Below are 108,850 nucleotides of genomic sequence, written 5' to 3'. Positions count from 1 at the left end.
GCGCACCAGAACCTCCGTCCCGGTGGCGACGCGGATGTCGGTGCCGAGCAGTCCGCAATCCTCCGGCACGATGTTGATGCACTGGGTGGCGTCGACCCGGCTCAGCACGATGTCGAAGGGCAGGCCGTTGACGGCATAGACGCCGAGCAGACCGGGGGCGGAGGTCGCCGTGCGCAGGGTCACCACGCCGGCCGGCAGCGCGCGGTCGCTGGCCGCGGTCGGACGCTGGTTGTGGCTTTCGTCCCAAACGGGCTTGCCCGAGGAATCCAGCTTGGACTGGGCTGCAGCGCCGCCGCTGAAACCGGAGAGGGCCAGGGTCGCGCCGCTCACCGCCGCCAGGGCCAGAATAGCCATCCGAAACCGCGACATCGTTATGCTCCGTACTAGTGTCTGTTCTTTTTGTCCGCCCGGACCGCGTGGAACGGCCGGGCATCGCCCTATTATATGGGATCCGATTCACGGCGTCGCTCTAGCCCAGAAAGCCTAATGTGTTCGGTCAAGGTCATGCTGTGCAGTGGTGGTGCCGACAGTTCGCTCTGGACGCAGGTTCGATGCTTGTGAATGATGTTTCTTGCATCCGTTGCCGAACGGGTTTCAATAAATACGCTTCGGTTGTGAAGTTTTCGCCCCGATCTTTCCCTCGGGCGGTGTGTAGGAGGGTTCTCGCGGCATGGCTGCGCTTTTTGCTGATGATCGAGGCGGCGCGATGATGGTCCCCAGGGATGAACCGATGCTGGAAACCGCTCGCCTGATCCTGCGCCCGACCCAGGCGAACGATTTCGATGGCTGGGCGGCGATGATGGCCAATCCGGAGGGAACCGAGTTCATCGGTGGCGTGCAGTCGCGTCCGGTCGCCTGGCGTGGCTTCCTGTCGATGGCGGGCGCCTGGTCGATCCAGGGCTTCGCCATGTTCTCCGTCATCGAGAAGGAGACCGGCCGGTGGGTCGGCCGGGTCGGGCCGTGGGTGCCGGATGGCTGGCCGGGGCCGGAAATCGGCTGGGCGATCATGCCGGATTGCTGGGGCCGGGGCTATGCGGTCGAGAGCGCTGTCGCAGCCATCGATTGGGTGTTCGACCATCTCGGCTGGACCGAAGTCATTCACACCATCCATCCCCGCAACAGGGCCTCGCAGGCGGTGGCGCGCAAGCTGGGAGCGGAGGTGCGCGGGACAACCTTGCTGCCTGAGCCGGTCAACCCGCCGGAGGCGGATGTCTGGCACCAGACGCGCGAGGAATGGCGCGCAAGGCGGCGTATTGCGGAAGGCCTATTGCTCTAAAGCCATGCGCCCCACCGTGCCGGTGTCGGGAGCGCCTGTGCCGGACGTAAAATTTCCGAGGCAATCGCCGATTCTTGTGCATTTTCACTAGAATTTTTGCGGATTGCCTATGCTATTGGTTTAGCCGTTGCATTCCATTCGCAGCAATCCTATTGGCTGACCGATTGCAGGAGGGGCCCGTAAATGGCCAAGGAACAGGCACTCGCCCTCATTAAGCGCCTCGCCACCGACGGCGAATTCCGTAATCAGCTGAACGCCCTCGATATTCAGGGCAAGCAAGCCCTGCTGGCACAGAGCGGGTTCGGCGGTGTCCTTCCCGACCATGTCCACAGCGCCGCTGCCGACGCCTTCAACTCCCTGACGGGCAAAGAGAGCGGTCTGGACAGCGCGGTGGCGGTCGAGTCGATTGCTACCGCCGCCTCGGCTTCGGCGACGTCGGCTTCCGCCACCTCCGCCTCCGCCACTTCGGCGTCTGCGACCTCTGCCTCCGCCACGTCGGCCTCGGCCACGTCAGCTTCCGCCACTTCCGCGTCGGCATCTCCGGGCCCCGCCTTCTCCGCCTCCGCGCAGTCGGCATCCGCCTCCGCTTCGGCGGCTTCGGCGTCGGCAACCTCGGCGTCCGCGACCTCCGCTGCCGCACAGTCTGCGTCGGCTGTTCCGGCCCCGGCCTTCTCGGCGGTTGCCGCCCCGGCGTCGGCGTTCTCGGCTGCCGCACAGTCGGCGTCGGCCGTTCCGGCTCCGGCCTTCTCGGCGGTTGCCGCTCCGGCGTCGGCATTCTCCGCTGCTGCGCAGTCGGCGTCGGCGGTCCCGGCGCCGGCCTTCTCTGCGGTTGCCGCTCCGGCGTCGGCATTCTCCGCTGCTGCGCAGTCGGCGTCGGCGGTCCCGGCTCCGGCCTTCTCGGCGGTTGCCGCTCCGGCGTCGGCGTTCTCGGCTGCGGCGCAGTCGGCGTCGGCGGTCCCGGCTCCGGCCTTCTCTGCGGTCGCTGCCCCTGCTTCGGCGTTCTCGGCTGCGGCGCAGTCTGCGTCGGCCGTTCCGGCCCCGGCCTTCTCTGCGGTTGCCGCCCCTGCTTCGGCATTCTCGGCTGCGGCGCAGTCTGCGTCCGCTGTTCCGGCTCCGGCCTTCTCTGCGGTCGCTGCCCCTGCTTCGGCGTTCTCGGCTGCGGCGCAGTCTGCGTCGGCCGTTCCGGCCCCGGCCTTCTCTGCGGTCGCCGCTCCGGCGTCGGTGTTCTCGGCTGCCGCACAGTCTGCGTCGGCTGTTCCGGCCCCGGCCTTCTCTGCGGTTGCCGCCCCTGCGTCGGCGTTCTCGGCTGCGGCGCAGTCCGCGTCGGCTGTTCCGGCTCCGGCTTTCTCGGCGGTCGCCGCTCCGGCTTCCGCTCATTCCGCGTCGGCGATGTCGGCATCGGCAACCTCCGCGTCGGCCACCTCCGCCGCGGCGCAGTCCGCTTCGGCGACGTCCGCTGCGGCCACTCCTGGGGTGTCGGCCTCCGCATCGCAGGGCCCGGCAGCGGCTGGCGACGATCCCAAGACCGAGGCGTAACCGCATCGGGGCCGGCCTATCCTCACGGGAGACGGCCGGCCCCTCTTTGTCGTTACGCGTCCCGCCTCCTGCGGGGCGACAATCCATCTCCCTCCGAACCGGCCGGAACTGCGAGTCCTGATCCATCCCATGGCTGACAGCGCATCGCCCGACACCGTCTATCCGGAGTTCCCCGGCATCCGCCTGGGCGACACCGTCCACCGCGCCGCCAAGCGCTTCTTCATCGGCACCCACCGCACGGCGACGCCGGAAGAGACACTGGCCCGCATCTCGCCCCATTTCGCCCGCTGCGGCATCACGCGGCTGGCCGACGTGACCGGGCTGGACCGTTTGGGCATCCACACCGTCATCGGGCACCGGCCGAACAGCCCGACCCTGTCGGGCAGCGCCGGCAAGGGCTTCAGCCTCGCCGCCGCGACGGTCTCCGCCGCGATGGAGGCGATCGAGTTCCACCATGCCGAGCATCTGCGCCTGCCGCATATCGAGGCGGCATGGAACGACCTGCCGGCCGATGGGCGCATCCCGCTGGACCGCTTGCCGGGAACCAAGCACGGCTCCTTCCGTCCCGACCGGCCGGAGATCTGGACCTGGGGCTGGGACCTGATCGGCGGGCGACCGGTCGCCGCGCCCTGGACCTCGGTCGGGCTGCACAGCATGCCGCCGGGGACCAAGCCGGGGGCCCGCAGCTTCTACGCCATGGGCACCAATGGGCTGGCCAGCGGCAATCATATCCTGGAGGCGGTCGCCTCCGGTCTCTACGAGGTGATCGAGCGCGATTCCGTCGCCTGCTGGCGCTATGCCGGCGACCGGCTCAACTGGCCGACGCCGCGGGTCAATCTGGACAGCATCGACGCGCCGACCGTGCGCGACCTGCTGCACCGGTTCGAGCAGGCCGGCATCCGTCCGCTGCTGTTCGACGTCACGACGGACCTGGGCGTGCCGAGCTACATGGCAATCGTCTATGACCGCGAGATGCGCAAGACCGGCATGAATCGCGGCTATGGCAGCCATCTGGAGCCGGCGGTCGCCATGTGCCGCGCCCTGACCGAGGCGGTGCAGTCGCGGCTGGTCCTGATCGCCGGTTCGCGCGACGACTTCTTCCGCCGGGATCTGGTCCGCAACCAGAATGCCGACGGCAATGCCGAGATCGCGGCGCTGGAGGCGACGCCGATCAACACCGACGGGCGCCGCCATCGGAACCACGCCACCCCGACTTTCGAAGGCGACATCACCATCCTGCTGACCGTGCTGCACCGTGCCGGGATCGAGCAGGCGCTGGTCTTCGACCTGACCCTGCCGGAGATCGGCATTCCGGTGGTGCGGGTTCTGGTGCCGGGGCTGGAGGGCTACCAGTTCGACTTCTACACTCCGGGTGCCCGGCCGCTGGCTTTCGCGGACGCTCTGACGGCACATGCGTCTCAGGCGCAGATGGGCGCGCAAATGGGATCGGTCGCATGAAGATCTGTGTGTTCCTGGGCCCCACCATGCCGGTGGAGGATGCCCGCGCGATCCTGCCGGATGCGGTGTTCCTGCCGCCGGCGGCGCAGGCCGACATCATCAGCGCCATGACCATCCACCGGCCGGACGTGATCGCCCTGATCGATGGGGTGTTCGGCCAGTCGCTGTCGGTCTGGCACAAGGAGATCCTCTATGCCCTGCACAAGGGCGTGGCGGTCTATGGCGCGTCCAGCATGGGCGCCTTGCGGGCGGCCGAATGCCATCCTTTCGGCATGGTGCCGGTTGGCGAGGTCGCGCGCGGCTATGTCGACGGCCGGCTGACCGGCGACGACGAGGTGGCGCTGGCCCATGCCGGTCCGGAAGACGGCTGGTTCCCGCTGTCCGAGCCGCTGGTGAACCTTCGCGCCAGCATGGCGGCGGCGCTGGCCGCCGGGGTGGCGGACCGGGCCTTGCACGACCGGGTGATCGCCGCCGCCAAGGGGCTTTACTTCGCCGAACGCACCCGCGACCGCATTTTCGCCGAAGCCGGGCTGAGCGGGGAGGAAACGGACCGGCTGGAGCGCTTCCTGAAAAGCGGCGGGATCGACCAGAAGCGCCGCGATGCGGAGGTTCTGCTCAGCCATCTCGGCAGCCTCATCATGCCGCCGCGGCCGGCGCCGTTCGACTTCAACGCGTCCCATTATTTCGACGTCCTGTACGAGCGCGACCGCCGCGTCTGCCATGGCGGCAACAGCGTGCCGCTGTCGGAGATCGCCTCCCACGCCGCCCTGCACCGGCCGGACTTCGCGGAAATCAACAATGCTGCACTCGGCCGCCTGCTGATCCGTCAGTTCGCAGAGGTGATGGGCGTCACGGTGGACGAAGCGGCGGTGCGGACGGAAACCCGGCGCTTCTGCGCCATGCGCGGACTCGTGGGGGCGGAGGCGCTTGCCGACTGGTGCCGCCGCAACGACCTGACCGATGACGAGTTCAGCGAGTTGATGACCGAGCTGGCCATCGAACGGGCGATGCGGCTCTGGCTGGTCCCGCGCCGTTTCCTGGCGCGGACGACGAAGCCGGTGCTGAACGAGCTGCGCCTGCGCGGACTCTACGAATCCACCGCCGAAGAAGCGGCGCTGGTCGAGCGGGTGATGGAGTTGCATTTCGGCGACGCAAGCCGCCAGCCCAAGGAAACGGTGGAGCAGTTGCTGGCCGAGCATGTCGCCAGCACCGCCTGCCGGGTTGATGCGCCGGCCGACGTCTGGTCGTATGAATATGGCTTCAAGGATCTGCTGGACCTGCGCATCGACCTGATGCGGGCCAAGCAGGTGCGTGACCTGTTCCGCCAGCTGGCGGTGGAGGCGGAAGCGGCGCTGGCTCAGGCGGCGCCGCAGGAGCCCGCTGGAGAGGCGATGCCGGAAGAGGAGATGCAGACGTGACCAACGCTGAGGTGACCATCCGCGTGCCGACCCCGTTGCGCGGCTTCGTCGGCGGGCGCGATCAGGTGACGGTGCCGGGCGCCACGGTGCGCGAGGCGCTGGCGGCTTTGACCGCCGGGCAGGATGCCTTCCGCGACCGGCTGTTCACCGCCGAGGGCGACCTGCGCCGTTTCGTGAATGTCTATCTCGGCCGCGACGATGTCCGTCGGCTGGGCGGGCTGGAAGCGGCCTTGCCGGCCGGCGCCACCCTGACCCTGATGGTCGCCCTGGCCGGCGGTTGAGGAGCCTCGCGTCATGAGCCTGAAGGACCGGCGCCTCGCCGAACTGCGCGCCCGCATCGCAGAAGTCGCCGCCGCCGACGCGCTGGCCCTGCAACGGGACGGCGCCCTGCTGGTCGATGTCCGCGAGGACGAGGAGACGGCGACCGGCAGCCCGGCCGGTGCGCTGCGCCTGCCGCGCGGCTTCCTGGAGTTGCGGATCGAGGAGAAGGTGCCCGATCCGGCGCATCCCCTGCTGCTGATGTGTGCCGGCGGCACCCGGTCGCTGTTCGCGGCGGAGGATTTGCTGCGGCTGGGCTATCGGGACGTGCGGTCGGTCGCCGGCGGCTTTTCCGCCTGGAAGGCCGGCGGCCTGCCGGTGGAGGTGCCGCCGCAGCTCGACGCCGCCCAGCGCGAGCGCTACCGCCGCCACCTGACCATGCCGGAGGTGGGGGAGGCCGGACAGCACAGGCTGCTGCGCAGCCGTGTCGCCCTGATCGGCGCCGGCGGGCTGGGCTCGCCCATCGCGCTGTACCTCGCCGCTGCCGGGGTCGGGCGCCTGACCCTGATCGACGACGACCGGGTCGAGCGCAGCAATCTTCAGCGCCAGATCCTGCATGCCGAAAGCCGGCTGGGCCAGCGCAAGGTGGAGAGCGGCCGCACCGCTTTGCTCGATCTCAACCCGACCATCGAGGTGGTGTCGCACGATACGCGGCTGGAGGCGGCCAATGTGCTGGATCTGCTGGCCGGGCACGATGTGGTGGTCGACGGGTCGGACAATCTGCCGACGCGCTATCTGGTCAACGATGCCTGCCTGCGGCTGGGCGTGCCGAACGTCTATGGCGCCATCTTCCGCTTCGAAGGGCAGGTGTCGGTGTTCGGCGGGGCGGCACCGGGCGTGCGACCCTGTTACCGCTGCCTGTTCCCGGAGCCGCCGCCGGCCGAATATGCGCCGTCCTGCGCCGAAGCCGGCGTTCTGGGTGTGCTGCCCGGCGTGATCGGCACCATCATGGCGGCCGAGACGATCAAGCTGTTGCTCGGCCTCGGTGAACCGCTGGCCGGCCGGCTGCTGCTCTATGACGGCCTGCGCGGTGAGTTCAACGAGATCGCGGTTTCGGCCGATCCGGATTGCCCGTCCTGTTCGGCCGGGGCACATCCGGAATTGAGCGACATCGCGGCAGTGTGCGCGGGGTGATGGAAAGCGGCGGTGTGTCCCTAGTCCCGCAATCGGATCGGTCCTTGGTCGGCTTTGGGGTCGGCCCTGGAGTCGACCGGGAGCGGGGCAGGGTGTTAAGCCGCCGTCTTCTGGACGATGACGCTCTGGACCAGCTTCTTCAGGGCAACGAAATCGACGGGCTTGGTCACCAGTTCGGTCGCACCGATGTCGAGGGCGTGGCGGCGGTTTTCGGTGTCGCCATAGGCGGTGACCATGATCACCGGCACATGCGGCGCTTCCGCACGAAGACACCGCAGGAAGTCGAGTCCGCTCATCCCCGGCATATTGATATCGCTGAGGACAAGAACAGCTTCCGGTTGCAGGCCGGTGTTCAAGCTTTTGAGCGCCTCCTCGCCAGATGCGGCGAAATGAAGCGCCAGTTCACCACGGCGCAATTCTGCGCGAAAGCGCTGGCGAAACAGATCCTCGATATCCGGTTCGTCATCGACGACGAGGATTCCCAGGGTCATGTCTTTCGGCGCTCCCCTAGCGACATGGCCGTCACGGTTCGTGGCAGCGTGATCGTAAACTCGGCATGCTCGTTTTCGATGCTGGATACGTCGAAACGGCCCCTGTGTTGATGTACCACGATGTCATAGCTGAGTGAAAGTCCTAAGCCGGTTCCTTCACCGGTAGGCTTCGTGGTGAAAAACGGAGTGAAAAGCTTTTCGATCACTGCGTTAGTCATGCCGATGCCATTGTCGCCAATTCTTATGGAAACGTCCGGTCCTCTCGTTTCGGTTGTGATTGTCAGTGCCGGTTCGTAAGCGGGATTGCCGCAGGTCAGCTGTTTTTTGCGGACGGCGTAAAAGCTGTTCGTGAACAAATTAACCAGCACACGCGAGATGTCCTGTGGAACCAGCTTCACTTCGCCCACCGCCGCGTCGAATCGGCGGTCCAGAGTCGCGTTGAAGCTGCGGTCCTGGGCACGCACGGCGTGGTAGGACAGGGCCAGCGCTTCCTCCACCAGAGCGTTCAGGTCGGTGCTTTGCCATTCGCCGCCGCCGCCGCGCGAATGGGCCAGCATGCTCTTGACGATGTTGTCGGCCCGCCGGCCATGGTCGGCGATCTTGCGCAGGTTGCTTTGCAGGCTGTCGACCAGATCGTCCACGTCGGTGCGGGTCGCTCCCTCCAGATGGTCGTTCAGCGGCTCCAGCAGTTCCAGCAGCTCGTCCAGCAGTTCGCCCGACAGTTCGGCGAAGTTGTTGACGAAGTTCAGCGGGTTCTTCAGCTCATGGGCGATGCCGGCGGTCAGCTGGCCGAGCGAGGCCATTTTCTCCTGGACGATCAGCTGCTGCTGGGTCTCGCGCAGCTCCTTCAGGATTGCCTCGGCGCGCTCCTTGGCCAGGCGAAGCTCATCCTCGATTCGCTTGCGGTCGGTGATGTCGTGATGGGTGATGACATAGCCGCCGTCCGCCCGGGGAGCCGTGCGGATGTCCAGGATCCGACCGTTCGAGGGAACTTGGCGTTCGGAATTGATGACACCCTTGACCAGGAAGCGGGTGCACAGCTCCGCCACGGTCTCCTCGCAGGGGACGTCGCCGTAATCGCCGCGCCGGTGGTTGTAATGGAGGGTTTCGGCCACCGGGGTGCCGGGCGGGAACATGCCGGGGGGATAGTCCCACAGACGGAAATACTCGCTGTTGGCGCCCTCCAGCCGCAGGCCGCGATCCAGCATCAGCACGCCGTTGGGCATGGCGTCGATGGCTGCCTGCAACAGTTGCCCCTGATGCGGGATCTCGGCGTTGGCCGCCTGGGGGCGCATCTGGGTCAGCATCTCCATCACCGCGGGCGCGCCGCCCCAGTCCACCGGTTCGAGCAGCTGGTCGAACCACTGGATGCTGGTGTCGGCCCGATGGCGCTTGATGCGGCGGGCCAGCGGCTGGATCGGGCCCTGCTGGCAGCGGGCATAGGCGTTGCGCTCCGCCAGCCGGGCGTCTTCCGGAATCAGCGCCATGATGTCGGGCAGGGCCATCACCTCCCCGACCGAATCGTAGCCCAGCAGGCGGGCAAGCGTGCCGCTGCAATGCAGGATCACGCCGTCGCGGTGGACGATCAGGCCGGGCATCGCCGCGACCAGCTGGTCGTGGTAGTTCTGCGCCCGGTCCAGCGAGGCCGCGACCGACTCCTCCGGGGAGTAGGACGACAGCGGGGGCAGGGCTCGCAGCAGGTCGGCTTTGTCGTCCATGAGGGGGTCCCGAAGATGTCGCAGGGCTCGGTCACTGATCCGCAAGGGTCAGGGAGCGTCCAGTGGCAGCCGCAGGATCACGCAGGTCCCGCGGCCAACCTCGCTGTCGATGTCGATCTCGCCGCCGAGCTTGCCGGTCACGAGATTGAACACGGCATACAGCCCCAACCCCATGCTGCCGGCGCCGCGGCGGGTGGTGGTGAAGGGCTGGAACAGCCGCGGCTGGATGTCGGCGGGGATGCCCCGGCCATTGTCGGACACGCGCAGCTCCACCCGCTCGTCGCCCATCATCCGGACCGAAACCGTGACCCGTCCCGGACGGCGGATACTGACCTCCGGCTGATCGCTCTCGCTTATACCGAAGCCGACGGGGGCGGGCGCCGCCTCGAAGGCATGGGCGAAGGCATTGGTCAGCAGGGCCAGCAGCACCTCGGTCAGCGCACCGGGATAGGTGTCGAGCGCCAGCCCGTCCGGGCATTCCAGCACCAGCTCATGCCCGGCGGCGGCCGGCTGCACCTGCACCGCCAGCACGATGTCCGACAGGTAGTCGCGCAGGCCGACACGGCTGCGCGGCGAACTGGCCTTGCCCTCCGTCACCAGCTTCAGGCTCTGGATCAGGGCGGCGGCGCGTTCGATGTTGGCGACCAGCAGGGTGGAGACCTCGCTGGCGGTGCCGACATAGTCCTGGAAGTCGCTCTTGCGCAGCTGGCCGCCGTTGAAGGTCATGATGATCCCCTCCGACGCCGTCTGCAAATGGGTGGCGGCGGTCAGGGCGATGCCGACGGGGGTGTTGATCTCGTGCGCGACCGCGGCGATCAGCTGGGCGATCACCGCCATCTTCTCCGCCCGGATCAGGTCGGACTGCATGCGCTCCAGGTCGGCCAGCGCCTGTTCGGCCGAATCCTTGGCCCGGCGCAGCGCTTCGGCCTGAACCTTGCGTTCGGTGATGTCGTAGAGCCAGACGATGAAGACCGGCTGGTTCTCGTAGCTGGTGCGGTCGACGGACATCGCCATCCACACCGTGCGCCCATCCTCGCGCACATAGTGGATCTCGTCCGACGCCGATAAGGCGTCGATTCCGGATGCCCGGTTCGGCAGCCGCTCCTGGACATGGCGGAACAGGGTGGGAGCGCAATGGTGCTGGAGCGTGTCGGCGGGGACGCCGAACAGGTCGGTGCAGCGCTGGTTGCAATAGACCAGATCGCCGGCCTCGGTGAGGATGGCGACACCGATCGGGCTGCCGTCCAGGACCCGGCGCATGCGGGCGGCCTGGGCGCGCGACGCCGCCTCCGCCGTGCGGGTTTCCTGTAGCGCGTCGCGCAGGCGGCGCACGGACTGGCAGGCCTCCAGCGTCTTGTGGATGGTGGCTTCCAGGTCGGCGAAGTCGATGGGCTTGATGATGAAGTCGAAGGCGCCGCGGTTCATCGCCGCGCGCACATTGCCCAGATCGCCATAGGCCGACACCATGACGGCGCGGATGTCGGAATTCACCTGCGGCAGATGATCCAGCAGGGTCAGCCCGTCCATGCCGGGCATGTTGATGTCGCTCAGCACCATGTCGATGTCGGGCCGGGCGCGCAGGGTCGCCAGCGCCTCCTGCCCGTCATGGGCGAACAGGAATTCCAGTTCGCCGGTACGGACGGCGCGGCGGAAGCGCTGCAAGATCAGCGTTTGGACGTCCCGCTCGTCGTCGACAACCAGTATCTTGCCCATCCCGCCTTCCTACCGCCAACCCGCCGGACAGGCGGGCCGTTCCGTCGGAGCCGCGTCATACGCCGATCCGTGGGCCTCACCATAAGCGCGCATCGCCCGAACGGGAAGGGCCGTGGCGTATGGCACCCCATCGGTTGTATGCCGCCATGGGCGCATGGCTGGGCCGGACCGCAAGCGGAAATCCCCTGATCCATATGTAACGTACATGCCGGAAAGGATAGCACGGGATTGCAGTACGGCCAGACGATTGTAAACGATTAGAGTCTAATCAATCTTTCGAGTTATGATCGGCGGCTCTCCGGCGCCCTGGCCGGGCGTGGAAACCGCCAGCGGCAGGGTGAACCAGAACGACGCCCCGGTGCCCGACTCGGCGAAGGGTCCGGCTGGCGCATCCTCCACCCCGATCCGGCCGCCCAGATGCTCGACGATCCGCTTGGCGATGGCCAGTCCCAGCCCGGTGCCGGCGGGCTTGCCGGTCAGCGCGTCGCCGGACTGGCGGAAGCGGTCGAACACCAGGTCACGGTCCTTCGCCGGCACGCCGGGGCCGCTGTCGATCACCGCCACCCGCAGGACTCCGTCCTCCAGCCGGGCGACCAGCCGGGTCCGGCCGCCGGGCGGGGTGAACTTGGCGGCGTTGGACAGCAGGTTGACGACGACCTGGATCACCCGGTCCACATCGCCTCGCACCGGCGGCAATCGTTCCGGCATGTCGAGCGACAGGGCGATGCCGCGCTCGCGGAACAGCGCCTCCGTCGCGGCGACCGCCTCCGTCAGGGCCTGTCCGGCATCGATGGTCTCGATCCGCCAGTCCAGCGCGCCGGCCTCGATCTTCGCCATGTCCAGCACCTGATTGATCAGGCGGGTCAGCCGCTCGCTCTCCTTGATGATGACGGCCAGGAACTCCTGCCGCTGGTCGGTGTCCAGTTCGGGGTCGTCGTGCAGGATCTCGCTCAGCGCCCGGATCGAGGTCAGCGGCGTGCGCAGCTCGTGGGTGACGGTGGACAGGAAGTCGTCCTTCAGCCGGTCCAACTCGGTCAGCCGCTCGTTGGCGGCGCGCAGCGCGTCGGTGGCGCGTTCCAGCTCCGCCGTCTTGCGTTCCAGCGCGCGGCTGTGGGCGATGACGTCGCTGGTCTCGTCCAGCATGCGCAGAAGCTCCGCCGCCTCCACAGCGCCCGCCGAGACGGAGGAGGCCAGCGCGACGCGGGCGGATGCTCCGCCGATGGCGCCGGCCAGCAGCCGTTCGGCCAGCCGCAGCCGCTCCGGTCCGGCCGGCTCGTCCGGATCGGCGCCGTCGAAGGCACGCCCGGCACGCTGTGGACCGAGGAAGCGGGCGACCACCCGGGTGAGATCGCTGACGCTGGCCGCACTGCGCCAGTCGGACTGCACGGTTGGCGTCGGCGTCATGCCGTCCGACACGGGGTGGAAGGCATCGACGAACGCGGCGGCCTGCACCCGCTCCGCCGCACTCTGCCGGTCGAACAGCGACAGGCCGACATAGGCGCCGATGTTGACGAGCGCGGTCCAGAACAGCGAATGGGCCAGCGAGTCCCACCCTTCCAGCCCGAACAGCGCGTAGGGCCGCAAGGCCGCGATTCCCCATGGCCCCTCGGTGATGAAGCTGGACGGCAGCCAGCCCGAACGCGCGAAGCTGGGCAGCAGCAGGGTATAGGCCCAGACCAGCGCGCCCGCCGTCACGCCGCCGATGGCGCCGCGCCGGGTCGCTCCCCGCCAGTATAGGCCGCCGATCAGCGCCGGGGCGAACTGCGCCACTGCGGCGAAGGAGATCAGCCCGATCGACACCAGCGCGTAGGCCGAGCCCGCCAGCCGGAAATAGCCGTAGCCGAACAGCAGGATCGCCACGATGGCGATGCGCCGCACCGCCAGCAGGAGCGGCGCCAGATCGGCCGAGCGCGCCAGCGCCCTCGACCGGGTGCGTAGCAGGATCGGCATCACCAGGTCGTTGCACAGCATGGTGGAGAGCGCCACCGTCTCGACCACGATCATCCCCGCCGCCGCCGACAGCCCGCCCAGGAAGGCCAGCAGGGCCAGCCATCCCGCCCCGCCGCTCAGGGGCAGGGCGACCATGAACAGGTCGGGGTCCAGCCCGCCGCCGAAGGTCAGCAGTCCCGACAGCGTCACCGGCAGGACGAACAGGTTGATCAGCAGAAGGTAGAGTGGGAACAGCCAGATCGCCCGGTCGAGATGGCGCTCGTCCGTCGATTCGATGACCATCACCTGGAACTGCCGTGGCAGGCACAGCATCGCCGCGGCAGACAGGATGGTGGTGGCGACCCAGGCGCCCGATGGACCGCCGCCGGACGCGGGATCGCCGAGCGCCGCCTCGCTGCCCATCAGGCGGGCGAGGTCCGGGCGGGCGGCAGCGGCGGCGAACAGGCTGTCGAGCCCGCTGTGCAGGCCCCAGACCACAAAGATGCCGACCGCCAGGAAAGCGACCAGCTTCACCAGCGATTCCAGCGCGATGGCGGCGACCATGCCCGGATGATGTTCCGCCGCGTCGATCTGGCGGGCGCCGAAGACGATGGCGAACAGCGCCATCACCGCCGCGATGAGAAAGCCCTGGTCGAGAAATGGCCCGGCAGTCGTGCCCAGCCCGCCGCCGGTCAGCGCGTCGAAGCTGACGGCAACCGCCTTGAGCTGCAAAGCGATGTAGGGCGTCACGCCCAGCGTGGCGGTCAGTGCCACCAGCCCGCCCAGCAAGGGGCTGTGGCCGTAACGGCTGGCGAGGAAGTCGGCGATGGAGGTGATGCGCTGCGCCTTGGCGATGCGCAGGATCTTGCGCAACAGCAGCGGCGCCAGCAGCATCAGCAGGGTGGGGCCGAGATAGACCGGCAGGAAGCCGATGCCCAGCGTCGCCGCCCGCCCGACCGAGCCGTAGAAGGTCCAGGTGGTGCAATAGACGCCCAGCGATAGGGCGAAGACGGTGGGGGAGGCGATGACGCTGCGCCCCGCCGTTTCCCGCCGGTCGGCCCAATGGGCGATGGCGAACAGGGCGGAGAGGTAGACCAGCGCGGCGATCAGGACGGCGGCCCAATCCAGCCCGGCCTCCATACCGCCCTCCATGCCGTCCTCCTAGCGTGCCCGGCCGGCGATTGCCGCCAGCGCGATCACCGCCGCCCAGATGCCGAACACCCAGCCATAGAGTGCCGGCACCCCCAGGATCGTTCCCTTCACCCCGAACAGGCCGAGCAGCGGCGGGTTGAACAGGGCGGCCGCCAGCAGGAACAGGCCGATCATCCGGTCGCGATACCGGCCGGAACCCGGCTCATGGCCCGGTGTCGGGTCTGGCGTGCTCAAAAGGCGCGCTCCCGCGCGGCCAGTTCGACCAGGATGTTGGCGCCGCGGATGGCGTCGTCCAGCGTCCGCACATCCTGCGCACGCAGCATCTCGATCATCCGCAGGAACACCGCGGCGGTGACCAGACTGTCGCCCAGCGCGGTGTGGCGGTCCACCACCTCGATGCCCAGCCGTTCGGCGATGCCGTCCAGCGTGTGGTCGCCGTCGTTGCCCAGCAGCATGCGCGACAGCAGCATGGTGTCGAGAACCGGACAGTCGAAGGCCACCCCCGCCGCCCTTTCCTTCATCTTCAGGAATTTCAGGTCGAAGGCGGCATTGTGCGCCACCAGCACCGCGCCGGAAACGAAGCTGCGGAACTGTGGCAGCACAGCGTCGATGGTCGGCTTGCCCACCACCATCCCGTCGGTGATGCCGTGGAAGGGCACCGATTCCGGCGGGATCGGCCGCTTCGGATCGACCAGCGTGTTGAAAGTCTCGCCGGTCAGGATGCGCCCGCCGACGACGCGGACCGCGGCGATCTGGATGATCTCGTCGCCGGTGCTGGGCGACAGCCCGGTGGTCTCGGTATCGAACACCACGTAATGCAGCCGGTCCAGCGGCGTGCGGCCAAGCTCGCTGGTCGCCAGCGGCTGGTGCAGCAGCCCGAAATCGAAGAATTCCGGCCGGGCGCCGGCCTTCGGCCGCGGCTGGGCGGTGCGCGGCGACTGAGCCGGCGGCAACGGCACGCGCAACCGGGCGCGGGCGCTATCGGTGGCGCCGTCGGTGGGCAGCGGCTCGCTCCAGGCGGTGCTGCGGTGGTGTTGCAGGACGTCGCCGGCGCTGAGGCCGCCCAGCCCGTCGGGCAAGGTCTGGTCCAGCCAGCCGTCCAGCGTGGCGCTGGACACCGCTGGCCCCTGCCAGACGAGGTCGAGATAGACCCAGCGGTCGCCGTCCTGCGGGCCGGCCGCCTCCAGATCGAAGGCGGTGGCGCCGGTCAGCGCCTGCACCCGTCCGATCAGATAGGCGAACAGCAGGACAAGGCTGTGGCTGTCGCCATGCACCCATTGCGGCAGGCCGGTCAGCGTCACCGTGGTGGCTGACTCGGCCCCCACCCGGTGAGCGACGAGGGTGATCAGGTTGTTGGAGTGGATGTCGCTCATCGGCCAACTGCCGGTGACGACACTGCGGTAGGCGTTGGTCACCCGCTCCAGCCTTTGCGACAGGCTTGAGCAGGAGTCCAGCATCGCGCTTTCGAAGGCGGCGCGGTCGCCGGGGCCGAGGTCGGGCGCGTCGTACAGCGTCTCCACCGCCGCCCGCAGGTTGGCGATGGGCGCGCGGAACCCTTCCGTCGCTTCGCGCAGCAGGGAATCGCGCTGGCCCAGCGCCGCCAGTTCGCTGGTGGCGTCGGACAGGGTCAGGACGTAGCCGGTGATGGCCGGTGGTTCGTCCGACGCCGGGTCGGGGTCCTGCAGGATGGCGCTCATCCGCCCTTCCAGCAGGATGCGGCCGTCGGTGGTGGCGCCGACGAACTGGGCGGTGGTGCCATGCTCGTGATTGACATGCCGCCCTTCGCGCACCCGCAGGGTCAGCCGTTCCAGCGTGTGGGTCACCGGCTCCGCCACCACGAAATGCAGCAGCGAGCGGCCCAGCCCAAGCTCTCCGGTCAGGTGCAGGATGTCGAGGGCGGTCTGGTTGTAGAGCAGGATCTGGTGCCGGGTGTTGCAGACCAGAACGCCTTCGTGCAGGTCGCGCAGCACGGCGGCGAGCTGCGTCTTCTGCTCTTCCGCCTTGGCGGTGGAGTCGGCGACGGTGCGGGCGATGTCACGGCGGACCTGGGCCAGCTTGTCCGACAGATCGTTCACGGCGCGGGCGATGGGCAGCAGGTCGCCATAGCGGGCCAGCGGCACCCGGCCGCCGACCGCCCCCTCGGCATTGCCGTGGGCGATCAGCCCGGCCTCGCGGCTTAGGGTCTCCGCGGCGCGCAGCAGATAGCGGTCGACCGCCAGCCACAGCCCCCACACCGCGGCGGCGCAGGCCGCCGTCATCACCACGGCATAGGTCAGCAACGGGTCCGACGCGTCCGACCCACGCACCGCCGCCGCCAGCCCGACCGCCAGCGCCACCAGCGTAATGCCGGCGGTGCGGAAGGCCAGCGGGATCATGCGGCGTGGTAGGCGCGCGGGCGGAGGAACGTCGCCGCTCTTCCGGTCCGGCCGCGGCCCGTCGAGCGCCGGGGCGGTCATGGCGCCGGCTCCACGCTGCCGGTCGCGGTCAGGCCCAGATGGCGGCGGACGGTGGTCAGCAGGTCGCGGGTGGAGAAGGGTTTGGTGATGTAGTCGGTGGCGCCCAGCGCCAGCCCCTTCTGCCGTTCGACGTCGCGGCTGCGCGCCGTCAGCATGATGATCGGCAGGGTCTTCCACGCCGGGTTGGTCCGGAGGGTCTGGCAGACGTCGAAGCCGTCGCGCTTCGGCATCATCGCGTCGAGCAGGATCAGGTCGGGGGTGAAGGTCTCCACCGAGCGCAGCGCTTCGTCCCCGTCGCGGGCGATGCGCACGTCGAATCCGGCGCGCTGCATGAGAACCTGGAGCGACAGGACGATGCTGGGCTCGTCGTCGACAACCAGGATGGTCGGCTTCATGGCTGGGCGTCCTCCGGTGCGCCGGTCTTGTGCCGGCTTCCCAATTTGCGGCCAGGGCAATGCATTCGTGCCCTGGAATGTCCATGGTACGAGCAAAGAGAAGCGGGGATCAAGCGGCACTCCCGGCTCCCCCGACCAAAGAACGGGGGTGAAGTCCGAAAGAAAAAGCCCGGCCGCGACCAAATGTCGCCGTCGGGCTTTCGTTGGGATGACACGGTGTCGCAGGGGCAAGGACCGGCCGGCGTTCGTCGCCGGTCCGGCCGGGGGTCAGCGCGTCGTCACGACGACGGGGTTGAGCCCCATCTTCGATTTCAACTGCTCGGCTTCCCGCTTGGCGGCGGCCGGATCGGGGTAGCCGCCGACACGCACCGCGCGCCAGGACCGGTTCGAACTGTCGGTCCAATCCACCGTGTAGGCCTGGAACCCGTTGCCCTGAAGCCGCTGGACCAGCGAATCGGCGTTCCCCGTCACCGAGAAGCTGCCGACCTGCACGGTGTAGCGCCCGGCTGGCGCCTGTGCGGCAGGGGTGGGCGGAGCGGCGGCCTTGGCGGCCTGCTTGGGCTCACCGTTGCCGGAGGATGCGGCGGGCGGGGTGGCGGGGGCCGCCGGCGTCGCGGCGGGCGGACGCTTTGCCGCCTCCTTGGGCGGCGCCAGCATCGCCTGCAACGACCCGGTGTCCGCCGGGGCCTCCTGTTTGGGCGCTTCCGGCTTTGCTGATTCGGGCTTCGGCGACTCCGGCTTCTGGACTGCGGGGGTACTGTCCGCCGGGGCCGCAGCGCGCGGCTTCGGGGCCGCGGCGGGGGCGGTGGCCGGGACGGACGGCGGTTCCGGCACTTTCAGGACCGGCGGCGGGCTGGCGGGCAAAGCGGCGACCGGCGGCGGCGGGGCGGACTGCACCGGAGGAGCCTGCGTCGCGGTGGCCGGCGGCGTGGTTGCCGGTGTCGGCAGGCTTCCGGTCGCGGGCGCCGTGGCGCCGGGGGCCTGATTGGCGGGCGTCTGGTTGGCAGGGGCGCGGGTGATGGCGGGGGCAGGCACCATCGGCGCCCCGCTGTTGGCGGCCGTCGTCACCGGCGCCGGATCGCCCGAGCCGACATACACAACGCCGACGGCAATGCCGCCGGCAGCGACCAGGGCCAGCGCGATCTTGCCGAGCGGCAGGCGGCTGCGGGCTGCCGGCTCCTCTTCCTCATACTCCACGTCGTCGTCCTGCGGGTCGGCCCGCAGATCTTCGTTCAAGGCGCGAAGCAGCTTGGCGATGTCCTCGTTCTCCGGCGGCGGAGTGTCGGAAGGTTTGCCGTTGGCCTTCATCTCGTCCTTGGAAGTCGGTGTCGTCAGGGTGGGAGCCTGCCGGTACGGTGGCTTGAGCGTCACGGTCGACCTGCGCTTGCCCGTCATGGCGGGCCGGCTGAAAGCAGAAAAAGGGGCCTTCCGCGTGCCGGGGCCGCGGAACACGGACCGGCTGCGGAAAGCCCCTTCTCTTTATCGTATTTTGCCGCCCCTTCAAACCGCCATGCGGTCGCGCCCGGCAGTCGGGCGGCACAAAAGAAGGGACCTCAGCCCTGGTGCGGCCGGGTCGGGTCGACCGGTTGGGCGGTGGTCGTCGTGGTGGCGGTCGGCGCCGGCTGGGGCGCAGCCGGCTGTGCGGGAGCCGGGTTGATCGCGGCCGGAGGAGCCTGGACCGGCGTCTGGGCGGTGGTGGTCGCGGCGGGCGGCTGGGCCTCGTCCTCGTCCTTCAATCCGGCCTTGAAGGCCTTCACGCCCTTGGCGATGTCGCCCATCACGTTGGGCAGCTTGCCGGCGCCGAACAGGAGAAGCACGATGACCAGAACGATCAACCAGTGCCAGATGCTGAAACTGCCCATCGATCAATACCTCTGAAAAACGGTCGGAACGGATGTCGTCGCGGTCGCCACCAATGTGAGTGCCCCTTCCGCGCCGCACAAGAGGGGGCAAGGCCGGGAACCGTGACAAAGGCGGTGCCGTCAGGCTGCCGGGCCGCTTTCCGCCGGCTCCTCCGGCAGCTGGTGGCGCATGATCAGCGGTGCCTGGAAGGCGCTGAACAGCAGGGTCAGCGGCATGATGCCGAACACCTTGAAGTTGACCCACATGTCGGTGGCGAAGTTCCGCCACACCACCTCGTTCAGCACGGCCAGCAGCAGGAAGAACCACGCCCAGCGGATGCCCAGCGTGCGCCACCCGTCGTCCGACAGGCTCAGAACCGTGCCCAGCAGACGCTTCATCACGTTGCGCCGCGTCATGTGGGCGATGAACAGGACGATGGCGAACAGCAGGTTGACCAGGGTCGGCTTGATCTTGATGAACAGGTCGTCCTGAAGCCACAGCGTCAGGCCGCCGAACAGCAGCACGAACCCGGCGCCGACCACCGGCATGATCGGGATGCGCCGTTCCAGCCGCCAGGACACCGCGAGCGCGATGGTGATGGCGACCATGAAGACCGCGGTGCCGGTCATGATGCCGGCCTGTGAGTTGGCAACGAAGAAGGCGGCGAGCGGGCCGGCCTCGATCGCCAAGCGTGCGAACTGGTTCATGGTCCCTGACATAGCCCGAACCGGTCGCCCATGAAAGGGGCGAATGTCGACGTGCGAGACATTCGGGAGCACAGCCCCGTCCATGAAATGGAAAATGTGGCGGTGACATTACCCGGCCCCCGTCGACGGAACGCGAGCGGGGCTTTCCTCGCGTCGAGTGTTTCGCTAACTCTTTCGTTATCCGCCGAACGGCGGGGGACCGGACGAAGGGCAGGGGACCATGGAAGCCGCCGAGGTGAAGGACCTGATCGACGAAGCCCACGAGCGGGAACGGGCCAAGCACCGCCCCGCCGCACATCATCATGCCGAAGAGAATGACGAGGGCGGGCATGGGGTGAAGATGTCCACCGCCATCTACATCTCCGTCCTGGCGGCGGTGCTGGCCATCGTCAGCGTCGCCGGTTCGAATGCCGGCAAGGAGCTGATGGCCAGCGCCATCGAGGCGTCGGACAGCTTCGCCTATTACCAGTCCAAGACCCAGCGCCAGATCAGCCTGCGTCTTGCCGCCGACGAGCTGGAACTGCTGTCTGCCGGCATGCCGGCGGAGGCCCAGGCCAAGGCCTTGCAGCGCTCCACCGAATACCGCCAATCGGCCGACCGGATGGAGGCCGACGATGGGAAGAACAGCCGCAAGGATCTGCTGAACAAGGCCAAGGCGGCGGAGGTCCGGCGCGACCATGCCGCGGCTCAGGACCCCTATTTCGACTTCGCCGAGGGCATGCTGCAGTTGGCCATCGTGCTGGCGTCGGTCTTCGCCATCACCAACCGCGGCTTCATCCTGTGGGCCAGCCGCGCACTGGCGGTGGCCGGCGTGCTGATGGCGGTGGACGGCTTCACGCTGATCCTGCCGCTGCCCTTCCTCTGATGGGTCAGAACTGGGCCGACAGGCGCAGGGAACCGTAATTGGTCAGCGATTTCTGGCCTTGGAACTCCGGCGTCTGAAGGGTCTGGGCATAGGTCAGGCCATAGCGGCCATAGCGCAGAGTCAGACCGGCCTGCATGCTGCCGACCAGCGGATGCTTGGCGACCGACCGGCTTTCGCGGAAGCTGTTGCCGTCCAGGAAGATGTTGCGCGCCACCGCCCGGCCCTCGGCGCTGGCATAGACGTACCAGGAAAAGCGCCCCGGCCGCTCCGAATAGGGATTGTCCTGGTAGGGGATGCTGGAGGTCGGGCGCGTCACCAACGCACCGACCGGCGGCGGCATATTGCCACCGAGCCGGACGGTGGCTCCCGCCGCGGCGAAGGTCAGCACATTGCCGACGCTGCCAGCGACATGCGGACTGAAATCCCATTCCAGCGGGCCGAAGCTGTTGGGCTTCTCGTCGCGCCAGACATGCTCGTAGCTCAGCACGACACCCGGCTCGTCGTGCAGCTGGTAGTTCCAGCCCTCCGGATAGGTGGCACCGTCGACGATCTTGTGGACCGTCTTCTGCGTCTGTTCCGCCAGCGACGCCGGGCCGACCATGCCGAGGTCGAGGTCGATACGGTCCACCGCCCGCGGCGCCTCGTTCAGCACCGACACGCGGCCATAGAGCCAACCGGCATAGGGCCGGTCCTTGGGGTTCGGGTTGCGGGCGGTCAGGTCGCTCGGCGTGTAGATGTTCTGGCCGAAGGCGAAGCCGTAGCGCCGCACCCCGCCCGGTTCGATCCAGGGCACGACATTGGCCAGCCAGTCGATGTTGCCGTAGGTCGGCCGTGCCCCGGAGAAATAATAGAACTGGAACCCGTTCGTGTAGTAGCGGTCGGTCCCGCCGCCGAACAGGTCGTTGTCGATCCAGAAGCCGATGGCCGGGCCGGAGGTCGCGGGTTCATCGCCGGGGGGAGGCGTGGTCTCCTGCGCATTCGCCGCCGAAATGGCTGCCGTCGCGGTCAGCAGCAGGGTCGCAAATGCTGCGGCCAAAGCGGGGCCGCTCTTCGTCACCATTCCGGCACGCTCCATCCGTTTCGCGAGATAACGGATGGAGGCGATGTGTGTTGCGATGCGGTGCGGCCTCTTTGGGGGTAGGGGGCCGGTGTCTCGGTCGAGGATGCCCCCGCATGCTCACATGCGCGTCTGCAATCCTTCCACCGCTTCCTCCAGAGTCATGTCGATGCGCGTGATCCCGTGCAGCGCCAGGAAACGCGCCTCGTTCTTCGACAGCTCGCCGGGAATGACCGCCCAGTGGCTGTCGGAGGAGCGCTTGGCGATCTGGCGGGCGAAGGTGCGCTGGATCTCCTGGTCGAAGCGGCAGCCCAGATACAGGAAATGACGGCCGGCGCGGCGGTCCTGGATAATGGCGGGGATCGGGGTCTGGATGTCGATCTCCGTCAGAATCTCGACATAGTCGCTGTCCGAGATCAGGTAATTGCCGGCCGGGGTCACCGCCCCCGACGGCTTGTAGAGCACGGTGTCCCAGCCAACCGCTGCCTCCGCGGAGGCTTCGGCGCCGTTGGGGGCGTAGTAGCGCACCCATTCGCCGGTCGATTGCGGGTGCGACACCCCCTGGATCTGGCCCCAGCGGCGGTCGGTGGTGGCGCTCAGCAGGTTGTCCAGCACATTGTCGTACCAGACATCGACCAGCAGCGGCGGGGCCGGGATCGCCGCCAGCAGGGCATGCACCGGGGTGGCCGGCACCGTCTGCCGGAAGATGTCGTTGAGGATGGTCTCCAGCGTCTTGCGGTGCTTGCGCGTCTCGATGAACTGCGCGACCGCGGTCAGGCTGGCGCGGATACGACCGGGAGCGGCGACCTTGGCGTTCAGGCGCTGCACCAGCTCCGCCGAATTGCGCGGGATCGGGCACTGATCGGGCGGCAGCAGGTCGAAGGCGCCGGGGCCGAGATAGGGCACCACCTGCCGTGCCGACAACGCCGCGGCGATGTCGGCCAGCGCCGCGGCGGCGTCCGGAACCGTGACGGAGTCGGAATCGGTTGCAAGCGTGCTGACGGTCATGGATGCCTCTTCCCTTGGGGGCTTCACAGATAGATCGCGGCGCCGGCGCCGGTGTTGACGCTCGCGTCCTTCAGCGTTTCCACGATGAAGGCGACCTGATCGCGGGTGATCTTGCGGTGCAGCGGCAGGGCCAGCACGCGGTCGGCCGTCTTGGTGCAGACCGGGCAGGCCCCGCGCCCGGCCCGCTGTTCGCCCAGGGCCTCGCCCAGCGCTTCGATGTAATATTGCTGGGTGTGCAGCGGCTGGCCGTAGTCGCTGGCGTCGATGTCCTGGGTGTCCAGATCCTCGATGATCGACCGGCGGCCCGACGCGCTGAAGCGGGTGCCGAGATGGACGCAATAGACCATCGGGTTGACCACCTCGGCCCCCGGCCCGCGATAGGGCGGCTTGATTCCCTCGAAGCTCGCCATCGCCGCGTCGTAATAGGCGATCACCAGATTGCGGCGGGTCAGGATCTCCGGCAGGCGTTTCAACTGCACCAGGGCGAGCGCGGCGTTCAGGTCGCTCATCCCCGCCTGCCAGGGCAGGGTGCGGGTGATCACCACGGTGTTGCGGTGCTCCGTCTCGCGCCGGCGCATGTAGCGCAGGCGGTGGGCGAGGTCGCGGTCGTCGGTGACGATCATGCCGCCCTCGCCGGCCAGCAGGATGCCGGGTTCGGAGAAGTCGAAGACCGCGGCGTCGCCGAAGGTGCCGACCATCTGCCCCTTGTAGGTCGAGCCGATGGCCTCGGTCGAATCCTCCAGCAGGATCAGGCCCTTGGCATCGGCAAGCGCCCGCAGCTCGTCCCAATGGGCGGGGTGGCCGTTGGCGTTGGCGGCCAGGATCGCCTTCGTTTTCGGCGTGACCAGCGCCGCCGCCTTTTCCGGGTTGATGGTGTGCTGCCAGTAATCGATGTCGACCAGCACCGGCATGGCGCCGGACAGCGCCACCGCGTGCTGGACCTGATGCCAGCCGAACGGGCTGCACAGCACCTCGTCCCCCTCGCCGATGCCAGTGCCCTTCAGCATCAGCAGCGTGGCCATGGTGCCGCTGGACACCGCCACCGCATGGTCGCGGCCGACATAGGCGGCGAAGGCGTCCTCGAAGGCCCGCACCATCCGCCCGTCGCTCAAGGCCCCGGAGGACAGCAGGCGGCCGAGCATCTCGATTTCGGCACCGGAAATGTCCGGATCGGTCAGCGGGATATAATCGTCCAGCCCGTCATCGTCGGAGGCTGCGGGGTCCCATGCTGCGGCGGCTTCGCTCATTCACTCGTCCTCGTCCCGTTGGGCGATCACGACGCCGGTGGCAAGCTCCGGCTTGTCGGTGATGAGCCAGCAGTGGTTGTTGCCGTCCACCAGATGCAGGTCGAAGCCCGCCTCTTCCCGGAAGGGATCCTCCGCCATCACCGCGGCCATGGCGCCGGTGACGGTCTTCAGGTCCGGGTTGGCCTCGCGCACGCTGCGGACCACGGCGTCGAGCGTGCCGCCCCCGGCGAACAGCCGGCTGGCCAGGGTGGCGATGCTGTCGATGCGCTCGGGAGACAGGGCCATGGGCGTCACTCCGTTCCGCGTTTTTTGGCTTCCACGGTGATCGGCAGGCGGGTTTCCGCCGGCATCTCCGGCAGATCGAGCGTCCAGCCGTTGGCGACCTTGACCCAGCCGCCCCACAGGCCCGGCTTCTCCATCTCGACGATGGGTTCCTCCAGGTCCTTCTTGGCGACGTAGATCGTGTACTGCTCGGACGCCTTGCGGATCATCACCTTCATCGCCGACACTCCATCCTGTTGTTTTCGTTATGTTTTCTAAGCTACGATCAGCTGGGCATGCAGGGCCGGCAGTTCCGACAGGACGGCGTCCACCTCCGCCGCGGTGGTGTAGCGGCTCAGCGAGAAGCGCAGGCTGGCGGCGGCCTCGGCGCCGTTCAATCCCATCGCGGTCAGCACATGGCTCGGCTCGTTGCCGCCGGACGAGCAGGCCGCCCCCATCGACACGGCGATGCCGGCGCGGTCGAGCCGCATCAGCAGTTCTTCGGCGTCCACCGGATGGCCGCGCCCGTCGGCGAAGCGGATGTTGCTGGTGTTGGGCAGTCGGGCGGCACCGGCGCCGTTCACCGCCGCGCCGGGCCAGCGGGCGAGGATGCCCTGTTCCAGCCGGTCGCGCAGAAAGGCGGTCAGGTCGGCCTCGTCCAGCCAAAGCGAGGCCAGCGAGGCGGCAGCGCCGAAGCCGACGATGCCCGGCACATTCTCCGTCCCGCCGCGACGGCGGCGCTCCTGATGGCCGTGGATCAGCGCGTGGAAGGGCGCGCCCTTGCGGACATAGAGCGTGCCGACGCCCTTCGGCCCGTGCATCTTGTGGGCGGACAGGGTGAGGTAGTCGGCGATGCCGCAATCGACCGGCACCCGGCCCGCCGCCTGCACCGCGTCGCTGTGGAACAGGGCGCCATGGGCGTGGGCGATGGCGGAGGCCCCTTCGACCGGCATCAGGACGCCGGTCTCGTTGTTGGCCCACATCATGGAAACCAGCGCCGTCGCCTCCGTCACCACGGCGGCGAGATCGACCAGCGAGGGCAGGCCGTCACGGTTCACCGGCAGGATGGTGACGCGCCAGCCGTGCTGCCGCAGGTCGTCGAACAGGGCCAGCGTCGCCGGATGCTCCACCGCGGTGGTGACGATGTGGTCGCGGCGGTGGTCGGTCTCCTCGATCACGCGCAGCGCCCCCAGGATGGCGGCGTGGGTCGCCTCGGTGGCGCTGCCGGTCATCACCAGATCGGCGGGCTTGGCGCCGATCAGGGATGCGACCTGCGCCTTGGCCTCGCTGACCGCGCGGCGGGCGGCCATGCCGGCGGAGTGCGGGCTGGACGGGTTGGCGAACTCGCCGAACAGGTGCGGCAGCATCGCCTCGCGTACCTCCGCAGCCAGGGCGGTGGTGGCGTTGTTGTCGAGGTAGATCGTCATCGCATCACCCCCATCACATGACACCCCATCACATCACACCGGGCACGCCGCGCCGCGATCCGTCGGCCGGGACGATCTCCTCCTCCAGGCAACCGACGACGGTGCCGCCGGGGAACTCCACCAGATAGACCGGCAGGCTGCCTTCCTCGGTGCGGCCGACGCGGACAATGGTGCCGGGGGTGCCCCTGGGTGCCAGCAGCGCGCCGTCCGGCACCTGTGGGTGGCTGCCGTCGTTGAACAGATCCTCCTGCACCGTGACCCGCAGGCCCCAGTCGTACAGCGGTTCGCGCGGCGGGATGAAACCGGGCTTGGCGGCGACTTCGACGTCGGACATCGCGAGGCTCCTTAATCGGTGGGGACCAACTGGTTTGGCCTGGGGCTTCCGGACTCGGTTCACTGGGGGTCGTTGCAATGGGCGTCGATCACCTGGAGCTCGCGCGCACGCATGCCGACGACGACCTGTTTCTCAAAGAAATCAACGGCATAGATGTAGTACATCTGCAGATAGGTCCCGATGGAGATGACGTAGCCGACATCGCCCTCACGGATCAGGAAATCGCCGACCGGCCGGCCGGGATATGTCCCGTCGTTGCGCACGTCGCGCAGGGCCTTGACCTTGAACCCCTGCTCCAGCACCGGCGGGCCGACCAGCTCGTTGGCATCCTCGGCACTGCGGGCGCGCTCGCGGCGGTACGGGGCGGCTGCTTCGGTGTCGGTCATGGCGTGGGTGCTCCGTCCGTTGAGGGGCCGCTAGAGGGGCGGGAGGTCGTTGGCGATTGTGAGCCCGGCGGCGAGACCGGCGGCGCGCTGACGGGCGATGGCCCGCACCTCCTCCTCCGGGTCGTCGAGCAGGGGGTCGAGCTGTCTGGCATCGATCCGCCCGGCGACGGCGAGGCGGACCATCCAGTCGGCATCCTGCAGCAGCACGTGCAGCTTCGACGCCGGCAGCCGCTGCGCCACCACCAGCCGCACCCGCGGGCTGTCGTCCCAGGCGAGGCTGGGCAGCCAGTCCATGGCAAGGCGGCGGGCAACCTCCACCCGCACCTCCGGGTCCTCGTCATGCATCATCGCCGGCAGCATGCCGTCCGGGATCCGCCGCACCACCCGCAGCCGGACCGAACAGTCGGGGTCGCGCATCAGCGGGGCGAGGTCGGCGTCCTCCAACCGGGTGGCGACGGCGATCCGCACCTCGCGGTCGGGATCGTCGCGCAGCTTCAGCAGCAGCCGGCGCGGCAGCCGGCGGGCCAGGACGGAGCGCACCGTTTCGTCCGGATCGCCCATCAGCCGGGGAAGCTGGAAGATCGGGGCGAAGCGCGCGGCATTCGCCCGGACCTCGAAATAGGGATGGTCGAGATGGCCGGCCGACAGGTCCGGGTTCCATTCGAAGAAGCGCTGGATGCGCTTGGCGTAGCGGTCCTCGACGCAGGTCTTCATTGGCAGGCAATGACCGGACAGCTTGCCGCCGGAGGGCAGGACAGTGGTTTCCGGATCGAGCCGGCGGTCGCGGTGGGCGCAGACGGTGCAGTCGATCGGTTCGCCGCGCCAGTCCAGGGCTTCGAGGATGTCGTCGCTCATGCGCCGGCCTCTTCAAGCTCGTCCTCATGCTCGCGGCGGTCGGCGACGGCGATCAGTCGGCCAGCGCCGAACCGGTCGTCGGGGTCGAGGTCGCGGACCTTGGTCAGCGCCTGCCGCCCGGCGTCGAGTTGGCCGGTGCGCAGCAGCAGGTAGCCGATGGCGATCAGGGCGAACAGGAACAGGCGGGGCGCCGGTTCTAGCCCGCGGAAATCGGCGGTGGCCGGTGTGATGCTACGCCAGTCCGTATGGTTGACGCCGAGTGCCGCCATCGCATGGCCGAGCATGCGCTCGCCATAGACCAGCGCCTGATCGAGGTTGGCCTTGTAGAAGTGGAACTTGTAATGGCCGAGGTCGACGAGGCGATGACCGGGGGCGATCTCCGCCGCGTGGGCGAGATGGGCGAGCGCCGCCCCGCTGTCGGCATAGCTGGCGGCGGCCAGATGCAGGCAGCGTTCCGCCTCGGGCGGAAGGTCCCCGCCGTAATAGCGGCGGGCGAGCCAGTCCTCATCCACCTCGTCCAGCATGGCGCGGTGCTCCTGGGGGTTCCCCCTCTCCCCCAAGGGAGAGGGGACTTCACATCACGCCGGGACGCAGCAGTCGGCCGGGCAGACGGCGGCGCATTGCGGGCTGTCGAACTGCCCCTGGCATTCGGTGCATTTGGCCGGATCGATGACGTAGGTGCCTTTCTTGAGGCTGATGGCGATGTTCGGGCACTCGGCCTCGCAGGCGCCGCAGACGGTGCATTCGGCGGACTTGATCTTGTAGGCCATGGCTCTCTCCTTGGGTGATGGGATGGCTGTGGAAGGGGGAAGGGGGTCAGGCGCGGCGCGCGGTCAGCGCCCCGGTGCGGATCACCGCATCCTGGCCGGCGCGGGACTGGACGACGCCCTGGCCGAGCCGCTCGGCGTAGTCCTTGAAGTAGGCCAGCGCCGATTCCTCGATGTAGTCGAAGGCGAAGCGGTCGACCGGCTCGATCCCGGCATCGGCCAGCGACTTGGACGGGCAGCCGCCGATCTTGGCGACGAACACCGCGGTGCAGTCGTTGATGGCGGCCAGCACGCCGTCCAGCGTGTCGACGTCGCCGGAGCCGCCTTCGCAATACTGGTCGACGCGGCGGTGGCCGACGAACTTGGCACCGGCGGGGCTGACCTCGTAGATCTGGAATTCCTTGGCGTGGCCGAAATGCTCGTTGATGCGCTCGCCGCCCTTGGTGGCGACGGCGATCAGGATCGGATCGGCCGTGGTGCCGACGCTGTCGCGTACATCGGCCTGTGCCGCGGCCTTCGAGGCGTGGCGGCCGGCCCGCTCGGATTCGACATGCTCGCGGTAGGTGCGACGGGCCTCGTCGTCATAGTCGACGAAGCCCATCGCCTCGATCTTGTCGGCGGTGAATTCCTCGCCGCGGTCCTCGCCCAGCAGGCCGACGGCGTCGGCGCGGCACTGGCGGCAGTGGCGCATCAGCTTGGCCCCGCCCTCGCAGGCGTCCTGCACCACCTTCAGCTCCTGCGCGGTGGGGCCGCGCTGGCCGTTCAGGCCGAACCAGGTGCCGTGGGCGGGGTCGGAGATCAGCGGCATGATGTTGTGCAGGAAGGCGCCGCGGCTCTTCACCGCCTTGTTCACCTCCAGCAGATGCTCGTCGTTGACCCCGGGGATCATGACCGAGTTCACCTTCACCAGGATGCCGCGCGAGGTCAGCATCTCCAGCCCAAGCATCTGCTGCTCGTGCAGGATCTTGGCGGCGTCCAGTCCGGTCCAGCGCTTGTGCTTGTAGAAGATCCACGGGTAGATCTGCGCGCCGACCTCCGGATCGACCATGTTGATGGTGATGGTCACGTGGTCGATGTTGTATTGCGCGATGGTGTCCACATGGTCCGGCAGGGCCAGACCGTTGGTGGACAGGCACAGCTTCAGGTCCGGCGCCTTCTTCTGCAGCATCTCGAAGGTGGCGAAGGTGTTCTTGCCGGCGGCCGCCAGACTGTCACCGGGACCGGCGATGCCGATCACCGACAGCTGCGGGATTTCCTGGGCGACGGCGAGGATCTTCTTGAGCGCCTGATCGGGGGTCAGCTTTTCGGAGACCACGCCCGGCCGGCTCTCGTTCGAGCAATCGTATTTTCGGTTGCAGTAGTTGCACTGGATGTTGCAGGCCGGGGCGACCGCGACATGCATGCGGGCGAAATAGTGATGCGCCTCTTCCGAATAGCAGGGATGGTTCTTCACCTTTTCCCACACTGCCGGGTCCATGTCGGCCGGACCATCGGAAGAACCGCAGGACGACGACGAACAGCCGGACGCCGCCTCGGGTGCTGCCGGCATCACGGCTGGCGGGGCCAGTTCCCCCAGCCCGAAGATGCTGTCGAGCGAAACCACGTTGCTCATCATCCACTCCTTCCCTGCCGTGCCGGACGACACCGTTGGACGGAAGAATGAAAAGCAAGTTCGGGGCCAAAAGAAGAAACGAAGGAATTACAAAGGCTTGACCGGATTTGTCGGGGGTGCGGACGCTGTCGTCATTGCGACAATGGCGGGGCGGGCGGAGGGCTTTGTCGGGGTGCCGACAAACCGGTCAGGCCAGTTCGGCGCGGAAGGCGACGACATGGTCCTGCCCTTCGTCGCGCGCCTCCGCTCCGAAGCCGATCAGGCCGCTGCCGACCAGCTTGGTCGCGTCGCGGCGCAGCACCAGCGGCGGCGACCCGCCGCTGCGGATGAAGGTACCGTTGGTGGAATGATCGGTCAGCAGGAAGCTGTCGCGGGTGAAGTCGACCACCGCATGCTGGCGCGAGGTTTGGCGCGAGGCGATGCGCAGGCCGCTGCTGTCCTCCCGCCCGATGGTGACGCGGGGCAGGGCCTGGCTCAGCGTGATGTCCTGCCCGCGATAGGCGAGGTGCAGCGTCACCATTCTGCGGCCGACCTCCGACACCAGCGAGAAGCCGAGCGTGGTGCTGTCGATGGCGTCCTCGGCATCGTCGCCGGTGCGGATTTGGTGGACGGGGATCGGGGTGGTCTTGCCCTTCATCGCGACGTTGCTCAGCGGCTTGGTCCGGCCGCGCAGGTCGGGGGATAAGCCCTCCACCAGAGCCCGGGTCGCCAGGATCTCGCCCGGCCGGGCGATCTGTTGCACCCGTGCCGCGACGTTGCAGGCGTCGCCATAGAGGTCGCCGACCCCTTCGATCACCGAACCGAAATGGATGCCGATGCGCAGCCGCAGCCCGTACTGCTCCTCGATGCCGATCATTGCGCAGGCGGTGCGGGCGCTGTCGTCGCGGAGCGTGAAGGCGGCGAGCAGACCGTCGCCGAGGCTCTTGATGACGCCGCCGCGATTCTCATCCACCAATCGGCGCAGATGGGCCAGCACCCGCTGCGTCAGCGCCGCCGCGTTGACGTTGCCGACGCGCTCGTACAGCATCGTGCTGTCGGCGATGTCGACGAACAGCAGGGCGAGGGGCTTCTCAAGCGAAGGCAAGACGGAAATCCGTTCGACCGGGGTGCATGCCATCGAATCGAAGGCCCGGCAGGGTAACACGAAACCGCAGGGTGCGCGACGGGGGTGGCCGGCGGAAGATGTCCGGTTCCCCGGCTTCCGGGCTTAGAGTGTGATCGGTTCAAGCGGAATCGCTTGAGGCGTGAATCACACGGAAAACCAAAAGCTTAGAGTCTGTCTGATGCTTCAATAAGCATCAGACAGACTCTAGAACCGCTTGATCTCGATGTTGTACTTGCGCAGCGCGTAGCTCACCTGACGCGTCGTCATGCCCAGCAGGCGGGCGGCCTTGGCCTGGACCCAGCCGGTCCGTTCCATCGCCCAGATCAGGCGGTCGCGCAGCGGGCCCGACTCCGGTTCGTCCAGCGGGAGGTCGGGCCCGGCCGAGGCCGGTTGCGGGGCCGGGGCGGAGGGGACGGCCGGGGCCGACGCCGCCGGCTGGGGGGTGGGCAGGGGGACGATGGCCGAGGGCGGCAGCGGCTTCGAGGCGCCGCAGACCGGCATCGGTCCGGCCCCGCAGCCCGATGCGCAGGCCGGCCACTGTGCTCCGTTGGGCGCTCCGTTGGCTGCTCCATGCGCCGCCCCGTTGGCAGGGGCCGGCATCGCTGGCGGCATCCCTTGCGGCAAGGCAGGCGTCTGCGGGCGGGAAGGCGCGACCGACGGGTTGGTCGGCGTTCCGCTCATCGACGGGGCCAGCCCGCCGACGGCGGCGCCCATGGTGCGGTACTGGAACAGAACCGACGAGTTGCAGAGATTCATGCTGCAGGACAGGTCGGGGACGCGGATGGTGCCGTTGCGGCACTGGGTCGCCGCGCGCTCGATGCAGTTTTCCAGTTCGCGCACGTTGCCGGGCCACGTGCAGCGGTTCAGCACCTCCAGCGCGTCCGGAGCGATGTCCAGATTGAGGCCGTTGTCGCGGCCGAACTTGCCGATGAAATGCTTGGCCAGCATGGCGATGTCGCCGCGCCGTTCGCGCAGCGGCGGCAGGTGGATGGTCACCACGTTGATGCGGAAATACAGATCGGCGCGGAACTTGCCGTGGCCGACAGCCTCCTCGAGGTTCAGGTTGGTGGCACAGATCAGCCGCACATCGGTCTTGATCGTCTTCGATCCACCAACCCGCTCGAACTCCTGCTCCTGCAACACGCGCAGCAGCTTGGCCTGGAAGTTGGAGGAGATGTCGCCGATCTCGTCCAGGAACAGCGTGCCGCCGGAGGCCAGCTCGAACCGGCCCTTGTGGTCCTTCTGCGCCCCGGTGAAGGATCCCTTCTCGTGGCCGAACAGCTCCGATTCCAGCAGCGATTCGGGCAATGCTGCGCAGTTGACGCGGATGAAGGGGGCATCCTTGCGCGGCGACAGATTGTGGATGGCGCGCGCGATCAGCTCCTTGCCGGTGCCGCTCTCGCCGCGGATCAGCACAGTCGACTTGAAGGGCGCCACCCGGTGCACCTGGGCCAGCACGTCGACCATGTTGGGGCTGGTGCAGACCACGTCGTTGACCGGCGCCACGACCGGCCGAAGCTCCTTCTGGACGCGGAAGGTCTCGCGCATCATGAAGCGCCGCTCTTCCGCCACCGTGCGGTGCAGGCGCACGGTCTGGCCGATCAGGTTGGCGACCATGGTCAGGAAACGGACATCGGAGCCGAAATGACCGCTGGGGCCGTCGTCGGAGATGCGGTCGATGGTCAGCACGCCGATGACGGCGCCGGCCGCCTTGATCGGCACGCCGACCAGCGAGGCCACCTGCTCGTCCAGATCGTCACGCCCGCCGGAGCGGTTGTTGAACAGCGGCTCCTCGGCGAGGTTGGGCACGACGGCGGGCATGCCGGTCTTCAGGATGCGGCCGCTGATGCCTTCGCCCTGGTTGTAGTCGATCTCCTGCGCCGGCGAGTCCTTGGGCAGGCCCTGCGCGGCGACGAGGCGCAGGGCCCCGTCCTCACCCTGAAGATAGACACGGCCGCGATGCATCTGCAGCTGATAGGACAGCGCCCGCAGCACCTCGCGCAGGGTCTGTTCCAGATCCAGCGACGACCCGAGGATCTTGCTGACCTCGTAGATCGTCAGCAGCTCCAGGCTGGAGGATGACGCGGACTGGGCAGCACTCGGCATGTTCGATCCCCTCGCTCGGCTGGGGACCCGGGCCAATGCCGGACGGGAGAGTCCAGACATCGCAAGCCGTCGGGTCCCGGCGTCAGCGCCTTGATCCGTACCCCCCGAAAACCGCGGCGGCCGTTGGTCCGGCCATGCCGTTCATGTCCTGTTTTGGAGCCCATCTTCCAGGCCGGGCATGGCCGCGACTCCGTTCGTACGCTGCCAGCCGGTGGAAAGTGTCCGTGACTGCTCGCGGAAAGGCAAGACCTTTTGCATAGATTCTATTGCGGCGCACAATGACCTTAGCCATTGGTGGAACGGCCGGATCATGTTAATAACTGACTGGTCAGTTATAAAGAGAGGCGCACATGCCCTCCCGCAAATCCGGTCCTCCGCCCGAAGCTCGTCCCGCCCTCGCCTCCGATCCGGCTGCGTCCGGCGAACCGCCGCGCTGGCGCCGCCGCAAGGACGCCCGGCCGCAGGAGATCGTCGCCGCCGCGATGGAGGTCTTCGCCGACCGCGGTTTCGCCGCCGCGCGGCTGGAGGAGGTGGCGGCCCGCGCCGGGATCAGCAAGGGTACGCTCTATCTCTACTTTCCCAGCAAGGAAGAGCTGTTCAAGGCGGTGATCCGCGCCGCCATCCTGCCGAACCTGCAACAGGCCGAAGCGCTGGTCGCCTCGGCCGGCGGGCCGTGCTTTCCAGTGCTGGAGCGGCTGCTGCGCATGGTGGCGCGGCTGATCGCCACGACGCGCATGGCGGTGATCCCGCGTCTGGTGATCGCCGAGGCCGGCAATTTCCCCGAACTTGCCGCCTTCTACCACCGCGAGGTGATCCGCCGCGGTTTCGGTGTGCTCGGGGGCCTGTTGCGGCGGGGCATGGAGAGCGGAGAGTTCCGTCCGATGGAGCTCGATCCCAGCGTGCGTCTGATCGTCGCACCGCTGCTGATGAGCGCGGTGTGGCGAACCTCCTTCGACGGGGTCGATGGCGAACCGCCCATGGACGTGGCGGCGCTGGTGGAGGTCCACATCGACAACCTGCGCCGTGTGCTGCTGCGTGATGCGGATCCGCAGACAGGGCGGACAGGGGCGGGGGAGGATGCGCCATGAGCGGGTTTCTCGGAAGTCTCCTGGACGGGCTGGCGGCCATCGCCCTGGCGGTGGGGCTGCCCATCGCGGCCGGCGGGGCGCCGCCGCTCGCCCATGGCTATGTCGAGGGGGAGTATCTGCGCATCGCCGCCCCCAGCGCCGGCATGCTGGAAAGCCTGTCGGTCGCCCGCGGGGCACAGGTGGCGGCAGGAGCGCCGCTCTTCGCCATCGACCGTGCCACCGCCATGGCCGAGCGCGACCGGCTGGCGGCGGCGCTGGCCCAGGCGCGAGCACAGCGCGCCGACCTCGCCACCGGCAAGCGGGCGCAGGAGGTGGCGGTGCTGACCGCGCAGAAGGCGCGGGCGGAGGCGGCACTGCGCTATTCCACCGCCGAACTGGCCCGCCAGCAGGAACTGGTTGCCCGCAAGGTGTCGTCCCCGGACAAGCTCGATCAGGCGCGCGCCGCCTTCGACCGCGACCGTGGCCAACTGGCGGAGGCGGATGCCCAAGTGGCGGTCGCCGCCTTGCCGGCCCGGCCCGAACAGTTGCGCGCTGCCGACGAGGCGGTGACCCAGGCGGAGGCGGCGCTTGCCCAGGCGGAGCGGCGGCTGGCCGATCTGGCTCCCGTCGCCCCGGCGGCGGCCCTGGTCGAGGACACGCTGTACAATCCCGGCGAGTGGGTGCCGGCCGGCTCCCCGGTGGTGTCGCTCCTGCCGCCGGAGCGGGTGAAGCTGGTGCTGTTCGTCCCGGAAACCGCCTTGGCGGGGGTGGTGCCGGGGGGAGCCCTGTCGGTGCGCTGCGACGGCTGCCCACCCGGCCTGTCCGCACGGGTGACACGGATTGCCTCGCAGGCGGAATATACCCCGCCGGTGATCTACAGCGTCGGCAGCCGGGAGAAGCTGGTCTTTCGGGTCGAGGCCCGGATGGAGACGGCATCGGGCCGCCCGCTGAACCCGGGACTGCCGGTCGATGTCTGGTTGGCGGATGTCCGGCCGGCGGGGGCGGGGCAATGACGGCGGAAAGCCCGGCGGACAGCTCTGCGGCCAATGACGGCCCGGCCATCGACGTGCGCGGTCTGGTCAAGCGCTTCGGCAGCAAGACCGTGGTCGACGATGTGTCGATCCGGGTGGAAACCGGCGAGATCTACGGCTTTCTCGGCCCCAACGGGTCGGGCAAGACCACGACGATCCGGCTTTTGTGCGGCCTGTTGACCCCCGATGCGGGGGAGGGCACCTGCCTTGGCCTCGACATCCGGCGGCACAGCGCGGCGATCAAGCGGCAGGTCGGCTACATGACCCAGAAGTTCAGCTTCTGGGAAGATCTGAGCATCGCCGAGAATCTGGACTTCGTCGCCCGCATGTATGGTCTGCCCAACCGGCGGCGGCGGGTGGTGGAGGCGCTGGACCGGCTGGGTCTGTCCAACCGCCGCACGCAGTTGGCGGGGGAGTTGTCCGGCGGCTGGAAGCAGCGCCTAGCGCTGGCCGCCTGCATCCTGCACGAGCCGAAGCTGCTGCTGCTCGACGAACCGACGGCGGGCGTCGATCCCAAGGCGCGGCGCGAATTCTGGGATGAGATTCACCGGCTGGCCGGCGAGGGTCTGACGGTTCTGGTCAGCACCCATTACATGGACGAGGCGGAACGCTGCCACCGCATCGCCTACATCGCCTACGGCACGCTGATGACGCACGGAACGGTCGATCAGGTGATTGCCGGGTCGGGCCTGCACACCCGTCTGGTCGCGGGCAATGGCCTGCACCGCATCGCCGCGGTGCTGGAGGGGCAGCCGGGAGTGGAGATGGTTGCGGTCTTCGGCAGCCGCCTGCATGTCAGCGGAACCGACGCCTCCGCCCTGGACCGGGCGCTCGCCCCCTGGATGGGGCAGCCGGAGCTGCGGATCACCGCGACGGAACCGACGCTGGAAGACGTCTTCATCCATCTGATGAACCGCAGCACCGACAATTTCCGGTGACGGATTACTCGGTCTGGGCCGAGGTGACGCCGGTGTTCTTGTTCCACTTCAGCGTCAGCTTGGAGAGCTGGCAAAGGTTCAGTCCCTGCCACACCGCCGATTCGCCGTCGTCATAGACGACCTTCATGTCCCACTTGCAGGTCTTCTCGGCCTTGGCAAAGGCAACCTCGAAGTACTCGCCGTCGTCAAGCACATCGCGGCCGAGGATGTCCTCGTCCCAGCTGTTGTTGTTGTTTTCCGAAACGTAGATGTGCTTCAGCGGGTAGCCGGTCTTGTTGACGATCGTGAAGTCCTGCTGGCCGGCGAGCGCCGCGCCATGCATCAGAAACAGCGAGGACGCAACGAGCAGGGCCTTGGCAGCAACATTCTTCAAGATGATCTCCGTAGCGGAAAAATTGGATCGTGGTGATATCTGTGCATCGCAATCGAGGATCGTCAACCATTGAGTTAACCCAAGAGTTTGTTGCAACGCTGAAGCATTATTTCTTTTGTTTGTAAGAAAACAACCTTTGGCGGAGCGCCCGGCATGGACGGGACCTTCGACCGGCCGATTAAGCCGCAACGTCAGGGCGTCGGCCGCCATGGGATTGCACCGCCGCCCTGGCGTCGGTTTGCCGGTTGCAAGAGGCCAATGGTCGCAAGCGCTTGGCGCGTCGTGCTCTTTGTCGCGGCGCACACAATGTGGTACATGATGGAAACCGGCCGGAAAGGCCGGTCAAGATCATGACCAAGTTCTGGACCGCAGCCGGTCCCGCCGGGGCGGTCCCAATCCAGGGGAAGGAACAACGCATGTCGGGTTTCAAGGACGCGCCGCCGGATGACCGGTCGGAACTGACGCCGGAGCAGGAAAGCGCCATTCGTATCGTCGCCAACAACCTGCACCGCCTGAACGACGCCGTCGTCAAGGCGGTCGAGGCCGGTGTGACGGTCGAGCTGATGCGCACCGCCCGCTACCACAACGAGACCGGCAACTGGGGCGACCAGCTCACCCCGGTGATCCGTCCCGGCAAGTGATCCCGTCCGGCCGATCCGGCCGGACGCTTGGCGAAAAGGCCGCATCCGTCCAGCGGATGGCGGCCTTTTTTCGTATGTCGACAAAATTCCGGCGTGGACGGAAGGAAGGCTGGTCGCCGGCGGCGGCGGGCACAAACTTGTTGGGCATTCCGCTATCGATGCGAGGCCCCAGCCATGCTGTCACGCGACCCCGAACGGCGCGCAGCCGCGAGCCGTGAGCAGACCGATCGCCGTACGGTCCAATCCGATTTCGCTTCCGACACCGAGTCGGGCGACCGGCCGCTGACGCCGGGCGAAGTCAACGCGATGTGGAAGCTGAACCGCCTGGAACAGCCGACCTTCGACGATCTGACCCGCGGCCTGTGCCTTGGCCTGGTGTGGTGCATGGCGCTGTGGACGCCGATGTTTGTCAGCGCGCTGACCTGATCCCGTCCGCGGCACCGCCATCCGGTCCGGTCCGGGTCAGCGACCGGATACGCGCCGTCAGCTGGTCGGGGGTGAAGGGCTTCGCCAGCACCGATGCGGTGTCGGCGCCCATGGTCGCCAGCGATTCGGGGCTGTAGCCGGAGGCCAGCAGGACCCGCAGCTGCGGCCAATGCTCACGGATGTGGCGGGCAAGGTCGATCCCGGAAACGCCGCCCGGCATCACGACGTCCGACACCACAAGATCGAAGTCGCGGTCGGTCTCCAGAAGGGCCAGCGCCGTGACGCCGTCTTCCGCGGTCTCGACCGAGAAGCCTTCCTGGGCCAGTCCTTCCACCGTCGCCATCAGAACCAGCGGATTGTCCTCCACCACCAGGATGCGCAGCGGGCGGATGTCCGCGACCGGGGCCGCCGGGACAGGGGCCGGTTCCTCCGGCTGGGCGTCGGTCAGCGGCAGGTCGATGCACACATGCGTGCCCTCGCCGGGCCGGCTGTCGATGGTGGCGTTGCCGCCGGACTGGCGGGCGAATCCATAGACCATCGACAGGCCGAGCCCCGTTCCCTTGCCGACCCCCTTGGTGGTGAAGAAGGGATCGAAGGCGCGGGCCATCACGTCGGGCGGCATGCCGGCTCCGGAGTCGGAGACCTCGATGCGGGCGGTGCGCGGCTCTGGACCGGGCGCAGCGGCGATGCGGATTCGGCCGCCGCCGGGCATGGCATCGCGGGCGTTCAGCACCAAGTTCAGCACCGCCATTTCCAACTGCACCTGATCGATGGCGACCGCCATCGGTACCGGGGCGATGTCCCACTCCAGCACGATGTCCGCCCGGATGGAGCGTTCCAGCAGGTCGGCCATCCGGCGGAGGCTGTCGCCCAGATCGACCACCGTCGGGTTGACGGCATCCTGGCGCGAGAAGGACAGCAGTTGCCGGGTCAGCTTCTCCGCCCGCTCCAGCGCGGTCCGCGCCCCGGCCAGGAAGCGCTGGCCGTCGGCCGGCAGATGGCGGGCCAGCAGATGCAGGTTGGCGAGCGCCGCGGTCAGCAGATTGTTGAAGTCATGCGCCACCCCGCCGGTCAACTGGCCCAGTGCCTCCATCTTCTGGCTCTGGCGCAGCGCTTCTTCCAGCCTTTCGCGGTTGCGCACCTCCTCCGCCCAGCGCCGGACCGCGGCGCTTTCGGAGGCGGCGCGGCTGTAGGCGAGCCAGGCGAGGAGCGCCAGCGCCAGCGTTGCCGGAGCCACGAAGGCGGCGTCGAGCGCCATGTTCCGCCACCAGGACCGGGTGACCTGCGTCCCGTCCAACCCATAGACGACGTAGATCGGGAAGGCGCCGACCCGCTTGTAGGCGAACACGCGCTCCAGACCCTGCAATATGCTGTTGCCGGTGCGGAAAATTCCCTCGTCCGGCTGGCGGCGGATTTCGGCGCGCAGGCCGCGGTCGGCCGGCAGGGTCGGCAGCGTCGCGTTCGGCCGCGTCGGGTCCAGGGTCGGAAAGCGCATCAGCATCGCGCCGTCGTCGCGGATCAGCGCGATGGATTCCCCTTCGGTGCCGATGATCCGCCGGTAGAAGCTGGCGAAATAGTCCGGATCGACGATGGCGGCGATCATCCCGTCGAAGCTGCCGTCGGGACCGCCGGGACTGCTGCGGCGCCGGCTGATGCCGAAGCTGGGCTTGCCGCTGGTGGGGTCGATGACCGGGCCGGCGATGAGCAGGCCGGAGTCCTGTTCCCGCTGTTCCCGGAAATCCGCGCGGTCGCCGATGTAACTGTTGCGTGCGGGGAAGACGAGGCTGGAGTTGCGCACGAACCCGTCGGGATCGGTCAGGCCGATGGCGCCAATCTGCTCAAGCTCGCCTTCCAGCGTTTTGAGATAGCGGTGCAGCGGCTCCGACTCGGCGATCTCGCGCCAGCTGCGCCCATGGATGTGCTCGTCCACCCGGTCCAGCACCTGGGACATGGTGTCGAACACCTTCAGCACATGTTCGTGCAGGATCAGGGCGTTCTTGCTGCTGTTCCGCTCAGCCTCGTCCTGGGCCTCCCACCGTTCGCGCCAGCCGATGCCGGCGAACAGCACGAGCGGCAGCGCGACCGACACAGCCAGCAGCAGGCGCAGAAGGCGCAGGGCCCCCCTGCGGTCGGTCCGACTGTCGAGGTTGTGAACGGGCATCACCAACCATTGCCGAGAAAAGAAACGATGCCGGCCATCGGCGGCACAGGACAGGCCACTGGGTAGACCGCTGGTCGACCCCGTTCCGGTCACCATGGCCGAAGCATCGAAGAATGGGCAACTCTGACTTTAAGGCAGGGCGGCGATGGCGGATCGCAGTTCGGCCGTTTACGGATCGCAGGTGCAGGCGCGGGGAAAGCGCCCTTCCGTCCAGCGTCGGCGGCGGCGGACATCGGAACCGTCATCGGCCGGGCGGGGCAGCCTGCACAGATCGCCTAGCCGGTCCCGCAGATCGTCGAGATGGGCATTGGTGAGGATGGCGATACCGGCGAAGAAAGGTTCGCGGCAACGGGTTGCGACGCGGCTGCAGAAATCCGGCATCCAGCGCAGTGGGTGGCGGTCGAGGAAGCGGACGGCGTCGAGCGTGCGCCCGCGGTCGAGCAGCGCGGCGAGGACGACCAGTTCCGCCGCGATATGGTCGTGCGCCAGCCGGTCCAGCGGCGGCAGGCGCAGTTCCGCCTCCAGGCCGGTGCGCCAGCGCAGCAGGGAGGCGGCGGCATCGCCCCGCAACCTCTCCTCCAGCCACGGACCTTCGGTCGGACAGGCCCGCAGCCCGCCGTTGATGTGGATGTCGGCGAAATCGGCGACCAGCGGGGCGAGGCTGCGGCGGGTGATCCGGTCCGGCAGGTCGCTCACCACCTCGTCCACCAGGGCGGCGGCCTGCTGGGAGTCGTCGCGGTCGAGCGCCAGCGGGCCGCGGCGGACCGGGTCGCGCCGCAAGGTCTCCAGCAGGGCGGCGGTCGGTTCTTCGGCATGCAGGCGGACGAGAAGACGCAGGCCCCGGGATGAGGCGGCCAGATCGAGGGTGTTGGGAACGGGGGCACTTGCGATGCCGGCACCATCCTTATGATGGCCGTCCTGACGATGGGGTGGCAAGGCGGCCTCTAGAACCGTGCTGTCCACGCTGTTCCTCCCGGCATTCGGGCCGGATCGGACATGTGCCGGGGCCGGGCCGCATGGGAACGCTGCACGAATGGATTTCGTGTCTTATGGATTTCTTCCAGCGTCGCGGCTTCCGGGCGGATTGTTCGTCCGAACGTTTGCGCGATCTGTTGCAAGTCTCTACTACCAGCGGGACAAGCATTGGTCAACTTGGCCGATGGACGGGGGAAAGACGTGGGCTGGCTGTTGCCTTGCGACACGATGTCCTGCCTTATCGCAAGTCACCGTCCCCCGCAGGAGCTCCCATCGCCATGCCGCTTCCCCCGATCGAACAGGCCGATGCCACCCCGGAGGTCCGCGCCGTCTATGACGACATCAAGGCGACGCGCAACGTCCCCGACGTGAACAATTTCTGGAAGGCGGTCGCCCACCATCCGCCGACCCTGGCACGGACCTGGGAGAGCCTGAAGGAGGTGATGGCGCCCGGTGCGCTCGACCCGCTGGTGAAGGAGATGATCTTCGTCGCGGTCAGCGTCACCAACAACTGCCAATATTGCATCCGCTCGCACGAGGCGGCGGCGCGGCGTCTGGGCATGACCGACGCGCAGTTCGGCGAACTGATTGCGGTGGTGGGCATGGCGAACGAGACCAACCGCCTTGCCGTCGGCTATCAGGTCGAGTTGGACGAGCGGCTGAAGTGAGCCGCATCAGGCGGCGCGCGGCAGCGCCCGTGCCGCCTCGTCCGGTCGGCGCTGGGACAGGCGACGCTGGGGCAGTCCGTTGATCAGGTCGCTGCGAACGGTGAAGTGGGCGGTGCTGCGGCCGTCGCCCAACTCCTCGCTGGCGATGCGCTCCACCCGCACCTCCACGTCCCAGCCGATGTTGGCCCAGGCGGTGCGGATGCGGCGGGCCAGTTCGTTGGCGCCGCGCTCGCTGAAGCTGTCGAGCCGCCCGCCCGACGGGCCGGGATGGAAGCGCGGATAGAGCTGGGGCATGGCCTTGTCTCCTCGATCGACTGTGGTGCGCCGGAAAGGTCCGTCGCTTCGCCGAAAGAAGGAATAGTCCAATTTGGACTATATGAGCCAGAAAAAGCCGATACCGTTGCGGTATGCCGCTCAGGGCTCCTGCAAGCCGACCACGGTGTGCAGGGTGTCGATCTCTTCCAGCGGAACGGGAAACTCGCGGTCGGCCGGCCGGTATTCGCGCAGGATCACCATGTCGGGGCCTCGCCGTACGAACTCCTTCACCAGCACCGCCTTGTTGCATTTGACCACCACCACCCCGGACCCTGCCGCCGGCGGCTTGTGCGGGTTGACGTGCAGAAGTTGCGCCGGGCGGAAACGCGGCATCATCGAGTCGCCGACCACATACATGGCGTAGGGATCGCGGGCGTTCTTCAGGTAATCGGGCCGGGCGATCCAGTCGATGGGGCCGTCTTCCAGAAACATTTCCTGATCCACGCCGCCGCGCGCCGCCGCCCGCACCGGCATCGAGGCGGCAGCCTGCACCTGCGGAAGCGGTGCTGTACGGAGGAGCGGTGGAAGCGACGGACGGGCCGGGCGCAGGGAAGCCGTCTGGGCCGTCGCGGCAGTCGGCCCGTCGAGACCGAGCAGGACCGCCGGCTCGACGCCCAACGGCCCGGCCAGCTTGACCGCCCAATCGACGGTCAACTTGCGCTGGCCGGTTTCCAGCTTGTTGATCTGTGGCTGGGAGGTGCCGGCCATCTCGGCCAGCTTTTCCTGACTCAGCCCGGCGGCCTGCCGCAGTTCGCGCATTGTGGTCATGAGCCGTTCATACCAAAACGGCTTCGGAAAGTCCATCGCAACGGAATAAATCCAGTTGCGCGTAGAAGCCTGCTTGGTCTAAACCATTGCGGTATGACTCTCGACGATTGGCTCAACCGGACCGCAACCAAGGAAGAGGCCTTTGCCGCCCTGATCGGGACGAGCCAGGCAACGGTCAACCGTTACCGCCATGGCCGACGCGTTCCCCGTCCTGCCGTGATGGCCCGAATCGCCGCAGCCACCGGCGGGCAGGTCACGGCGAACGACTTCCATGGGCTGGGTAACGGGCAGGGGCCGGGGTGATAAGCGGAACGCACGCAGCAAAAAAAGGCCCTCTCCCGGTGGGAAAGGGCCTTTCCTGTAGCTTTGCCGTTCTTACGAGAACAGGCTCGACACCGACCGCTCCTCGCTGATGCGCATGATGGCCTCGGCGAGCAGGGGGGCGATGGTCAGCTGGCGGATGTTGCGCGACACGCGCACCGCCTCGGTCGCCTGGATGCTGTCGGTGGTGACCAGCTGCTCCAGCGGCGACACGGCGACGCGGGCGACGGCACCGCCGGACAGGACGCCGTGGGTGCAGAAGGCGTGGACCGACTTGGCACCGGCTTCCATCAGGGCGACGGCGGCGTTGCACAGCGTGCCGCCCGAGTCGACGATGTCGTCGATCAGGATGCAGCGGCGGCCGTCGGCATCGCCGATGATGTTCATCACCTCCGACACGCCGGCGCGCTCACGCCGCTTGTCGATGATCGCCAGATCGGCGTCCAGGCGCTTGGCCAGCGCGCGGGCGCGCACCACGCCACCGACGTCCGGCGACACGATGGTGACCTCGCCGATGTTCTCGAAGGACTGGCGGATGTCCTTCTCGAAGACCGGGGCGGCCATCAGGTTGTCGGTGGGGATGTCGAAGAAGCCCTGGATCTGGCCTGCGTGCAGGTCCATCGTCAGCACGCGGTTGGCGCCGGCCTGGGTGATCAGGTTGGCGACCAGCTTGGCCGAGATCGGCGTGCGCGGGCCGGTCTTGCGATCCTGGCGGGCGTAGCCGTAGTAGGGAATGACCGCCGTGATGCGCCGGGCCGACCCGCGCCGAAGCGCATCGATCGTCACCAGCAGTTCCATCAGGTTGTCGTTGGCCGGGAACGAGGTCGACTGGACGACGAACACGTCCTCGCCGCGCACGTTCTCCAGGATCTCGACGAAAACCTCCATGTCGGAGAAACGGCGGACGCTGGCTTTGGTCAGCGGCACGCCGAGACAGGTGGAGATCGCCTCGGCCAGCGGACGGTTGCTGTTGCCGGCAAGCACCTTCATCGGGGTCGGCTCTCTTTGCAGGGAAACGGCTCAAGGCACGTTCGCCGCTTGCGCGCCGGCGCCCCTTGAAAACGGGGCGGACCATAACAAAGGGTCGGCCCCATGTAAACGTTCCATGACGGTCGTGTCTTTCCCCATTGGGGAATGCCGCCCTGCGCGGGCGGCATGACCATGGCCGTTCCGCCCACCCGTTCGCGCCGTTTCAATTCTGCAGGACGATGGCCGAAAGGCCGCGGCCGTAATCCGCCTCTCCCCGAAGGCAGGAGCGGCGATAGCTGAAGAAGCGGTCCTCCTCGGCCACCGTGTCGTTGGGGCAGCGCTGGATCACCGTGACGCCGGAGTCGCCCAGCCGGCGGGTGACGTAGGCCGCCAGATCGAACAGGAAATGGCCGGGCTTGCGTGCCGGGGCGAAGTAATCGCGGTTGCGGGCGTCCTCCTCCTCGAACGGGGTCGGGAATTCCGGCCCCACCTCGTAGGAGCGCTGGGCGATGCAGGGACCGATGCAGGCGACGATCCGATTCGGCTTGGCGCCCAGCTCGACCATGCGGGCGACGGTCGCCTCGATGACGCCGCCCTTGGCGCCCTTCCAGCCGGCATGGGCGGCGCCGATCACCCGCGCCTTGCTGTCGGCGAACAGGACGGGGGCGCAGTCGGCGGTCAGGATGCCCAGCGCGATCCCCGACTGCCGGGTCGCCATGGCGTCCGCCTTCGGGGCAGTTTCCGGAGTCCAGGGCTCTTCCACCACCACGCAGGTCGGGCTGTGGACCTGATAGCAGGTGATGAGGTTGGCGGGCGTCACCTCCATGCGCGCGGCGGCGCGGGCACGGTTCTCATGCACGGCCGCGGCGGAGTCGTTGGATCCCAGCCCGCAGTTCAGCGAGGCGTAGAGCCCGGTGGACACCCCGCCGGTGCGGGTGAAAAAAGCGTGTCGAATGTGGGTGATGTCATTCAGCGCGCCGAGTGTGATCACGAACGCCGTCCTTCCCTGTTCTGTGGCCCCCATGCCCGGCAATTACGCCCGACAGGGCAGGGGACGCGATGCACGGTCCGCCCGGATTGTGTTTCTGGCGGTTATGGTGCGGTGTCTCTGACCCGGTTTCCGTGTCCGCCGGTCAGAAGCCGGCCGGGGGAGAGTCGGCGAAGGCTCCGGGCGTGGCGAACGCGACCAGTTTGAACAGCCTGCCCATTTGCGTGGGATCGATCAAGCGGTCCAGCGCGCCGCGGATGTCCTGCGCCTGAGCCGGGCTGGCCTTCGCCGCCAGGGCGGATGCGCGCTGGCGGATGCCCAGCCGGGTCAGCCATTCCCCCTGTTCGACCACGCCGAAGGATTGGGCGCCGCCCTCCCGCGCCGCGGCGGCGATTGCGGCGAAATCGACATGGGCCGTCAGGTCGGCCTCGCCCGGCGCTTCCAGCACCGGGGCGTAGGCATGGCGCCGCATCGCTTGCAGCGTATCGCCGACCGCCGGGCCGTGGGCATAGCCGTAGTCGATCACCAGCGCCGCACCGGGGGCCGTGGCCAGCCGGGTGCCGATCAGCCGCGCCACGGCCTGCGAGGCGGGAGAAACCTCGACCACGCTGCCGTCGGGCCCATCGCGCAAAGCATCCGGTACCAGCCGGTTCCCAGAGCTGCCGAAGGCCTCCAGCACGAAGCGGAAGCGCGGATCGTCCTCGGTGCTGGCGGGCTCGACATCGACCAGCCGCTCGAACCAGCCATAGTTGGTCTTCTGCACCTGACGGATCGGCAGGGCGTCGAAGAACTCGTTGGCGATCAGGATGGTCGGGCCATCCGGCACATCCTCCAACCGGTCATGCCAGTGGACCGCGTCGCCCAGGATGGGGTGCAGCGTCTGGCGCTGCCGCTCCCGCAGGGATGGGCTGGTCTCCACCAGATGGACGATGGCGTTGTCGCGGAACAGCGGCAGCACCGCAGCCGCCCGCAGCACGTCGGCCATCAGCGTGCCGCGGCCGGGACCCAGTTCCACCAGATGGAAGGGGCCGGGACCGCCCAGCCTTGCCCAGCTGTCGACGCACCAGAGCCCGACCAGCTCGCCGAACATCTGGCTGATTTCCGGCGCGGTGGTGAAATCGCCGGCCGTGCCAAACGGGTCGCGGCGCATGTAATAGCCGAAGCGCGGATGGCCCAGCGCCTCCGCCATGAAGGCGCCGACGCTGATCGGGCCGTCCATCACGATGCGGCGGGCCAGCAGGCGGGCCAGCGTTTCCGGACCGGCGCTCTCGTCCGCCATGGCGTCAGGCCGGAATGGCGTGACGCCGGCCGCGCAGGACCAGCCACAGGCCGATTGCCAGCATCGGCAGCGACAGCAGCTGTCCCATCGTGGCGCCGGCGAACAGAAAGCCCAGCTGCGGGTCGGGTTCGCGGAAGAACTCGACCGTGATGCGCGACAGGCCGTAGCCGATCAGGAACAGCCCGCCGATGGTGCCGGGCCGGTTGCGCAGCGCCGGGCTGCGGATGGCGATCGCCAGCAGGATGAACAGAACCACGCCCTCCAGGGCCGCCTCGTAAAGCTGGCTGGGATGGCGCGGCACCTGCAACGGGTCGCGCGGGAAGACCATGGCATAGGCGAAATCGGGGGCCGGCCGGCCATACAGCTCGCCATTGATGAAGTTGGCGATGCGGCCGAAGAACAGCCCGATGGGCGCACAGGCGGCGATGATGTCGCCGAAGACGAAGGGCGAGATGCCGCGCCGCCAGCAGAACAGCGCAATCGCGGTCAGCACGCCGACCATGCCGCCGTGGAAGGACATGCCGCCATGCCAGACCTGAACGGCGTCCAGCGGGTTTTCCAGATAATAGGGCAGGTTGTAGAACAGCACATAGCCGAGCCGCCCGCCCAGGATGGTGCCGATCACCGCCCAGGTCAGGAAGTCGTCGAACTCCTCGGGGTTCGGCCGGCGGTCGGGATCGAGCCGCGCCAGCCCCAGGCAATAGCGCCAGCCCAGCACGAAGCCGGCCAGATAGGCCAGCGCATACCAGCGGACGACGACCGGGCCGACGGAAAAGGCGACCGGGTCGATGGTGGGGAAGGCCACGACAGGCAGGGTGGCGAGCATGGGAACTCCGGTCAGCGATACGGGTCGGGCTGCGACAGGAAATCCTGCACATAGCGCCGGACACCCTCTTCCAGCTCGGTGAAGGGCTGGTCGAACCCGGCGGCGCGCAGGCGATCCGTCGTCGCCTGCGTGAAATATTGGTATTTGCCGCGCAGATGCTCGGGCATCTCGAAGTACTCAATCCGGGGGGGCAGCCCCAGCGCGGCAAAGGTCGCCAGCGCCAGATCCTTGAAGCTGCGGGCCTTGCCGGTGCCGACGTTGAACAGGCCGCTGATGTCGGGATGGTCGTAGAGCCACAGCATCACCGCGACGCAATCGTCGACGTGGATGAAATCGCGCAGCTGGCCGCCATCCTCGAAGCCGTCCTTGTGCGACTTGAACAGGCGTGCCGGCTGGCTGGCCGTCAGCTGGGGATGCAGCTTGGCGATCACGCTCATCATGTCGCCCTTGTGGGCTTCGTTCGGGCCGTAGACGTTGAAGAATTTCAGCCCGGCCCATTGCGGCGGCACGAGGTCGCCGCCGGCGACGGCGCGGGCGATGCGGCGGTCGACCAGATGCTTGGACCAGCCATAGGCGTTCAGCGGCCGCAGCCGCGCCAGCCCGTCGCAGGAGCCGTCATCGTCGAAACCGGCGGAGCCGTCGCCATAGGTCGCGGCGGAGGAGGCGTAGATCAGCCGGCAGCCGCGCCAGGAACACCAGCGCCACAGGTCCAGCGTCAGCGCGACGTTGTTGGCGACGATCTTGTCGACGTCCCGCTCGGTGGTGGCGGAGATGGCGCCGAGATGAAAGACGGTGTCGATTTCGGCAGCGTGCTGGTCGAGAAAGGCCAGCGTCTGCTCGGGCGGCACCAGGGCCGCGACCTCGCGCTTGGCGAGGTTCTGCCATTTCTCACCTTCGCGGAAGCGGTCGATCACCGCCACGTCGGTGATGCCGCGCGCAGCCAGAGCCGCGACAAGGTTGGACCCGATGAAGCCGGCCCCGCCGGTGACCACGATCATAGCGCTGTCCGCTGTTGCTCTAGCGTTTCGTGGGGACTTATAGGCGGCTGGGGCGGTGGGGGCAAGTTAATGGCCCTCTTCCTGCCGCTCGCGAGAGCCGGAGGAAGAGGGCCGCAAGCGAGACCCCTTAGCGCGTCGCGCGGTTGGCGGCGCTGACCAGGGCCCGCAGCGAGGCGGTCACGATGTCGGCGTCGATGCCCACGCCGAACAGGGTCGTCTCGCCGGTCTTGACTTCGACATAGGCGCAGGCCTGGGCGTCCTCGCCGGAGCCGATGGCGTGCTCGCGGTAATCGACGACGTGCAGGTCGGTGCCGCAACCCTGGCGCAGGGCGTCCAGGAAGGCGTCGATGGGGCCGTTGCCCTTGCCCTTGGTGGTGATGATCTCGCCGTTGCGGCGCATCACCACGCTCATGGCGCGGGCACCGGAGTTCGGGCCGCGCGGCTCGGTCGAATGCTCGACCAGCTCCAGCGGGCTGTCGACGTCCAGATACTCGGCCTGGAAGGCGGCGTGGATGTCGGCGGGCGACAGTTCCTTGCCGGTCTCGTCGGCGACGCGCTGCACGACCTTGGAGAACTCGATCTGCAGGCGGCGCGGGATCTGCAGGCCGTAGTCCTTCTCCAGCACATAGGCGATGCCGCCCTTGCCGGACTGGCTGTTGATGCGGATCACCGCCTCATAGCTGCGGCCCAGATCCTGCGGGTCGATGGGCAGGTACGGGACCTCCCACTTGCCGGTGTTGGACTTGGTCAGCGCCTTCAGCCCCTTGTTGATGGCGTCCTGGTGCGAGCCGGAGAAGGCGGTGAACACCAGCTCTCCGGCATAGGGATGGCGCGGATGGACCGGCAGCTGCGTGCAGTATTCGGAAACGCGGACGATCTCGTTGATGTCGTCGATGTTCAGTTCCGGATCGACGCCCTGGGTGAACATGTTCAGCGCCAGCGTGACGACGTCGACGTTGCCGGTGCGCTCGCCATTGCCGAACAGGGTGCCTTCGACGCGGTCGGCGCCGGCCAGCAGCCCCAGCTCGGCCGCGGCGACGCCGGTGCCGCGGTCATTGTGCGGGTGCAGGGAGATGATCGCCGATTCGCGGTTCTTCATCGTCTTGCAGAACCACTCGATCTGGTCGGCATGGACGTTCGGCATCGACATCTCGACGGTCGAGGGCAGGTTCAGGATGATCCTGCGCTCGGGCGTCGGCTGCCAGACCTCCATCACCGCTTCGCAGATCTCGACGGCGAAATCCAGTTCGGTGCCGGTGAAGCTCTCCGGCGAGTATTGCAGGACGATCTCGGTTTCCGGGGTCTCGTCGGCCAGCTGCTTGATCAGCTTGGCACCCTGGACGGCGATGTCGACGATGCCCTGGCGGTCCAACCCGAACACGACGCGGCGCTGCAACTCCGAGGTCGAGTTGTACAGGTGCACGATGGCGCGCTTGGCCCCCTTGATGCCCTCGAAGGTGCGGCGGATCAGCTCCTCGCGCGCCTGGGTCAGCACCTGGATGGTAACGCCGTCGGGGATCTTGTTGCCGTCGATGATCTCGCGGCAGAAGTCGAAATCGGTCTGCGACGCGGCGGGGAAGCCGACCTCGATCTCCTTGAAGCCCATGCGCAGCAGCAGGTCGAACATGGCGCGCTTGCGGTCCGGCCCCATCGGCTCGATCAGCGCCTGGTTGCCGTCGCGCAGGTCGACCGAGCACCAGATCGGCGCCTTGTCCAGGGTGCGCGACGGCCACTGGCGGTCGGTCAGCTTCACCTGGGGGAACGGAGCGTACTTGGACGGGGACTTCGGCAGGGCCGGGATGTTGGTTTGGGTCGCGGTGCTCATGGCGTCGTTCGGCTCCAGTGGCGGCCCCGGGCCCGGCAGTCTGTGCGGGCGGGAGCGGCGGATCGGATTTTGAAAGGCGGAGGGACCGGCGAGGGGTACGGCCGCGGAGCCGCCGGATGTGGCTCAGCGACCGTCGGTAAGTCGCAGTCCCGGCCCCGGCCGGGCGACGCCGATACCGGCGCCTTTGAAAACATCGCTCATGGAACAGACACTTCGACCGATGGAAATGGTGTGCGAACGCGACAAACCCGGACGCTTAAAGCGCCGGGCCGAGAAGTCGAAGAAGGGCGTTCTGCAGGTCGATGGTGTTCATGGGGCGCACTGTGCGCAGGTGCGGCATGGCTGTCAAGCCCGGATCGGCGAAAAACGGACTGCGGGATGCACCAACCATCGCCACCCCTTCCATCCTTCCCAGCCTCACGCGTCAGCCCCAGATCAGATGGTACAATGTCGGCAGCAGCAACGCCGTCGCCAGCCCGTTCAACCCCATGCCCAACCCGGCGAAGGCGCCCGCCACCTCATTGACCTGCAAGGCGCGGGCGGTGCCGATGCCGTGCGCCGCCACACCCATGCCGAAGCCGCGGGCGCGCCAGTCCTTCACCCGCACGAGGTTCAGCACCCAGGTGCCGAGGCTGGCGGCGACGATGCCGGTGATGATGACGAACACCGCGGTCAGCGACGGCAGGCCACCGATCTGCTCCGACACGCCCATGGCGATGGGGGAGGTGACGGATTTCGGCGCCATCGACAGGATGGTCGCCTTGCTGCCGCCGAACGCCCACACCAGCGCCACGGCGCTCAGCGCCGAGGCGGCGGACCCCACCAGCAGTGCGACCACCAAAGCTAGGGCCGAGCGGCGGACCTCTTGGAACTGGTTGTAGAGCGGGATGGCGAGCGCCACCGTGGCCGGGCCGAGCAGGAAATGGACGAACTGCGCACCGTCGAAATAGGTGCCGTAATCGATGCCCGACAGGCTGAGCGTGCCGGCGATCAGAACGACGGCGATCAGCACCGGGTTCAGCACCGGGCGCCGTCCCAGCTTTTCGAAGACCCACAGGCCGATCTGATAGGCGACCAGCGTCAGCGTCAGCCCGGCCAGTGGGCTGGCGGACAGATAGACCCAGATCTGGTGAAGATCGGCGCTCATGGCCGGTCTCCCTTGCCCTGCTCTCCTGCCGCCGGTTCCTCCTCCAGCCGCGGATCGGTGCGGCTTAACAGGAAGGCCATCAGCTTTGCCGTTACTGCGATGCCGAACAGGGTGCTGCCGAACAGGGCGGCGACGATGGGCAGAGCCTCGGTCTCCAGGCGGGTGACATGGACCATCACCCCGACACCGGCCGGCACGAACAGCAGCGACAGGTGGCGCAGAAGTCCGCCCGCCGTGTCCTGCACCGTGTCCGGCACGCCGCCGCGCAGCAGCAATCCGGCGAACAGCAGCAGCATGCCCAGCACCGGACCGGGGATCGGCAGGTGCAACAGGCGGGCAGCCAGTTCGCCGGCCAGTTGGCAGAGCAGCAGGAGCGTCAGGGTTCCGAGCATCGCGGACTCCGATGGAAGGGGCGCTGTGCGTCCCTTCTACCGCAGTTGCGAAATCGCCGGGCTGCATTCCGCGAATGCGAGCGTCGCGAATCGGCGATGAGGCCTGTTCGGGAAGTGGGGGAGTTATTGCAGCTTGCTGCGGATGTGCTGGCCGCGGCGGACGATGGACTGCGCTTCCACCGTCACCTCTTTCTTGCCGAACAGGCGCAGGAAGATGGCGTTGACGGTGGCGTGGGCGCTGACCGTCAGGGTGCCGGCGGCGGCATCCTCGGCAATCGTCAGGGGCGACAGGTTCGATCCGAGGAAGCCGTTGGGGAAGGCCTTGTCGAAGAAACTGCGGATGTGTCCGTCGCGTTGCGAGTCGAACATCACGCGCCCGCCGGCCAGCGCGGCGGCATCGACCGCCTGCGACAGCCGGGCTTCCACCGCATAGCTGCGCAGAGCATCGACGGTGCAGCCGGCACCCAACGCGGTCGGAATGGCAAGGATCAGGGCGACCACCAGAAGCAGGTGACGACCCGTCCGCCGGTCTTCGTGCCCGCCATAGGGCAGGGGACGATAGACCAAAGTCATTGCCGGCCTCCCAAGCAATTGCCTATGCGGAAAGGAGTGTTTTGATTGGATGCATCACTCTTAGCATCATCCGACAAGCAGGCAAACCAAGAAATGCAGGTGAAGGACAGCAAAAATCGCGGCGCAAGTTGTTATGTATTTTACGCAAAGGCGGTAACCCAAATTTGCGGATGTGGCGGCAAAGGGTAGAGCCGTCCGCAAGGGGCGGGAAGCGCTGTCTCGACTTTAAAAACCTCCGTGAATCGCAGATGTGCCGAGTCAAAGGTGAGTCAAGCGGTGCTCCCCGGCGCCGCGTTAAGGGCTTGTTCGTCATCGCCGTCGGTAGGCTGGACCACGTCCCACTCCCTTCAGGCCGGAGCCGCCGATGCCGTTCTTTCCGTCTCCTGCCCGTGACCGTTCCACTGGACGCTGGCCGACCCGGTCGTTTCTCGACAATGCGCTGGCTGTTGCGGCGGTGGCGCTTCTGCTGATCGGCCTGTCGGGCGAGGTGCGCGGTGCGCTGGCCGGCCTGATGGCCGAGGTGGAGGGCACCTGGACCATCGTTCTGATGCGCTGAACACGCGTGCGGCTTCTCCGTTTCCCCTCTGCCCGCTAGACTCCGGGCGCAATGATGGGGAGACGGCCCGATGAAGGGCGGCGTTTGGCGCGTGGTGATGCTGGGGCTGGCCGTGACGGCGGCCGCGCTGGTGTTTCTGGGCGTGGAGATCACACAGCTGGCGGCGGACGACCGAACCGCCTTCACCCGCGGTCTGGCGATCTGCGGGCTCGGACTTTTGTCGGTGTGGTTCGTCTTCTCGCGACTGTCGCGCCATTTCCGCGACCTCGACCGCCTGTCCGACAGGCTGTCGGGCGCCCGCAACCGGGTCGATCTAGAGCCGATGTCCGGCGAACTGGCGCGCTTGGCAGTGGCGGTCAGTCTGGCCCGCGGCAGCGAGCGCGGGTTGGGGGAGGGACTGCTGGGCGGCGGACGCATCGACCGGGCCTTGCGGGCGGCTCTGGCCCTGTCCGACGATCCCCTGCTGATTCTCGACGAGCAGGGGCGGGTGGAGCAGTTGAACCCTGCCGCATCCCGCCTGCTGGGGGTGGAGGAGGGGGCCGACATCGGCAAGTCGCTGCTCCGCGACGATCTGGCCCGTGCCATGGAGCGGGCGCGCGGCGGCGGTGCTCCCGTCACCGCCGTGCTGCGCCGGACGGAAGACGGCGAGCTGTCGGCGCGGGTGGCCGATCTGGGGCTCAGCGCCGGTGTTATGCTGTCCTTCCCCGCCCGCGGCATGGCCCACGCCGCCGGCCTCAGCGGCAAGCGCACGCTCAGTCTGCGCCCGGCCCAGCCCGCCACCCCGCTTGGCGACGAGGAGCCGTTGGCCGCCCTGCCGTTCGTTGCGCTTTGGGTGGCGACGGCGGGGGTGGAGGCTGACGGCGGTCCGGTGATCGCGGTCGGCACCGTCCGGCTGGTCGGGTCGCGCATCTTTCCGACCGTGTCGCTCGCCCTGCTGATCGATCCCATCGAACCGGTACCGGCCGAGGCGGCGGCCCGTCACGGCATCGGCACCGCCATGGTGGCGGGCGAACGCCCCTTTGCCGCGGTGTGGTCGGCGATCCAGGAGGCGCTGCACAACTGCATCGCCGTCGGGATTGGCATCGACTCGGCGATTGCGGCGCTGGCGCGGTCGGCTGCCCTGGCCGGCATCGCCGAACCGGCGTTGCCGCCGACGCTCGACCTCGGTGCGCTGGCGGCAGCGCTGGACCCCGCCCTGGCCGGTGCATCGCCCGACCGTTTGGCGGAGGCCTTCGCCTTGCCCCGCCACCCAAGCACCGGTCCCCAGGGCGAGGCGCGGGCCCAAGCCGAGCTTGCCGTCGCGCTACTCTCCCGCCTGACGGAACGCGGAGTCGTCACCCAGGGGCAGGCGCGGGCGTTGATCGCCGGCGGCGACGCGCAGCTGTCGCCGGCACATCCTCCGCCAGCCTGAACCCGCTCATCGACAGCCGGGCCTCCGGACGCAGGTAATGGCGCGTCCACGGGCCGGCATGGTCGAAGGGGGTGAGGCAGCTGCCGCCACGCAGCACCATGCGGTTGCTGGCGAGCCGGCCATTGACCGCCTCGTCCAGAGCCGCCTTGTCCCCGGCGTGGGGGCGACGGTAGCCGGGATATGTCGTGAAAGCGTCGGCGGTCCATTCCCACACGTCGCCGCACATCTGCCAGGGTCCGGTGCCGTGGCAGGTGCCGGCGCGCGGATGGCGATGGCCGGTGCCCAACAGGTTGCCCATGCTGTCGCAGCCGGCGGCGACAGCTTCCCATTCCGCCTCCCGCGGCAGGCGTTTGCCGGCCCAGCGGGCATAGGCATCGGCCTCGTACCAGCTGACATGGCAGACCGGCTCGTCGGGATCGAGTGGCTGCATGCCGTAGAGGGTGAAGACCTGCCAGCGGTTGCCCGACTCGGAGTCGCCGCGCTGCCAGTAGAGCGGGGCGCTCCAGCCTTCGGCCTTTGCGATCTCCCAACCGTCGGACAGCCAGAGGGAGCGGTCGCCGTAACCGCCAGCCTCGATGAAGGCGAGATAGTCGCCGCAGGTCACCGGGCGGGCGGCCAGGCGGTAGGGCTCCAGCCAGACGCGGTGGCGTGGGCTCTCATGATCGAATCCGGGCAACGGCATCGGCCTGCCGACCTCGACGAGGCCGCCGGGCTGATTCAGCCAGCCATCGGACGGGGCACCCAGATGCGGATGGTCGGGCGCCTGCTCGTAGGCCGGACGCAGCGGGTTGCTCCACAGGGCATGCTTGATGTGCAGCAGCATGCGTTCCTGATGGCGACGCTCGTGGGCGATGGCCATCATCAGCGCCGATTCGGCCGGGTCCCAAAGCCCGTCGTCGATGCCGTCGATCAGGTGCAGCACTGCGGCGTTGATCTGGTCGCGATGGCGCATGATCTCGGCCGCCGTCGGGCGCGACAGAACGCGGGTGGGCGCGACGCCGCTATTGTTGTTGGCTGCGAACAAATCGAGGAAGGCGGGGTCTGCCGGCCGATAGCCGGGGCTGAAGGGAATCAGCACTGCGACCTCGAACAGCCAGCTGGTGTGGGCGAGATGCCATTTCGCCGGCGCGCCGTCCGGAACGGTCTGCACCATCTGGTCTTCCGGCGACAGGGTGGCGACCAGTTCGGCGGTGCGGGCGCGCGCCTTCTGGAAGCGGGTGGCGAGGGACTGCCGGCGTTCGGTGAGGGATTGCGCGGCGGTCGAACCTGCGCTCAGGATGGGATGTGTGTCGGGCACGGGCGGTCCCTCCGAAATCCGGATCTCTTCGGAGAGTGTCCACCCGGAGCGCCCCTTTTGGAATGCATGCATCCGTGGTGGAACTGTCACCGCAAATAGCGGCTGCGACCGGACGCCGCATCTGCAGTGGCCGATAAAACGCACCGGCGATGCATGGGGCCAAAAACGAAAAGGCCGCCCGGAAGGCGGCCTTGTTCACTCGAAGCACAGCTCAATGTCGGACAAGACTTACTTGATCTTGGCTTCCTTGAACTCGACGTGCTTGCGCGCCACCGGGTCGTACTTGCGGAACGACAACTTCTCGGTGGTCTTCTTCGGGTTCTTCTTCTTCACGTAGAAGAAACCGGTGTCAGCCGTGCTCACCAGCTTGATGAGGACGGTGTTCTGCTTGGCCATGATCTCGATCCCGACAAAAAATCCGTGCCCCGCCGGCCCGGCGGGGGCGGCGTCGTAGCGGCGGAAAATACCGTCTGACGCCGCAATGTCAAGCCCTATGGGCGGTGAATCTGGCGTCCGACGGCGATTGCCACAGCGACGCCCCCAAAACCGGTGTCAGCGCTCCGCCACCGTGTTGACCACGGCGGTGGCGACGGCGCGCTGGTACAGCCCCGGCTCGGCCAGCAGGCGCATGGCGACCTTCAGGTCCAGTTCCGGTTCGTGCTCCTTCCACGGGCAGGCTTCGCGCAGGGCGCTCAGCGCATGCTCGTCGTCGGCCGCCTTGGACCGCCAGCTCGCCACCTGTGCCGGGCGCAGACGCCCCTCGCGCAAGTCGGACAGCAGAGCCTCCGGATCGGTCTGGCCGGCCCGGCTGGTGCAGACGGTGGGCTGGACGCCCTGGCGGTGCAGGGTATAGCCGGCCGGGGTGTAGATGCGGCTCCAGGTCAGGAACAGCTCGCCGTCGTTGGGAAGGCGGTTGACCGTCTGGACGCTCCCCTTGCCGTAGCTGGAGGCGCCGACCACCACCGCGCGGCCCGAGTCCTGCAGAGCCGCCGCCACCACCTCCGCCGACGAGGCGGAACGGCCGTCGACCAGCACCACCAGCGGCAGTCCGTCGAGCAGGTCGTCGGGGTTGGCGTCGAAGCGCTGGCGGCTTTCGGGGTTGCGCCCTTCGGTGGAGATGATCCGGCCACGGCGCATGAACAGGTCGGCGACTGCGACCGCCTGGTCCAGCAGCCCGCCCGGATTGCCGCGCAGGTCGAGAACCATGCCTTGCAGCGTCGGCCCCGCCGCCTGACGGATGGATGTCACCGCCGACCGCAGGCTGGAGGCCGTGGTGGCGTTGAAGCGGTCGAGCTTGACGATGCCGACGTCGCCGGACAGCGAATAGGTTACGGTGTTCGGCACCACCCGCTCGCGGCGCAGCGGTAGCCGGCGGGGGGCGCCATTGTCGCGGGCGACGGTCAGCGTGACCAGCGTGCCGGTGGGACCGCGCAGCCGCTCGCGCATGTCCGCCGCGCTCATTCGCGTCGTCAGGTCGCCATCGATGGCGAGAAGCTGGTCGCCGTCGACGATGCCGACGCGCTCGGCCGGACTGTGCGGCATCACGTCATGCACGATGACGCGACCATTGGATGTGGTGTCCAACGACAGGCCGACGCCGCCGTACCCCTCGCGCTGGGCGCGTTCGTTGCTGGCGCGCTGGACGCCGGTGTAGCGGGAATAGCCGTCGAGATCGGCGGTGACGCCGTCGAACACCACCTGATACAGCCGCTCCGGCGTCGCTTTCGCCAGGGTGGGAGAGTAGACGCGGGCGCGGTCGATGATGCGGGTGGTCAGAACCGCCCAGCCGGCGGCGTCGCCATCGGCCGCGGTGCCGTACTCCGCCGCCAGGGCGCCGGACACGTACAGGCGTACGGTGCTGCCGGCATGCTCCACCGTCACCGACGGGTCGAGCGCGGTCAGCCCCTTCAATCCGTCCATTCCAAGGCGGTTGAAGGACACCGGCTCCAGATAGACTTCGGCGATCTTGGCGAAGCCGACGGAGAAAACCTGTTCGGTCACCGGCTGCGGCGCGGTGTTCGCGGCCTGCGGAGTTCCGGCGAGAGCGGTGGTGGCGAGAAGGGCTGCGGCGGAAAACTGGAAGGCCAGATGACGGAGCGGGCGGCTGAAGCTGCGCGCCACACCTGAAATCAGGGCGCCCGATAGGGCGGAGATCCGAAAAGACGGCACGTGGGACGGTGCATTCTGGTCGCACACGCCGTGATCGCACACGTTGTGATCGAACTGGGCCATGGGGCGAACCGCGGCCTCCCTTTCCTGCAGCCGGACCGGAGGAGGATGTTCCCGATCCCGGATGGGTGATAGATACACCTTCGTTCAGGAGGGCGGGCGGGACAAAATTGCGGGCCGCACCACAATGTTGCGGATTGTCCAATCCTGTGTCGCCAAGGCCACGCTTGTATGGCGGGGATGTCACGAAACCTTGGCCTGCCCACGAGTCGCCGTCCGTCCGGCCGCCCGGCTCAAGCGTTGCTATTCTGCAACGGGTCTGGGGCGACCCTTCCGTCAGGCCTCAATCGGCCAGCCGGAAAAGCGTGCTGCCGCTGACCGGATCGGCCTCCACCAGTACCACCTTGACCGGGCTGCTGAGGCGGTACGTTCGCCCCGTACGCTGTCCGACCAGGGCGTGCGCGCCCTCGTCATGGTCGTACCGGTCGTCGGGCAGGCTGCTGGCCGGAACCAGCCCGTCGGCGCCGCTCTCGTCCAGCCGCACGAACAGCCCGAAGCGGCTGACGCCGGAGATTCGGCCGCTGAAACGTTCTCCGATGCGGTCGGCCAGGAACGCGGCGGTGTAGCGGTCCACCGCGTCGCGCTCGGCGGTGGCGGCGCGGCGTTCGGTGCCGGAGAGATGCTCCCCGATCTCCGCGAGCCGGCCCAGCGTCTCGTCGTCCAGCCCGCCGACGCCCAACCCCAGCGTGCGAATCAGCGCGCGGTGGACGATCAGGTCGGCATAGCGGCGGATCGGCGAGGTGAAATGGGCGTAGCGGTGCAGCGCCAGCCCGAAATGGCCAATGTTGTCCGGGCTGTAGGCGGCCTGGGCCTGGGCGCGCAGGACCACCTCGCTGACCAGCGGTGCGTGCGACGTCCCTTCCACCTTACGCAGGATGCGGGTGAAGTGGTCGGGCGTCAGATCGGCGCTCTTGGTCAGCGGGTGGCCGATCCCGGCCAGGAAACCACGCAGCGCCTCCATCTTCTCCATCGAGGGTCGGTCGTGGACGCGGAAGAGACCGGGCATGGTGCGCCGCTCCAGCACCTCTGCCGCCGCGACATTGGCGGCGATCATGAACTCCTCGATCAGCCGGTGGCTGTCGTGGCGCTCGCGTCTGGCGATCTCGGCGACCCGGCCGCGTTCGTCGATGTGGACGCGGCGCTCGGGCAGGTCCAACTCCAGTGTGCCGCGCTTGGCACGGGCGGCGGCCAGCCGGGCATAGGCGCCGAACAGCGGGGCGATCACGCTGTCGGCGAGCGGCCCCGTCACCTCGTCCGGCCGGCCGTCGTGGCAGTCCTGCACCTGTTCGTAGGTCAGCCGCGCCGCCGACCGCATGAGACCTCGGACCAGCCGATGCCGGATGAGCACTCCGTTGCGGTCGATCCACAGGTGGAAGGCCAGACAGGCGCGGTCCTCCCCCGGCCGCAGCGAACACAGGCCGTTCGACAGCGCCTCCGGCAGCATCGGCACGACGCGGTCGGGGAAATAGACGGAGTTGCCGCGCTCGTAGGCGGTGCGGTCCAGCGCCGATCCGGGGCGCACATAATAGGACACGTCGGCGATGGCGACGATCAGGTGCCAGCCGCCCGGATTCTCCGGATCGCCGTCGGCCTCCGCCCACACGGCATCGTCGAAGTCGCGGGCGTCGGCGCCGTCGATGGTCACCAGCGGGATGTCGCGCAGATCCTCCCGCTGCATCAGCGCCGGCACCGCCGCCAGTTCCGCCTCGCGCAAGGCTGCGTGCGGGAAGACGGTGGGGATGCCGTGGGCGTGGATGGCGATCAGGCTGAAGGCGCGCGGCTCGTCGGTGGAGCCCAGCCGCTCGACCACGCGGGCCTGCGGCTGGTCGGCGCGCCCGGCCGGCAGGATGTCGGCGAAGACGAGGTCGCCCGGCTCGGCATCGCCGCGGTTGGGCGGCAGCACCAAAAACTCGGTCTTGTGGCGGCGGTCGGTCGGGAGGATGCGCCCGCCATCGGCGCTCGGCCGGTAGACGCCGAGGATGCGGCCTTCGCGTTCCCCATCTATGCGGCGGATGACGCGGGCCTCGTAGAGGCGGTCGTTGATGCGGGCGAGCTTCGCCAGCAGCGTGTCGCCGACCGCCAGTGGCTTGTCCTCTCCCCGCGACTTCTTCTCCGGCAGCAGGAAGATGCGCGGCGGGTTGCCCTCGCCGGTCCAGGTCAGCGGCCGGGCGGCAAGCTCGCCGTCCGCATCCACGCCGGTGACGAGCAGAACCGCGACGGCGGGCAGGGCCTGGGGCGGAGCCATGCGCTTGTTGCGCCCGCGCTCCACCGTGCCGTCCGCCTCCAACTCCCGCAGCAGATCCTTCAGCGTCTCCCGGTCGGCCGATCCGGACAGCTTGAAGGCGCGGGCGATCTCGCGCTTGCCGACGGGGGTGGTGCTGGACCGGATGAAGGCGAGGATGGTGTCCTTGCTGGGGAAATGGCTGTCGGTCACTGGGCGGGGGATCCGTCGGTTCTTGTCGCTGGCATGGTTATATAGGGATCAGTCCACGCCGCTTTCACTCAGCACCGGGGGCCGTCGCCCAACTGCGGCCGACCATCGCCCTGATGGCGTCGCTGCGCTCCAGCGCCTCGCGGAAGCCGGCCAGCGGGAAACGGACCTCCGTCTTCTCCCCGGCCGGCGACTGGCCGACGATGGAAACCTCCGGTGCCGGGGCGATCTTCTCCACCATGCGGCGGTTCAGGTCGGGATCGGTCATCGCGCAGGTGTTGGTTTCGAAGCGGAAGGGTTTGCAGGGGGAATCGGGCTTGAACACCGCCCGATCGGCCCAGACGCGGACCAGCCTGTCCAAATCCAGCGATTCTGGGGAAACGCGGAAGCGCAGCCCCTCGCGCCAGCGCTCGGTCGAGCGCAGCCAGACCAGCCGGGCGGTGCGGTCGTTGACGCCGCGGGCGGACAGCTCGCATTCGACCTGCCGTGTGCCGGACCAGAGCTGGCAGTAGAGCTTCCAGCTTTTGAAGCTCTCGTCGAACTCCCGGAAGGTCTTGCCGTCCTCCGCCGCGGCGGGCGCGGCGAAGACCAGCATCGCTAGGGCGAGGATCAGGCGCGGTCCGTGGTGGAGGACGGGCATCGGGTGTTCACTCCCGCCGTTCCGCCCGCCGGCGCAGCAGATGGTCGGCCAGGACGCAGGCCATCATCGCCTCGCCCACCGGCACGGCGCGGATGCCGACGCAGGGGTCGTGACGGCCCTTGGTCAGGATGTCGGTGTCGTTGCCGGCGGTGTCCACCGTCTGGCGCGGCGTCAGGATCGAGCTGGTCGGCTTGACCGCGAAGCGGACGACGATGTCCTGCCCGGTGGAGATGCCGCCCAGGATGCCGCCGGCATTGTTGGTCAGGAACTGCGGCTGGCCGTCCGGCCCCATGCGCATCTGGTCGGCGTTGTCCTCGCCGGTCAGTTCGGCGGCGGCGAAGCCGTTGCCGATCTCGACGCCCTTGACCGCGTTGATCGTCATCATCGCGCAGGCGAGGTCGCTGTCGAGCTTGTCGTAGAGCGGGTCGCCCAGCCCCACCGGCACGCCGGAGGCCACCAGTTCGACCACCGCGCCGACCGACGAGCCGCTCTTGCGGATGCCGTCGAGATACTCGGCCCATTGGGTGGCGGCGACCGGGTCGGGGCAGAAGAAGGGGTTGTTGTCGATCTCTGCCCAGTCCCAGCGGCTGTGGTCGATCTTGTGCGGGCCGACCTGCACCAGCGCACCGCGCACCTGGATGGCGGACCCCAGCACCTTGCGCGCCACCGCGCCGGCGGCGACCCGGCAGGCGGTTTCCCGCGCCGAGGAGCGGCCACCACCGCGGTAATCGCGGATGCCGTATTTCTGCCAGTAGGTGTAGTCGGCATGGCCGGGGCGGAATTTGCCGGCGATGTCGCTGTAGTCCTTGGAACGCTGGTCGGTGTTCTCGATCAGCAGCGAGATGGGCGTGCCGGTCGTCTTGCCTTCGAACACGCCGGACAGGATTTTCACCTGGTCGGGTTCCTGGCGCTGGGTCGTATAGCGCGACTGGCCGGGCCGACGCTTGTCCATCCAGGGCTGGATGTCGGTTTCCGCCACGAGGTCGAGCAGCGACGGACAGCCGTCCACGACGACGCCGATGGCCGGGCCATGGCTCTCGCCCCAGGTGGTGAAGCGGAAAAGCGTGCCGAAGCTGTTGCCGGCCATTGTGACATCCTCCCGAAACGAACCCGCGCCGATAAATGACGTAGCGTCTATTACGCGGGTTTCTTGCGGCCTTTCGGCGGCAAGGTCAAGGAAGCGATGCGCTGATTTTTAAGGGGGAGTTTTTAAAAGAGGGGAATGGTGCTGCCAGAGAGGATTGAACTCTCGACCTCTCCCTTACCAAGGGAGTGCTCTACCACTGAGCTACGGCAGCGCCAGATGCAGGCGCCTAGTGACAAGATCGGAGGAATGGTGCTGCCAGAGAGGATTGAACTCTCGACCTCTCCCTTACCAAGGGAGTGCTCTACCACTGAGCTACGGCAGCCCCGATAACCGATCATCGCCGGGGCGATGCGTCCGGGTGAGGCGTTCAGGCTTGACCGCCCCCCGAAGTGGCGCGGGTTATGCCACAGGCCTTTTGGGGATGCAAGCGCTTAAAATCACCTTGTCCCTCACTTTTTTTCGCGCCCGGAACGGCTGCCCGGATCAGGCCTGCGTCGCGGCCGGCGGAAGCACCGCTTCGGCGCGGAAATCGGGCACGACGGTGCCGAGGATCGACAGGACCCGCTCGCCGTCGCCGGCCCGCGCAGCCGCCTCCAATTCGCCCACGGCACGGTTGATCAGCGCATAGTCGATCAGCCGGGGGGAGGCGAGGAAAACGCCGTCGGCCTCGGTGCGGCTCGGCGTCTCCGCCGCGGTCAGGATTTCCTCGAACAGCTTCTCGCCGGGGCGCAGGCCGGTATAGGCGATCTCGATGTCGACACCGGGGCGGTAGCCAGCCAGCCGGATCATCTGGCGGGCAAGATCGGCGATCTTCACCGGCTCGCCCATGTCCAGCACCAGGATCTTGCCGCGATCCTCCGCCCGCGTGGCGCCGTGGGCGGAGGCCTGCAAAACCAGCTCCACCGCTTCGCGCACCGTCATGAAATAGCGGCGCATGTCGGGATGGGTGACGGTCAGCGGGCCGCCCTTCGCCAGCTGGCGGGTGAACAGCGGCACCACCGAGCCCGAGGAGCCCAGCACATTGCCGAAGCGCACGGTCATGTAGCGGGTCGCATGATCCGTCCCGTCGCGCGGCGGCAGCACGTCCAGCGCCTGGCAATAGGTCTCGGCGAAGCGCTTGGCCGCCCCCATCACGCTGGTCGGGCGGATCGCCTTGTCGGTGGAGATCAGCACCATGGCGAGGCAGCCGGCGGCGCGCGCCGCATCGGCCACGTTGCGGGTGCCGACGACGTTGGTCAGCGTGCCCTCGCACGGGTTGGCCTCCACCAGCGGCACATGCTTCAGCGCCGCGGCGTGGAAGACCAGGGCAGGGCGCTCCTCCTGGAACAGGCGCATGATGCGGTCGCGGTCGCGCACGTCGGCGATCACAGGACGCGGGTCGAGGTCGGGGAACTTCTCCCGCACCTCCATCTCGATGCTGTAGAGGTTGAACTCCCCGGCATCGAGCAGGATCAGCCGTTCCGGTCCCAATGCGGCGATCTGGCGGACCAGTTCGCTGCCGATGGTGCCGCCGGCGCCGGTGACGATCACCCGCCGCCCGCCGACCAGTCCAGCAATGGCGCCGCGGTCCAGCACCGCCTGCGGCCTGCCCAGCAGGTCCTCCAGCGCGATGGGTCGCACCTCGATGCCCTTGCCTTCGCCGAGCGCCGATTTGAACTCGGTCAGGCTGGGCAGGCGCGACAGGACCAGCCCCAGCGCCTCCGCCCGGTCGAGCAGGCTGCGCAGGGTCGATCCCTTCAGCTCGGCATTGCCCTTGGTGACGATCAGCCGCTGCGGTCGCTCGTGCTTGCGCTCAAGCGTCTGGACCACCTGTTCCAGGTCGTCGGGCCCGCCCAGCACCGGCACGCCGCGCACCGCATGGCCGACGCGCCGGCCCTTGTCGTCGAGAATGCCGACCACCCGGTAGGCCGACTGGCCCGGCTGGTCGAGCGAACGGATGAACAGCTCCGTCGCGTCGCCGACACCCAGCAGCAGCACGGGAATGCGCGGCACGCCCTCGACCGCCTCGGCCCAGCTGAAGCGGCGGTCCTTCAGGAAGCGGTAGGCGAAACGCGGCCCGCCGAGCAGAAGCATCTGCACCAGCCATAGGATCGGCGGCAGCGAGCGCGGCAGCAGTTCGGCGCGCGTCAGCAGGAACATTGCCAGCACGAAGCACAGGACCGCCACCGTGACGGCGCGCACCACCTGCATCAGGTCGGGAATGGAGGCGTAGCGCCAGATGCCGCGGTACAGCCCGAACAGCAGGAAGACCGCCGCCGAAACGCCGACCAGCACAGGCAGCGCGATGGTCAGGGCATCGGAATACAGGCCGAAGGCGGAACCGCCCACCCGCAGGTAGAGGGCGACGACCAGAGCGACCCCGGTCATCACCAGATCGTGCAGGAAAACCAGGGAGGCCCGTGCGGACGGGATGCGCATGCCGCTAAACCTTGTTCATTCGTTCGGCCGTGGAAACCGGCGGGCTGGAGCCTGCCATGGCTGTTCCAGCCCGGAAATCAGCCGCGGGAAGCTTTGAACCATTCCGCGGTGGCGCGCAACCCGGACGCAAGGTCATGGGGCGGGCGCCAGCCGAGCCTCTTGCGGATGGGGCCGTCATCCACCGTCAGCGTGCCGGCCAGCCGGTCGAACACCGCCCGTGTGCCGGTCAACGCCGCTCCCAGCGCCATCAGCCCGCGCGGCACCGGGACCAGCCGTGCCGGTCGGCCGAGTGCTTCGGCGATGGCGCGCACCAGATCGGCGGTCGAAACCGGCTCCCCATCCTGGACCAGGAAGGTCCGGCCGGCGGCGTCGGGATGCTCCAGCACCGTCACCACCGCGTCGGCGAGGTTGCCGACATAGATCAGGCTGCGCCGGTTGTGGATGCCGCCCAGCGGCAGCGGCAGGCCGGTCGCCACCAGCTTGACCAGGGCGCGCATGTTGCCGGCCGCACCGGGGCCATAGACCAGTGGCGGCCGGATCACCACCACCTCCATGCCGGTGCGGGCGGAGATCGCCGCCAGTCCGCGTTCCGCCTCCAGTTTGGAGATGCCGTAGGGGCTGTGGGGATCGGGCGCCGTCGCCTCGTCCAGCGGGGCAGGGCGGCTTTCATCCACCATCGCCTTGATGCTGCTGAGGAAGACGAAGCGTTTCACTCCGGCCGCCGCCGCCTGCTCCGCCAGCCGGATTGTGCCCGCGGTGTTGACGTGGCGGAACTCCGCCAGCGGGTCGGCGGCCTTGTCGCGCATCACATGGACGCGGGCCGCCATGTGGATCACGGCGTCGATGCCGGCCAGCGCCGCGGTCCAGTCGGTGCCGGGGCCGATGTCGCCGACCTTCGCCGGTTCCCATGGCCCATCCTGCGGGTTGCGCAGGGCGGCGCGCACCGTGTGCCCGTGGGCGGCCAGCAGCGGGATGGTGTGGCGGCCGACAAAGCCGGTGGCGCCGGTCAGGAGAACGCGCATGGGAAGGACGGTCCGGGCTGGATTCGGTTGGTGCAGTCAAGCATGCCTTAGTATCCGGTTTGGCCGGGTGGTGCCACGGCACAAAGCCCCAAGACCCTTTTCCAGCTTTCGGTCGGGGGTCGGAATGGCTATAAGCTGGTGAGGGACGCGTGAATAAGGACGCTACCAAGACATGTCACATACCGTCGACGGTGCAAATGATCGGCACAGCCGGATCATCATCGTCAGCTTTAATTGCGCAGACTTCGTCAATCGTGTCATTGGCTGTCTGCTCGATCAGACTGATCCTGCCTTCGAGGTGGTGATCGTCGACAATGCCTCAAAGGATGTCGACGGCATCGCCTTGCCCGCCGATCCGCGTTTTCGCATGGTTCGGATGGACACGAATGTCGGCTTCGCCAAGGCGAACAATGTCGGCGCGGCCGGCGCCACCGTCCCCTGGATCGTCACGCTGAACCCCGACGCCTTCCCGCGCCGCGACTGGATGGAGCGGCTGCAAGCCGCCGCCCATGCGCAGCCCGATGTGGCGATGTTCGGCTCGACCCAGCTTTTCTCGCACGATCCCCGGATGATCGACGGCGAGGGCGATCAGTATTCGATCTTCGGCTTCGCCTGGCGGGTCAACTACCGCCGCATGCTGAAGCCGCCCTATTACAGCGGGGCGGTTTTCTCGCCCTGTGCGGCGGCGGCGATGTACCGGCGCGACTATTTCGAAGCGGTCGGCGGTTTCGACGAGGATTTCTTCTGCTATTGCGAGGATGTCGATCTCGGCTTCCGCATCCGGCTCAGCGGCGGACCGGCGGTGCAGGTCGGCGACGCGGTGGTGGAGCATGTCAGCAGCGGCGTGTCCAAGCAGTACGGCACCTTCGCCCAGTATCACGGCGTCCGCAATCTGGTGTGGACGATGGTGAAGAACATGCCGTTGCCGCTGCTGCCGCTGGCCTTCGTCGGCCATTCGCTGCTGGTGGTCTATCTGGTCTTCCGCAGCCTGGGCAGCGGGCGCACCGGCGCCATCGGCCGCGGAATCCGCGACGCGCTGCGCGGACTGCCGGGGATGATCGCCAAGCGCCGGGCCATCCAGCACGACCGCAAGGCGACGCTTGGGCAGGTTGCCCGCATGATCGCCTGGAACCCTCTGCTGCTGAAGACGCGTGGCCGGCCGGGATGCCGGCTGTCGCGTGGGTCAGACCAGCCGCCAGCCGTGGGTGTTGAAAAAGCGTAGGGCGGAGCGGGCGAACATCCTGATGTGCGCGCCGCCCTTGCGCGCTGCCTTGCCGCCGAAATGCACCATGCGGACATCCGGCACATAGGCGATCTCGCCCAGCGCCATCGCCCGGCGCGACAGGTCGAAATCCTCGAAATACAGGAAATAGCCGTCGTCGAAGCCACCCAGCCGGGTCAGCGCGTCGCGCCGGAACAGCATGAAGGCGCCGCTGACCTGCTCCAGCCCGGTCACGACGGCGTCGCGGGTGACGTCGCGCATCTCGTAACGGTCGAGCCGCGTGGCGAACATCCGCTTCACGGAGCCGGGCGCGAAGGCGCGCAGCCCCAGATCCAGCACGGTCGGCCGGCGCTTGCACAGAAACTCCTGTTCACCCGACGGGCCGAACACCTTGGGCGTCAGCAGCACGGTGCGCGGATGCGCCTCCATGTAGCGCCAGCCGGCCAGCAGCGCGTCCGGCTCCAGCAGGATGTCGTAGTTGAGGATCAGGTGGTAAGGCGCGTCGCCCTGCCGGATCGCCAGATTGTGCCCGGCGCCGTACCCGACATTGCCGTGCCCGGCGATCAACGTTATGGGCGGCCGGCCGGCTACCGCGTAGCGGTCTAGCAGAGCCTGGAACGGACTGGTCGCCGCGTCGCTACCCTTCGGCGCGCCATTGTCGATGATCCACAGCCGGGTCTGAACTCCGGCTCCCTCCGCCAGCCGGTCGGCGGCGGCACCGATGGTGTCGAGCGAGCGGGCAAGCAGTTCCGGGTCGGGATGATACAGGACGACGGACAGGTCGAGGAAAACGCTGGTCATCGGATCAGGCCTTCGCCATGCGGGCCAGCGTCGCCAGCAGCAGTGCCACGGCGACCGCCCCCGGCGCGAGCGTCCAGGCCCCGAAGGTCCCCGCGGCCAGTGCTGCGGCAACCAGGACGAGGCTGTAGGCGATGATGGTCAGCACCACACGGTCGTGCCGACCGACGCCCTTGGCGGCCTTCTGGTAGAAATGCTCGCGGTGGGCCTGCCAGATCTTCTCGCCGCGCAGCAGGCGGCGCAGCAGCGTGATGGTGGCGTCGGTCAGGTAGTAAGCGGGCAGGATCAGCGCCGCAGCCCAATCGCCGCGGGCCGCCAGCGAGGCCAGCAGGAAGGCCAGGATATGGCCGAGTGGAATGCTGCCGACATCGCCCATGAACATGCGTGCCGGCCGCCAGTTGTGGGTCAAGAAGCCCGCCGCGGCTCCGGCCAGCGCCGCCCCCGCAACCCCGGTCAGGCCGAAATCGCCCATGACCAGCGCCACCAGCGCCACGCCGCCGCCGATCAGGATGGTTTCGCTGCCGGCCAGCCCGTCGATGCCGTCCATGAAATTGTAGAGATTGACGAACCACAGCCACAGGAAGGCCGTCGCCGCCCGGTCCAGACCCCAGGGCAGCCAGCCCTGCCAGACCAGCTGGTCCGCAGGCAGCGCCAGCAGCCCGAACGCCACCGCCAGCGCCTGGACCGCCAGCCGCAGCAGCGGCGACAGGGTGCGCCGGTCGTCCATCCACGACACCCCCATCAGCGCCAGCGTGCCCAGCAGAACGGCCCCGGTCTCCAGCGGCCGGCCCAGGACGAGCCCGGCGATGGCGAAGACCGGCACCACCGTCAGCATCACCGCCCATCCGCCGCCGCGCGGGGTGGGGGCCTGATGGCTCGACCGCTCGTTCGGGATGTCCATGATGCTGCTGGCGAGGAGATAGCGCAGCACCCGCGTCGACAGGTACCAGCCCACGGCCAGACACAGCAGGAAGACGCCGATCAGCGCGGTCGAATAGGCGGTGGAGGTCATGGCGGCTCGGATGGTGGAAAAGAGGGGGAGGTCAGAGCTTGTGATAGCCCTTGTACCACTCCACGAAGCGGGGCAGGCCGATCTCGATGGGTGTCTTCGGTTCGAAGCCCAGCAACTGGCGGCTCAGGTCGATGTCGGCGGCGGTCTCGTGCACGTCGCCGGCCTGCATCGGCTCCATCACCTTCACCGCCTCGCGGCCAAGAGCCTGCTCCAGCACGCCGATGAAGCGCATCAGCTCTTCGCAGCGGTTGTTGCCGAGGTTGAAGACGCGGTGCGGGGCGCCGGTCTCCGCATCCACTGGAGCGGGACGGTCGAGGGCGGCCAGCACGCCGGCGACGATGTCGTCGATATAGGTGAAGTCGCGCTTCATCTTGCCATCGTTGAAGACGCGGATCGGCCGGCCGGCGGTGATGGCGTCGGCGAACAGCCATGTCGCCATGTCCGGGCGGCTCCACGGGCCGTAGACCGTGAAGAAGCGCAGGCCGGTCATCGGCATCCGGTAGAGATGGCTGTAGGTGAAGGCCAGCATCTCCGCCGCCTTCTTGGTGGCGGCATAGACCGACACCGGGCTGTCCACCCTGTCCTCCACCGAGAAGGGCATCTTGCGGTTGGCGCCATAGACCGACGAGGTCGACGCATAGACGAAATGCCGCAGGCCCGGCATGCGTCGCGCCGCCTCCAGCAGCGTCACCTGACCGGTGACGTTGGCGTCGACGTAGGCATAGGGGTTCTCGATGGAGTAGCGCACGCCTGGCTGCGCCGCCAGATGGACGACGCCGGTCACATCGGCGAACTGCGGCCACAGACCCTCCACCGTCGCGCGGTCCGAGATGTCGGCCTTGATGAAGCGGAATCCGTTGCGGCCGGTCAGCCGGGCCAACCGCGCCTCCTTCAACGTCACCGCATAATAGTCGTTCAGGTTGTCGATGCCGAGAACGCTCTCCCCGCGGTCCAGCAGCGCAGCCGCGACATGCGATCCGATGAAGCCGGCGGCCCCGGTGACGAGGATGGTCATGGTCCGACACCCTATGTGACGATGGTCCGCCGGTCTTATGCCCCAGCGGCGGTTGGCGCGCCAGCCTCCATCCACGGGCCTCCACCGACCGGTTCGCACGCTTGACAGCCGATCCGCCCTGCCGGTCTACTGCGCGACCGCGACACATCAGGACCGATGGGACGATCGATGCCCCCGAAGAAGAATCCGCTGAACCTGAACCCGCTGCAGCTGCGCACCCTGACCCTGCTGCAGGAGATCGCCCGCCTGGAGAACAAGCCGGCCGAGGACGAGGAGGGTGGCTTCATGATCACCGGCCTGCCGCACGCTCACGGCAACCACTTCCATCTCGGCCATGCCGTGGTCGCCGCCAAGGACGCCACCGGCCTGCAGAACGACGCCGTGTGGACCATCCTGGAGCGCAAGGGCATCGTGAAGCGCACGCCCGCCGCCGCGATCCTGACCGCGACCGGCGTCGAGTACGACACCGGGCTGCGCGACCAGATCCTGCACCATTCCGACCACTGATATCCGGGGCGGAGCCGCGCCGATGGACGACCCCGCCGAACCCACGACCCCGCCGCCGGCCCCGGTGAAGCCGAAGCCGGCGGCATCGGGCCGCGACGAACGCCTTGCCGCCCGCCTGCGCGAGAACCTGCGCAAGCGCAAGGAACAGGCGCGGCAGCGGGGGGAATAGCCCCTCTCCCGGAATCTTCCCTCTCCCGAACTTGGGGAGAGGGCGCTTCCGCTCATGCCAAGCGGCTCCCGGCCAAACCGTTCAGGCCAGTTCCTTCCTGAACCAGATCTGCCTGTGTCCTGGCGGGTAGCCATCCATCTCCGCCCACACCTCATAGCCCTGCTTCGGGTAGAACCCCGGCGCCTGGAAGTCGTAGGTGTAGAGCCGCGACCAGCGGCAGCCGCGGGTCTTGGCCTCCGCCTCCGCCGCAGCCAGCAGCCGGCCGCCGAGACCGCTGCCGCGCGTGGAGTCGTCCACCCACAGCAGGTCGACATACAGCCATTCCCAGTTGGTATAGCCGACCAGCCCGCCCTTCAGCGCGTCGTCCGCATCGCGGGCGGCAACCACCAGGTCGCGGCGGTCATAAGCGCGGCCGAGCGACGCCTCGTTGTAGGCCCGCAGGCCCTCGTAGATTCCGGCGAGGTCGGCCGGGGCGGGGGTGTCCGTCACGGACAGGATGAAGTTCTGGCTCATGGACGCCGAGCTTAGACGTCGCGGCGATGAAGACCAGCGCCGTGATAAAGAACCGTCCATGCGCGCCAAGCGGCCCACCTTTCCTTGAGCGCCGCCGCGTGCTCGGCTACAAACCAGCCTTCACGACCCCTCCATCCAATCGATACGCCAAGGAGTACCCCCGCGATGGGCATCATGCCGGACAGCTGGATCCGCGAGATGGCCGAGACCAAGGGCATGATCGAGCCCTTCGTCGAGACCCAGAAGCGCGAAGGCGTGATTTCCTACGGCGTGTCGTCCTACGGCTACGACGCCCGGGTCGCCGACGAGTTCAAGATCTTCACCAACGTCGACAATGCCATCGTCGACCCGAAGCGCTTCGACGATTCGAGCTTCGTCGACCGCAAGACCGACGTCTGCATCATCCCGCCGAACAGCTTCGCGCTGGCCCGCACGGTGGAGTATTTCCGCATCCCGCGCGACGTTCTGGTCATCTGCCTGGGCAAGAGCACCTATGCCCGCTGCGGTCTGATCGTGAACGTCACCCCGCTGGAGCCGGAGTGGGAGGGCCACGTCACGCTGGAGATCTCCAACACCACCCCGCTGCCCGCCAAGGTCTATGCGAACGAGGGGCTGTGCCAGTTCCTGTTCCTGAAGGGCGACAGCGTGTGCGATGTGTCCTACGCCGACAAGTCCGGCAAATACATGGGGCAGAAGGGCGTCACGCTGCCCCGGCTCTGAGCGCTCCTATTTGAACGCCTTCAAAAGCGTATCTGTGAAAGAAACAGGTCCATGGACAAGATCCGCATCCGCGGCGGCCGACCGCTGAACGGCTCCATCACCGTTGGTGGCGCCAAGAACGCCGCCCTGCCGCTGATGACGGCGTCTCTTCTCACCGACGAGACGCTGACGCTGACCAACCTGCCGATCCTGGCCGATATCAATACGCTGTGCAATCTGCTGTTGCAGCACGGCGTGGCGATCCACATGGCCGGGGCGGGGGGCGACTGCGCCGGCCGCGCCGTGGACTTCACCGCGCGCGACATCACCAACACCACCGCCCCCTACGATCTGGTGCGCAAGATGCGCGCCAGCGTACTGGTGCTGGGGCCGCTGCTGGCCCGCTGCGGCGAGGCCAAGGTGTCGCTGCCCGGCGGCTGCGCCATCGGCGCGCGCCCGGTGGACCTGCACATCAAGGGTCTGGAGGCGATGGGCGCCGACATCCGGATCGATGCCGGCTACATCGTCGCCAAGGCCCCGGCGGGCGGCCTGCGCGGTGCGGAATACGTCTTCCCCAAGGTGTCGGTCGGTGCGACCGAGAACCTGCTGATGGCGGCCACGCTCGCCAAGGGCACCACCATCCTGGTCAACGCCGCGCGCGAGCCGGAGGTGACCGACCTCGCCGAATGCCTGGTCAAGATGGGGGCGAAGATCACCGGCATCGGCACCGACCGGCTGGTGGTCGAGGGTGTCGACCGGCTGCATGCCGCCCGCCACATGGTGGTGGCCGACCGCATCGAGACCGGCACCTATGCGATGGCCGCTGCCATCACCGGTGGCCGTCTTGACATCATGAACACCCGTCTCGATTTGATCAAAGCGGCGGTCAAGGCGCTGGCTCCGGCCGGCGTCGCCTTCGAGGAGATCGAGAACGGGATCCGCGTGTCGCGCGCGAACGGCGAACTGCACGGCGTCGATGTGATGACCGAGCCGTTCCCGGGCTTCCCCACCGACCTTCAGGCCCAGATGATGGCCCTGATGTGCACGGCGACGGGTGCCGCGATGATCACGGAAACGATCTTCGAGAACCGGTTCATGCACGCGCCGGAGCTGACCCGCATGGGCGCGCGGATCACGGTCCACGGCTCGTCGGCCCTGGTGCGTGGCGTGGAGCGGCTGACCGGCGCGCCCGTGATGGCGACGGACCTGCGCGCTTCGGTGTCGCTGGTGCTCGCCGGGCTGGCGGCGGAGGGGGAGACGACGGTCAACCGCGTCTACCACCTCGACCGCGGCTATGAGCGGGTGGAGGAGAAGCTGGCTGCCTGCGGTGCGGAGATCGAACGCATCCACGGCGGCGACGAGTGAACGGCGGGGGTGCCCCTCCCGCCATCCCCTGAGGTTGGCCTTTCCCGAGAGGTGCCCCCGAACATGACGGCCCCAGCCATGACCCCGATCCGCCTGCGCGCCGAAGACGAGGAGGATCTGAAGGTCGTCTCCGCCTGCCTGCAGGACGCCATCCTGCCGGTCGGCGACATGTGCTTCCAGCCCGACGAGAAGCGGTTCGTCATGGTCGTCAACCGCTTCCGCTGGGAGGCCGCCGACGGCCCACGCCCCGGCCCGTCCGCCGACGACGACGATCTGGCCCCCTACGAGCGGGTCCATTGCGGCCTGCGGGTGGAGGGGGTCACCGGTGCCAAGCTGCGCGGCTTCGACCTGAAGGAGCGCGGCCGCATCATGGAGCTGCTGTCGATGGAGACGGTGGAGGGCGGCGTCGCCCTGCATTTCGCCGGTGGCGGCTGCGTCCGCCTCGATGCGCCGTCCTGGCGCGTGATGGTGGAGGATCTGGGTGAGCCCTGGCCCACCGGCTGCAAACCCTGCCACCCCGACGAACCGGCCTGACCGCTTCGGGACGGGTCAGGAGCGCTGGCGATCAGCGCTCCGCGACCTGGGTATCGGTGTGCAGGCGGCGGATCACGTCCTGCGCGGTCTTCTTGTAGGTCACCGTATCCTCGTCCTCGCCCGGCGACAGTTGCGAGCGGCGGACGGTGAAGAAGCGGTGGCCGACATCCAGCATGCCGCTGGCCTCGACCAGGATGCTGATGTCCTTGCCGTCGGCGCTGGGCGACACGGAAACGATCTGGCCCAGCTCTTCGCCGAGCAGACCGGTCACTTCGAGCCCGACAAGATCGTCGCCGCCGCGCGGATCCGCGGCCTGGACCGACTCGATGTGGGCGAATGGCAGGGTTGCCGCCAGCGCAAGGCCGGCCAACAAGGTCTGGAACCTCATGATTTCGGCTCCCATCGCTGATGTGTGTCTCGTATGTCACAATCAACATGGGAATTGCGGGACAGTTCCCAGGGAACCATCCAGGGGTAATCCGGTTTCCACGGCATGACCCTCAGTGAAGGACATGCCTCGATGGCTCAGAAACTCGATGGAAAGACCGTTGCCGTGCTCGCCACCGACGGCTTCGAACAGGTGGAACTGACCGAACCGGTGAAGGCGCTGCGCGACGCCGGCGCCACCGTGCATGTGGTCGCCCCCAAAGCTGGGCAGATTCAGGGCTGGAATCACCATGACCGCGGCGACATGGTCGATGTCGACGTGACGCTCGACCAGGCCGATGCCGGACGCTACGACGCGCTGCTGCTGCCGGGCGGGGTGATGAACCCGGATTCGCTGCGGCTGGAGCCGAAGGCGATCGCGTTCGTGAAGAGCTTCGTGGAGTCCGGCCGCCCTATCGCCGCGATCTGCCACGGCCCCTGGACGCTGATCGATGCCGGCGGCGTGCGCGGCAAGCGCATGACCTCCTGGCCGTCCTTGCAGACCGACCTGCGCAACGCGGGCGCCAGCTGGGTGGACGAGCAGGTGGTGACAGACCACGGGCTGGTCACGTCGCGCAAGCCGGACGACATTCCGGCCTTCTGCCGCAAGATGATCGAGGAGTTCTGCGAAGGCCGCCACGCCGGCCATCGTCACGCGGCGGAGTAATACCAGCGGTCATTGATGATGACCGCTGGTATCCGTGCCGACCGGCACGGCGGCGGCCCATGCCGGCGAAGCTCTTGATCCTGACAGGTCAGGATCAAGAGCCGCTGGTATAAGGGCGCAGACTTGCTCCCTGCCTATCCCTCTCCCGCGAAAGCGGGGGAGGGAAGGGGGCTATCGAATATATGGGAAGAGGGCACCCCTCTCCAGCAGACCCTACGCCGTCACCAGCGGCGACAAGCCGTTCTGGATGGCCCATACCGCGGCCTGCGTGCGGTTCTGCGCGTTGATCTTCCGCATCACGTTCTTGAAATGCATCTTCACCGTCGATTCGGTGATGTGCAGGTTGCGCGCGATGGCCTTGTTCGACTGGCCGGCCAGCAGGCAGCGCAGGATCTGCACCTCTCGCTTCGACAGGTCGCCGCTGGGCGGCATGGCAATCGGGGTGGGGTTGTGCTGCGGGCGTTCGTTGGCGGCGGCCATCAGCAGGCCGGCGACATGGGTGGGATAGACCACCTCGCCCAGCATCACCAACCGCAGGGAGCGCAGCAGGCTCTCGCTCGACATGCTCTTGTTCAGATAGGCGTCGGCGCCGGCCTTCAGCGACTGCGACAGGCTGCGGTCGGCGATGGTGTCGGCAAGCACGGCGATCCGGGCGGAGGTGCCGTCGCGCAACCTCCGGATGCCGGCGATCTCCTCCGGCATGCCATCCTGCAGCGCCAGCACGATCAGGTCGGGTTCCTCGCCGTCGGCAATCAGGTCGAGCGCGTCGTCGGCGCTGGCCGCATGGGCGCTGACCCGGAATGGGCCGCCGCCGATCAACGTTGCCAGGGCCGCAGAAAACAGCCGGTCATGGTCAACCAGCATCACATTCCATGTCGTCATTGATCATCCTCCGCTGAGCCGCCCTTTTTCCGGGCGGCGGCGATCCCCCCTTTTGTTCCGTGCCTGAAGGTCCAGGAAAAGGACCGGACCGGTTGGCCGGTCCGCACGGACTCCGAACATAGAAAATTAGAACAATATTGTTCGGAACAGCGGGCTTTACGCTTCATGCTGGGATGATTTATACGGTTCATTAACCAACAGCGCAAGGTGAGAACAGGAAAGTCACAGCCAATAGATCGGATTTGCGGTGAAAATGATCGTGGATCCATTCATTCGATATTTAGGGGTAGCTGCGCCAAGGAGCGGCGCGAATGAACCGCTTTCCCATTGGGGCTTTTTGGTGTTCTTGGCCCTGACTGAGGAGCGGTCCGCTGAGAATAAGGGGACACGATGGAGTTCGAGCTTCAAGCGCGCGGTGGTTCGCGTAGCGCGGGCAATCCCACGCGGATTTTTCTGGTGGTCGACGAGCAGCCGATGGTCCGCCACGGCTTTGCGCTGTCCATCGGCGAGATCTGCCCTGGGACGCGCGTGCTGGAGGCCGGGTCGTTGGATGAAGCGCTGAACGTCGGCCGCCAGACTCCCGAGCTGGCCCTTGTCCTGTACGACCCCGGCCCGCCGCGCGTGGATGAGGATGACGCGGGCGGCGGCACTATCGCCGGGCTGCGCCGTCTGAAGGAAGCTCTGGGCGAAGTGCCGGTCCTGATCCTGACCAACTCGGACGAGGTGGCGGACATCGTCGACAGCGTCCGCATGGGCGCCCGCGGCTACGTGCTGAAGACCAGCCCGCCGGAGGTGCTGGAGCATGCCATCTCGCTGGCGCTCAGTGGCGACATCTTCCTGCCGCTGCCGCGTGCCGTGCTGAACGGAGCGCTGGCCGAGGGGCCGCGCGGCAACGACGACATCCTGGACCGACTGACCGACCGCCAGCGCGACGTGTTCGAGCTTCTGCTGGCCGGTCACTCCAACAAGGAGATCGCCCGCGGCCTGGGCGTGCTGGAAGGCACGGTGAAGGTGCATGTGCGCGCCATCATGCAGAAGCTGGGCGTGCGCAACCGCACCCAGGTGGCGGTGGTCGCCGCCCGCAACGGCTGCTTCACCGGAGAAGGCTGAAGAGTCCGCATTGCCTGAACGGCCCCGCTTCCGGCAGACTGGCGCCCCTATGATCCAGTGAGGAGCGGGCGCTTGGTTCAGGTGGCGGTGGCCGGCAGGCCGGAAGAGTCGGCAGGCGGGGAAAAGGCGTGCGACGAAAAGAAGGTCGCCGTCCATGGCGCCGCCACCGTCCGGTTCGACCATCGCCACGGCGAAACCCGGCTGGCGACGCTTTACCACCATGACCCGCTGCGGGTGCTGATGCCGACGCCGCGCCGCGATGACCTTCCCATCGCGGTGCTCGCCACAACCTCGGGCGGAATGGTCGGCGGCGACCGCATGGACATCGCCCTGTCCGTCGGGGCGGGCGCCAAGGCGCTGATCACCACCCAGGCGGCCGAGAAGGTCTATCGCTCCACCGGCGCCGACTGCCGCATCGACACCGCTTTGTCGGTGGAGGAGGGCGGCTGGCTGGAATGGATGCCGCAGGAAGCCATCGTCTTCGAAGGCTCCCGCCTGCGCCGCCTGACCCGGATCGACCTGTCGGGCGACGGTCGCGCCATCGCCGGTGAGATGCTGGTCTTCGGCCGCGCAGCCTTCGGTGAGACGGTCACCCGCGGCCTGATCCGCGACGCCTGGGAGGTCGCCCGCGACGGGCGCCTGATCTGGGCCGACGCCCTGCATCTGGATGACGACATCGCCGAGGCGCTGGCCCATCCCGCCGGCTTCGGCGGTGCCGCCGCCTGCGCCACTCTTCTGCATGCCGCTCCCGACGCCGCCCGCCACCTCGATGCGGTCCGGATGCTGGCCGAGCCTCTTGAGGGTGTCCGCATCGGCGCCACCGGGCTGGACGGTCTGCTGATCGTCCGCATCCTCGGCGGCGATGCCCGCGCCGTGCGGCGCGCCTATGCCGCGCTGTGGTCGGGCCTGCGCGCCGAAGCCGCGGGCCTGCCCACCCGCCTGCCGCGGCTGTGGGAGGTCTGACGGGGGCTTTGGGTTCTGCTTGCCAGCACTTTCAAGCCCCTACGTCATACGACGCACTTGGCGCGCCGCGTCATCGTGGCATAATCGCCGGCAACGAACAGGGCGGCGAAAGGGCAATCCCCCGATGAACCTGACAGGGCGCGAGAAGGACAAGCTGCTCGTCGCGATGGCGGCGATGGTGGCGCGGCGGCGGCTGGAGCGTGGGGTCAAGCTGAACCACCCGGAGGCGGTCGCCCTCATCACCGATTACGTGGTGGAGGGGGCGCGCGACGGCCGCACGGTGGCAGAGCTGATGCGGGACGGCGCCACCGTCCTGACCCGCGAGCAGGTGATGGATGGCGTGGCCGACATGATCCACGACATCCAGGTCGAGGCGACCTTCCCCGACGGCACCAAGCTCGTCACCGTCCACCAGCCGATCCGTTGAGAGGGGATGCCCGATGAAACCCGGTGAAATCTTCCCGGCGGCCGGCGAGATCGTGCTGAACGACGGCCGCGACACCGTCGAACTCGACGTCGCCAATGCCGGCGACCGCCCGATCCAGGTCGGTTCGCACTTCCATTTCTACGAGACCAACAGCGCGCTGACCTTCGACCGCGAGCAGGCCAGGGGCTTCCGGCTTGACATTCCGGCCGGGACGGCGGTGCGCTTCGAGCCCGGCCAGACCCGGCGCGTAAAACTTGTCGCCTATGGTGGCGACCGGGTGGTGATCGGCTTCAATCGCAAGGTCAACGGCGCCCTCTGACGGGCCGACAGGAAGGGCGAACGACAATGGCGCACCGCATCGACCGGGCCGAATATGCGGCCCTCTACGGCCCGACCACCGGCGACCGCATCCGGCTGGCCGACACCGACCTGATCGTCGAGGTCGAACGCGACCACACCGTCTATGGCGAAGAGGTGAAGTTCGGCGGCGGCAAGGTGATCCGCGACGGCATGGGACAAAGCCAGCGCTCGCGCCACCAGGGAGCCGTCGACACCGTCATCACCAACGCCCTGATCATCGACCATTGGGGCATCGTCAAGGCCGACATCGGCATCACCGGCGGGCGCATCGCCGCCATCGGCAAGGCCGGCAACCCCGATATCCAGCCCGGCGTCGACATCATCATCGGTCCGGGCACCGAGGTGATCGCCGGCGAAGGCAAGATCGTCACCGCCGGCGGTATCGACGCCCACATCCATTTCATCTGCCCGCAGCAGGTGGACGAGGCGCTGAACAGCGGCGTCACCACCATGCTGGGCGGCGGCACCGGCCCGGCCGCCGGCACCTCGGCCACCACCTGCACGCCGGGGCCGTGGCACATGGAGCGGATGCTCCAGGCGGCCGAAGGCCTGCCGATCAACCTGGGCTTCTTCGGCAAGGGCAACACCAGCCGTCCCGACGCGCTGCTGGAGCAGATCGCCGCCGGCGCCTGCGGCCTGAAGCTGCACGAGGATTGGGGCACCACGCCCGACTCCATCGACACCTGCCTGACCGTGGCTGACCAACTGGACGTCCAGGTGGCGATCCACACCGACACGCTGAACGAATCGGGCTTCGTCGAGGACACCATCGCGGCGTTCAAGGGCCGCACCATCCACACCTTCCACACCGAAGGGGCGGGCGGCGGACACGCGCCGGACATCATCCGGGTGGCGAGCCTCGCCAATGTGCTGCCCAGCTCGACCAACCCGACGCGGCCCTTCACCATCAACACGGTGGACGAGCATCTCGACATGCTGATGGTGTGCCATCACCTCAGCCCGCGCATCCCGGAGGACGTCGCCTTCGCCGAAAGCCGCATCCGGCGCGAGACCATCGCGGCGGAAGACATCCTGCACGATCTGGGCGTCTTCTCCATGATCTCGTCCGACAGCCAGGCGATGGGCCGGCTGGGCGAGGTGGTGATCCGCACCTGGCAGACCGCCCACAAGATGAAGCTGCAGCGTGGGCGTCTGCCGCAGGAGACCGGCGACAACGACAATTTCCGGGTCAAGCGCTACATCGCCAAATACACCATCAACCCGGCGCTGTCGCACGGCATCGGCCATGTCGTCGGCTCGGTCGAGGTCGGCAAGCTGGCCGATCTGGTGGTGTGGTCGCCGGCCTTCTTCGGCGTGAAGCCGGACATGGTCATCAAGTGCGGCACCATCGCCGCCGCGCTGATGGGCGACCCCAACGCCTCGATCCCGACGCCGCAGCCGGTGCATTACCGCCCGATGTTCGGCGCCTTCGGCCGGGCGATGCAGGCCAGCAGCGTGACCTTCGTCAGCGCCAAGGCGCTGGAACTGGAGGTCGGCCGCCAGCTTGGCCTGCACCGCGAGCTGATCGCCGTCAAGGGCACCCGCACCGTCGGCAAGAAGGACATGATCCACAACGATGCCACCCCGCACATCGAGGTGGACCCGGAGACCTACGAGGTGCGGGCGGACGGACAGCTGCTGACCTGCGAACCGGCGGACATCCTGCCGATGGCGCAGCGCTATTTCCTGTTCTGAGGCACGTTTTTATCCCCTCTCCCCGCTGGGGACAGGGTTAGGGTGAGGGGGAACCGCTTCGAGGATCTCTTCGGCTGCGCCGAACCCCCTCATCCCAGCCTTCTCCCCAGGGGCGAGAAGGAGTTATTCGCAGGGCTTAAATACGTTGATCGGTGTATTCGATTCAGGACATGGCGGATTGACGGTGCTGCGCGCCCTGGTGGATGCGGCGCCTGGCCGGCCCTTCGTCTATCTCGGCGACCACGCCGCCGCTCCCTACGGCCCGCGCAGCGAGGACGACATCTACCGGCTGACCATCGCCGGGATGGACCGTCTGTTCGACCAGGGCTGCCGGCTGATCGTCATCGCCTGCAACACCGCCGCGGCCGTCGCGCTGCGCCGGCTCCAGCAGGAATGGCTGCCGTCGGCCCATCCCGGCCGCAACGTGCTGGGGGTGCTGGTGCCGATGGTGGAGGCGATCACCCGCGTGCCTTGGATGATCGACACCGTTCCGCCCGATCATCTCGCAGAACCGCGCAGCGTCGGCATCTTCGCCACCGCGGCGACGGTCAATTCCGGCTCCTTCCCGCGGGAGATCGGCAAGCGCGCCCCGTCCGTCCGCGTCGTGCAGCAGGCCTGTCCCGACCTCGTGCCGCTGATCGAGCGTGGCGCGTCGGACGACGAGATCGAGCCGGCGGTGAACGGCTATGTCCGCGTCCTGCTTGACAAGATGGGCGGCCAGCCACTCGACACGGTGGTGCTGGGCTGCACCCATTACCCGCTGGTCCGCCACCTGTTCGCCCGCGCGCTGCCGCCGGGGGTGGAGGTGCTGTGCCAGCCGACGCTGACCGCACGCTCGCTCGACCAGTATTTCGACCGTCACCCCGAATATCGCCCTGACCCGGCCGAGAACGGCCTGCGCTTCTTCACCACTGGGGACGCGGTGCTGGTCAGCGAACTGGCCGGCCGCTTCTTCGGCCACCCGACCCCCTTCGAACGGCTTACCTGATGACCGATCCCGCCCGCCGCGCCACCCGAGTCCACGCCCGCGGCCATTGGCCGGTCGAGCAGGCGGCCGGCACCGTGACGCTCGCCTTTGACGACCGCTTCCGCCGCCGCATGGCGATGACCGACGATGCCGGCGGCGCCTTCCTGCTCGACCTGCCGCGCGCGGTGGCGCTGGACGACGGCGACGGGCTGGAACTGACCGACGGCAGCTTTCTCCGCGTCGTCGCCGCGCCTGAGGACCTGATGGAGGTCCGCGTGCCCGGCCCGGTCGAGGCCTTCGCCCGCGTCGCCTGGCATCTCGGCAACCGCCACTTGCCGGTGCAGATCGTCGGCGACACCATCCGGCTGCGCCGTGACCATGTGATCGAGGACATGCTGCGCGGGCTTGGCGCCGAGGTGCGCGACGTGTCGGCGCCCTTCATGCCGGAAGGCGGCGCCTATGGCGGTCATTCGCATGGCGGCGGGCATGGGCATTCGCACTGAGGTGGATAGCGGCATCTCCACCCACGCCCTGACGCGCCTGCTGGCGTGGCTGTCGCCCAGCTTTCCGGTCGGCGGCTTCTCCTACAGCCATGGCATCGAGGCGGCGGTGGAGCAGGGGCTGGTGCGCGACCGGGCGACGATGATCGTCTGGCTCGACGGCATCCTGCGCCATGGCGCCGGGCGGACCGATGGGATGCTGTTCGCCGCCGCCCACCGGGCCGTGCTGGCCGGCGACGAGGCCGGTTTCGCCTGGGCGGTGGAACGGGCCGACATCCTGCGTGCGTCGGCCGAGATGGGGCTGGAATCGCGGGCGCAGGGGCAGGCTTTCCTGCTGGCGATCCGCGCCGCATGGCCGCTCGACGGGCTGGCGCGCTGGGATGCGGTGATCGCCGGCACCGGACGGCCGGTCGCCTATGCGGTTGCGGTGGCGCTGGCAGCATCCCTGATCGGCGTGGCGGAGGGGCCGGCGCTGACCGCCTACCTCCATGCCTTTTCCGCCAATCTGGTGTCGGCCGGCGTGCGGCTGGTGCCGCTGGGCCAGACAGACGGGCAGCGGGCGCTGGCGGCACTCGATCCCATCACGCACTGGGCGGCCGAGGCGGCGCTGGCGGCCCCGCTCGACGATCTCGGCGGCCGGGCGATGGCCGTCGATTGGACCTCGATGATCCACGAAACCCAATATACGAGGCTGTTCCGCTCATGAGCGCTCTCCCCGCTATCGAAAAGAGCCACGCCGGTCCGCTTCGCGTCGGCATCGGCGGTCCCGTCGGCTCCGGCAAGACCGCGCTGACCGACGCGCTGTGCAAGCGCATGCGCGAGGATTGGGAGGTCGCGGCGATCACCAACGACATCTACACCAAGGAGGATGCGGAGTTCCTCACCCGCTCCGGCGCGCTGAAGCCGGAACGGATCATGGGGGTGGAGACCGGCGGCTGCCCGCACACCGCGATCCGCGAGGACGCCTCGATCAACCTCGCCGCCGTCGACCAGATGAACGCGAAGTTCCCCAACCTCGACCTGATCTTCATCGAATCGGGCGGCGACAACCTCGCGGCGACCTTCTCGCCGGAACTGGCGGACATCACTATCTACGTCATCGACGTGTCGGCCGGCGACAAGATCCCGCGCAAGGGCGGGCCGGGCATCACCCGGTCGGACCTGCTGGTCATCAACAAGACCGATCTCGCCCCGATGGTCGGCGCCAGCCTGGAGGTGATGGACCGCGATGCCCGCAAGATGCGCGGCGACCGGCCCTTCGTCTTCGCCAACGTCAAGGCAGGCGAGGGGGTCGATGCCATCCAGTCCTTCATCGTCCAGCGCGGTGGGTTGCCCCTTCCGGGCTGACCTTTCACAACTGGGGGAAGATCGGCGCCCGGGACTCTCTGGCTGATGGAACCTCCGGCTTGACCATGCTGTTCATGCAGCATGAGACGATTCAAGCCGGAGGATGCCCTGATGACGCGCCCCACCCCTGCAACGGCCCTGCTGCTGGCCGCGCTGGGAACCCTGTCCTTCGCCGCGCCCGCGCTGGCGGCCGACGACTGCGCGGCCGGGCTTGACCGGCTGGGACAGCAGGCGGCGGCTCTCGAGGCTGCCGGCCCCGGCTCCGCCGCTCCGGTGACCCCGCAGGAAACCGCACAGCTGCGCGCGCTCCAGCAGGCGGCGCAGGGCGCCGCACAGAAGGGCAATGCCCCCGCCTGCCAAGCCATCCTGGGCGAGGCGACGGCGCTTCAGGATTCCATCGCCCACCCGCGCGCTATCGCCGCCGACGATCTTGAGAACGCCAAGCTGCGCAGCCCGGACGGCAAGGATCTCGGCAGCATCTCCGAACTGATCATCGATCCCGGCACCGGGCGCGTCGCCTATGCTGTGGTCGAGCTGGGCGGCTTCCTCGGCATCGGCGAGGCCGACTTCGCGGTTCCGTGGGCGCTGTTCACCCCGTCGGGCGAGGGCTATGTCCTGAATGTGCCGAAGGACAAGCTGACCAACGCGCCGCGGTTCGACGACAAGAACCGCCCGAACATGAACGACCGGCAGTGGGCGATGGCGGTTCACACCTATTACGGCGTTGCCCCCTACTGGATGCGCGATTCGGCGACGCTGGCCGCCATCGCCGGCGCGGCCGGTGGAAGCGGCGAGGTCTCGGCGGCACCGCTGCGCCAGGAGGTGCAGCGCCTGTCGCAGGAGGTGGCGCGGCTGAACAGCGAGTTGCAGCAGGCGCGCGGCGCTGCCGGCTCCAGCGGGGCGACGCCCGGCGCAGGAATGGGGCAGGGCGGTGCGCCCAAGGCGACGCCGGACGCCGCCGCGCAGACGCCCTCCGGGAACGGCAGCCCCCAGCCGCCGGTTTCCCAACAGTGACGCGATAACGATCCGATGGCGGACGGTCCCTGATCGGGACCCGCCTGACCGGGACCCGCATTCAGGAGGACCGACATGGAACTCTCTTCGATCACCGATACGGCCCAGCGCAACCTGCGCGGCATAGCGGACAACGTGGCCGAACGCCTGCCCGGCCCCACCGGCAGCTATGGCATCAATGTCGGCCACAATGAACGGCTGGCGTCGCTGGCCGGCGGCGTGGTGCTGGCGGTGCTGGGCCTGCGCCGGCCAAACTGGACCGGCGCGGCCATGGCGCTGGCCGGCGGCGCCCTGGTCGCGCGCGGCCTGACCGGCTATTGCCCCGGCAAGGCGATGCTGGCCGACTGGTCGCACAATGACCGGGCGGCCTTTCCGGCACAGGATGTCGAGCATGGCATCGACCCCTATTCCCGGCATCCCGGCGACATCTATCAGGAGAGCTGCGAGGAGGAGATCGTCGACGAGGCCTCCCAGGAATCCTTCCCGGCGAGCGATCCGCCCTCCTTCAGCCCGGGTGTTGCGCGGTAAGCGGGCAATCAGCCAAGCGGCCTGATGCGATAACAGAAATGTCATCAAGAAACGGTCTGCCAGTCACACGCTGGCGGGCCGTTTTTGATATGGATCAATGAAAGACAGAATCTGGGCAACTTCGGCTTTTACTGAGCATGCCTGCGGCAATGCTGCGCAATGATTGAAGCGCATGTGCGGTTCGCGCCCATTGCACGTTGCGGACCCGCGGCCATTCGTTTATGGTGCACTGCACAAGGAACGCCGCGTCTGTGCACCCGGCGAAAGGCCGCCACGGTTGCGGCCGCTCCTCCCGTCACATCGACCGCAGGACAGTCCGCATGACCACGATCATTCCCGCCGCCGCCACGCTCGAAGGCAAGAAGGGGCTCGTTCTTGGCATCGCCAACGACCAGTCGATCGCCTGGGGCTGCGCCCGCGCCTTTCGCGCGATGGGTGCCGACCTCGCGGTCAGCTATCTGAACGACAAGGCCAAGAAGTTCGTCGAGCCGCTGGCCCAGCAGCTCGAGGCCGAGATTTTCGAGCCGGTGGACGTCACCGGCGAGGGCGAACTGAAGGCCATCTTCGACAAGATCGGCGAGAAGTGGGGCAAGCTCGACTTCGCGCTGCACAGCATCGCCTTCGCCCCGAAGGAGGATCTGCACGGCCGCGTCGTCGATTGCTCGCGCGAAGGCTTCCAGCAGGCGATGGACGTCTCCTGCCATTCCTTCATCCGCATGGCCAAGTATGCCGAGCCGCTGATGAAGGACGGTGGGTCGCTGTTCACCATGTCCTATTTCGGTGCCAACCGCGTCATCGACAATTATGGCGTCATGGGTCCGGTCAAGGCCGCCCTGGAAGCCAGCGTGCGCTATCTGGCGGCTGAGTTGGGCCCGAAGGGCATCCGCGTCCACGCCATCTCTCCCGGCCCGATCAAGACCCGCGCCGCCTCCGGCATCGCCCATTTCGACGAGCTGATGAACAAGGCCGCCGAGCGCGCCCCGGAAGGCCGTCTGGTCACCATCGAAGAGGTCGGCTACACCACCGCCTTCCTCGCCACCGATGGTGCGAAGGGCATCACCGGCGACACCACCTATGTCGACTGCGGCTATTCGATCGTCGGCTGACGGCGACGGATTCTAACCCTCGTCCTAGAGCGGCAGGATCCAGATTGCGGAATGGGGCGGGTGCGGCGACGCATCCGCCCTGTTTCGTTCCTGGTCGCCGCCAGCCTCCTGCGGGTGCGTCATATTGCCGTGTGACGCCGCCGGCTGTTTTGGCGCAATGGTGACACCAGCCATAATCCGGGCTAACGGGGTGCCGGCAAAGGGGGAGGCGGCAGGGTCATGGGCGCCATAACATGGCGACGGCAGTTGAGCGTCGGCCAACCGTCCATCGACGACGATCACAAGCACCTGATCGAGTATCTGAACGAACTCGACGCAGCGCTGGCCGCTGAGCGGTTCCAGCCGGTCCGCGTCGCCAAGATCCTGGTCAAGCTGCTGGAATACACCAAGGAGCATTTCGCCCGCGAAGAGCGGATCATGCAGATCGTGCGCTACCCGCAGTTCGAGGAGCATGTCGCCATGCACCGCGCCGCGGTGAAGATGGTCAGCGAACTGTCCAACCGCTTTTCGATCGAACCCACCCACGAGAATGCGGAGAAGCTCTACAAATTCACCGCCGACTGGCTGGTTCGCCACATCATCCTGATGGACACGCAGCTGACGCCCTATGTTCGCGGCGTGTGGGCGTAAGGGGGGAGGGGAGGCTCTTACCCCACAAACTCCGCCGCCCGGTAGCCCTGGGCGTAGAGCAGGGCGGTGAGGTCGCCATGATCGACGCGGGCGCGGGCTTCGGCGGCGACCACCGCCTTGGCATGGAAGGCGACGCCGAGCCCGGCGGCCAGCAGCATCGGCAGGTCGTTGGCGCCGTCGCCGACGGCCATGGTTTCCGCCACCGGCACGCGATGCTCGCCGGCATAGGCCATCAGCGCCTGGAGCTTGCTGTCCTTGTCGAGGATCGGCTCGATCACCTTGCCGGTCATCACGCCGTCAACGACCTCCAGCTCGTTGCCGCGGTCGTCGTCGAAGCCGATCCAGCTGCGCACCCGGCCGGTGAAGCAGCGGAAGCCGCCCGACACCAGAACGCAGACGGCACCGTTGGCGCGCATGGTACCGACCAGCTGGGCGGCACCCGGCATCAGCGTGGCGCGCTGCCACACCTCGTCGATCACTGTCTCGTTCAGGCCCTTCAGCAGGGCGACCCGCTCGCGTACCGCGTCCTTGAAGTCGATCTCGCCGTTCATGGCGCGGGCGGTGATGTCGGCGATGTGGTCCTTCAGCCCGACATAATCGCCAAGCTCGTCCAGCATCTCCTGCTCGATGATCGTCGATTCCATGTCGGCGACCAGCAGCCGCTTGCGCCGCGTCGCCGCGGGCTGGGCGATGATGTCCAGCGCCACGCCGGTCCCATTCGCCGTCAGGGCATGGCGGACCGCCGCCTCCGCCTGCTCGGGCGCCAGATTGCCGAAGGGCAGGTCGCAGGCGGTGCCCGGCGCCAGCCAGTCCGGTGCGCCGGCATCGGCACCCAGCCCGACCAGCGCCGCCTTGGCGGTCTGGACGGCGGCCTCGTCGAGCGTGGCGGTGCGGGGGGCGATCAGCGTGGCGACGGCGTTCATCGGCGGGTATCCCGAGGAAAAGAGGGCCTTTGCGCGCTGCCTACCACAGCCACGGGGCCGGGTCCAACGAAGCTTCGGCGTCGGCATGCGGTTGGGTGTTGCAAAGCGGGCGCCGGAACGCCATGCAAGGGCGATGAGCGACTTCACCAACCCTCTGGCCAACCCTCTGACCAACCCCTTGACCGACGTCATCGTCATCGGCGGCCCCACCGCGTCGGGCAAGTCGGGGCTGGCGCTCGCCATTGCCGAGGGGTTCGGCGGCACCGTCATCAATGCCGACAGCATGCAGCTCTACGCCGACCTGGATGTCCTGACCGCCCGGCCGCCGGCCGAGGATCTGGCGCGTGCGCCCCACCGGCTCTATGGCGTGCTGCCGGCGGCGGAACGCGGATCGGCGGCGCGCTGGCGCGAGATGGCGCTGGCGGAGATCGCCGCCGCCAGGGCCGAGGGCCGGCTGCCGGTGGTGGTCGGCGGCACCGGTCTCTATCTGCGCGCGCTGATGCAGGGGCTGAGCGAAGTGCCGCCCATCCCCGACGAGGTGCGTGCCGCCGCCCATGCCCGGCTGGCCGCCATCGGCGGCGAGGCTTTCCGTGCCGAACTGGTCGCCCGCGACCCGGCGTCGGCCAAGCTGAACCCCGGCGACACCACCCGCCTGACCCGCGCCTGGGAGGTGCTGGAGGCCACCGGCCATCCGCTGTCCCATTGGCAGAGCCGGACCGCCCAGGGTGCGCCGGCCGATCTGCGCTTCACCATCCTGGTGCTCGATCCGCCGCGGGCCGACCTCTATGCCCAGTGCGACAGGCGCTTCGATCTGATGATGGAGCAGGGAGCGCTGGAGGAGGTGCGGCGATTGGACGCTCTGGCTCGCGAACAGGCCCTCGCCCCCGACCTGCCGGTGCTGAAAGCCCTGGGAGTGCCTGAACTCCGCCGCGTTCTGCACGGGGAAATCCCGCTCGACGAGGCCATTGCGCTGGCCCGGCAATCGACCCGCCGCTATGCCAAACGGCAGGTCACGTGGTTCCGACATCAGATTGTTGGCAAATCACCCGATATGCTGGTAAGTCATACAGGACAGCATAGCTGCCATACCATCGATCTGCCTTGTTCGCTTGCGGTACGAAATGCAATGCTCGACCGCCTGAGAACGATACTAAATTACTGATCCGAAGGAGAAGCACCGTGTCGGTTGATTGGGGTCATGTGTTCGCGGGCCGCGTGGGCGGCATGACGGCGTCCGAAATCCGGGAACTGCTGAAGCTGATCGATCGTCCGGAGATCATCTCCTTCGCCGGTGGCATTCCCGATCCGGACCTGTTCCCCAGCTCGGCCATCGCACGCGCCTACGAGAAGATCTTCCAGTCCAATTCCGGTGCCGGTGCCGCCCTGCAATACTCCATCACCGAAGGCTACACGCCGCTGCGGGAATGGATCTGCGACTATATGGGCGGCAAGGGCGTCAACATCGGACTGGACGGCGTTCTCATCACCAACGGCTCGCAGCAGGTGCTGGAGTTCGTCGGCAAGCTGCTGATCGGCCCCGGCGACAAGATCGTGGTGACCCGCCCGACCTATCTCGGCGCGCTCCAGGCCTTTTCGCCCTACGAGCCGACCTATCTCTCCATCCCGATGGACGAGGAAGGGCCGGAGATGACGGCGCTGACCGAGGCGCTGGCGCAGAAGCCGAAATTCTTCTACCTCGTCCCCGATTTCCAGAACCCCAACGGCACCACGGTGACGCTGGCCCGCCGCCACGCCATCCTGGACGCCTGCGAGGCGGCCGGCGTGCCGGTGATCGAGGACACCGCCTATTGCGAGCTGCGCTATGACGGCGAGCACCTGCCGCTGCTGGCGGCGCTGGATTGCGAGCGCAACGGCGGCAAGCTGACCAACGTCATCTTCGGCGGCACCTTCTCCAAGACGATGGTTCCGGCGATGCGCGTCGGCTGGGTCAACGCGGCGCCCGAGGTGGTGAACCGGCTGGTGCTGATGAAGCAGGCCGCCGACCTGCATGCCAGCACGATCAACCAGATCGTCATGCATGACGTCGTCTCGCAGATCTTCGACAGCCACCTCAAGCTGCTGCGCACCCAGTACAAGGAGCGCCGCGACGCCATGCTGGCGGCGCTGGAGGAATACGCCCCGCCGGGCGTCACCTGGACCAAGCCGGAAGGTGGCCTGTTCGTCTGGATCGAGGCGCCGGAGGGTATCGACGGCACCGAACTGCTGGCCCGCGCCATCAAGGAGGCCAACGTCGCCTTCGTTCCCGGTTCGGCCTTCCACGCCGACCGGTCGGGCAAGAACACGCTGCGGCTGGCCTTCTCCGTCACCAAGCCGGCCCAGATCCGCGAGGGCATCCGCCGCCTGTGCGGGCTGTTGAAGACCGCCGCCTGACGGCTTCGGCTTTTCATCGTCGTCTCTTCGGAACGGCGGCCGCGCTTCGGTGCGGCCGCCGTTTCCGTATCAGGTGGGAAGCAAGCGCCGCAGAGCCGATGTTGCAAAGCCAATGCGCAACATTTGGAAAAACTGCGGCAAAAAAACTTTGCGAACATTCGCAAAATGGGTTGACCTGCGACCGGGCTTTTGACTAATTTGCCGCTCCCGGCCCCCGCCATCGGGGCTAAGCCGTTGTTCCGACGGCATAGCCCGGCAGCCTCGGCCGGTGACAAGTCCAAGGAACCGGGTGCCTTAGAGGAGGCGCCCACATGAGAAGGTCGTGAGCGATGTCCGAACAGAAGCTGACCGGCGCCCAGATCGTCATCAAGGCCCTGAAGGATCAGGGCGTTGACATCATCTTCGGCTATCCCGGCGGCGCCGTACTTCCCATCTACGACGCGCTGTTCCAGCAGAACGACCTGAAGCATGTCCTTGTACGCCACGAGCAGGCCGCGGTTCATGCGGCCGAAGGGTACGCGCGCTCGACCGGCAAGGTCGGCTGCGTGCTGGTGACCTCCGGTCCCGGCGCCACCAACGCGGTGACCGGCCTGCTGGACGCGCTGTGCGACAGCATCCCGCTGGTCTGCCTGTCGGGCCAGGTGCCGACCCACCTGATCGGCAACGACGCCTTCCAGGAGGCCGACACCACCGGCATCACCCGCCCCTGCACCAAGCACAATTACCTGGTGAAGGACGTCGACAATCTGGCCCGCACTCTGCACGAGGCCTTCTATGTCGCGCGCAGCGGCCGTCCCGGCCCGGTGCTGGTCGACATTCCGAAGGACGTACAGTTCGCCGACGGCACCTACGTCCCGCCGACCGAGGTCAAGCACAAGACCTACCGGCCGCAGGTGAAACCGGAGATCGCCCGCATCGAAGAGGCGATTGAACTGATCGCCAACGCCAAGCGGCCGGTGTTCTACACCGGCGGCGGCGTCATCAACGCCGGCCCCTTCGCCGCCAAGCTGCTGACCCAGTTCGTCAAGACCACCGGTTTCCCGATCACCTCCACCCTGATGGGGCTGGGCGCTTTCCCGGCGTCCGAAAACCAGTGGTTGGGCATGCTCGGCATGCACGGCACGTACGAGGCGAATCTCGCCATGTACGAATGCGACGTCATGATCAACATCGGCGCCCGCTTCGACGACCGCGTGACCGGCAAGCTGTCGGAATTCTCGCCGGGTTCCAAGAAGATCCACGTCGACATCGACCCCAGCTCGATCAACAAGAACGTCGCGGTCGACATTCCGATCGTCGGTGACTGCGGCGCCGTGCTGGAAGACATGCTGCGCATCTGGAAGGCGCGGGCCAAGTCGCCGGACAAGGCCGCGCTGAAGGAGTGGTGGAGCAAGATCGAGGGCTGGCGTGCCCGCAACTGCCTGAACTACAACCGCACCGAATCGGTCATCAAGCCGCAATATGCGCTCGAGCGGCTGCGCGAGGCCCTGCGCGGCAAGGACCACTACATCACGACGGAAGTCGGCCAGCACCAGATGTGGGCCGCCCAGTTCCTGCCCTTCGACCAGCCGAACCGCTGGATGACCTCGGGCGGGCTCGGCACCATGGGCTACGGCCTGCCGGCCGCCATCGGCGCCCAGCTGGCCCACCCCGACGCCATCGTCGTCGACGTGTCGGGCGAGGCCAGCTTCCTGATGAACATGCAGGAGATCGGCACCGCCGTGCAGTACCGCGCGCCGGTCAAGATCTTCATCCTGAACAACCAGTATATGGGCATGGTGCGCCAGTGGCAGGAGCTGCTGCACGGATCGCGCTATTCCCAGAGCTACTCCGAAGCCCTGCCGGACTTCGTGAAGCTGGCGGAATCCTGGGGTTGCGTCGGCCTGCGCGCCACCACGGTGGCAGAGGTCGATCAGGTGATCGAGAAGATGCTGGCGGTCACCGACCGCCCCTGCATCATCGACATCGCCGTCGATCCGAAGGAGAACTGCTTCCCGATGATCCCGGGCGGCAAGGCCCACAACGAGATCCTGTTCGGTCCGGACGACAGCCCGTCCGACGCCACGCCGGAAGACGGCATGGTGCTGGTCTGATCGGCTGACGACGAACGAACAGGAGGGACGGGTCTCATGGAAAACGCGATCGAAAAGCACACCATCGCCGTGCTGGTGGACAACGAGCCGGGCGTTCTCGCCCGCGTCATCGGGCTGTTCTCCGGCCGCGGCTACAACATCGAAAGCCTGACGGTGGCCGAGGTGAACAACGCCGACCACCTGTCGCGCATCACGCTGGTCACCTCCGGCACCCGGATGATCATCGAGCAGATCAAAGCGCAGCTGAGCCGGCTGGTTCCGGTCCACCGCGTCCATGACCTGACCGACGAGGGGCCGGCGGTGGAGCGCGAGCTGGCGCTGGTCAAGGTGGCCGGCACCGGTGACAAGCGGATCGAGGCGTTGCGCCTCGCCGACATCTTCAAGGCCAAGGTGGTGGACGCCACGCTCACCAGCTTCGTCTTCGAGCTGACCGGCACCACCGAGCAGGTCGACGACTTCGTCGGCCTGATGACCCAGCTCGGACTCGTGGAGGCCAGCCGCACCGGCGTGGTCGCCATGTCGAAGGGACCGGCGGCCTTTTAAGGCACTATTTCCCGCAGAACAGCATTCTGCGAAAGATCGGGACGGCAAAAACGCAAGGAAGCTTTGCATTTTGCCGTTCCATCGAGCGATTGTTTCTCTTGACGCGCGGCTTTGCTCAATGGAGTAATCCGCCGCAGGAAACGCACTCTGTCTTCGTTCGTTGCGAATTCAAGGAATCATCTCCATGCGCGTCTATTACGATCGTGATGCCGACGTCAACCTGATCAAGGGCAAGAAGGTCGTCATCGTCGGCTACGGCAGCCAGGGCCACGCCCACGCCCACAACCTGCGTGACAGCGGCGTGAAGGATGTGCGGATCGCGCTCCGCCCGGGTTCGGCCACCATCAAGAAGGCCGAGACCGCCGGCTTCACCGTGATGACCCCGGCCGAAGCCGCCGCCTGGGCCGACGTCGTGATGGTTCTGACCCCGGACGAGTTGCAGGCCGACCTGTACAAGGACGATCTGGCCCCGAACATGAAGCAGGGCGCCGCCCTGGCCTTCGCGCACGGCCTGAACATCCACTTCAACCTGATCGAGGCCCGTGCCGACCTCGACGTGTTCATGATCGCGCCGAAGGGCCCGGGCCACACCGTGCGCAGCGAATACCAGCGTGGCGGCGGCGTGCCGTCGCTGGTCGCCGTGCACCAGAACGCCTCGGGCAACGCGCTGGACATCGCCCTGTCCTACGCCTCGGCCAATGGCGGCGGCCGCGCCGGCATCATCGAGACCACCTTCAAGGAAGAGTGCGAGACCGACCTGTTCGGCGAGCAGGCCGTGCTCTGCGGCGGTCTGACCGAGCTGATCCGCGCCGGCTACGAGACGCTGGTCGAGGCGGGCTACGCCCCCGAGATGGCCTACTTCGAGTGCCTGCACGAAGTGAAGCTGATCGTCGACCTGATGTACGAGGGCGGCATGGCCAACATGCGCTACTCGATCTCCAACACGGCCGAATACGGTGACTACCGCACCGGCCCGCGCATCATCACGCCCGAGACCAAGGCCGAGATGAAGCGCGTCCTGACCGACATCCAGGAAGGCCGCTTCGTCCGCGACTGGATGCTGGAATGCAAGGCCGGCCAGCCGTCCTTCAAGGCGATCCGCCGCCGCAACGCCGAGCACGAGATTGAGAAGGTCGGCGAGAAGCTGCGCGCCATGATGCCGTGGATCGCCGAGCGCCGTCTGGTCGACAAGTCGAAGAACTGATCCGGCGAAAGCCTGTCGGTTTGCTGAGAAGCGCGTCCCTTCGGGGGCGCGCTTTTTATTTGGCGGTCAGATGCTCCGGCGTGATGCCGAAAATCGTGGAGAATTCCGTGCTGCCGGCCTCGGTGATCGCCACGGCGCGGCTGTCGGGACTGCGTGCGATCCAGCCGCGCTCCAGCGAACAGGTCAGCAGGGCCGCGCCCAACCGTCCGGCCAGATGGTGCCGCCGCTCGCTCCAGTCCAGGCAGACCCGGCACAGCGGCCTGCGGTGCCCGCCGGCGTCGGGAATTGCGAGACCCAGGCCGCCCAGGAAATCGCGGCCGTCGTCGGTCACCAGGGCGCCGCCGTCGCCGAGAATCACGAATCCACGCTCGTTCAGCCTGTCAGCCAGTTTCGTGCCGAGCCGCCCGGCGAGATGGTCATAGCAGGTACGGGCGGTCCGCAGCGCTTCGTCCTTCGGTCCGGGCGGACGATGGCGCCGCGGGCCGGCGGCGGCCACCGCCATCAGGCTTTCCATCGCCTGGGCGATGTCGGGGGAGGCCAGCCGGTAATAGCGGTGCCGGCCCTGGCGTTCCATCGCCAGCAATCCCGCCTCGCTCATTTTGGCGAGGTGACCGCTGGTGGTCGCCGCTCCGACACCTGCATGCCAGGACAATTCGCCAGCGGTCAGCGCCTGCCCGCCCATCAGAGCGGAGAGGATGTTCGCCCGCGCCGGATCGCCGATCAAAGCGGCGATGGTGGCGATGCCATTGGCGGAGGCGAGGGGGAAGGGCGGGCTGGTCATGTTCATCAGTTTAAGCCCCTTCGCCAGCCCCGTCAGCGGCCGACGTTTCGTCCACGGCCGAAGCGTTCGCGGCGGTCTTTCAATGGCTCGGCTGTCATGGTGGGCCGCCTTGCAAGACCGACGGAGCCACCACATGACCAGCGTTCCAGCCCCCGATACACCCGCTTCCCGGCCCGATCTGCGTGTCGAGCTTGCTTTGTTGCTGGCCCTTGCGACCTTGTGGGGCGCGTCCTACAGCTTCATCCGGATCGGCGTCGAGACGATCCCGCCGCTGACCTTCATCGCCGGGCGGACCCTGATCGCCGGAGGCATCCTGCTGGCGGTCATCCGCTGGCGCAGCCTGTCCCTGCCGCGGGACGGGGCTGTGTGGAAGCGGTTTCTCCTTCAGGCCTGTCTGAACAGCGTTCTCCCCTTTACCCTGATTGCCTGGGCAGAACAGACGGTAGATGCCGGGTCCGCAGCGATCCTCAACGCGACGACGCCGATCTTCGCCTTCCTCCTCACCTTTCTATTGACCCGGCACGAGCCCTTGGGCTGGCGGAAGGCGGTCGGCGTGTTCGCCGGTCTCGGTGGAACGGTGCTGATCATCGGGACGGGAGCCATCGACGGCATCGGCCGCGATCTGCTGGCGCAAGGCGCCATCGTCCTCGCCACCGTCTGCTATGCCGGAGCGGCCATCTTCGGCCGCGTGTTCAAAGGATTGGACCCGATCATGCCGGCCGCCGGCTCGCTGCTGTGCGGGGCAGCGCTGTTGCTGCCGGTCAGTCTGGCGGTCGACCGTCCCTGGACCCTGTCGCCGTCGCCAGAGTCGCTGTTGGCGCTTGCCGGCCTGTCGGTCTTCTCAACCGCTTTGGCCTTCGTTCTCTATTTCCGGCTCGTCCACACCATCGGATCGGTTCCGACGACCGCGCAAGCCTATCTGCGGGTGCCGATCGGGGTGGGGATCGGCGTGCTGATGCTGGGCGAGACGCTGGAGCCGACCATGCTTGCCGGCTGTGCCGCGGTCGTGCTGGGGGTGGCGGCGATGACCATTCCTGTCCGCGCCCGGTCCTGACCCGATCCGCTTCTCAGCCCCGCGGCTCCCCAAAGCCGGTCGGCGGGGTTTCGGCGACGGCGGCGCGGCCGGGGTCGCGCTTCTGGGTTTCCAGCAGGATGTCGCGGGCAATCGGGGCCGCCGCGGTGGAGCCGCCGCCGCCATGCTCGACGAACACCGCACAGGCATAGCGCGGCGCCTGGATCGGCGCGAAGGCGACGAACAGCGCGTGGTCGCGCTCGCGCCAGGGCAGATCCTCATTCTTCTTCACGCCGGTGTTGCGCTCGGCCATGGTGATGCGGCGGACCTGGGCGGAGCCGGTCTTGCCGGCCATCTCATAGCCGACCTCGGTGATGCGCGACTTGAAGGCGGTGCCGTTAGGGGCGTTGGTCACCTCGGTCATGCCGCGCAGCACGATGTCGAGGTTCTCCTTCTTCACACCGATGCTGGGCCAAGCGGTCTGCTCGCCGCTGACCGTCTTGATCTGCTTGGTCAGGTGCGGCTTGACCGCATAGCCGCCATTGGCCAGCCGGCAGGTCATCACCGCCAGTTGCAGCGGCGTCGTCAGCACATAGCCCTGGCCGATGGAGGCGACCAGCGTCTCGCCCATATCCCAGTTCTTGCCCAGCGTCGCCTTCTTCCAGGCGATGGACGGGATCAGGCCGGCGCGTTCGTGCGGCAGGTCGATGCCGGTGCGGCTGCCCAGACCGAAGCGGTTGGACATTTCGGCGATGCGGTCGATGCCGATGCGGCGCGACACGTCGTAGAAGAACACGTCGCAGGAATGGCGCAGCGCGCCGACGAAATCGATGGTGCCGTGCCCGCCACGCTTCCAGCAGTGGAAACGGTGGTCGCCCAGCTCCAGATGGCCGGGGCAGAACACCGTGTGCCGGTTGCTGACCACCCCCGATTCGAGTGCCGCCAGCGCCGCCATCATCTTGAAGGTGGAGCCCGGCGGATATTGTCCGACCACCGCCTTGTTGTTGAGCGGCGTCGCCTGGTTGGACAACAGCTCTTCCCACAGTTCGGCGCTGATGCCCATGGTGAACTGGTTGGGGTCGTAGCTGGGGTGGGAGCACAGGGCATAGATGCCGCCGGTGTGGACGTCCATCACCACGGCCGAGGCGCTGACCTCCTGCGACAGCCGCTCCTGCACGAAGCGTTGCAGGGCCATGTCGATGGTCAACTGCACCTCGCGCCCGGATTGGCCCTCGTCGCGCGACAGCTCGCGGATGACCCGGCCGACCGCATTGACCTCCAACTGGCTGGTGCCGGCGGTGCCGCGCAGCACCTTTTCGTGAAACTTCTCAATGCCGGCCTTGCCGATGCGGAAGCCGGGCAGCGACAGGACGGGATCGCTGTTGCCGCTCAGCTCCGACTCCGAGACGGCGCCGACATAGCCCAGGATATGGGCGGTCCAGTCCGCCTGCGGGTAATAGCGCAGTTCGCCCACCTCGATGGACACGCCGGGCAGGTCGGGGGTGTTGGTCTCCAGCGTCGCCACCTGTTCCCAGGTCAGGTTCTCGCGCACGGTGACGGGAACGAAGCGGCGCTTGCGGTGCAGTTCGCGCAGCACGCGGCGGCGGTCGCCATCGGTCAGCGGCACGATGCGGGAGATCTTGTCGAGCGTCTCCTGAATGTTGTGGGTGCGTTCAGACACGACGACGACGCGGTAGTTCTGCTGGTTGACCGCCAGCGGCACGCCGAAGCGGTCGACGATGTTGCCGCGTGACGGCGCGATCAGCCGCAGGCTGATGCGGTTCTCCTCCGCCAGCATGGTGTAGCGCGCTGACTCGACCACCTGCAGGTAATAGAGCCGACCGACCAGCGCGGACAGGCCGGCCAGCTTGATACCGCCCAGCACCAGGGCGCGGCGCGCCAACAGGCGGGAGCGGTCGGTGTCGCGATCGATCGAACTCATGAGACCCGTCGACCCTTTACCCGTTCAGGAACGCGCGATGGACGCGGATCAGCAGCCAACCCACCGCAGGAAAGACCGCCACCGTCAGCAGGCCCTGGAACAGGGCCGGCAGGATCGACAGCGTGACGGCGTCGAGCACCGAAAAAGCCAGCCATTGCAGCAGGACGGCCCCCGCCATCACCAGCGTGAAGCCGAACCACAGCAGGGCGAAGGTACTGGCCAGGAACACCCGGCGCTGGTTCAGGACCGCCCATTGGGCAACGACCAGCAGCAGGGCGTTGACGCCCAGCGGTCCGCCGATCAGGAAATCCTGAAGCAGTCCGATGAGAAAGGCCACCCCCGGACGCATCAGGTCAGGCCTGTGGATCGTCCAGTAATAGACCGAGACCAGCGTCAGGTTCGGTGCGACAGGGGCATAGCCGGGGACCGGCAGCGGGATCATGCCGACCAGCACCATCATCACCGTGACGGCGAAGGGCGCCAGATTGCGCCCGGTCTTGTCCACCTTCTGCCAGAAGGTCGCCGTCATGACGGCAATCCCCCGGTCGGCGGACCGTCCGTCCGGCTCACGTCCAAAACCAGCTCACTTCCACATCCACTTCACTTCGAATCTGGCGACGGGTCCAGATCGGTGCTCGGCAGGCCGAAATCCACCAGACGCAGATGCTCCACGCGCGACAGGTCGGCGCTGGGCAGGACACGGATGCCGCGTTCGCTGACCGCGGTCACCACGCCAACCGGCAGGCCGGGCGGGAAGAGGCCGCCGTCGCCGGAGGTCACCACCCGTTCGCCCACCTGGATCGGCGAGTCCGTCGGCAGATAGAGAAGCTTGGCCTGATCGGAGTTGTCGCCGGCCAGGATCGAGCGCTGGCGCGTGTTCGACAGGATCACCGGAATGCGGGCGTTGATGTCGGTCAGCAGCAGGACGCGGGACGACCATTCGCCGACCTCGATCACCCGGCCGACCAGACCGGCGCCGGCGAGCGCCGCCTGACCCTTGCGCACCCCGTCGCGCTTGCCGGCGGTGACCACCAGCGTGCGGACGAAGGAACTGCCGGGGGTGGCGATGACGCGGGCGGCGATGTAGTTGACCGACGGTTCCGGGCGGACCCGCAGCAGGCTGCGCAGGCTGTTGTTTTCCGCCTCCAGCCGCAGTGCGGCCTGCCTCCATTGCAGAAGCCGGGCGTTCTCGGCCTTCAGCCGCTGGTTCTCGTCGAAGGCGTTCTCAAGCTCCACCGCGGATTCGACCACGCGCGCCGCCGTGGCGGCGGGGCGGGAGATGGCGTCCAGGATGGGGGCGAAGGCGTCGGTCACGCGTGCGCGTGCGCTGTCCACCGAGACGGACTCGATCTTGCCGACCATCATCAGCGCGATGGAGGCCAGCACCAGCAGAAGGAAGGAGAATCGCTGCGCGAGAGCCCGCAAGGGGGCGGCAAGGCGGATGACGGAGCCGGATGAGCGTGGCTTCACAGGAAATTCCCGTCCAGATACGCGGTCCGTCTCCGGTCCTCACCGTCAGGGGTGGGCAGGGGACCGGAGGCCTTCCAACCAGGGATACACCAATCAGTAGGCGCTGACCAAGACGTTTCGCAGCGTCTTCATCTCCTCAAGCGCGCGGCCGGTGCCGAGCGCCACACAGGAGAGGGGATCGTCCGCGATCGACACCGGCAGGCCGGTGGCGTGGCGCAGGACGAAGTCCAGGTTGCCCAACAGGGCGCCGCCGCCGGTCAGCACGATGCCCTTGTCGACGATGTCGGCGGCCAGCTCAGGAGCGGTATGCTCCAGCGCGACCTTCACCGCCTCGACGATGGCGGAGACCGGTTCGGCCAGCGACTCGGCGATCTGGCGCTCGGAGATGATCAGCTCCTTCGGCACGCCGTTCATCAGGTCGCGGCCCTTGATCTCCAAGATGCGGCCTTCACCGTCCTCGGGCGGACAGGCGGAGCCGATTTCCTTCTTAATCCGCTCGGCGGAGCCTTCGCCGACCAGCAGATTGTGGCTGCGGCGGATGTAGCCGATGATGGCTTCGTCCATCTTGTCGCCGCCGACGCGGACCGACCGCGAATAGACGATGCCGCCCAGCGACAGCACGGCCACCTCGGTGGTGCCGCCGCCGATGTCGACGACCATCGAGCCCGTCGGTTCGGTCACCGGCAGCCCGGCGCCGATTGCGGCGGCCATCGGCTCCTCGATCAGGAAGACGCGGCGGGCGCCTGCGGCCTCCGCCGATTCCTGGATCGCCCGGCGTTCCACCGCGGTCGAGCCCGACGGCACGCAGATGATGACCTGCGGGCTGGCGAAGCTGCGGCGGTTGTGAACCTTGCGGATGAAATGCTTGATCATTTCCTCCGCGACTTCGAAATCGGCGATGACGCCGTCGCGAAGGGGCCGGATCGCCTGGATGTTGCCCGGGGTGCGGCCAAGCATCATCTTCGCCTCGTCACCGACGGCGAGGACCTGCTTTTTGCCGCGCACATTGGCGATGGCGACGACGGACGGTTCGTTCAGGACGATGCCGCGGCCCTTGACATAGACCAGGGTGTTGGCCGTCCCCAGATCGATCGCCATGTCAGCGGACAGTACGCCGAGCAGTTTGGAGAGCATGGAGCTGACGAACTCTATCAAAGCGGTTGAGACGGCCGAGCCGGCGGACTGGCATTGCATGCCCGCCAACGGTTCCATAGTCGAATGCGTCCGCACGCTCAAGCGGAGAGTGCGCCCGGCAGCCCTGATGCCTGCTGTGGACAGGGTCTCCGGCGAACCGGGGACCGCCGCGGCATGGCGTCTGGTGATGGGCACAGTGGCGGGTTAGGGTTAATAATCCGTCAACAGGCCCAGTCCCTGCGGCAAAGCCCGTTCCGATCCGCTGAAAACCCTGCTGGCCGACATGACGGTGAAGTGTCTATCCCTGTCGTTGCTGCGCCGCAATAGACATTTGACAGACGAGACGAAGGAACACGGTGACTTATCAGTGATGATCGGCTGTGGATCTCGCCCCGGCTTTCTCCTCGGGCTTGGCAGCATGGCCGTGATGACCTTCCAGCCGGTCCATGCAGGCCAGCAGAACACCGGAAATCACGAAGGTCATGTGGATGATGACCAGCCACATCAGCTCGTCGCGCGAGGTCTGCGCCAGGTTCATGAAGGCTTTCAGCAGGTGGATGCCCGAGATGGCGACGATTGAGGCGATCAGTTTCAGCTTCAGCCCGCCGAAATCGACCTTGCCCATCCAGTCCGGCCGGTCTTCGTGATTGGCGACGTCGATCTTGGAGACGAAGTTCTCATATCCCGCGAAGATCACCATCAGCAGAAGATTGCCGGCGAAGGACAGGTCGATGAGCGTCAGCACGCCTAGCAGCACGTCCTTTTCGCTCATTTCCAGCACCTGCGGGATCATGTGCAGGATTTCCTGCGTGAACTTCACCAGCAGCGCGGCCAGCGAAACCACCAGCCCGAGATAGAAGGGCGCGAGCAGCCAGCGGCTGGCGAAGATGATCTGTTCAAAGCGGCGTTCGATCATGGCGGGTTCGGCACGTCGTTGGGAGGGGATAGGGACCATGTGTCGCAATGCTGCGCCGCAAAATCAATCGGACAGTTTCTCCCGCACGTGCGAAGTGCGGGCGGCCTCCATTGGTCATAGGCGCTGTCATCGTACCGTAACGTCCCGGCGCTATGGTGGCGGCTTGGAACGAGACCGCCGGGAAGGGTTTGGCGACCATGAAGACCTCCGCTCCGCACATCGTGTCCGCGTTCGAGGACGCGCTGAAGCGGCTGAAATCCGCCATCGTGCAGATGGCCGGCGCTGCGGAGACGCAGATCGACCAGGCTCTGATCTGCCTGGCCCAGCGCAACCCCCAGCTTGCGCGGGAAATCGTGGAGTCGGATGCCCGACTCGACTCCTTCGAACACGACATCGAAGCCCACTGCATGCGCCTGCTGGCCCTGCGCCAGCCGGTCGCCGACGATCTGCGTGAGGTGATCGCGGCCCTGAAGATCGCCGGCAACCTTGAGCGCATCGGCGATCATGCCGCCAACACCGCCAAGCGAGCCGTTGCCATCTTCAGCCTGCCCGACTCCGGGTCGATGGCGGGTTTGCCGCAGCTCGGCCGGCTGGTACGTGAACGGCTCAGCGCGGTGATCGACGCCTATGTCGACAACGACGGCGAGGCCGCGCTGCGGATCTGGCGGACCGACGACGAGGTGGATGCGCTCTACACCAGCCTCGTTGCGGAAGTGGAACGGTCGGCCCTGGCGGCGCAGGACCAGTTCACGGCGCACATGCACCTGATGATGATCGCCAAGAACCTTGAGCGCATCGGCGATCACGCCACCAACATCGCCGAAGTCGTCTATTTCGTCAGCACCGGCCAGACCCTGCTCGAAGAGCGCCCCAAGGCCGATCATTCCTACGACCCGGTGGGCTGAAAGCGGAGCGCCGCATGGCATAAGGCCGTTGTGCGGCGCTCCACCGCGCCTATGGGGGATGGTAATTCCGTTGCGGAGTGATCACGTTAGCAGAACGATGCTTCCGTCACCCGCACACGAGACAATATCCACCTGATGACCGACGACCTGCTCCGCCTCTATGCCGCCATCCTCGACCGCCAGCAGATGGACCCGGCGCACTCCAAGACCGCGCGGCTGATCGCCGCCGGGCCGAAGAAGATCGCCAAGAAAGTGGGCGAAGAGGCGGTCGAAGTGGCGCTGGACGCCATGAACGAGGACCGTCAGGGCGTTATCAACGAAAGCGCCGACCTGCTCTACAATCTTTCGGTGCTATGGGCGACGCTGAACATCCATCCCGACGACGTGTTCGCAGAGATCCGCCGGCGCGAGGCGCTCTATGGGATCGCCGAGAAGCTGCCGAAGACGGCGTCAGATCGCTGAAGAGGCGGCATCTGGCACTTCTTCCGTCAGATCACTTGTCCGTCAAGCCACCCCAATCCTTTCCAGCACCGGCAACCGCCGCTGCGTGAAGGCCGCATGCCGTCGCGCCAGTTCCGCGCGGTTGGCCTCGTCCCCCTCGCAGCGTTCGCCGTCGCGCCCCAGCACGATGCCGTCTGCCGACAGGTGACGCCAGGCGAAGGCGGCCGGCTCCTCGCCCCGTCGCGTGGCCAGCAGGAACAGCGCCTCGATCCGCGACACCGGCACGCCGGCCCCCAGCAGTGGCGAGGCGAGCTGACCCGGCGTGTCGCCGAAGCGATGGCGCTCCAGAACCGCGGCGTTGAAGCGGTCACAGGAAACTTTCCGTTCGGTGTCCCCATCCTCGGGCATTGCCGGTGCCGCCAGCGACAGGCTGGTCAGCAGGATCAGCGCCCGCAGCACCGCTTCCTCTCCCTGTTTCTCCAGAGCCGGGCGGGCGAGCAGTGCGTCCAGGCTTTGCGGTCCTTCCGCCAGCGCCTCGCCCAGCGGCTGGTAGAGCGTCCGGGAGAAGGACAGGCGGCCGACGGGGGTAGAGGCGCTCTCCGGCAGGTCGTCTGCGGCGACCAGAAGTGCGAAACGGGTCTGTCCCAGCAGGGCACGCCGCTCGGCCCGGCCCAGACGCTCGCCGCCCTTCACGAACAGGTCGCGACGGAAGCTGCGGTTGGTCATAACGTCGCGCAGGGTTTCGGCCTGGGCAGTGTCGCGTGCCTCGCCCGCCAGCGCCTGCTGGGCGGGGGAGAGGGTGAGATCGTCCAACTGCTCCATCGGAACGGCGGCACCGGCGAACTCCAGCTTGGCGGCCGCAAGCTCGCGTGTCACATCGGCATGGTAGAAGGCGGTCCAGTCGCCGTTCAGATATTCATGGGCGATGTAGTTCGGCGATTTGTGGCGAAGCTGTTCGATCCGCTCCACCACGCCGTCGGTGTTGGCGAACCAGCCGCCGCCCTGCGCCGCCATCCGTGCCGCGAACTCCACCGCTGCGGCGATGCGGTCGGGCAGGGGGCCGTCGCCTTCGGCGCAGCGCTCCACCAGAAGGCGGCGCAACGGCATGTGGGCCAGCGTGCCGGGCAGGGCGTTGTAGCTGACGAAGACGACGCCACCCGGCGCCAGCCGGCGGCGCAGCACCTCCAGCAGGATCGCCCGGTTCCCGGCGCTCACCCAGGACCAGACGCCATGCAGCGCGACCGCATCCAGCATCGGCCCGTCGCGCCGGGCGTATTCGGCAAAGCTTTCCTCAAGGAACTCGGCATTGGTCAGCCCGGCGTCGGCGGCCAGCCGGCGGACACCGGCGATGTGGGAGGGGTTGAAGTCCATCGCCTCGAACCGCGCCGCCGGGTGGGCACCGGCCAGCAGGGCGCTGGTCAGGCCATGGCCGCAGCCGGGTTCCGCCATGGTGAAGCCGCCGCGGCGCAGCGCCTCCGGCGGACGCCAGCCGCGCAGCGTCAGGGCGAAGCAGAGCATGGCCGGCGACCAGTCGCGATAGACGGCGCGGATATAGTCGATGCCCCCGACATAGCCTTCGGTCCAGCCGCCCATCCCCGATCCCCCGTTCCGATGCGTCGTTTCGACAGCGCCGGTGTAGCTGCCGGGAGCTGAGTCCGGCCACCGAAAAGCGCGCGCCAAAAAATTCACATGGGGTGCGATTTTGCTATCGACAGGTCAAAAGCCCTTCGTTATAAACCGCGCCACACCGGCCGGGATAACGGCTTGGCCGGCGCGATGAACAGTCGGCTGGTTTCTGCAAAGACATCAGTCAAGTTCACCGCATCAAGAGATGGGCGCATAGCTCAGTTGGTAGAGCAGCTGACTCTTAATCAGCGGGTCCAAGGTTCGAGTCCTTGTGCGCCCACCATCTCTTGAACATTTCCTACGGATGGGCGCATAGCTCAGTTGGTAGAGCAGCTGACTCTTAATCAGCGGGTCCAAGGTTCGAGTCCTTGTGCGCCCACCATCCATAAGGGGCTGGAACCGAGCAGGTTCCGGCCCCTTTCCATTTCCGGACTTTGGTCCGGTGTGGGAGAGGCGCCTTTCGTGATGCCCCTCCCGGATCCTCACCCTTCCGCCTGCGCCAGGAAATCCGCGGTCACCCGGTCCATCGTCGCCAGGTGGGTGTGGAACCAGTCGGGGAAATGCTCGGTCACATAGAGCCGGGCACGGTTCTCCTTCCCCTCCGCCAGATCGGCCTCCATCGTCGCGACCACGGTCAGGACGCGGGCGTGCTCCTCCGTGTGGCAATGCAGGGCGAAGAAGCCGTGCTGGGTCATCAGCGCGTTCTCGCGGGCGAAATGCTCGCGCAGATGCTTGGCAAACGCGGCGAAGGGAGCCCGGAGTTCGCCGGCCGGGGCCTCGCAGGCCGCCTGTAGCAGCGCGACCGAATCGACATGGTCGCAGTCCATGACCGCATAGCCGAGCATGGGGACAGTGCTGGCGGCCGCAGGTGTGGCGGCGGCGGCGGGTGTGGTGGTCGCAAGCATGATGTTCGCTTCCAAAAAAGATGGCCTTCGGAGACGACGCTCCGAAGGCCACCATACCCGCACAACCGTCATGGTCTCTTGACGGTGGTCAAGCCACCTGGATCGTCAGGCCTTCGCCTCGCTCGCCTCCAGTTCGTCGATGAAGCCGCGGATGACGCCGAGGCCCTTCTGCCAGAAGGCCGGGTCGGAGGCATCGAGGCCGAACGGGGCCAGCAGCTCCTTGTGACGCAGTGTGCCGCCGGCCGACAGCATCGCCAAATACTTCTCGGCAAAGCCCTGTTCGGCGTCCTGGTAGACCGCGTAGAGCGAGTTCACCAGGCAGTCGCCGAAGGCATAGGCGTAGACATAGAAGGGCGAGTGGATGAAATGGGGGATGTAGGACCAGAAATGGCGATACCCCTCGTCGAAGCGCAGCGCCGGGCCCAGGCTTTCGGCCTGCACCGCCATCCAGATCTCGCCGATGCGGTCCGAGGTGAGTTCGCCCTCGCGCCGTTCGGTGTGAACGCGGCGTTCGAAGTCGAAGAAGGCGATCTGGCGGACCACCGTATTCAACATGTCCTCGACCTTGCCGGCCAGCATGATGCGGCGGCGCTTCGGGTCGGTCTCCGCCGCCAGCAGGGCGCGGAAGGTCAGCATCTCGCCGAACACCGACGCGGTTTCCGCCAGCGTCAGCGGGGTGTCGGACAGGAAATGGCCCTGCTTGCCCGCCAGGATCTGGTGGACGCCATGCCCCAGCTCATGGGCCAGCGTCATCACGTCCCGCGTCTTGCCCTGGTAGTTGACCAGCAGATAGGGGTGGACGCTGGGCACAGTCGGATGGGCGAAGGCGCCCGGCGCCTTGCCTGGACGGACCGGCGCATCGATCCAGGGGTTGTCGAAGAAGCGCTTGCCCAAGCTGGCGAGATCGGGGGAGAAGCGGCCATAGGCGCCCAGAACGATGTCGCGCGCCTCGTTCCAGGGAATGCTGCGGTCGGCATCCTCCGGCAGGGGGGCGTTGCGGTCCCAGTAATCCAGATGGTCCTGGCGGAACCACTTGGCCTTCATCGTGTAATAGCGGTGCGACAGGTCCGGATAGGCGCCCTTGACGGCGGACACCAGCGCGTCGACCACCTCGTCCTCGACCCGGTTGGACAGGTTGCGGGCGGAGGTCGGCGTCGGGTAGTTGCGCCACTCGTCCTCGATCTCCTTGTCCTTGGCCAGCGTGTTGGTGACCAGCGCGAACAGCCGCGCATTCTCGCCCAGCACCTTGCCCACCACCTCGCCGGCTTCGCGGCGGACGGCGGGGTTGCGGTCGGACAGGCGGTTCAGCGCCTCCGCACAGGTCAGCTCCTTACCGCCCATCGGGAAGCGCAGGCTGGCGATGGTCTCGTCGAACAGGCGATTCCAGGCGGCGCGGCCGACCACATGCTTTTCGTGCAGCAGCCGTTCGATCTCGTCGGACAGCTGGTGGTCGCGGTAGAGGCGGACGTCGCGCAGCCACGGCTCGTAATGGCGCAGCGACGAGGACGCCTTCTGCTTCGCCGCCAGATCCTTCTCGTCCAGCCGGTTGATCTCCAGCGTGAAGAAGATCAGGTGGGCAGAGATGTCGTTCACCCGCTCCTGCGCCGACTGGTAGAATTTGGCGACGGTCGGATCGACCATATTGCCGTTGTAGACCAGCCCGGCATAGGACATGACGCGCGACAGCGTCTCGTCGATGTCCTCATACTGGTGGATCGCCGCGGCCAGATCGTCGCCGCTCAGCGCCGCCAGCTTGCCGGCATAGCGCTCGCGGAAGGCCTTGCATTCGCGTTCCATCCGGTCGAGGTCGGCCTTCAGTTCAGGCGACTCGGTGCCGGGGTAAAGGTCGCTCAGGTCCCAGGTGGGAAGCGCACCCAGATCGGGGGTGTCGTTTGCGGCCGTGGCGGCGCTGCTGGTCATCGAATCCCTCCAGAGATTTGTCGGATCCATATAAGCGCGCACGCGGCGCGGGCAAAGTCCTCATGCGGCGGGCGGGCTTCCCATGCTTTCGACGATTGGGTGCAGCGCCTGCCGCCCGGAACGGAGGACCGCGCGCGACAGCTCTGCCAGCGCGGTGCCGGCGATGCGGCTCTGCTGCCAATGCAGCGGCACGTCGAGCGGCCGGCCGGGCACCAGCTCGACCAGACGGCCGGCTGCCAGATGGTCGGCGACCAGCGGGTCGGGGTTCATTCCCCATCCCAGCCCGGCCAGCGCTCCGTCGACGAAGGCATGGGTGGAGGGCAGCCAGTGGGTCGGCGGGGTGGGCACCGGCCCCGGGTCGTGATCGCCCAGCGCCAGACGCAGCCACTGCGCCTGTAGCCGGTCCTTGCGATTGAAGGTCAGGCAAGGTGCGGTGGCGAGGCTTTCGGCCGTCACCCCATCGGGGAAATGGCGGCGCAGATAGTCCGGGCTGGCGGTGGCGCGGTAGCGCAGTGCCCCCAGCGGATGGCTGTTGCAGCCGGGGACCGGCGCCGCGCTGGCGGTGACGGCGGCCAGCACCTCGCCCTTGCGCAGCCATTCGGCGCTGTGGTCCTGGTCGTCCAGCACCAGATCGAACAGGCAGCCGGGCAGCTCCGCCATCGCCGCGACGAACCATGTGGCGAGGCTGTCGGCATTCACGGCGATCCGCAAGGTGACCGGCCCGTCCGCCGGGCTGAGGCCGGGCAGGGCGCCGCGCAGCTCGCTTTCCAGCAATGACACCTGCTCCACATGCTGGCACAGGCGCTGGCCGGCGGCGGTGCCGGTGCAGGGCTGGCCGCGCACCACCAGTACGGTGCCCAGCCGTTCCTCCAGCAGCTTCACCCGCTGCGACACCGCGGAGGGGGTGACGTGCAACTGCCTTGCGGCGCGATCGAAACTGCCGGTGCGGATGACGGCGGCCAAGGCCGCCAGCAGCGGATAGTCCAGCATGAATTAGCTCTGCTTCATCAGGGCAAGGAGGATTAAGTACGGCATGCGAAGGTCCGATGGTAGCGGATTGGCATCCACCGACTCCGGAACCGCCAAGATGACCGAGCTTTCCACTGCTGTCCCGCTTCCCGCCTTCCTGGCGGGCCTGTTCCTCGGCTTCAGCCTGATCGTCGCCATCGGGGCGCAGAACGCCTTCGTACTGCGCCAGGGCTTGCGCAACGAGCATGTGCTGGCGATCTGCGCCACCTGCGCCCTGTCGGATGCCGTGCTGATCCTGGTCGGGGTCAGCGGATTTGCCAGTGCCGGCGCGCGCTGGCCATGGCTGGAGCCGCTGATGCGCTATGCCGGCGCCGCCTTCCTGCTGGTCTATGGCCTGCGCAGCGCTCGGTCGGCCTGGCAGGGCGGCGGCGGCGGGCTGAACCCGGCCGACCGGGAGCTGGGCGGGCTGCTGGCGGCGCTGCTGACCTGTCTGGCGCTGACTTGGCTGAACCCGCACGTCTATCTGGACACGGTGGTGCTGGTTGGCTCCGTCTCCGCCCGCTTCGCCGAGGCGCGGGGCGCTTTCGCCCTGGGGGCGATGACGGCGTCCTTCCTGTTCTTCTTCGCGCTCGGCTATGGCGCCCGGCTGTTGCGCCCGCTGTTCGCCCGGCCCGCCGCCTGGAGGGTGATGGACGGCGGCATCGCCCTGGTGATGTGGGCGATTGCGGTCGGCCTGCTGATCGGCTAGGCGCGGGCGAACAATGCATCGTCCTCGCAGAACAGCAGCGACCGGTGCAGCGCCGTTCCGGCAATCGTACCGGCGCCGACGGCCAGCGCCACCGATCCCGCGGCCCGTGCCGCGTCGCCGCAGGCGAAGACACCGGGGATGCTGGTCTCCTGCATCGCATCGACGCGGATATGGGTGCCGAGCGGTCCATCCTCGCTCGCGCACCCGAGCTGTGCGGCCAGCGGGCTGGCAACGCGGCTTCTCGGCAGCACGAACAGCCCGGCGAACGGCAATTTGCGTCCGTCGGCGAGCGCAACCTCCGGCGGGTCGCTGTCGATCCCGCTGATGAGAGCGGTTTCAACGGTGACGCCACGCCGGGCCAGATGGGCCGACTGGTCGGCATCCGGTTCAAAGGCGCCGTTCAGCAGCAGTGTCGTCGGCCCCCAATCCGGCAGCATCAGCGCATGGTGCATGGAGTGCCCGGACACGGCGACGACGCCGATACGGCCCTGCATCAGCTCATAGCCGTGGCAGTAGGGGCAATGGAAGACGGAGCAGCCCCAACGTTCCGCCAGACCGGGAATCGCCGGCAGTTCGTCAACCACACCGACGGCGATCAACAACCGGCGCGCACGGTGGCCTGTGCCATCCGAATCGGTTATCTCGAAGCCCTTGCTTGTCCTGACGGCCTTTTCGGCCCGTCCGGTCATCCAGGTGACGGCCGGATAGCGCATCAGTTGGGCGCGGGCTTCGGCGGCGATGTCACCCGGCGGACGGCCATCCTGCCCGAGAAAGCCATGGGAGTGGCTGGCGAAGCGGTTGCGTCGCAGCCCTTCGTCCATCACCAGCACCCGGCGGCGGGCGCGGGCCAGTTGCAGCGCGGCGGCGATGCCGGCGTAGCTGCCGCCGACGATGATGGCGTCATAGGTCGTCGTGTCGTTTCCGTTCATGCCTGTGCCTTTCCATGGATGGAGCGGACACGCCGTCCGCGCCCAGTCACGATACATGATAAGTTACATGAAAGGGCGCGGTCAATGTGCCATGTAACTTATGAAGTGGCCTGAGTTGACCGCTCGCCCTGCGTACGCTTAAAAGGACCGATTGCCGATGAGACAGGACAGCCGCCTTTCCCGCATGCTGCATGTGTTGATCCACATGGACCGGCATGACGGTGCGCTGACGTCGGAGGCGATTGCCGAGATGCTGAGCACCAATCCGGTGGTCATCCGCCGGACCATGGCGGGGCTGCGCGAGGCCGGCCATGTGCGGTCGGAAAAGGGCCACGGCGGCGGCTGGCGGCTGGCTCGGCCGCTCGACGGGATCACCCTGCTGGACATCCACCGCGCGTTGGGGGAGCCGGGAATCTTCGCCATCGGTCCCACGGCGGACGAGCCGAGCTGCTTGGTGGAGCAGGCCGTCAATGCCGCCCTGGATGGGGCACTGCGTGAAGCGGAGGCGGTGCTCGTCCGCCATCTCGGCCAAGTGACGCTCGCCGATCTCGCTGCCGATTTCGACCGGCGCATGAAGGCGCTGGGAAAAGCTGAGCGCGGTGCCTAGCCCAGTTTGGGCGACTCCCCCTCCTGCGCCCGCCGGATCGCTGCCTCGACGCATTGCAGGTGCAGCTTCTTGCGGGCGAGCAGGCGGGCGCGGCGTTCCTCCAGGTCGGTGGTCGCCATCGCTTCGATGGCGCAGCCGCGCCAGCCGTTGGCGTCGAGCGCGCGGGCGACCTCGGCATAACCGAAATAGCCCTTCTCCGGCTGCTCCCAGGGCGGGCGGAAGTCGGCCCGGCGCAGGACGAAGCGGTTGGACTGGCTGCCGCCGCCCAGGTTGGTGAGTCGGGCCACGATCAGCCGTTCGCCGTTGCCGTGAACGACGGTCAGGATCGGGCGGATTCCGGTGATGGGTGGATCGACGGCCATGATCCATGCATAACGGTCCGGGGGCGTCCTGACCAGAGCGTCGCTGACCGCACTGCTGCACGCTCCGTCTCCCGTCCGAATGGAGAAACACCGATGCGCCCCGTCACCAGGCCTGTCACATGGCCCCTCACGCGGATTGTCCCGAGCCTCTCCTCCGCCGCGCTTTCGCTGTTTCTGCTGGCCGGCCCCGCCGCGGCCCAACTGGCACCCGTCCCGACGGCGATGGCA

Annotated in this window: 113 protein-coding genes and 4 tRNA genes (2 of these 117 cut by a window edge); 48 read left to right on the top strand and 69 right to left on the bottom strand. The window is 67.7% G+C overall.

What is annotated here, in order from left to right:
- Nucleotides 1-369, bottom strand: the 5' portion of a protein-coding gene (locus tag ABNQ39_RS08850) for a hypothetical protein (RefSeq protein WP_109445826.1). Its footprint begins 81 nt before the window's first position; 369 of the gene's 450 nt are visible here — the first part of the coding sequence; the start codon lies at nt 367-369; its stop codon lies beyond the left edge, outside the window.
- A gap of 361 nt (nt 370-730) precedes the next feature.
- On the opposite strand from ABNQ39_RS08850, the gene ABNQ39_RS08845 reads away from it, so the two are divergent.
- Nucleotides 731-1,276: a GNAT family N-acetyltransferase gene (locus ABNQ39_RS08845; RefSeq protein WP_376956936.1), complete on the top strand. Its 546-nt coding sequence runs from the start codon at nt 731-733 to the stop codon at nt 1,274-1,276.
- 266 nt (nt 1,277-1,542) lie between these two features.
- Here ABNQ39_RS08845 and ABNQ39_RS08840 read toward each other — a convergent pair whose 3' ends face one another.
- Complete coding sequence (locus ABNQ39_RS08840) at nt 1,543-1,800, bottom strand: hypothetical protein (RefSeq protein WP_376956934.1); 258 nt, start codon at nt 1,798-1,800, stop codon at nt 1,543-1,545.
- Between the two features lie 1,141 nt (nt 1,801-2,941).
- Here ABNQ39_RS08840 and ABNQ39_RS08835 point away from each other — a divergent pair.
- From ABNQ39_RS08835 to moeB, 4 genes are read left to right on the top strand one after another with little or no spacing between them, the layout of a single operon-like run.
- Nucleotides 2,942-4,270 (top strand): YcaO-like family protein, encoded by a 1,329-nt coding sequence (locus ABNQ39_RS08835; RefSeq protein WP_376956932.1) that lies wholly within the window; start codon nt 2,942-2,944, stop codon nt 4,268-4,270.
- Nucleotides 4,267-5,688 carry a TfuA-like protein gene (locus ABNQ39_RS08830; RefSeq protein WP_376956930.1) on the top strand — a complete coding sequence of 474 codons (1,422 nt, stop codon included), beginning with the start codon at nt 4,267-4,269 and terminating at the stop codon, nt 5,686-5,688. The genes ABNQ39_RS08835 and ABNQ39_RS08830 overlap by 4 nt, the downstream gene beginning before the upstream one ends.
- Nucleotides 5,685-5,969, top strand: coding sequence for a MoaD/ThiS family protein (locus tag ABNQ39_RS08825; protein WP_161958122.1), 285 nt, complete (start codon nt 5,685-5,687; stop codon nt 5,967-5,969). Before ABNQ39_RS08830 ends, ABNQ39_RS08825 begins: the two co-directional genes overlap by 4 nt.
- A 13-nt stretch (nt 5,970-5,982) precedes the next feature.
- The gene (gene moeB / locus ABNQ39_RS08820) at nt 5,983-7,140 is read left to right on the top strand and encodes a molybdopterin-synthase adenylyltransferase MoeB (protein WP_376956928.1); all 1,158 of its coding nucleotides are present in this window, start codon (nt 5,983-5,985) and stop codon (nt 7,138-7,140) included.
- A gap of 95 nt (nt 7,141-7,235) precedes the next feature.
- On the opposite strand, the gene ABNQ39_RS08815 is transcribed toward moeB, so the two are convergent.
- From ABNQ39_RS08815 to ABNQ39_RS08770, 10 genes are all read right to left on the bottom strand, one after another.
- A complete protein-coding gene (locus tag ABNQ39_RS08815) occupies nt 7,236-7,631 on the bottom strand; it encodes a response regulator (protein WP_376956926.1) in 396 nt (131 codons plus the stop codon).
- Nucleotides 7,628-9,349, bottom strand: a complete 1,722-nt coding sequence (locus tag ABNQ39_RS08810) for a PAS-domain containing protein (RefSeq protein WP_376956924.1) — start codon at nt 9,347-9,349, stop codon at nt 7,628-7,630. The genes ABNQ39_RS08815 and ABNQ39_RS08810 overlap by 4 nt, the downstream gene beginning before the upstream one ends.
- A 48-nt stretch (nt 9,350-9,397) precedes the next feature.
- Nucleotides 9,398-11,062: an ATP-binding protein gene (locus ABNQ39_RS08805; RefSeq protein WP_376956922.1), complete on the bottom strand. Its 1,665-nt coding sequence runs from the start codon at nt 11,060-11,062 to the stop codon at nt 9,398-9,400.
- Nucleotides 11,063-11,326: 264 nt separating this feature from the next.
- Nucleotides 11,327-14,143, bottom strand: a complete 2,817-nt coding sequence (locus ABNQ39_RS08800) for an ATP-binding protein (RefSeq protein WP_376956920.1) — start codon at nt 14,141-14,143, stop codon at nt 11,327-11,329.
- Between the two features lie 9 nt (nt 14,144-14,152).
- A complete protein-coding gene (locus ABNQ39_RS08795) occupies nt 14,153-14,377 on the bottom strand; it encodes a hypothetical protein (protein ID WP_376956918.1) in 225 nt (74 codons plus the stop codon).
- A complete protein-coding gene (locus tag ABNQ39_RS08790) occupies nt 14,374-16,599 on the bottom strand; it encodes a 3'-5' exonuclease (RefSeq protein ID WP_376956916.1) in 2,226 nt (741 codons plus the stop codon). Before ABNQ39_RS08790 ends, ABNQ39_RS08795 begins: the two co-directional genes overlap by 4 nt.
- Nucleotides 16,596-16,994, bottom strand: coding sequence for a response regulator transcription factor (locus ABNQ39_RS08785; protein WP_098739272.1), 399 nt, complete (start codon nt 16,992-16,994; stop codon nt 16,596-16,598). Before ABNQ39_RS08785 ends, ABNQ39_RS08790 begins: the two co-directional genes overlap by 4 nt.
- Before the next feature lie 267 nt (nt 16,995-17,261).
- Nucleotides 17,262-18,365 (bottom strand): SPOR domain-containing protein, encoded by a 1,104-nt coding sequence (locus tag ABNQ39_RS08780; protein WP_376956914.1) that lies wholly within the window; start codon nt 18,363-18,365, stop codon nt 17,262-17,264.
- A gap of 182 nt (nt 18,366-18,547) precedes the next feature.
- A complete protein-coding gene (locus ABNQ39_RS08775) occupies nt 18,548-18,856 on the bottom strand; it encodes a twin-arginine translocase TatA/TatE family subunit (protein ID WP_376956912.1) in 309 nt (102 codons plus the stop codon).
- Nucleotides 18,857-18,976: 120 nt separating this feature from the next.
- Complete coding sequence (locus ABNQ39_RS08770; RefSeq protein WP_376956910.1) at nt 18,977-19,543, bottom strand: septation protein A; 567 nt, start codon at nt 19,541-19,543, stop codon at nt 18,977-18,979.
- Between the two features lie 220 nt (nt 19,544-19,763).
- Between ABNQ39_RS08770 and ABNQ39_RS08765 the strand changes: the two genes are divergently transcribed.
- Entirely contained in the window at nt 19,764-20,408 is a 645-nt protein-coding gene (locus ABNQ39_RS08765) for a DUF4337 domain-containing protein (RefSeq protein WP_376956908.1), read from the top strand.
- Nucleotides 20,409-20,412: 4 nt separating this feature from the next.
- On the opposite strand, the gene ABNQ39_RS08760 is transcribed toward ABNQ39_RS08765, so the two are convergent.
- The 14 genes from ABNQ39_RS08760 to nifA all read right to left on the bottom strand — a co-directional run bounded on the left by ABNQ39_RS08760 (nt 20,413) and on the right by nifA (nt 32,573).
- The gene (locus ABNQ39_RS08760; RefSeq protein ID WP_376956906.1) at nt 20,413-21,468 is read right to left on the bottom strand and encodes a lipid A deacylase LpxR family protein; all 1,056 of its coding nucleotides are present in this window, start codon (nt 21,466-21,468) and stop codon (nt 20,413-20,415) included.
- 117 nt (nt 21,469-21,585) lie between these two features.
- Complete coding sequence (locus tag ABNQ39_RS08755; RefSeq protein ID WP_376956904.1) at nt 21,586-22,473, bottom strand: SIR2 family protein; 888 nt, start codon at nt 22,471-22,473, stop codon at nt 21,586-21,588.
- Between the two features lie 23 nt (nt 22,474-22,496).
- Entirely contained in the window at nt 22,497-23,720 is a 1,224-nt protein-coding gene (locus tag ABNQ39_RS08750; protein ID WP_376956902.1) for a DegT/DnrJ/EryC1/StrS family aminotransferase, read from the bottom strand.
- Nucleotides 23,721-24,005, bottom strand: coding sequence for a hypothetical protein (locus ABNQ39_RS08745; RefSeq protein WP_376956900.1), 285 nt, complete (start codon nt 24,003-24,005; stop codon nt 23,721-23,723). It lies immediately after the preceding gene.
- A 5-nt stretch (nt 24,006-24,010) separates the two neighbouring features.
- Complete coding sequence (nifT, locus tag ABNQ39_RS08740) at nt 24,011-24,220, bottom strand: putative nitrogen fixation protein NifT (protein WP_098739281.1); 210 nt, start codon at nt 24,218-24,220, stop codon at nt 24,011-24,013.
- 36 nt (nt 24,221-24,256) lie between these two features.
- Entirely contained in the window at nt 24,257-25,408 is a 1,152-nt protein-coding gene (locus ABNQ39_RS08735) for a cysteine desulfurase family protein (RefSeq protein WP_376956897.1), read from the bottom strand.
- 28 nt (nt 25,409-25,436) lie between these two features.
- The gene (locus ABNQ39_RS08730; protein WP_376956895.1) at nt 25,437-25,742 is read right to left on the bottom strand and encodes a nitrogen fixation protein NifZ; all 306 of its coding nucleotides are present in this window, start codon (nt 25,740-25,742) and stop codon (nt 25,437-25,439) included.
- 59 nt (nt 25,743-25,801) lie between these two features.
- On the bottom strand, nt 25,802-26,128 hold the full coding sequence (locus ABNQ39_RS08725) for a nitrogen fixation protein NifZ (protein WP_098739284.1): 327 nt from the start codon (nt 26,126-26,128) through the stop codon (nt 25,802-25,804).
- Nucleotides 26,129-26,158: 30 nt separating this feature from the next.
- Nucleotides 26,159-26,983, bottom strand: coding sequence for a 4Fe4S-binding leucine-rich repeat protein (locus tag ABNQ39_RS08720; RefSeq protein ID WP_376956892.1), 825 nt, complete (start codon nt 26,981-26,983; stop codon nt 26,159-26,161).
- Entirely contained in the window at nt 26,980-27,507 is a 528-nt protein-coding gene (locus tag ABNQ39_RS08715; RefSeq protein WP_376956890.1) for a hypothetical protein, read from the bottom strand. The genes ABNQ39_RS08720 and ABNQ39_RS08715 overlap by 4 nt, the downstream gene beginning before the upstream one ends.
- Nucleotides 27,508-27,561: 54 nt before the next feature.
- Nucleotides 27,562-27,753 carry a 4Fe-4S dicluster domain-containing protein gene (locus ABNQ39_RS08710; protein ID WP_014248512.1) on the bottom strand — a complete coding sequence of 64 codons (192 nt, stop codon included), beginning with the start codon at nt 27,751-27,753 and terminating at the stop codon, nt 27,562-27,564.
- A 46-nt stretch (nt 27,754-27,799) separates the two neighbouring features.
- Entirely contained in the window at nt 27,800-29,365 is a 1,566-nt protein-coding gene (nifB, locus tag ABNQ39_RS08705) for a nitrogenase cofactor biosynthesis protein NifB (RefSeq protein WP_428846392.1), read from the bottom strand.
- A gap of 184 nt (nt 29,366-29,549) precedes the next feature.
- Nucleotides 29,550-30,446, bottom strand: a complete 897-nt coding sequence (locus ABNQ39_RS08700; RefSeq protein ID WP_376956887.1) for an adenylate/guanylate cyclase domain-containing protein — start codon at nt 30,444-30,446, stop codon at nt 29,550-29,552.
- 225 nt (nt 30,447-30,671) lie between these two features.
- Entirely contained in the window at nt 30,672-32,573 is a 1,902-nt protein-coding gene (gene nifA, locus ABNQ39_RS08695; RefSeq protein ID WP_376956885.1) for a nif-specific transcriptional activator NifA, read from the bottom strand.
- 350 nt (nt 32,574-32,923) lie between these two features.
- Between nifA and ABNQ39_RS08690 the strand changes: the two genes are divergently transcribed.
- Genes ABNQ39_RS08690 through ABNQ39_RS08680 form a run of 3 tightly spaced genes read left to right on the top strand, consistent with a single transcriptional unit; the run spans nt 32,924 to nt 35,609 of the window.
- Complete coding sequence (locus ABNQ39_RS08690) at nt 32,924-33,661, top strand: TetR/AcrR family transcriptional regulator (protein ID WP_376956883.1); 738 nt, start codon at nt 32,924-32,926, stop codon at nt 33,659-33,661.
- Entirely contained in the window at nt 33,658-34,653 is a 996-nt protein-coding gene (locus ABNQ39_RS08685) for an HlyD family secretion protein (protein WP_376956881.1), read from the top strand. The genes ABNQ39_RS08690 and ABNQ39_RS08685 overlap by 4 nt, the downstream gene beginning before the upstream one ends.
- Nucleotides 34,650-35,609 carry an ABC transporter ATP-binding protein gene (locus tag ABNQ39_RS08680; RefSeq protein WP_376956879.1) on the top strand — a complete coding sequence of 320 codons (960 nt, stop codon included), beginning with the start codon at nt 34,650-34,652 and terminating at the stop codon, nt 35,607-35,609. Before ABNQ39_RS08685 ends, ABNQ39_RS08680 begins: the two co-directional genes overlap by 4 nt.
- A gap of 4 nt (nt 35,610-35,613) precedes the next feature.
- Here the strand turns inward: ABNQ39_RS08680 and ABNQ39_RS08675 are convergent, their stop codons facing one another.
- Complete coding sequence (locus tag ABNQ39_RS08675) at nt 35,614-36,192, bottom strand: hypothetical protein (protein ID WP_376956877.1); 579 nt, start codon at nt 36,190-36,192, stop codon at nt 35,614-35,616.
- A 206-nt stretch (nt 36,193-36,398) separates the two neighbouring features.
- Here ABNQ39_RS08675 and ABNQ39_RS08670 point away from each other — a divergent pair, with 206 nt between their 5' ends.
- Both ABNQ39_RS08670 and ABNQ39_RS08665 read left to right on the top strand, forming a co-directional pair.
- Nucleotides 36,399-36,623 carry an SMc00767 family acetate metabolism repressor gene (locus ABNQ39_RS08670; protein ID WP_042443767.1) on the top strand — a complete coding sequence of 75 codons (225 nt, stop codon included), beginning with the start codon at nt 36,399-36,401 and terminating at the stop codon, nt 36,621-36,623.
- A gap of 174 nt (nt 36,624-36,797) precedes the next feature.
- Nucleotides 36,798-37,049 carry a hypothetical protein gene (locus ABNQ39_RS08665; RefSeq protein WP_376956875.1) on the top strand — a complete coding sequence of 84 codons (252 nt, stop codon included), beginning with the start codon at nt 36,798-36,800 and terminating at the stop codon, nt 37,047-37,049.
- Here the strand turns inward: ABNQ39_RS08665 and ABNQ39_RS08660 are convergent.
- Nucleotides 37,033-39,210, bottom strand: coding sequence for a hybrid sensor histidine kinase/response regulator (locus ABNQ39_RS08660; protein WP_376956873.1), 2,178 nt, complete (start codon nt 39,208-39,210; stop codon nt 37,033-37,035). The two genes, ABNQ39_RS08665 and ABNQ39_RS08660, sit on opposite strands and share 17 nt — an antisense overlap.
- A gap of 168 nt (nt 39,211-39,378) precedes the next feature.
- Complete coding sequence (locus ABNQ39_RS08655) at nt 39,379-40,173, bottom strand: TorD/DmsD family molecular chaperone (protein WP_376956871.1); 795 nt, start codon at nt 40,171-40,173, stop codon at nt 39,379-39,381.
- 290 nt (nt 40,174-40,463) lie between these two features.
- Here ABNQ39_RS08655 and ABNQ39_RS08650 point away from each other — a divergent pair, with 290 nt between their 5' ends.
- Nucleotides 40,464-40,853, top strand: a complete 390-nt coding sequence (locus ABNQ39_RS08650) for a carboxymuconolactone decarboxylase family protein (RefSeq protein WP_376956869.1) — start codon at nt 40,464-40,466, stop codon at nt 40,851-40,853.
- 6 nt (nt 40,854-40,859) lie between these two features.
- On the opposite strand, the gene ABNQ39_RS08645 is transcribed toward ABNQ39_RS08650, so the two are convergent.
- Together ABNQ39_RS08645 and ABNQ39_RS08640 are read right to left on the bottom strand one after the other, a co-directional pair.
- A complete protein-coding gene (locus tag ABNQ39_RS08645; protein WP_376956867.1) occupies nt 40,860-41,147 on the bottom strand; it encodes a hypothetical protein in 288 nt (95 codons plus the stop codon).
- 120 nt (nt 41,148-41,267) lie between these two features.
- A complete protein-coding gene (locus ABNQ39_RS08640) occupies nt 41,268-41,936 on the bottom strand; it encodes an XRE family transcriptional regulator (RefSeq protein WP_376956865.1) in 669 nt (222 codons plus the stop codon).
- Nucleotides 41,937-42,029: 93 nt separating this feature from the next.
- On the opposite strand from ABNQ39_RS08640, the gene ABNQ39_RS08635 reads away from it, so the two are divergent.
- Entirely contained in the window at nt 42,030-42,239 is a 210-nt protein-coding gene (locus ABNQ39_RS08635) for a helix-turn-helix domain-containing protein (RefSeq protein ID WP_376956863.1), read from the top strand.
- Between the two features lie 72 nt (nt 42,240-42,311).
- On the opposite strand, the gene ABNQ39_RS08630 is transcribed toward ABNQ39_RS08635, so the two are convergent.
- The 9 genes from ABNQ39_RS08630 to ABNQ39_RS08590 all read right to left on the bottom strand — a co-directional run bounded on the left by ABNQ39_RS08630 (nt 42,312) and on the right by ABNQ39_RS08590 (nt 51,254).
- Nucleotides 42,312-43,247, bottom strand: coding sequence for a ribose-phosphate pyrophosphokinase (locus ABNQ39_RS08630; protein WP_109047245.1), 936 nt, complete (start codon nt 43,245-43,247; stop codon nt 42,312-42,314).
- 202 nt (nt 43,248-43,449) lie between these two features.
- Nucleotides 43,450-44,217, bottom strand: coding sequence for a peptidoglycan editing factor PgeF (gene pgeF, locus ABNQ39_RS08625; RefSeq protein WP_098739298.1), 768 nt, complete (start codon nt 44,215-44,217; stop codon nt 43,450-43,452).
- Nucleotides 44,218-44,359: 142 nt separating this feature from the next.
- On the bottom strand, nt 44,360-45,493 hold the full coding sequence (locus ABNQ39_RS08620) for a class I SAM-dependent methyltransferase (RefSeq protein WP_376956860.1): 1,134 nt from the start codon (nt 45,491-45,493) through the stop codon (nt 44,360-44,362).
- A 4-nt stretch (nt 45,494-45,497) separates the two neighbouring features.
- A complete protein-coding gene (gene lgt / locus ABNQ39_RS08615) occupies nt 45,498-46,319 on the bottom strand; it encodes a prolipoprotein diacylglyceryl transferase (protein WP_376956858.1) in 822 nt (273 codons plus the stop codon).
- An 11-nt stretch (nt 46,320-46,330) separates the two neighbouring features.
- A complete protein-coding gene (rfaD, locus tag ABNQ39_RS08610) occupies nt 46,331-47,317 on the bottom strand; it encodes an ADP-glyceromanno-heptose 6-epimerase (protein WP_376956856.1) in 987 nt (328 codons plus the stop codon).
- Between the two features lie 127 nt (nt 47,318-47,444).
- Entirely contained in the window at nt 47,445-49,142 is a 1,698-nt protein-coding gene (gene leuA, locus ABNQ39_RS08605; protein ID WP_376956854.1) for a 2-isopropylmalate synthase, read from the bottom strand.
- Nucleotides 49,143-49,566: 424 nt separating this feature from the next.
- A complete protein-coding gene (locus ABNQ39_RS08600; RefSeq protein WP_376956852.1) occupies nt 49,567-50,289 on the bottom strand; it encodes an LrgB family protein in 723 nt (240 codons plus the stop codon).
- Nucleotides 50,286-50,681 (bottom strand): CidA/LrgA family protein, encoded by a 396-nt coding sequence (locus ABNQ39_RS08595; protein WP_376956850.1) that lies wholly within the window; start codon nt 50,679-50,681, stop codon nt 50,286-50,288. The genes ABNQ39_RS08600 and ABNQ39_RS08595 overlap by 4 nt, the downstream gene beginning before the upstream one ends.
- 123 nt (nt 50,682-50,804) lie before the next feature.
- Nucleotides 50,805-51,254, bottom strand: a complete 450-nt coding sequence (locus ABNQ39_RS08590; RefSeq protein WP_376956848.1) for a pilus assembly protein TadG-related protein — start codon at nt 51,252-51,254, stop codon at nt 50,805-50,807.
- A gap of 364 nt (nt 51,255-51,618) precedes the next feature.
- On the opposite strand from ABNQ39_RS08590, the gene ABNQ39_RS08585 reads away from it, so the two are divergent.
- Entirely contained in the window at nt 51,619-51,810 is a 192-nt protein-coding gene (locus ABNQ39_RS08585) for a hypothetical protein (protein ID WP_376956847.1), read from the top strand.
- A gap of 70 nt (nt 51,811-51,880) precedes the next feature.
- Complete coding sequence (locus tag ABNQ39_RS08580; RefSeq protein ID WP_376956846.1) at nt 51,881-53,221, top strand: PAS domain-containing protein; 1,341 nt, start codon at nt 51,881-51,883, stop codon at nt 53,219-53,221.
- On the opposite strand, the gene egtB is transcribed toward ABNQ39_RS08580, so the two are convergent.
- The 10 genes from egtB to ABNQ39_RS08530 form a co-directional block, all read right to left on the bottom strand.
- Nucleotides 53,145-54,518, bottom strand: a complete 1,374-nt coding sequence (egtB, locus tag ABNQ39_RS08575) for an ergothioneine biosynthesis protein EgtB (RefSeq protein ID WP_376956845.1) — start codon at nt 54,516-54,518, stop codon at nt 53,145-53,147. The genes ABNQ39_RS08580 and egtB overlap by 77 nt on opposite strands.
- A gap of 228 nt (nt 54,519-54,746) precedes the next feature.
- On the bottom strand, nt 54,747-54,914 hold the full coding sequence (gene rpmG / locus ABNQ39_RS08570) for a 50S ribosomal protein L33 (protein WP_012974790.1): 168 nt from the start codon (nt 54,912-54,914) through the stop codon (nt 54,747-54,749).
- A gap of 156 nt (nt 54,915-55,070) precedes the next feature.
- A complete protein-coding gene (locus ABNQ39_RS08565) occupies nt 55,071-56,639 on the bottom strand; it encodes a S41 family peptidase (protein WP_376956844.1) in 1,569 nt (522 codons plus the stop codon).
- A 391-nt stretch (nt 56,640-57,030) separates the two neighbouring features.
- Nucleotides 57,031-59,181: a ribonuclease R gene (gene rnr, locus ABNQ39_RS08560; RefSeq protein ID WP_376956842.1), complete on the bottom strand. Its 2,151-nt coding sequence runs from the start codon at nt 59,179-59,181 to the stop codon at nt 57,031-57,033.
- Nucleotides 59,182-59,245: 64 nt separating this feature from the next.
- Complete coding sequence (locus tag ABNQ39_RS08555) at nt 59,246-59,818, bottom strand: hypothetical protein (RefSeq protein WP_376956840.1); 573 nt, start codon at nt 59,816-59,818, stop codon at nt 59,246-59,248.
- A 7-nt stretch (nt 59,819-59,825) separates the two neighbouring features.
- Complete coding sequence (aroC, locus tag ABNQ39_RS08550; RefSeq protein ID WP_109047232.1) at nt 59,826-60,905, bottom strand: chorismate synthase; 1,080 nt, start codon at nt 60,903-60,905, stop codon at nt 59,826-59,828.
- 136 nt (nt 60,906-61,041) lie between these two features.
- A tRNA-Thr gene (locus ABNQ39_RS08545) sits at nt 61,042-61,116 on the bottom strand.
- A 36-nt stretch (nt 61,117-61,152) separates the two neighbouring features.
- Nucleotides 61,153-61,227: transfer RNA gene (locus tag ABNQ39_RS08540), tRNA-Thr, on the bottom strand.
- Between the two features lie 161 nt (nt 61,228-61,388).
- Nucleotides 61,389-63,323, bottom strand: a complete 1,935-nt coding sequence (locus ABNQ39_RS08535; protein ID WP_376956837.1) for a polysaccharide biosynthesis protein — start codon at nt 63,321-63,323, stop codon at nt 61,389-61,391.
- Between the two features lie 77 nt (nt 63,324-63,400).
- Nucleotides 63,401-64,345 carry a UDP-glucose 4-epimerase family protein gene (locus ABNQ39_RS08530; RefSeq protein ID WP_376956835.1) on the bottom strand — a complete coding sequence of 315 codons (945 nt, stop codon included), beginning with the start codon at nt 64,343-64,345 and terminating at the stop codon, nt 63,401-63,403.
- Nucleotides 64,346-64,517: 172 nt separating this feature from the next.
- Between ABNQ39_RS08530 and ABNQ39_RS08525 the strand changes: the two genes are divergently transcribed.
- Complete coding sequence (locus ABNQ39_RS08525) at nt 64,518-65,567, top strand: glycosyltransferase family 2 protein (protein WP_376956833.1); 1,050 nt, start codon at nt 64,518-64,520, stop codon at nt 65,565-65,567.
- Here ABNQ39_RS08525 and ABNQ39_RS08520 read toward each other — a convergent pair.
- Genes ABNQ39_RS08520 through ABNQ39_RS08510 form a run of 3 tightly spaced genes read right to left on the bottom strand, consistent with a single transcriptional unit; the run spans nt 65,529 to nt 68,392 of the window.
- A complete protein-coding gene (locus ABNQ39_RS08520) occupies nt 65,529-66,368 on the bottom strand; it encodes a glycosyltransferase family 2 protein (protein WP_376956831.1) in 840 nt (279 codons plus the stop codon). The genes ABNQ39_RS08525 and ABNQ39_RS08520 overlap by 39 nt on opposite strands.
- 4 nt (nt 66,369-66,372) lie before the next feature.
- Entirely contained in the window at nt 66,373-67,377 is a 1,005-nt protein-coding gene (locus ABNQ39_RS08515) for an MraY family glycosyltransferase (protein ID WP_376956829.1), read from the bottom strand.
- Between the two features lie 31 nt (nt 67,378-67,408).
- On the bottom strand, nt 67,409-68,392 hold the full coding sequence (locus ABNQ39_RS08510) for an SDR family NAD(P)-dependent oxidoreductase (protein WP_376956827.1): 984 nt from the start codon (nt 68,390-68,392) through the stop codon (nt 67,409-67,411).
- A 168-nt stretch (nt 68,393-68,560) separates the two neighbouring features.
- Here ABNQ39_RS08510 and ABNQ39_RS08505 point away from each other — a divergent pair, with 168 nt between their 5' ends.
- Together ABNQ39_RS08505 and ABNQ39_RS08500 are read left to right on the top strand one after the other, a co-directional pair.
- Nucleotides 68,561-68,899, top strand: a complete 339-nt coding sequence (locus ABNQ39_RS08505; protein ID WP_109050879.1) for a hypothetical protein — start codon at nt 68,561-68,563, stop codon at nt 68,897-68,899.
- Nucleotides 68,900-68,921: 22 nt separating this feature from the next.
- A complete protein-coding gene (locus tag ABNQ39_RS08500; protein ID WP_376956825.1) occupies nt 68,922-69,068 on the top strand; it encodes a hypothetical protein in 147 nt (48 codons plus the stop codon).
- Nucleotides 69,069-69,149: 81 nt separating this feature from the next.
- Here ABNQ39_RS08500 and ABNQ39_RS08495 read toward each other — a convergent pair whose 3' ends face one another.
- Nucleotides 69,150-69,581: a GNAT family N-acetyltransferase gene (locus tag ABNQ39_RS08495; protein WP_376956823.1), complete on the bottom strand. Its 432-nt coding sequence runs from the start codon at nt 69,579-69,581 to the stop codon at nt 69,150-69,152.
- Between the two features lie 165 nt (nt 69,582-69,746).
- Here ABNQ39_RS08495 and dcd point away from each other — a divergent pair, with 165 nt between their 5' ends.
- The 3 genes from dcd (at nt 69,747) to ABNQ39_RS08480 (ending at nt 72,179) form a co-directional block, all read left to right on the top strand.
- On the top strand, nt 69,747-70,301 hold the full coding sequence (dcd, locus tag ABNQ39_RS08490; protein ID WP_042696175.1) for a dCTP deaminase: 555 nt from the start codon (nt 69,747-69,749) through the stop codon (nt 70,299-70,301).
- A gap of 51 nt (nt 70,302-70,352) precedes the next feature.
- Nucleotides 70,353-71,645: a UDP-N-acetylglucosamine 1-carboxyvinyltransferase gene (gene murA / locus ABNQ39_RS08485; protein ID WP_376956820.1), complete on the top strand. Its 1,293-nt coding sequence runs from the start codon at nt 70,353-70,355 to the stop codon at nt 71,643-71,645.
- Between the two features lie 63 nt (nt 71,646-71,708).
- On the top strand, nt 71,709-72,179 hold the full coding sequence (locus ABNQ39_RS08480) for a DUF2948 family protein (protein WP_376956818.1): 471 nt from the start codon (nt 71,709-71,711) through the stop codon (nt 72,177-72,179).
- 31 nt (nt 72,180-72,210) lie between these two features.
- Here ABNQ39_RS08480 and ABNQ39_RS08475 read toward each other — a convergent pair whose 3' ends face one another.
- Complete coding sequence (locus tag ABNQ39_RS08475) at nt 72,211-72,567, bottom strand: hypothetical protein (protein ID WP_376956816.1); 357 nt, start codon at nt 72,565-72,567, stop codon at nt 72,211-72,213.
- A 132-nt stretch (nt 72,568-72,699) separates the two neighbouring features.
- Here ABNQ39_RS08475 and ABNQ39_RS08470 point away from each other — a divergent pair, with 132 nt between their 5' ends.
- The gene (locus ABNQ39_RS08470; protein ID WP_376956814.1) at nt 72,700-73,272 is read left to right on the top strand and encodes a type 1 glutamine amidotransferase domain-containing protein; all 573 of its coding nucleotides are present in this window, start codon (nt 72,700-72,702) and stop codon (nt 73,270-73,272) included.
- Nucleotides 73,273-73,485: 213 nt separating this feature from the next.
- Here ABNQ39_RS08470 and ABNQ39_RS08465 read toward each other — a convergent pair whose 3' ends face one another.
- A complete protein-coding gene (locus tag ABNQ39_RS08465; RefSeq protein WP_376956812.1) occupies nt 73,486-74,154 on the bottom strand; it encodes a LuxR C-terminal-related transcriptional regulator in 669 nt (222 codons plus the stop codon).
- A 456-nt stretch (nt 74,155-74,610) separates the two neighbouring features.
- Between ABNQ39_RS08465 and ABNQ39_RS08460 the strand changes: the two genes are divergently transcribed.
- The 13 genes from ABNQ39_RS08460 to ABNQ39_RS08400 all read left to right on the top strand — a co-directional run bounded on the left by ABNQ39_RS08460 (nt 74,611) and on the right by ABNQ39_RS08400 (nt 84,801).
- Complete coding sequence (locus ABNQ39_RS08460) at nt 74,611-75,264, top strand: LuxR C-terminal-related transcriptional regulator (RefSeq protein WP_376956810.1); 654 nt, start codon at nt 74,611-74,613, stop codon at nt 75,262-75,264.
- An 81-nt stretch (nt 75,265-75,345) separates the two neighbouring features.
- Nucleotides 75,346-76,227, top strand: coding sequence for an urease accessory protein UreD (locus tag ABNQ39_RS08455; protein ID WP_376959770.1), 882 nt, complete (start codon nt 75,346-75,348; stop codon nt 76,225-76,227).
- Nucleotides 76,228-76,351: 124 nt separating this feature from the next.
- Complete coding sequence (locus tag ABNQ39_RS08450; protein ID WP_109050871.1) at nt 76,352-76,654, top strand: urease subunit gamma; 303 nt, start codon at nt 76,352-76,354, stop codon at nt 76,652-76,654.
- Between the two features lie 13 nt (nt 76,655-76,667).
- Complete coding sequence (locus ABNQ39_RS08445; protein ID WP_376956807.1) at nt 76,668-76,973, top strand: urease subunit beta; 306 nt, start codon at nt 76,668-76,670, stop codon at nt 76,971-76,973.
- Between the two features lie 26 nt (nt 76,974-76,999).
- Nucleotides 77,000-78,709, top strand: coding sequence for an urease subunit alpha (ureC, locus tag ABNQ39_RS08440; protein WP_376956804.1), 1,710 nt, complete (start codon nt 77,000-77,002; stop codon nt 78,707-78,709).
- Between the two features lie 145 nt (nt 78,710-78,854).
- Nucleotides 78,855-79,697, top strand: coding sequence for a glutamate racemase (gene murI, locus ABNQ39_RS08435; protein WP_376956802.1), 843 nt, complete (start codon nt 78,855-78,857; stop codon nt 79,695-79,697).
- Entirely contained in the window at nt 79,697-80,179 is a 483-nt protein-coding gene (locus tag ABNQ39_RS08430; RefSeq protein ID WP_376956800.1) for an urease accessory protein UreE, read from the top strand. The genes murI and ABNQ39_RS08430 overlap by 1 nt, the downstream gene beginning before the upstream one ends.
- Nucleotides 80,163-80,882, top strand: a complete 720-nt coding sequence (locus ABNQ39_RS08425; protein ID WP_376956798.1) for an urease accessory protein UreF — start codon at nt 80,163-80,165, stop codon at nt 80,880-80,882. Before ABNQ39_RS08430 ends, ABNQ39_RS08425 begins: the two co-directional genes overlap by 17 nt.
- A complete protein-coding gene (ureG, locus tag ABNQ39_RS08420) occupies nt 80,879-81,523 on the top strand; it encodes an urease accessory protein UreG (RefSeq protein WP_098739331.1) in 645 nt (214 codons plus the stop codon). The genes ABNQ39_RS08425 and ureG overlap by 4 nt, the downstream gene beginning before the upstream one ends.
- A 111-nt stretch (nt 81,524-81,634) precedes the next feature.
- Nucleotides 81,635-82,537, top strand: a complete 903-nt coding sequence (locus tag ABNQ39_RS08415; RefSeq protein WP_376956795.1) for a PRC-barrel domain-containing protein — start codon at nt 81,635-81,637, stop codon at nt 82,535-82,537.
- A gap of 75 nt (nt 82,538-82,612) precedes the next feature.
- On the top strand, nt 82,613-83,065 hold the full coding sequence (locus ABNQ39_RS08410) for a YgaP family membrane protein (RefSeq protein ID WP_376956793.1): 453 nt from the start codon (nt 82,613-82,615) through the stop codon (nt 83,063-83,065).
- A gap of 320 nt (nt 83,066-83,385) precedes the next feature.
- A complete protein-coding gene (gene fabI / locus ABNQ39_RS08405) occupies nt 83,386-84,171 on the top strand; it encodes an enoyl-ACP reductase FabI (protein WP_109050864.1) in 786 nt (261 codons plus the stop codon).
- A gap of 219 nt (nt 84,172-84,390) precedes the next feature.
- Entirely contained in the window at nt 84,391-84,801 is a 411-nt protein-coding gene (locus tag ABNQ39_RS08400) for a bacteriohemerythrin (RefSeq protein ID WP_376956790.1), read from the top strand.
- A gap of 17 nt (nt 84,802-84,818) precedes the next feature.
- Here ABNQ39_RS08400 and serB read toward each other — a convergent pair whose 3' ends face one another.
- Entirely contained in the window at nt 84,819-85,724 is a 906-nt protein-coding gene (gene serB / locus ABNQ39_RS08395) for a phosphoserine phosphatase SerB (protein ID WP_376956788.1), read from the bottom strand.
- Between the two features lie 133 nt (nt 85,725-85,857).
- On the opposite strand from serB, the gene miaA reads away from it, so the two are divergent.
- The 5 genes from miaA (at nt 85,858) to ilvC (ending at nt 91,955) form a co-directional block, all read left to right on the top strand.
- Entirely contained in the window at nt 85,858-86,886 is a 1,029-nt protein-coding gene (gene miaA / locus ABNQ39_RS08390) for a tRNA (adenosine(37)-N6)-dimethylallyltransferase MiaA (RefSeq protein WP_376956786.1), read from the top strand.
- Nucleotides 86,887-86,903: 17 nt separating this feature from the next.
- Complete coding sequence (locus tag ABNQ39_RS08385) at nt 86,904-88,115, top strand: PLP-dependent aminotransferase family protein (protein WP_376956784.1); 1,212 nt, start codon at nt 86,904-86,906, stop codon at nt 88,113-88,115.
- A 329-nt stretch (nt 88,116-88,444) separates the two neighbouring features.
- The gene (locus ABNQ39_RS08380) at nt 88,445-90,208 is read left to right on the top strand and encodes an acetolactate synthase 3 large subunit (RefSeq protein WP_376956782.1); all 1,764 of its coding nucleotides are present in this window, start codon (nt 88,445-88,447) and stop codon (nt 90,206-90,208) included.
- Nucleotides 90,209-90,244: 36 nt separating this feature from the next.
- Nucleotides 90,245-90,751, top strand: coding sequence for an acetolactate synthase small subunit (gene ilvN / locus ABNQ39_RS08375; protein ID WP_109050858.1), 507 nt, complete (start codon nt 90,245-90,247; stop codon nt 90,749-90,751).
- A gap of 184 nt (nt 90,752-90,935) precedes the next feature.
- Nucleotides 90,936-91,955, top strand: a complete 1,020-nt coding sequence (gene ilvC / locus ABNQ39_RS08370) for a ketol-acid reductoisomerase (protein ID WP_098739341.1) — start codon at nt 90,936-90,938, stop codon at nt 91,953-91,955.
- A 55-nt stretch (nt 91,956-92,010) separates the two neighbouring features.
- Here the strand turns inward: ilvC and ABNQ39_RS08365 are convergent, their stop codons facing one another.
- Entirely contained in the window at nt 92,011-92,742 is a 732-nt protein-coding gene (locus ABNQ39_RS08365) for an ArsR/SmtB family transcription factor (protein ID WP_376956779.1), read from the bottom strand.
- A gap of 127 nt (nt 92,743-92,869) precedes the next feature.
- Here ABNQ39_RS08365 and ABNQ39_RS08360 point away from each other — a divergent pair, with 127 nt between their 5' ends.
- Nucleotides 92,870-93,790, top strand: coding sequence for a DMT family transporter (locus tag ABNQ39_RS08360; RefSeq protein WP_376956777.1), 921 nt, complete (start codon nt 92,870-92,872; stop codon nt 93,788-93,790).
- A 13-nt stretch (nt 93,791-93,803) separates the two neighbouring features.
- Here the strand turns inward: ABNQ39_RS08360 and mrdA are convergent, their stop codons facing one another.
- The 5 genes from mrdA to ABNQ39_RS08335 all read right to left on the bottom strand — a co-directional run bounded on the left by mrdA (nt 93,804) and on the right by ABNQ39_RS08335 (nt 99,210).
- Nucleotides 93,804-95,690, bottom strand: a complete 1,887-nt coding sequence (gene mrdA, locus ABNQ39_RS08355) for a penicillin-binding protein 2 (RefSeq protein WP_109096141.1) — start codon at nt 95,688-95,690, stop codon at nt 93,804-93,806.
- Nucleotides 95,691-95,706: 16 nt separating this feature from the next.
- Nucleotides 95,707-96,219, bottom strand: coding sequence for a rod shape-determining protein MreD (gene mreD, locus ABNQ39_RS08350; protein WP_109050854.1), 513 nt, complete (start codon nt 96,217-96,219; stop codon nt 95,707-95,709).
- A gap of 71 nt (nt 96,220-96,290) precedes the next feature.
- Complete coding sequence (gene mreC, locus ABNQ39_RS08345; protein WP_376956774.1) at nt 96,291-97,160, bottom strand: rod shape-determining protein MreC; 870 nt, start codon at nt 97,158-97,160, stop codon at nt 96,291-96,293.
- A gap of 93 nt (nt 97,161-97,253) precedes the next feature.
- Nucleotides 97,254-98,294, bottom strand: a complete 1,041-nt coding sequence (locus ABNQ39_RS08340; protein ID WP_012974729.1) for a rod shape-determining protein — start codon at nt 98,292-98,294, stop codon at nt 97,254-97,256.
- 364 nt (nt 98,295-98,658) lie between these two features.
- The gene (locus ABNQ39_RS08335) at nt 98,659-99,210 is read right to left on the bottom strand and encodes a TIGR00645 family protein (protein ID WP_376956771.1); all 552 of its coding nucleotides are present in this window, start codon (nt 99,208-99,210) and stop codon (nt 98,659-98,661) included.
- Between the two features lie 197 nt (nt 99,211-99,407).
- Here ABNQ39_RS08335 and phoU point away from each other — a divergent pair, with 197 nt between their 5' ends.
- Nucleotides 99,408-100,115 (top strand): phosphate signaling complex protein PhoU, encoded by a 708-nt coding sequence (gene phoU / locus ABNQ39_RS08330; RefSeq protein ID WP_376956769.1) that lies wholly within the window; start codon nt 99,408-99,410, stop codon nt 100,113-100,115.
- 135 nt (nt 100,116-100,250) lie between these two features.
- Complete coding sequence (gene hisE, locus ABNQ39_RS08325; protein ID WP_376956767.1) at nt 100,251-100,577, top strand: phosphoribosyl-ATP diphosphatase; 327 nt, start codon at nt 100,251-100,253, stop codon at nt 100,575-100,577.
- Nucleotides 100,578-100,619: 42 nt separating this feature from the next.
- Here hisE and ABNQ39_RS08320 read toward each other — a convergent pair whose 3' ends face one another.
- Complete coding sequence (locus ABNQ39_RS08320) at nt 100,620-102,149, bottom strand: class I SAM-dependent methyltransferase (protein ID WP_376956765.1); 1,530 nt, start codon at nt 102,147-102,149, stop codon at nt 100,620-100,622.
- 240 nt (nt 102,150-102,389) lie between these two features.
- Between ABNQ39_RS08320 and ABNQ39_RS08315 the strand changes: the two genes are divergently transcribed.
- Nucleotides 102,390-102,465 (top strand) — tRNA-Lys (locus ABNQ39_RS08315).
- A 23-nt stretch (nt 102,466-102,488) separates the two neighbouring features.
- Nucleotides 102,489-102,564, top strand: a tRNA-Lys gene (locus ABNQ39_RS08310).
- A 100-nt stretch (nt 102,565-102,664) separates the two neighbouring features.
- Here ABNQ39_RS08310 and ABNQ39_RS08305 read toward each other — a convergent pair.
- From ABNQ39_RS08305 to ABNQ39_RS08295, 3 genes are all read right to left on the bottom strand, one after another.
- Complete coding sequence (locus ABNQ39_RS08305; RefSeq protein ID WP_376956763.1) at nt 102,665-103,087, bottom strand: bacteriohemerythrin; 423 nt, start codon at nt 103,085-103,087, stop codon at nt 102,665-102,667.
- 105 nt (nt 103,088-103,192) lie between these two features.
- A complete protein-coding gene (locus tag ABNQ39_RS08300; protein WP_376956761.1) occupies nt 103,193-105,007 on the bottom strand; it encodes a M3 family oligoendopeptidase in 1,815 nt (604 codons plus the stop codon).
- Between the two features lie 60 nt (nt 105,008-105,067).
- Complete coding sequence (locus ABNQ39_RS08295) at nt 105,068-105,997, bottom strand: LysR family transcriptional regulator ArgP (protein WP_376956759.1); 930 nt, start codon at nt 105,995-105,997, stop codon at nt 105,068-105,070.
- Between the two features lie 97 nt (nt 105,998-106,094).
- Here ABNQ39_RS08295 and ABNQ39_RS08290 point away from each other — a divergent pair, with 97 nt between their 5' ends.
- Nucleotides 106,095-106,724 (top strand): LysE/ArgO family amino acid transporter, encoded by a 630-nt coding sequence (locus ABNQ39_RS08290; RefSeq protein ID WP_376956757.1) that lies wholly within the window; start codon nt 106,095-106,097, stop codon nt 106,722-106,724.
- Here ABNQ39_RS08290 and ABNQ39_RS08285 read toward each other — a convergent pair.
- Complete coding sequence (locus ABNQ39_RS08285) at nt 106,721-107,653, bottom strand: NAD(P)/FAD-dependent oxidoreductase (protein ID WP_376956755.1); 933 nt, start codon at nt 107,651-107,653, stop codon at nt 106,721-106,723. The two genes, ABNQ39_RS08290 and ABNQ39_RS08285, sit on opposite strands and share 4 nt — an antisense overlap.
- Nucleotides 107,654-107,810: 157 nt before the next feature.
- On the opposite strand from ABNQ39_RS08285, the gene ABNQ39_RS08280 reads away from it, so the two are divergent.
- The gene (locus tag ABNQ39_RS08280; RefSeq protein ID WP_376956753.1) at nt 107,811-108,260 is read left to right on the top strand and encodes an Rrf2 family transcriptional regulator; all 450 of its coding nucleotides are present in this window, start codon (nt 107,811-107,813) and stop codon (nt 108,258-108,260) included.
- On the opposite strand, the gene ABNQ39_RS08275 is transcribed toward ABNQ39_RS08280, so the two are convergent.
- The gene (locus ABNQ39_RS08275; protein WP_376956751.1) at nt 108,257-108,622 is read right to left on the bottom strand and encodes a hypothetical protein; all 366 of its coding nucleotides are present in this window, start codon (nt 108,620-108,622) and stop codon (nt 108,257-108,259) included. The two genes, ABNQ39_RS08280 and ABNQ39_RS08275, sit on opposite strands and share 4 nt — an antisense overlap.
- A gap of 93 nt (nt 108,623-108,715) precedes the next feature.
- On the opposite strand from ABNQ39_RS08275, the gene ABNQ39_RS08270 reads away from it, so the two are divergent.
- Nucleotides 108,716-108,850, top strand: the 5' portion of a protein-coding gene (locus tag ABNQ39_RS08270; protein ID WP_376956749.1) for a DUF3574 domain-containing protein. The gene runs 354 nt beyond the window's last position; 135 of the gene's 489 nt are visible here — the first part of the coding sequence; the start codon lies at nt 108,716-108,718; the stop codon falls past the right edge of the window.

Origin of the sequence: Azospirillum sp. A26, assembly GCF_042604635.1 — a bacterium.
GTDB lineage: Bacteria > Pseudomonadota > Alphaproteobacteria > Azospirillales > Azospirillaceae > Azospirillum > Azospirillum palustre.
The sequence above is the reverse complement of the archived record's forward strand: the minus strand, read 5'-3'. Positions and strand labels throughout refer to the sequence as shown.

Excerpts from the sequence above, each read along its gene's own strand:
- ABNQ39_RS08305 (WP_376956763.1), bottom strand. The coding sequence starts at position 103,087 with ATGCTTGCGACCACCACACCCGCCGCCGCCGCCACACCTGCGGCCGCC.
- dcd (WP_042696175.1), top strand. The coding sequence starts at position 69,747 with ATGGGCATCATGCCGGACAGCTGGATCCGCGAGATGGCCGAGACCAAG.
- ABNQ39_RS08665 (WP_376956875.1), top strand. The coding sequence starts at position 36,798 with ATGCTGTCACGCGACCCCGAACGGCGCGCAGCCGCGAGCCGTGAGCAG.
- ABNQ39_RS08755 (WP_376956904.1), bottom strand. The coding sequence starts at position 22,473 with ATGACCGTCAGCACGCTTGCAACCGATTCCGACTCCGTCACGGTTCCG.
- ABNQ39_RS08815 (WP_376956926.1), bottom strand. The coding sequence starts at position 7,631 with ATGACCCTGGGAATCCTCGTCGTCGATGACGAACCGGATATCGAGGAT.
- ABNQ39_RS08340 (WP_012974729.1), bottom strand. The coding sequence starts at position 98,294 with ATGCTCTCCAAACTGCTCGGCGTACTGTCCGCTGACATGGCGATCGAT.
- ABNQ39_RS08480 (WP_376956818.1), top strand. The coding sequence starts at position 71,709 with ATGACGGCCCCAGCCATGACCCCGATCCGCCTGCGCGCCGAAGACGAG.
- ABNQ39_RS08300 (WP_376956761.1), bottom strand. The coding sequence starts at position 105,007 with ATGACCAGCAGCGCCGCCACGGCCGCAAACGACACCCCCGATCTGGGT.
- ABNQ39_RS08555 (WP_376956840.1), bottom strand. The coding sequence starts at position 59,818 with ATGCCCGTCCTCCACCACGGACCGCGCCTGATCCTCGCCCTAGCGATG.
- mreD (WP_109050854.1), bottom strand. The coding sequence starts at position 96,219 with ATGACGGCGACCTTCTGGCAGAAGGTGGACAAGACCGGGCGCAATCTG.
- murA (WP_376956820.1), top strand. The coding sequence starts at position 70,353 with ATGGACAAGATCCGCATCCGCGGCGGCCGACCGCTGAACGGCTCCATC.
- nifB (WP_428846392.1), bottom strand. The coding sequence starts at position 29,365 with ATGATGAGCAACGTGGTTTCGCTCGACAGCATCTTCGGGCTGGGGGAA.
- ABNQ39_RS08495 (WP_376956823.1), bottom strand. The coding sequence starts at position 69,581 with ATGAGCCAGAACTTCATCCTGTCCGTGACGGACACCCCCGCCCCGGCC.
- ABNQ39_RS08470 (WP_376956814.1), top strand. The coding sequence starts at position 72,700 with ATGGCTCAGAAACTCGATGGAAAGACCGTTGCCGTGCTCGCCACCGAC.
- moeB (WP_376956928.1), top strand. The coding sequence starts at position 5,983 with ATGAGCCTGAAGGACCGGCGCCTCGCCGAACTGCGCGCCCGCATCGCA.
- ABNQ39_RS08650 (WP_376956869.1), top strand. The coding sequence starts at position 40,464 with ATGCCGCTTCCCCCGATCGAACAGGCCGATGCCACCCCGGAGGTCCGC.
- ABNQ39_RS08530 (WP_376956835.1), bottom strand. The coding sequence starts at position 64,345 with ATGCGCGTTCTCCTGACCGGCGCCACCGGCTTTGTCGGCCGCCACACC.
- rfaD (WP_376956856.1), bottom strand. The coding sequence starts at position 47,317 with ATGATCGTGGTCACCGGCGGGGCCGGCTTCATCGGGTCCAACCTTGTC.
- ABNQ39_RS08745 (WP_376956900.1), bottom strand. The coding sequence starts at position 24,005 with ATGGCCCTGTCTCCCGAGCGCATCGACAGCATCGCCACCCTGGCCAGC.
- ABNQ39_RS08320 (WP_376956765.1), bottom strand. The coding sequence starts at position 102,149 with ATGGGCGGCTGGACCGAAGGCTATGTCGGGGGCATCGACTATATCCGC.
- ABNQ39_RS08520 (WP_376956831.1), bottom strand. The coding sequence starts at position 66,368 with ATGACCAGCGTTTTCCTCGACCTGTCCGTCGTCCTGTATCATCCCGAC.
- ABNQ39_RS08680 (WP_376956879.1), top strand. The coding sequence starts at position 34,650 with ATGACGGCGGAAAGCCCGGCGGACAGCTCTGCGGCCAATGACGGCCCG.
- ABNQ39_RS08500 (WP_376956825.1), top strand. The coding sequence starts at position 68,922 with ATGGACGACCCCGCCGAACCCACGACCCCGCCGCCGGCCCCGGTGAAG.
- phoU (WP_376956769.1), top strand. The coding sequence starts at position 99,408 with ATGAAGACCTCCGCTCCGCACATCGTGTCCGCGTTCGAGGACGCGCTG.
- miaA (WP_376956786.1), top strand. The coding sequence starts at position 85,858 with ATGAGCGACTTCACCAACCCTCTGGCCAACCCTCTGACCAACCCCTTG.
- ABNQ39_RS08770 (WP_376956910.1), bottom strand. The coding sequence starts at position 19,543 with ATGAACCAGTTCGCACGCTTGGCGATCGAGGCCGGCCCGCTCGCCGCC.
- lgt (WP_376956858.1), bottom strand. The coding sequence starts at position 46,319 with ATGCTCGCCACCCTGCCTGTCGTGGCCTTCCCCACCATCGACCCGGTC.
- ABNQ39_RS08365 (WP_376956779.1), bottom strand. The coding sequence starts at position 92,742 with ATGAACATGACCAGCCCGCCCTTCCCCCTCGCCTCCGCCAATGGCATC.
- ABNQ39_RS08505 (WP_109050879.1), top strand. The coding sequence starts at position 68,561 with ATGCCCCCGAAGAAGAATCCGCTGAACCTGAACCCGCTGCAGCTGCGC.
- ABNQ39_RS08275 (WP_376956751.1), bottom strand. The coding sequence starts at position 108,622 with ATGGCCGTCGATCCACCCATCACCGGAATCCGCCCGATCCTGACCGTC.
- ABNQ39_RS08805 (WP_376956922.1), bottom strand. The coding sequence starts at position 11,062 with ATGGGCAAGATACTGGTTGTCGACGACGAGCGGGACGTCCAAACGCTG.
- ABNQ39_RS08730 (WP_376956895.1), bottom strand. The coding sequence starts at position 25,742 with ATGTCCGACGTCGAAGTCGCCGCCAAGCCCGGTTTCATCCCGCCGCGC.
- ABNQ39_RS08775 (WP_376956912.1), bottom strand. The coding sequence starts at position 18,856 with ATGGGCAGTTTCAGCATCTGGCACTGGTTGATCGTTCTGGTCATCGTG.
- ABNQ39_RS08845 (WP_376956936.1), top strand. The coding sequence starts at position 731 with ATGCTGGAAACCGCTCGCCTGATCCTGCGCCCGACCCAGGCGAACGAT.
- ABNQ39_RS08735 (WP_376956897.1), bottom strand. The coding sequence starts at position 25,408 with ATGACGATCTACCTCGACAACAACGCCACCACCGCCCTGGCTGCGGAG.
- ABNQ39_RS08690 (WP_376956883.1), top strand. The coding sequence starts at position 32,924 with ATGCCCTCCCGCAAATCCGGTCCTCCGCCCGAAGCTCGTCCCGCCCTC.
- ABNQ39_RS08765 (WP_376956908.1), top strand. The coding sequence starts at position 19,764 with ATGGAAGCCGCCGAGGTGAAGGACCTGATCGACGAAGCCCACGAGCGG.
- ABNQ39_RS08620 (WP_376956860.1), bottom strand. The coding sequence starts at position 45,493 with ATGGCGGACGAGAGCGCCGGTCCGGAAACGCTGGCCCGCCTGCTGGCC.
- rpmG (WP_012974790.1), bottom strand. The coding sequence starts at position 54,914 with ATGGCCAAGCAGAACACCGTCCTCATCAAGCTGGTGAGCACGGCTGAC.
- ABNQ39_RS08535 (WP_376956837.1), bottom strand. The coding sequence starts at position 63,323 with ATGCGCATCCCGTCCGCACGGGCCTCCCTGGTTTTCCTGCACGATCTG.
- ABNQ39_RS08830 (WP_376956930.1), top strand. The coding sequence starts at position 4,267 with ATGAAGATCTGTGTGTTCCTGGGCCCCACCATGCCGGTGGAGGATGCC.
- fabI (WP_109050864.1), top strand. The coding sequence starts at position 83,386 with ATGACCACGATCATTCCCGCCGCCGCCACGCTCGAAGGCAAGAAGGGG.
- ABNQ39_RS08380 (WP_376956782.1), top strand. The coding sequence starts at position 88,445 with ATGTCCGAACAGAAGCTGACCGGCGCCCAGATCGTCATCAAGGCCCTG.
- ABNQ39_RS08465 (WP_376956812.1), bottom strand. The coding sequence starts at position 74,154 with ATGACGACATGGAATGTGATGCTGGTTGACCATGACCGGCTGTTTTCT.
- ABNQ39_RS08510 (WP_376956827.1), bottom strand. The coding sequence starts at position 68,392 with ATGACCATCCTCGTCACCGGGGCCGCCGGCTTCATCGGATCGCATGTC.
- ABNQ39_RS08525 (WP_376956833.1), top strand. The coding sequence starts at position 64,518 with ATGTCACATACCGTCGACGGTGCAAATGATCGGCACAGCCGGATCATC.
- ABNQ39_RS08635 (WP_376956863.1), top strand. The coding sequence starts at position 42,030 with ATGACTCTCGACGATTGGCTCAACCGGACCGCAACCAAGGAAGAGGCC.
- ABNQ39_RS08785 (WP_098739272.1), bottom strand. The coding sequence starts at position 16,994 with ATGAAGCCGACCATCCTGGTTGTCGACGACGAGCCCAGCATCGTCCTG.
- mrdA (WP_109096141.1), bottom strand. The coding sequence starts at position 95,690 with ATGAGTTCGATCGATCGCGACACCGACCGCTCCCGCCTGTTGGCGCGC.
- ABNQ39_RS08450 (WP_109050871.1), top strand. The coding sequence starts at position 76,352 with ATGAACCTGACAGGGCGCGAGAAGGACAAGCTGCTCGTCGCGATGGCG.
- ABNQ39_RS08630 (WP_109047245.1), bottom strand. The coding sequence starts at position 43,247 with ATGAAGGTGCTTGCCGGCAACAGCAACCGTCCGCTGGCCGAGGCGATC.
- ABNQ39_RS08590 (WP_376956848.1), bottom strand. The coding sequence starts at position 51,254 with ATGACTTTGGTCTATCGTCCCCTGCCCTATGGCGGGCACGAAGACCGG.
- ABNQ39_RS08675 (WP_376956877.1), bottom strand. The coding sequence starts at position 36,192 with ATGGCGGCCGACGCCCTGACGTTGCGGCTTAATCGGCCGGTCGAAGGT.
- ABNQ39_RS08295 (WP_376956759.1), bottom strand. The coding sequence starts at position 105,997 with ATGCTGGACTATCCGCTGCTGGCGGCCTTGGCCGCCGTCATCCGCACC.
- ABNQ39_RS08800 (WP_376956920.1), bottom strand. The coding sequence starts at position 14,143 with ATGGAGGGCGGTATGGAGGCCGGGCTGGATTGGGCCGCCGTCCTGATC.
- ilvC (WP_098739341.1), top strand. The coding sequence starts at position 90,936 with ATGCGCGTCTATTACGATCGTGATGCCGACGTCAACCTGATCAAGGGC.
- nifT (WP_098739281.1), bottom strand. The coding sequence starts at position 24,220 with ATGAAGGTGATGATCCGCAAGGCGTCCGAGCAGTACACGATCTACGTC.
- ABNQ39_RS08670 (WP_042443767.1), top strand. The coding sequence starts at position 36,399 with ATGTCGGGTTTCAAGGACGCGCCGCCGGATGACCGGTCGGAACTGACG.
- ABNQ39_RS08400 (WP_376956790.1), top strand. The coding sequence starts at position 84,391 with ATGGGCGCCATAACATGGCGACGGCAGTTGAGCGTCGGCCAACCGTCC.
- ABNQ39_RS08410 (WP_376956793.1), top strand. The coding sequence starts at position 82,613 with ATGGAACTCTCTTCGATCACCGATACGGCCCAGCGCAACCTGCGCGGC.
- ABNQ39_RS08425 (WP_376956798.1), top strand. The coding sequence starts at position 80,163 with ATGGGCATTCGCACTGAGGTGGATAGCGGCATCTCCACCCACGCCCTG.
- ABNQ39_RS08725 (WP_098739284.1), bottom strand. The coding sequence starts at position 26,128 with ATGACCGACACCGAAGCAGCCGCCCCGTACCGCCGCGAGCGCGCCCGC.
- hisE (WP_376956767.1), top strand. The coding sequence starts at position 100,251 with ATGACCGACGACCTGCTCCGCCTCTATGCCGCCATCCTCGACCGCCAG.
- ABNQ39_RS08515 (WP_376956829.1), bottom strand. The coding sequence starts at position 67,377 with ATGACCTCCACCGCCTATTCGACCGCGCTGATCGGCGTCTTCCTGCTG.
- ABNQ39_RS08660 (WP_376956873.1), bottom strand. The coding sequence starts at position 39,210 with ATGCCCGTTCACAACCTCGACAGTCGGACCGACCGCAGGGGGGCCCTG.
- ABNQ39_RS08710 (WP_014248512.1), bottom strand. The coding sequence starts at position 27,753 with ATGGCCTACAAGATCAAGTCCGCCGAATGCACCGTCTGCGGCGCCTGC.
- ABNQ39_RS08640 (WP_376956865.1), bottom strand. The coding sequence starts at position 41,936 with ATGACCACAATGCGCGAACTGCGGCAGGCCGCCGGGCTGAGTCAGGAA.
- ABNQ39_RS08335 (WP_376956771.1), bottom strand. The coding sequence starts at position 99,210 with ATGATCGAACGCCGCTTTGAACAGATCATCTTCGCCAGCCGCTGGCTG.
- ABNQ39_RS08580 (WP_376956846.1), top strand. The coding sequence starts at position 51,881 with ATGAAGGGCGGCGTTTGGCGCGTGGTGATGCTGGGGCTGGCCGTGACG.
- ureC (WP_376956804.1), top strand. The coding sequence starts at position 77,000 with ATGGCGCACCGCATCGACCGGGCCGAATATGCGGCCCTCTACGGCCCG.
- ABNQ39_RS08445 (WP_376956807.1), top strand. The coding sequence starts at position 76,668 with ATGAAACCCGGTGAAATCTTCCCGGCGGCCGGCGAGATCGTGCTGAAC.
- ABNQ39_RS08720 (WP_376956892.1), bottom strand. The coding sequence starts at position 26,983 with ATGAGCGACGACATCCTCGAAGCCCTGGACTGGCGCGGCGAACCGATC.
- nifA (WP_376956885.1), bottom strand. The coding sequence starts at position 32,573 with ATGCCGAGTGCTGCCCAGTCCGCGTCATCCTCCAGCCTGGAGCTGCTG.
- leuA (WP_376956854.1), bottom strand. The coding sequence starts at position 49,142 with ATGAGCACCGCGACCCAAACCAACATCCCGGCCCTGCCGAAGTCCCCG.
- ABNQ39_RS08810 (WP_376956924.1), bottom strand. The coding sequence starts at position 9,349 with ATGGACGACAAAGCCGACCTGCTGCGAGCCCTGCCCCCGCTGTCGTCC.
- ABNQ39_RS08760 (WP_376956906.1), bottom strand. The coding sequence starts at position 21,468 with ATGGTGACGAAGAGCGGCCCCGCTTTGGCCGCAGCATTTGCGACCCTG.
- ABNQ39_RS08585 (WP_376956847.1), top strand. The coding sequence starts at position 51,619 with ATGCCGTTCTTTCCGTCTCCTGCCCGTGACCGTTCCACTGGACGCTGG.
- aroC (WP_109047232.1), bottom strand. The coding sequence starts at position 60,905 with ATGGCCGGCAACAGCTTCGGCACGCTTTTCCGCTTCACCACCTGGGGC.
- ABNQ39_RS08750 (WP_376956902.1), bottom strand. The coding sequence starts at position 23,720 with ATGAGCGAAGCCGCCGCAGCATGGGACCCCGCAGCCTCCGACGATGAC.
- ABNQ39_RS08685 (WP_376956881.1), top strand. The coding sequence starts at position 33,658 with ATGAGCGGGTTTCTCGGAAGTCTCCTGGACGGGCTGGCGGCCATCGCC.
- ABNQ39_RS08600 (WP_376956852.1), bottom strand. The coding sequence starts at position 50,289 with ATGAGCGCCGATCTTCACCAGATCTGGGTCTATCTGTCCGCCAGCCCA.
- ABNQ39_RS08290 (WP_376956757.1), top strand. The coding sequence starts at position 106,095 with ATGACCGAGCTTTCCACTGCTGTCCCGCTTCCCGCCTTCCTGGCGGGC.
- ureG (WP_098739331.1), top strand. The coding sequence starts at position 80,879 with ATGAGCGCTCTCCCCGCTATCGAAAAGAGCCACGCCGGTCCGCTTCGC.
- ABNQ39_RS08415 (WP_376956795.1), top strand. The coding sequence starts at position 81,635 with ATGACGCGCCCCACCCCTGCAACGGCCCTGCTGCTGGCCGCGCTGGGA.
- ABNQ39_RS08360 (WP_376956777.1), top strand. The coding sequence starts at position 92,870 with ATGACCAGCGTTCCAGCCCCCGATACACCCGCTTCCCGGCCCGATCTG.
- ABNQ39_RS08835 (WP_376956932.1), top strand. The coding sequence starts at position 2,942 with ATGGCTGACAGCGCATCGCCCGACACCGTCTATCCGGAGTTCCCCGGC.
- ilvN (WP_109050858.1), top strand. The coding sequence starts at position 90,245 with ATGGAAAACGCGATCGAAAAGCACACCATCGCCGTGCTGGTGGACAAC.
- ABNQ39_RS08715 (WP_376956890.1), bottom strand. The coding sequence starts at position 27,507 with ATGCTGGACGAGGTGGATGAGGACTGGCTCGCCCGCCGCTATTACGGC.
- ABNQ39_RS08645 (WP_376956867.1), bottom strand. The coding sequence starts at position 41,147 with ATGCCCCAGCTCTATCCGCGCTTCCATCCCGGCCCGTCGGGCGGGCGG.
- ABNQ39_RS08475 (WP_376956816.1), bottom strand. The coding sequence starts at position 72,567 with ATGAGGTTCCAGACCTTGTTGGCCGGCCTTGCGCTGGCGGCAACCCTG.
- ABNQ39_RS08595 (WP_376956850.1), bottom strand. The coding sequence starts at position 50,681 with ATGCTCGGAACCCTGACGCTCCTGCTGCTCTGCCAACTGGCCGGCGAA.
- ABNQ39_RS08285 (WP_376956755.1), bottom strand. The coding sequence starts at position 107,653 with ATGAACGGAAACGACACGACGACCTATGACGCCATCATCGTCGGCGGC.
- serB (WP_376956788.1), bottom strand. The coding sequence starts at position 85,724 with ATGAACGCCGTCGCCACGCTGATCGCCCCCCGCACCGCCACGCTCGAC.
- ABNQ39_RS08280 (WP_376956753.1), top strand. The coding sequence starts at position 107,811 with ATGAGACAGGACAGCCGCCTTTCCCGCATGCTGCATGTGTTGATCCAC.
- ABNQ39_RS08430 (WP_376956800.1), top strand. The coding sequence starts at position 79,697 with ATGACCGATCCCGCCCGCCGCGCCACCCGAGTCCACGCCCGCGGCCAT.
- ABNQ39_RS08790 (WP_376956916.1), bottom strand. The coding sequence starts at position 16,599 with ATGACCGCCCCGGCGCTCGACGGGCCGCGGCCGGACCGGAAGAGCGGC.